This is a genomic window from Flavobacterium sp. ALJ2 (genome assembly GCF_015594725.1).
GTDB lineage: Bacteria > Bacteroidota > Bacteroidia > Flavobacteriales > Flavobacteriaceae > Flavobacterium.
In genome coordinates, this window is the sequence record NZ_JADNRC010000009.1 from 1 (window position 1) to 115,343 (window position 115,343).

Annotated in this window: 87 protein-coding genes, 1 tRNA gene, 1 pseudogene and 2 riboswitches (1 of these 91 running past the window's edge); of the genes and pseudogenes, 32 read left to right on the forward strand and 57 right to left on the reverse strand. The window is 32.5% G+C overall.

All coding sequences use genetic code 11. The features are described 5' to 3' along the window. Positions 1–358 (forward strand): annotated as a pseudogene (locus IUY40_RS11575) (hypothetical protein); the annotation flags it as partial. Between the two features lie 81 nt (positions 359–439). Then, positions 440–517: transfer RNA gene (locus IUY40_RS11580), tRNA-Val, on the forward strand. A 115-nt stretch (positions 518–632) separates the two neighbouring features. On the opposite strand, the gene IUY40_RS11585 is transcribed toward IUY40_RS11580, so the two are convergent. From IUY40_RS11585 to IUY40_RS11605, 5 genes are all read right to left on the reverse strand, one after another. Further along, a complete protein-coding gene (locus tag IUY40_RS11585) occupies positions 633–5,483 on the reverse strand; it encodes a DNA repair ATPase (RefSeq protein ID WP_195737033.1) in 4,851 nt (1,616 codons plus the stop codon). Positions 5,484–5,592: 109 nt separating this feature from the next. After that, positions 5,593–7,653, reverse strand: a complete 2,061-nt coding sequence (locus IUY40_RS11590; protein ID WP_195737034.1) for a flotillin family protein — start codon at positions 7,651–7,653, stop codon at positions 5,593–5,595. Between the two features lie 78 nt (positions 7,654–7,731). Further along, on the reverse strand, positions 7,732–8,394 hold the full coding sequence (locus tag IUY40_RS11595; protein WP_195737035.1) for an OB-fold-containig protein: 663 nt from the start codon (positions 8,392–8,394) through the stop codon (positions 7,732–7,734). 11 nt (positions 8,395–8,405) lie between these two features. Continuing rightward, positions 8,406–9,119 (reverse strand): PspA/IM30 family protein, encoded by a 714-nt coding sequence (locus IUY40_RS11600; protein WP_195737036.1) that lies wholly within the window; start codon positions 9,117–9,119, stop codon positions 8,406–8,408. 2 nt (positions 9,120–9,121) lie between these two features. After that, positions 9,122–9,520: a molecular chaperone Tir gene (locus IUY40_RS11605; protein ID WP_195737037.1), complete on the reverse strand. Its 399-nt coding sequence runs from the start codon at positions 9,518–9,520 to the stop codon at positions 9,122–9,124. A 211-nt stretch (positions 9,521–9,731) separates the two neighbouring features. Here IUY40_RS11605 and IUY40_RS11610 point away from each other — a divergent pair, with 211 nt between their 5' ends. After that, on the forward strand, positions 9,732–10,472 hold the full coding sequence (locus IUY40_RS11610; protein ID WP_255520468.1) for a helix-turn-helix domain-containing protein: 741 nt from the start codon (positions 9,732–9,734) through the stop codon (positions 10,470–10,472). Positions 10,473–10,772: 300 nt separating this feature from the next. Here the strand turns inward: IUY40_RS11610 and IUY40_RS11615 are convergent, their stop codons facing one another. Further along, entirely contained in the window at positions 10,773–11,207 is a 435-nt protein-coding gene (locus tag IUY40_RS11615; RefSeq protein ID WP_195737039.1) for a GNAT family N-acetyltransferase, read from the reverse strand. Positions 11,208–11,352: 145 nt separating this feature from the next. Next, a complete protein-coding gene (locus IUY40_RS11620; protein WP_195737040.1) occupies positions 11,353–12,429 on the reverse strand; it encodes an ionic transporter y4hA in 1,077 nt (358 codons plus the stop codon). A 399-nt stretch (positions 12,430–12,828) separates the two neighbouring features. On the opposite strand from IUY40_RS11620, the gene IUY40_RS11625 reads away from it, so the two are divergent. Further along, positions 12,829–13,377, forward strand: coding sequence for an AAA family ATPase (locus IUY40_RS11625; protein WP_195737041.1), 549 nt, complete (start codon positions 12,829–12,831; stop codon positions 13,375–13,377). 140 nt (positions 13,378–13,517) lie between these two features. On the opposite strand, the gene rpmA is transcribed toward IUY40_RS11625, so the two are convergent. Continuing rightward, positions 13,518–13,778, reverse strand: a complete 261-nt coding sequence (gene rpmA / locus IUY40_RS11630; protein WP_007805051.1) for a 50S ribosomal protein L27 — start codon at positions 13,776–13,778, stop codon at positions 13,518–13,520. Positions 13,779–13,802: 24 nt separating this feature from the next. Further along, positions 13,803–14,240, reverse strand: coding sequence for a 50S ribosomal protein L21 (gene rplU / locus IUY40_RS11635; RefSeq protein ID WP_195737042.1), 438 nt, complete (start codon positions 14,238–14,240; stop codon positions 13,803–13,805). Between the two features lie 273 nt (positions 14,241–14,513). Here rplU and IUY40_RS11640 point away from each other — a divergent pair, with 273 nt between their 5' ends. Together IUY40_RS11640 and IUY40_RS11645 are read left to right on the forward strand one after the other, a co-directional pair. Next, the gene (locus IUY40_RS11640) at positions 14,514–15,836 is read left to right on the forward strand and encodes a pitrilysin family protein (protein WP_195737043.1); all 1,323 of its coding nucleotides are present in this window, start codon (positions 14,514–14,516) and stop codon (positions 15,834–15,836) included. 61 nt (positions 15,837–15,897) lie between these two features. Next, complete coding sequence (locus tag IUY40_RS11645; RefSeq protein ID WP_195737200.1) at positions 15,898–17,898, forward strand: insulinase family protein; 2,001 nt, start codon at positions 15,898–15,900, stop codon at positions 17,896–17,898. A 164-nt stretch (positions 17,899–18,062) separates the two neighbouring features. Here the strand turns inward: IUY40_RS11645 and IUY40_RS11650 are convergent, their stop codons facing one another. After that, entirely contained in the window at positions 18,063–18,929 is an 867-nt protein-coding gene (locus IUY40_RS11650) for a DMT family transporter (RefSeq protein WP_195737044.1), read from the reverse strand. A 104-nt stretch (positions 18,930–19,033) separates the two neighbouring features. Between IUY40_RS11650 and IUY40_RS11655 the strand changes: the two genes are divergently transcribed. Next, entirely contained in the window at positions 19,034–19,411 is a 378-nt protein-coding gene (locus IUY40_RS11655; protein WP_195737045.1) for a heavy metal-associated domain-containing protein, read from the forward strand. A 70-nt stretch (positions 19,412–19,481) separates the two neighbouring features. On the opposite strand, the gene gldD is transcribed toward IUY40_RS11655, so the two are convergent. From gldD to mutY, 6 genes are all read right to left on the reverse strand, one after another. Then, complete coding sequence (gene gldD / locus IUY40_RS11660) at positions 19,482–20,045, reverse strand: gliding motility lipoprotein GldD (RefSeq protein WP_195737046.1); 564 nt, start codon at positions 20,043–20,045, stop codon at positions 19,482–19,484. 5 nt (positions 20,046–20,050) lie between these two features. After that, positions 20,051–21,346: a gliding motility-associated protein GldE gene (locus IUY40_RS11665; RefSeq protein WP_195737047.1), complete on the reverse strand. Its 1,296-nt coding sequence runs from the start codon at positions 21,344–21,346 to the stop codon at positions 20,051–20,053. A 23-nt stretch (positions 21,347–21,369) separates the two neighbouring features. Next, positions 21,370–21,810: a single-stranded DNA-binding protein gene (gene ssb / locus IUY40_RS11670; RefSeq protein WP_129539872.1), complete on the reverse strand. Its 441-nt coding sequence runs from the start codon at positions 21,808–21,810 to the stop codon at positions 21,370–21,372. Positions 21,811–22,084: 274 nt separating this feature from the next. Continuing rightward, positions 22,085–23,617 carry an AMP-binding protein gene (locus tag IUY40_RS11675; protein WP_195737048.1) on the reverse strand — a complete coding sequence of 511 codons (1,533 nt, stop codon included), beginning with the start codon at positions 23,615–23,617 and terminating at the stop codon, positions 22,085–22,087. Further along, positions 23,614–24,450 carry an SDR family NAD(P)-dependent oxidoreductase gene (locus tag IUY40_RS11680; protein ID WP_195737049.1) on the reverse strand — a complete coding sequence of 279 codons (837 nt, stop codon included), beginning with the start codon at positions 24,448–24,450 and terminating at the stop codon, positions 23,614–23,616. The genes IUY40_RS11675 and IUY40_RS11680 overlap by 4 nt, the downstream gene beginning before the upstream one ends. 512 nt (positions 24,451–24,962) lie before the next feature. Next, positions 24,963–26,003 (reverse strand): A/G-specific adenine glycosylase, encoded by a 1,041-nt coding sequence (gene mutY / locus IUY40_RS11685; protein ID WP_195737201.1) that lies wholly within the window; start codon positions 26,001–26,003, stop codon positions 24,963–24,965. Positions 26,004–26,134: 131 nt separating this feature from the next. Here mutY and IUY40_RS11690 point away from each other — a divergent pair, with 131 nt between their 5' ends. The 3 genes from IUY40_RS11690 to IUY40_RS19465 all read left to right on the forward strand — a co-directional run bounded on the left by IUY40_RS11690 (position 26,135) and on the right by IUY40_RS19465 (position 29,112). Next, the gene (locus IUY40_RS11690) at positions 26,135–26,425 is read left to right on the forward strand and encodes an HU family DNA-binding protein (protein WP_195737050.1); all 291 of its coding nucleotides are present in this window, start codon (positions 26,135–26,137) and stop codon (positions 26,423–26,425) included. Positions 26,426–26,812: 387 nt separating this feature from the next. Next, positions 26,813–28,357: a ribonuclease E/G gene (locus IUY40_RS11695; RefSeq protein ID WP_195737051.1), complete on the forward strand. Its 1,545-nt coding sequence runs from the start codon at positions 26,813–26,815 to the stop codon at positions 28,355–28,357. A gap of 419 nt (positions 28,358–28,776) precedes the next feature. Beyond that, on the forward strand, positions 28,777–29,112 hold the full coding sequence (locus tag IUY40_RS19465; protein WP_229335520.1) for a hypothetical protein: 336 nt from the start codon (positions 28,777–28,779) through the stop codon (positions 29,110–29,112). A 164-nt stretch (positions 29,113–29,276) separates the two neighbouring features. Here IUY40_RS19465 and pbpC read toward each other — a convergent pair whose 3' ends face one another. The 3 genes from pbpC to IUY40_RS11715 form a co-directional block, all read right to left on the reverse strand. Continuing rightward, entirely contained in the window at positions 29,277–31,652 is a 2,376-nt protein-coding gene (pbpC, locus tag IUY40_RS11705) for a penicillin-binding protein 1C (RefSeq protein ID WP_195737052.1), read from the reverse strand. A gap of 177 nt (positions 31,653–31,829) precedes the next feature. Further along, complete coding sequence (locus IUY40_RS11710; RefSeq protein WP_195737053.1) at positions 31,830–37,499, reverse strand: MG2 domain-containing protein; 5,670 nt, start codon at positions 37,497–37,499, stop codon at positions 31,830–31,832. Positions 37,500–37,650: 151 nt separating this feature from the next. After that, the gene (locus IUY40_RS11715; RefSeq protein WP_195737054.1) at positions 37,651–38,094 is read right to left on the reverse strand and encodes a nucleoside deaminase; all 444 of its coding nucleotides are present in this window, start codon (positions 38,092–38,094) and stop codon (positions 37,651–37,653) included. Positions 38,095–38,132: 38 nt separating this feature from the next. Between IUY40_RS11715 and IUY40_RS11720 the strand changes: the two genes are divergently transcribed. Together IUY40_RS11720 and IUY40_RS11725 are read left to right on the forward strand one after the other, a co-directional pair. After that, positions 38,133–39,914 (forward strand): 1-deoxy-D-xylulose-5-phosphate synthase, encoded by a 1,782-nt coding sequence (locus IUY40_RS11720; RefSeq protein ID WP_195737055.1) that lies wholly within the window; start codon positions 38,133–38,135, stop codon positions 39,912–39,914. A gap of 39 nt (positions 39,915–39,953) precedes the next feature. Then, complete coding sequence (locus IUY40_RS11725; protein WP_195737056.1) at positions 39,954–40,949, forward strand: DUF3078 domain-containing protein; 996 nt, start codon at positions 39,954–39,956, stop codon at positions 40,947–40,949. Between the two features lie 3 nt (positions 40,950–40,952). Here the strand turns inward: IUY40_RS11725 and IUY40_RS11730 are convergent, their stop codons facing one another. Continuing rightward, a complete protein-coding gene (locus tag IUY40_RS11730) occupies positions 40,953–42,299 on the reverse strand; it encodes a deoxyguanosinetriphosphate triphosphohydrolase (RefSeq protein ID WP_195737202.1) in 1,347 nt (448 codons plus the stop codon). A 78-nt stretch (positions 42,300–42,377) separates the two neighbouring features. Further along, positions 42,378–42,839 (reverse strand): Lrp/AsnC family transcriptional regulator, encoded by a 462-nt coding sequence (locus IUY40_RS11735; RefSeq protein ID WP_195737057.1) that lies wholly within the window; start codon positions 42,837–42,839, stop codon positions 42,378–42,380. A 156-nt stretch (positions 42,840–42,995) separates the two neighbouring features. On the opposite strand from IUY40_RS11735, the gene metE reads away from it, so the two are divergent. From metE to IUY40_RS11750, 3 genes are all read left to right on the forward strand, one after another. Beyond that, the gene (gene metE / locus IUY40_RS11740) at positions 42,996–45,317 is read left to right on the forward strand and encodes a 5-methyltetrahydropteroyltriglutamate--homocysteine S-methyltransferase (protein WP_195737058.1); all 2,322 of its coding nucleotides are present in this window, start codon (positions 42,996–42,998) and stop codon (positions 45,315–45,317) included. Between the two features lie 252 nt (positions 45,318–45,569). Continuing rightward, complete coding sequence (gldA, locus tag IUY40_RS11745) at positions 45,570–46,466, forward strand: gliding motility-associated ABC transporter ATP-binding subunit GldA (protein ID WP_195737059.1); 897 nt, start codon at positions 45,570–45,572, stop codon at positions 46,464–46,466. Positions 46,467–47,019: 553 nt separating this feature from the next. Next, positions 47,020–49,128: an outer membrane beta-barrel family protein gene (locus IUY40_RS11750; protein WP_195737060.1), complete on the forward strand. Its 2,109-nt coding sequence runs from the start codon at positions 47,020–47,022 to the stop codon at positions 49,126–49,128. A 341-nt stretch (positions 49,129–49,469) separates the two neighbouring features. Here the strand turns inward: IUY40_RS11750 and IUY40_RS11755 are convergent, their stop codons facing one another. The 17 genes from IUY40_RS11755 to IUY40_RS11835 all read right to left on the reverse strand — a co-directional run bounded on the left by IUY40_RS11755 (position 49,470) and on the right by IUY40_RS11835 (position 70,152). Then, entirely contained in the window at positions 49,470–50,642 is a 1,173-nt protein-coding gene (locus IUY40_RS11755; protein ID WP_195737061.1) for a PepSY-associated TM helix domain-containing protein, read from the reverse strand. 334 nt (positions 50,643–50,976) lie between these two features. Then, positions 50,977–52,386 carry a pyridoxal-dependent decarboxylase gene (locus IUY40_RS11760; protein ID WP_195737062.1) on the reverse strand — a complete coding sequence of 470 codons (1,410 nt, stop codon included), beginning with the start codon at positions 52,384–52,386 and terminating at the stop codon, positions 50,977–50,979. Between the two features lie 78 nt (positions 52,387–52,464). Further along, on the reverse strand, positions 52,465–53,688 hold the full coding sequence (locus IUY40_RS11765) for a dicarboxylate/amino acid:cation symporter (protein ID WP_195737063.1): 1,224 nt from the start codon (positions 53,686–53,688) through the stop codon (positions 52,465–52,467). A gap of 75 nt (positions 53,689–53,763) precedes the next feature. Further along, positions 53,764–54,417 (reverse strand): class I SAM-dependent methyltransferase, encoded by a 654-nt coding sequence (locus IUY40_RS11770; protein ID WP_195737064.1) that lies wholly within the window; start codon positions 54,415–54,417, stop codon positions 53,764–53,766. 223 nt (positions 54,418–54,640) lie between these two features. Continuing rightward, the gene (metF, locus tag IUY40_RS11775) at positions 54,641–55,597 is read right to left on the reverse strand and encodes a methylenetetrahydrofolate reductase [NAD(P)H] (protein WP_195737065.1); all 957 of its coding nucleotides are present in this window, start codon (positions 55,595–55,597) and stop codon (positions 54,641–54,643) included. Between the two features lie 173 nt (positions 55,598–55,770). Continuing rightward, positions 55,771–56,040, reverse strand: coding sequence for a four helix bundle protein (locus IUY40_RS11780; protein ID WP_229335522.1), 270 nt, complete (start codon positions 56,038–56,040; stop codon positions 55,771–55,773). Positions 56,041–56,117: 77 nt separating this feature from the next. Continuing rightward, positions 56,118–58,793, reverse strand: coding sequence for a methionine synthase (gene metH / locus IUY40_RS11785; RefSeq protein ID WP_195737066.1), 2,676 nt, complete (start codon positions 58,791–58,793; stop codon positions 56,118–56,120). A 193-nt stretch (positions 58,794–58,986) separates the two neighbouring features. After that, entirely contained in the window at positions 58,987–59,556 is a 570-nt protein-coding gene (locus tag IUY40_RS11790; protein ID WP_195737067.1) for a hypothetical protein, read from the reverse strand. 34 nt (positions 59,557–59,590) lie between these two features. After that, positions 59,591–60,592, reverse strand: coding sequence for a homocysteine S-methyltransferase family protein (locus IUY40_RS11795; protein ID WP_195737068.1), 1,002 nt, complete (start codon positions 60,590–60,592; stop codon positions 59,591–59,593). Positions 60,593–60,892: 300 nt separating this feature from the next. Next, positions 60,893–61,005: riboswitch (SAM riboswitch) on the reverse strand. Positions 61,006–61,408: 403 nt separating this feature from the next. Then, on the reverse strand, positions 61,409–62,461 hold the full coding sequence (locus IUY40_RS11800; RefSeq protein ID WP_195737069.1) for an NAD(P)/FAD-dependent oxidoreductase: 1,053 nt from the start codon (positions 62,459–62,461) through the stop codon (positions 61,409–61,411). A gap of 103 nt (positions 62,462–62,564) precedes the next feature. Beyond that, positions 62,565–63,146 carry a bifunctional precorrin-2 dehydrogenase/sirohydrochlorin ferrochelatase gene (locus IUY40_RS11805; protein WP_195737070.1) on the reverse strand — a complete coding sequence of 194 codons (582 nt, stop codon included), beginning with the start codon at positions 63,144–63,146 and terminating at the stop codon, positions 62,565–62,567. Next, the gene (gene cobA / locus IUY40_RS11810; protein ID WP_195737071.1) at positions 63,146–63,922 is read right to left on the reverse strand and encodes a uroporphyrinogen-III C-methyltransferase; all 777 of its coding nucleotides are present in this window, start codon (positions 63,920–63,922) and stop codon (positions 63,146–63,148) included. Before cobA ends, IUY40_RS11805 begins: the two co-directional genes overlap by 1 nt. Beyond that, positions 63,915–66,005 (reverse strand): nitrite/sulfite reductase, encoded by a 2,091-nt coding sequence (locus IUY40_RS11815; RefSeq protein ID WP_195737072.1) that lies wholly within the window; start codon positions 66,003–66,005, stop codon positions 63,915–63,917. The genes cobA and IUY40_RS11815 overlap by 8 nt, the downstream gene beginning before the upstream one ends. 121 nt (positions 66,006–66,126) lie before the next feature. Beyond that, complete coding sequence (locus tag IUY40_RS11820; RefSeq protein ID WP_195737073.1) at positions 66,127–67,371, reverse strand: GTP-binding protein; 1,245 nt, start codon at positions 67,369–67,371, stop codon at positions 66,127–66,129. Positions 67,372–67,510: 139 nt separating this feature from the next. Continuing rightward, on the reverse strand, positions 67,511–68,410 hold the full coding sequence (gene cysD / locus IUY40_RS11825; RefSeq protein ID WP_195737074.1) for a sulfate adenylyltransferase subunit CysD: 900 nt from the start codon (positions 68,408–68,410) through the stop codon (positions 67,511–67,513). A 103-nt stretch (positions 68,411–68,513) separates the two neighbouring features. Then, positions 68,514–69,224 carry a phosphoadenylyl-sulfate reductase gene (locus IUY40_RS11830; protein ID WP_195737075.1) on the reverse strand — a complete coding sequence of 237 codons (711 nt, stop codon included), beginning with the start codon at positions 69,222–69,224 and terminating at the stop codon, positions 68,514–68,516. A gap of 25 nt (positions 69,225–69,249) precedes the next feature. After that, positions 69,250–70,152, reverse strand: coding sequence for a sulfite exporter TauE/SafE family protein (locus tag IUY40_RS11835; RefSeq protein ID WP_195737076.1), 903 nt, complete (start codon positions 70,150–70,152; stop codon positions 69,250–69,252). A 269-nt stretch (positions 70,153–70,421) separates the two neighbouring features. Between IUY40_RS11835 and IUY40_RS11840 the strand changes: the two genes are divergently transcribed. After that, positions 70,422–71,204 carry a sulfite exporter TauE/SafE family protein gene (locus IUY40_RS11840; RefSeq protein ID WP_195737077.1) on the forward strand — a complete coding sequence of 261 codons (783 nt, stop codon included), beginning with the start codon at positions 70,422–70,424 and terminating at the stop codon, positions 71,202–71,204. A gap of 35 nt (positions 71,205–71,239) precedes the next feature. Here the strand turns inward: IUY40_RS11840 and IUY40_RS11845 are convergent, their stop codons facing one another. The 12 genes from IUY40_RS11845 to IUY40_RS11900 all read right to left on the reverse strand — a co-directional run bounded on the left by IUY40_RS11845 (position 71,240) and on the right by IUY40_RS11900 (position 86,365). Continuing rightward, positions 71,240–71,650, reverse strand: coding sequence for an Rrf2 family transcriptional regulator (locus tag IUY40_RS11845; RefSeq protein ID WP_195737078.1), 411 nt, complete (start codon positions 71,648–71,650; stop codon positions 71,240–71,242). A gap of 151 nt (positions 71,651–71,801) precedes the next feature. Further along, positions 71,802–72,974, reverse strand: coding sequence for an aminotransferase class I/II-fold pyridoxal phosphate-dependent enzyme (locus IUY40_RS11850; RefSeq protein WP_195737079.1), 1,173 nt, complete (start codon positions 72,972–72,974; stop codon positions 71,802–71,804). Positions 72,975–73,137: 163 nt separating this feature from the next. Further along, complete coding sequence (locus IUY40_RS11855) at positions 73,138–73,563, reverse strand: OsmC family protein (protein ID WP_195737080.1); 426 nt, start codon at positions 73,561–73,563, stop codon at positions 73,138–73,140. Positions 73,564–73,601: 38 nt separating this feature from the next. Then, positions 73,602–74,945, reverse strand: a complete 1,344-nt coding sequence (locus tag IUY40_RS11860) for an ankyrin repeat domain-containing protein (protein ID WP_195737081.1) — start codon at positions 74,943–74,945, stop codon at positions 73,602–73,604. A gap of 7 nt (positions 74,946–74,952) precedes the next feature. Continuing rightward, entirely contained in the window at positions 74,953–75,510 is a 558-nt protein-coding gene (locus IUY40_RS11865; protein ID WP_195737082.1) for a hypothetical protein, read from the reverse strand. 34 nt (positions 75,511–75,544) lie between these two features. Beyond that, entirely contained in the window at positions 75,545–77,959 is a 2,415-nt protein-coding gene (thrA, locus tag IUY40_RS11870) for a bifunctional aspartate kinase/homoserine dehydrogenase I (protein WP_195737083.1), read from the reverse strand. Positions 77,960–77,976: 17 nt separating this feature from the next. Continuing rightward, the gene (locus IUY40_RS11875) at positions 77,977–78,948 is read right to left on the reverse strand and encodes an alpha/beta fold hydrolase (RefSeq protein WP_229335524.1); all 972 of its coding nucleotides are present in this window, start codon (positions 78,946–78,948) and stop codon (positions 77,977–77,979) included. An 80-nt stretch (positions 78,949–79,028) separates the two neighbouring features. Then, a riboswitch (SAM riboswitch) is annotated at positions 79,029–79,137 on the reverse strand. Positions 79,138–79,325: 188 nt separating this feature from the next. Next, a complete protein-coding gene (locus IUY40_RS11880) occupies positions 79,326–79,529 on the reverse strand; it encodes a hypothetical protein (protein ID WP_195737084.1) in 204 nt (67 codons plus the stop codon). 642 nt (positions 79,530–80,171) lie between these two features. Beyond that, positions 80,172–81,272: an aspartate kinase gene (locus tag IUY40_RS11885; protein ID WP_195737085.1), complete on the reverse strand. Its 1,101-nt coding sequence runs from the start codon at positions 81,270–81,272 to the stop codon at positions 80,172–80,174. Between the two features lie 328 nt (positions 81,273–81,600). Then, positions 81,601–82,893 carry an O-acetylhomoserine aminocarboxypropyltransferase/cysteine synthase family protein gene (locus IUY40_RS11890; protein ID WP_195737086.1) on the reverse strand — a complete coding sequence of 431 codons (1,293 nt, stop codon included), beginning with the start codon at positions 82,891–82,893 and terminating at the stop codon, positions 81,601–81,603. Positions 82,894–82,954: 61 nt separating this feature from the next. Beyond that, a complete protein-coding gene (locus tag IUY40_RS11895) occupies positions 82,955–83,143 on the reverse strand; it encodes a hypothetical protein (RefSeq protein ID WP_195737087.1) in 189 nt (62 codons plus the stop codon). Between the two features lie 375 nt (positions 83,144–83,518). After that, positions 83,519–86,365, reverse strand: a complete 2,847-nt coding sequence (locus tag IUY40_RS11900; RefSeq protein ID WP_195737088.1) for a TonB-dependent receptor — start codon at positions 86,363–86,365, stop codon at positions 83,519–83,521. A gap of 537 nt (positions 86,366–86,902) precedes the next feature. Here IUY40_RS11900 and metK point away from each other — a divergent pair. Beyond that, positions 86,903–88,153 carry a methionine adenosyltransferase gene (gene metK, locus IUY40_RS11905; protein WP_195737089.1) on the forward strand — a complete coding sequence of 417 codons (1,251 nt, stop codon included), beginning with the start codon at positions 86,903–86,905 and terminating at the stop codon, positions 88,151–88,153. A 114-nt stretch (positions 88,154–88,267) separates the two neighbouring features. On the opposite strand, the gene IUY40_RS11910 is transcribed toward metK, so the two are convergent. Further along, complete coding sequence (locus tag IUY40_RS11910; protein WP_195737090.1) at positions 88,268–89,734, reverse strand: M28 family peptidase; 1,467 nt, start codon at positions 89,732–89,734, stop codon at positions 88,268–88,270. Between the two features lie 236 nt (positions 89,735–89,970). Here IUY40_RS11910 and IUY40_RS11915 point away from each other — a divergent pair, with 236 nt between their 5' ends. Beyond that, positions 89,971–90,774 (forward strand): hypothetical protein, encoded by an 804-nt coding sequence (locus IUY40_RS11915; protein ID WP_195737091.1) that lies wholly within the window; start codon positions 89,971–89,973, stop codon positions 90,772–90,774. Beyond that, positions 90,774–91,388, forward strand: coding sequence for a deoxynucleoside kinase (locus IUY40_RS11920; RefSeq protein WP_195737092.1), 615 nt, complete (start codon positions 90,774–90,776; stop codon positions 91,386–91,388). The genes IUY40_RS11915 and IUY40_RS11920 overlap by 1 nt, the downstream gene beginning before the upstream one ends. 72 nt (positions 91,389–91,460) lie before the next feature. Here the strand turns inward: IUY40_RS11920 and IUY40_RS11925 are convergent, their stop codons facing one another. The 5 genes from IUY40_RS11925 to IUY40_RS11945 all read right to left on the reverse strand — a co-directional run bounded on the left by IUY40_RS11925 (position 91,461) and on the right by IUY40_RS11945 (position 99,224). Beyond that, on the reverse strand, positions 91,461–94,016 hold the full coding sequence (locus IUY40_RS11925; RefSeq protein WP_195737093.1) for a sodium-translocating pyrophosphatase: 2,556 nt from the start codon (positions 94,014–94,016) through the stop codon (positions 91,461–91,463). Between the two features lie 111 nt (positions 94,017–94,127). Then, the gene (locus tag IUY40_RS11930) at positions 94,128–94,658 is read right to left on the reverse strand and encodes an inorganic diphosphatase (protein WP_195737094.1); all 531 of its coding nucleotides are present in this window, start codon (positions 94,656–94,658) and stop codon (positions 94,128–94,130) included. A 110-nt stretch (positions 94,659–94,768) separates the two neighbouring features. Then, positions 94,769–95,368, reverse strand: a complete 600-nt coding sequence (locus IUY40_RS11935; protein WP_195737095.1) for a DNA-3-methyladenine glycosylase 2 family protein — start codon at positions 95,366–95,368, stop codon at positions 94,769–94,771. A 306-nt stretch (positions 95,369–95,674) separates the two neighbouring features. Further along, positions 95,675–98,176, reverse strand: a complete 2,502-nt coding sequence (locus tag IUY40_RS11940) for a DUF5686 and carboxypeptidase-like regulatory domain-containing protein (protein WP_195737096.1) — start codon at positions 98,174–98,176, stop codon at positions 95,675–95,677. Positions 98,177–98,243: 67 nt separating this feature from the next. Beyond that, positions 98,244–99,224, reverse strand: coding sequence for a pyruvate dehydrogenase complex E1 component subunit beta (locus IUY40_RS11945; protein WP_195737097.1), 981 nt, complete (start codon positions 99,222–99,224; stop codon positions 98,244–98,246). Between the two features lie 725 nt (positions 99,225–99,949). Between IUY40_RS11945 and IUY40_RS11950 the strand changes: the two genes are divergently transcribed. The 10 genes from IUY40_RS11950 to IUY40_RS11995 all read left to right on the forward strand — a co-directional run bounded on the left by IUY40_RS11950 (position 99,950) and on the right by IUY40_RS11995 (position 109,926). Beyond that, positions 99,950–100,627, forward strand: coding sequence for a GLPGLI family protein (locus IUY40_RS11950; RefSeq protein ID WP_195737098.1), 678 nt, complete (start codon positions 99,950–99,952; stop codon positions 100,625–100,627). A gap of 3 nt (positions 100,628–100,630) precedes the next feature. Then, positions 100,631–103,285, forward strand: a complete 2,655-nt coding sequence (locus IUY40_RS11955) for a carboxypeptidase-like regulatory domain-containing protein (RefSeq protein ID WP_195737099.1) — start codon at positions 100,631–100,633, stop codon at positions 103,283–103,285. 110 nt (positions 103,286–103,395) lie between these two features. Beyond that, positions 103,396–104,142: an electron transfer flavoprotein subunit beta/FixA family protein gene (locus tag IUY40_RS11960; protein ID WP_195737100.1), complete on the forward strand. Its 747-nt coding sequence runs from the start codon at positions 103,396–103,398 to the stop codon at positions 104,140–104,142. 74 nt (positions 104,143–104,216) lie between these two features. After that, positions 104,217–105,185 (forward strand): electron transfer flavoprotein subunit alpha/FixB family protein, encoded by a 969-nt coding sequence (locus IUY40_RS11965; RefSeq protein WP_195737101.1) that lies wholly within the window; start codon positions 104,217–104,219, stop codon positions 105,183–105,185. Positions 105,186–105,350: 165 nt separating this feature from the next. Beyond that, positions 105,351–105,980, forward strand: coding sequence for a bifunctional nuclease family protein (locus IUY40_RS11970; RefSeq protein ID WP_195737102.1), 630 nt, complete (start codon positions 105,351–105,353; stop codon positions 105,978–105,980). A 69-nt stretch (positions 105,981–106,049) separates the two neighbouring features. Next, positions 106,050–106,901 carry a thymidylate synthase gene (locus IUY40_RS11975; protein WP_195737103.1) on the forward strand — a complete coding sequence of 284 codons (852 nt, stop codon included), beginning with the start codon at positions 106,050–106,052 and terminating at the stop codon, positions 106,899–106,901. 168 nt (positions 106,902–107,069) lie between these two features. Next, complete coding sequence (locus IUY40_RS11980) at positions 107,070–107,408, forward strand: 2TM domain-containing protein (protein ID WP_195737104.1); 339 nt, start codon at positions 107,070–107,072, stop codon at positions 107,406–107,408. A gap of 11 nt (positions 107,409–107,419) precedes the next feature. Next, positions 107,420–107,902 (forward strand): dihydrofolate reductase, encoded by a 483-nt coding sequence (locus IUY40_RS11985; protein ID WP_195737105.1) that lies wholly within the window; start codon positions 107,420–107,422, stop codon positions 107,900–107,902. 580 nt (positions 107,903–108,482) lie between these two features. After that, positions 108,483–109,214 carry a bifunctional demethylmenaquinone methyltransferase/2-methoxy-6-polyprenyl-1,4-benzoquinol methylase UbiE gene (gene ubiE / locus IUY40_RS11990; protein WP_195737106.1) on the forward strand — a complete coding sequence of 244 codons (732 nt, stop codon included), beginning with the start codon at positions 108,483–108,485 and terminating at the stop codon, positions 109,212–109,214. Position 109,215: 1 nt separating this feature from the next. Beyond that, the gene (locus IUY40_RS11995) at positions 109,216–109,926 is read left to right on the forward strand and encodes a porin family protein (protein WP_195737107.1); all 711 of its coding nucleotides are present in this window, start codon (positions 109,216–109,218) and stop codon (positions 109,924–109,926) included. Between the two features lie 11 nt (positions 109,927–109,937). Here IUY40_RS11995 and IUY40_RS12000 read toward each other — a convergent pair whose 3' ends face one another. After that, positions 109,938–110,666: an RNA methyltransferase gene (locus tag IUY40_RS12000; protein ID WP_195737108.1), complete on the reverse strand. Its 729-nt coding sequence runs from the start codon at positions 110,664–110,666 to the stop codon at positions 109,938–109,940. A 37-nt stretch (positions 110,667–110,703) separates the two neighbouring features. Between IUY40_RS12000 and IUY40_RS12005 the strand changes: the two genes are divergently transcribed. From IUY40_RS12005 to accD, 3 genes are all read left to right on the forward strand, one after another. After that, positions 110,704–113,259, forward strand: a complete 2,556-nt coding sequence (locus IUY40_RS12005; RefSeq protein WP_195737109.1) for a BamA/TamA family outer membrane protein — start codon at positions 110,704–110,706, stop codon at positions 113,257–113,259. Between the two features lie 60 nt (positions 113,260–113,319). Then, positions 113,320–114,387, forward strand: a complete 1,068-nt coding sequence (fbaA, locus tag IUY40_RS12010) for a class II fructose-bisphosphate aldolase (protein WP_195737110.1) — start codon at positions 113,320–113,322, stop codon at positions 114,385–114,387. A gap of 117 nt (positions 114,388–114,504) precedes the next feature. Then, positions 114,505–115,343: the 5' portion of an acetyl-CoA carboxylase, carboxyltransferase subunit beta gene (accD, locus tag IUY40_RS12015; RefSeq protein ID WP_195737111.1), read on the forward strand. Its footprint extends 16 nt past the window's final position; only the first 839 of its 855 coding nucleotides appear in the window; its start codon is at positions 114,505–114,507; its stop codon lies off the right edge, out of view.

Sequence of the window (115,343 nt, forward strand, 5' to 3'; positions counted from 1 at the left end):
GAAACAGAATTTAAAGTTTATTAAGATGATAAGAATAGTTTGTTTCTTAATGTTTATCTATTCTGGAATAAGTTTTATGGCTTGTTCACAAGAAAAAGCAAACATCATGCAAAATCCAAGTATTTCCGCCGATAATTTAGTAGAAGAGATAGCCAAACAAATAGCTCATTATCCAAAAGAACCCATGTATGCTTTAAGGCAACATGCGTTTAAATGCTATTTTGAGATTTATATTGATAACATACTAGTAGCCAAAAACTTTGATGATTTATTAGCTGGTGCATTTGATATTAATAGGCTAACATTTAAATCAGGACATCACAAAATAAAATACAAATTAAAAACTATTCTTATCTAAATTTAAAAAAAACTAGGATATCCAGAAAACAATCTTATATTTGCACTCGCAATCAGAAAATGATAGCAACCTAATAAAATAGGGCGATTAGCTCAGCTGGTTCAGAGCACCTCGTTTACACCGAGGGGGTCGGGGGTTCGAACCCCTCATCGCCCACCAAGAAACTCCTTAAGAAATTAAGGAGTTTTTTTATAAAAATTATTCTTACTTCTAATAGATCATGGATCAAGCGCAAAAGGGATCATTAAAATTGTTCAAGAGAATGTTATAATCCCTACTTAGTCAATCCCTCTTGTAAAATCTCTTTAATACCTTCAATATGACTCGTGAACTCAGTTATTTGCAATAGTACTTGTGCCATGTTATTACTATCACCAAAAGCTTTTAATTTATTGTTTTTTACAAAAGTAGCTTTTATATTTTCCCATCTAATGGTTTCTTCTGGATTGAGCATTTTTGTCATTTCTTTAAATTTCAAAAGATTCGCTTCTGCTGCACTTGTCAATGTTTGTGTTTCGTTTTGATAATGTGAAAGTAAAACGGTCTCAATTTCGGCATCATTCATCATTGGGACAATTTTAGAAACCAGTTTATTCATATCACGATATGAACCTTGAAGTTTAAATGGAGGCTCAACACGGTAAGCATCTTCCATAGCAGCCGAAGCAATATAGGCTGAATTTGATTTTAACACCACAGTACGCACTTTAATAACCTTATCTAAAATAGCTAAATAGGTTTCAATATCTTGTTTAGAATGATTGCCTTTTAACTCAAAACCTTCTTTTTTACCAGAAGTTACCATTTCGATTAATGGGTATAAATCTTCCGGAGCTTTTGATACCAATTGAGTTAAGAGTGGGTGTGAAGTCAACGAGTTTTCAATCAAACTTAATTCAAAAAGATCAGATGTATTTCCTATAACATCCCCCAAATTGTAAATATCGGCTCTATTGGCCAACATATCTGGTATTCTAAATTTTTCACCTGTTTCGGTGTATGGGTTTCCTGCCATGACCACACAAAATTTCTTAGATTTCATATCGTACGTTTTTGACTTACCGTTGTAAACGCCTTCAATTTTTCTGGTTCCATCAGCAAGAGAAATGAATTTCTGCAAAAATTCCGGGTTGCAATGTTGAATATCATCTAGGTAAAGCATGACGTTATTCCCCATCTCAAGTGCTAAATTAAGCTTTTTCAATTCTTCTTTAGCAGCAGAATTTGTTGCAGATTCTGGATCGACCGAGGTAATTTCATGTCCTAAAGCTGGGCCATTAATTTTAACAAAAACTAAGCCGAGTCTATTAGCGAGATATTCCATTAAAGTTGTTTTCCCATAACCTGGTGGCGAAACTAATAACAGCATTCCTGATCGGTCTGTACGTCTATTTTCTCCAGCACTGCCAAGCTGCTTGGCTAAATTATCTCCAAAAAACGGGAGGTAAACCTGATCAATCAATTTATTTCTTACAAAAGAAGTAAGTACTTTTGGCTCAAATTCATGAAGTCTCAAATCCTCTTTTAGCTGAAGCGTTAGTTGATGTCTTTGATTTCTAAAATTTTCAAATTCAGGAACATCTTTTTCAAAGTAATTTTGCAACTCGTTTAAGAAATGATGATAATTAAAATGAAATTTTCCCTCTTTTATTGTAGGATGAGCTCCTGATAAATCGGTTATTACAGCATCAGCATCAATTGAAATAATCAATTCATTACTCTCATGTGGAAATAACAGTAATACAATTACTTCATAGACATATTCTAAATCTGCGTGTGCTTTTGAATCGTTGATATAGGAAGAAACCCATTGTAACGCTAATTGAATTTTATCAATCACGGCACTAGCTTTCTCAATACCTTGTTTAAATTTGAGATCGGTATTTTTTGCAACAAGCAATTTTTGAAAATCTTCTAAAAGCTGTTTTGCTTTTAGGCTTGTAACAAAAGCGTCATCCTTCATTAACTCTTGAAAAAGATAAGAAGAAATAACTTTGGCGTCAATCTGTAATTTCCTGACAAACTCAAATTTTTCTAAAAATAAATTTACTTCTTCTTCCAATTCCGATAACAAATATTCGAACTGACTACTATTTGGAAAAACAGCCAAAATTTCGCCAGCTGATTTAACCTTTTGATTTAAAACATCACGCTTTTCCGTTGCTAACGTTTTCCAAAATAATTGAGCAAATGCACGTGTTTTTGATTCAAAACGAAGCATTCCCAGTGCATGGTATTTTTCTAAAAATGTTTTTAATATCTTAACTGCATCTACATCATGCACTCCCTTTATGTACCCTTCTAAATAATTTTTGGATGTCTCTTCAGCAACAATTTGTTGTAAATTATCAAAAGTCATCTGAGCCATGTCATCTATAGGATACTTTTTGAAAATTTTATAAGCTAAGTAAGAAGCTCTATAAATCTGATTATTTTCAGAAACTAAATCTTGAGTCCAGTATTTTTTATCAGCATCTAAAACATCATTTTTCAAGGGTTGATAAAAGTCAGTTCCTGTTAAGTGATAGTTTAATTTCCCATCCTTAAAAAGGATAGTTAAATCTAAATTTTGCTTGTTTACTGCAAATTTATGTTTACCTAGTTTGATAATGTTTTCGCCATCTTCATACAATTCATTTTTGTCTTTAAGTTTTCGCAAAGCATCTTCTTTAGCCGATTTTAACTCAGTTTCAATAGATTCTGCCTTACCAACATCTTCCAAATCATGCAATTGCTGCACTAAATCGCGAAGCTTAGATATCATTAAATCAGCAGCAAAATACCCATTAATTTCCTCAGCCGTATTTAGTGTCATTGCTTTGGCAGCAACACTTTTCAGAATTCTTTTAGAAGCATTTTCAAGTGCAATTGTTTTTTTATTTCTAGCCTCAAGTAAACTATTTTTCTTGGTTTCAAAAGCGGTATAAACCTCTTCTCGTTTTTCAATAATTAATTCGATAAACTCTTCAAAATCTGCAAATCGAGCTTCTAAATCTTCAATTTGAATTGACATCTTATTGAGCGATTCAGCAATTTTTTCGGGTGTATTAGCACGATCAATAGCGTTTACAATACTTTGGTCAATCAATTTCATTTGTGCGGCAAAATCCGCTTTTGCCTCCTGACCTCCCAAAGCATTAATTTTATTTTTAATTTCTACTTTTACTTTGTTTAAAGTCGCAAAAATTAAGGAAATCGTATTGATGATTTGCGTTGCATGCGAAGTATCGTCAATTTTTAAATTGGAAACAATATCGATCAGCATTTCAAGATCAGATGTAATCTGATTTACCTCGTTTTCTAACTTTTTACCTTCCGTTACTTTTGAAATTGATACTATTTCTTCCTGACGCTCTTTTACTCGAATGTGATACGGTGCTAAGGCTCTTTCATCCAATAAAAAGCTTACGCAATGTTGCGAAATTCGTTCGGTTTGCTCAACAATATTTTTCTCTAACTCATCAATAAAGGAAATATCCATATATCGGACTTCCTTTAAACTTATAACTCCTCCTCTAAGCGAACGTAAACTCGCAAGATTATTTACAAAAGAATCGATATTATCTAATGGAGAGGACTTTATGTTACTAAATAATTTGGTTGCTTTTGCTCCTGTTTCCACTTTAATTTCTTGCGCATGTAAACGCAATTGAACGACTTTTTCAAATTCGTCAATTGCCGTGTTTGCGGTGTTTTTTATTTCAAGAAGCGGAATTTTTAATTCAAATGTTTCTTTACCTCCAATCCAATAATAACTGTCTATTATATTTTCCGATAGTTTTGCCAGATCGCTATACAATCCTTCATAATCATCATTTTTATTAAGAAGGGTAATAATAGAATTTGAATCTGCCATTACTTTCACAATGTCCTTATTCCCAATTTTATAGATATAGCTATCTTTATGTACTGACAGACTATTGTCGTCTCTAACAAAAGGTGTCTGCCAAATTTGAATTACATGATTTTTGGTTTGTTCATCTTCAGATTTAAAATAACATAATTCACCATTTCGAAGGATGGTAAAACCATTACATATAATAGGCGTTTTTACCTCGTGAGATATTAAATTATAGGAAATCAATACGTATTGACCATATTTATTTTCATAAAAAACATACACAAAATCTTCACCATTTGGCGAAGCGATTCGCTCTTGAAACAATAAATTATCTAGTGTGTTTTCAAATATTTTATACTCGCCAGTTTGTAGATAATAACCATTCGAAAATATCAGACCATGATTATCAGGTAGCACAATTGCAGCATTTTTTATACTGTCAATCTTCTGTACTTCTTGTAATTTATGATTGTAAACAAAATAACGAGACTCTTCTTGGAAAGGCTTTATTTGCAAAGCAATTAAGTTTCCGAGATCTGCAAATTTATAGTTTCCATCATCCAAAGTCTGATCCGGAAATGCCACTTCTTCATCATAAATTCCTTTTCCAGAAGAGGTATTATCTTCGATTTTAATAGTCAATGTCCCTCCAATAGTCTCTACAAAGACTTTATCTAAAATAGAAATATGGGAGTGCTTTCCGTACTTATGCATTTCTCTTGCCGTATCTTGCCAAAAAAAATCATGTTGTTCTGGGAATTTGTATTCATGGTCGCTACGATTGTCAATATATTCTAATTTGTTTTCACGAATCAACCATTTAAAGGTTTTAATATCTGTTGTACGATCACTTATCTGAAAAACCATGTACAAGTAATTTCCAGAAATGAAAAATTTTCTGAATTCTGTATCCCGATAATACTTATAGAGATTCAAAAAATCAAAAAGGAAATTTTCGTTATTAATTAAATCAAGATTTTGAAGTTGAAATTCCTCGTTTTCATATTTGTAAATACTAAAAACATCTTCAATTTTAATTTCTGTTCGAAGTCCAAAATAAACATTATAACCAAATAAGCATAAATCGCCCACACTAACAATATCACTGGAAATACAATTGTTTTCGGTAAGGATACGATTGTTCGCTATTAATTTAGTCTCAATACTCCCAAAAATCTCTTTTCTTGCAGTATTAAGTAAATTTAAGCGTTCAATTAAATCTTTTTTTTGAGCTTCTAAACGACTTTGTATAATTTCGTAAGTTCCGCCTTCTAGTGTATTCATACTATAAAAGTGTAGGTGGTAAGTAATGTAAAAAGCCTGATATTTTTAAATCAGACTTAAAATATTCTGCAAGAACATGTATCGTTCTTGCAGAAATTATGAGTTGATGTTACTCTATTTTTTTGTTGGCTAAACCAAGGTTTTTAGCCATTGACATCAGGCTTGAGAATAACCCTTGTTCGCTATCATCGTTACTTTTTCGTTGTAATTCAATAAGTAAACTAGAAACAGTAAAGTTTTTTATGTCTTCCGAAGAAATACCATATTTATCTGCAAATCCTTTTATTTTTTCCAAAAGGTTACCCTGATCTAAGTTGCCCTCTCCAAGTATAGCTTCTTTAATCTCCGTAATGTTTTGTGAACTATTAACTAATCGATCAAAGCCTTTTGCTCTGGTAATCTGACCCACAATTTGATCAAAGAACATAGTTTCTCCACCCACGATATCAATTTTAGCTGCTTTAAGCGCTTCACCAATAACATTAGCTTGCGCATCTGCAATATCTTTTTGAATATTTATATGTGCTAAATCTACTTGTAGTTCTTTGTTAAGGCGTAGCTTAAACTCTTCGTGCTCTTTTCCAACACCGTCCAGTTTTTTCATTGCATTTGCTTTTTCTTCAATTCCTGTAGCCTCAGCAACGGCTTTTTCGCGTATAACTTCTGCCTCAGCAAATCCAAAGTCTTTAGACGCTATTGCTTTTGCTTTCATTCCTGCAGCTTCAGCAAGTGCTATTTTTTCAACAATAACAGCATCTACAATACCTTGACGTTCGTTAGCATCTGCTTTTGCATGCATAACCTGCGCTTCAGAAAGGCCAAGAGTGGCATCCTCTTTTGCTTTTGCCTCTGCCAAAATTTTTCTAGCTTGTGCTTCTTTTTCGCTGGCAATCATTTTAGCTTCTGCATCAATACTAGTTTCTTCTGCTCTTTGTTTTGCAGCTTCTTTTTCACCTTCTGCTGCTCTAATTCTTTTAATGAAAATTTCTTCACTATCTTTTTCGGCTAGAGTAATAGCCACTTTTTTCTGTCTATCTGCCGTTTTGAAAGCTTCGATGTCTTTCATGTTTTCTTGTTCCTGAACTACTCCTTTTTCGAGTACTACGCGATCTCTAATAACATCCTGAATATTTTTTCGCTCAATCTCAACAGCTTTTTCTTTTTCAATTTGCGCTAAGGTCACAATTCGTTGGCGTTCCGTGTGTTCCAACTCTCTATCTTTTTCTACTCTTTCGGTCTCAACAGCTTCAGTACGTTGTTTGTTCTTTAAAGCTACAATTACCAATCGATCTTTATTTTCTTCGGCAATAGCTACTTTTTCAGAAGTGTTAATTCTTGCTGTTTCAGATTTCAATCGTTCTTCTTCTGATACTTTTAAAATTTCTGCTTCTTCGCGTGCTCTAATATTAGCTATTTCTCGCTTTTGCTGCTCTTCTTTTTCTGCTAGCTGACGATCAAGTGCCAGAATGGCTTCTCTAGCCTCAACATCTTGTTTACGAATCGTCTTTTCTTCGTCTCTGCGAATTAAATTCGATTTGATGTTTTGAGCTGCAGTCAACTCGATAATTTTTTTAATACCTTCGGAATCAAGAATATTATCTGATTTCAAATGAGACAGAGATGTTTGTTCTAAGTCATCAATCGCACAATCATCTAATACATATCCGTTTAAATCAGTTCCGATTATCGAAATAATTTCTTGTCTAAATTCACTTCTAGCTTCGTATAATTCAATAAAATCGAATTTTTTACCAACCGTTTTTAATGCTTCTGAGAATTTAGCATCAAATAACGTTCGTAATACTTCAACCTCCGAAGCTCTTTCACAACCAATTGTTTGCGCTACATTGATAATATCAGTTGTTGATTTATTGATTTTTATAAAAAAAGTGACCTTTATATCAGCTCTAATATTGTCTTTACAAATTAAACCATTGACACCTGTACGTTCTACATCTAATTTTTTAACAGAAATATCCATTATTTCCATTTTGTGTAAAACAGGTACAACCAGTCCAGCGTTGTAAAAAACTATTGTGCCTCCAGCTCCAGTTCGAATAATGACTTTTCCTTGGATAATTTTTTTGTACATCGAAATGATCCACACGAGTAAGCCAATTATGACTACAATTATTGCAATCATTGTAATAAGTAAAGAGTTTCCTAACATTTTCTTGGTATATTAATTAAAGGGTAAAAGTTTATGAATAAATAAAATTATTGGGTGTTATGTTATAACATTAGTTATTTAATAATCAAATTTTTCGACGTAATAATATTTTTTGTCTTTATTTTCACGGATGATAACTGCTTCTTGTCCAGCAACTAATTTCTCATAGGTATTACTTCGTGCCGATAACCGAATAGGATCTCCATTGACACTTAACTGAACTTGTCCTGTTTTCAAATTATCAAAAGCAGAAAAGACAATGCATCTTCTGCCTAGAAAATCAATTTCAGGTTCTCCTTTATGATTTACTTGTTTGTAAAAATAAGAAAGAGGCTTACTGAAAATTTTAACAACAAAAAGACTTACCAAAAAATTTGGAATCAAAAGTAAAAAACCAAGAAGCGTACTACTTATCCCTAAATAATAAGTTACATTAATGCTGATAAACCACATGCTAAAAAAGATAATGGTCATGACAAACATCAGCGGTATTTCATCAAAATTGAAATATTCTAAAACTTTCATGAAACCATTTCCGTCTGAATTTTCCGGACGACCAGGTACATCGTTTGTATAGTGATCAAAATCGGTTTCGAGATCACTTGAATCAAAATCAATACTGAATAGATCAGGATCTATACCTACAAGAATTACCAATATCCAGTACAACAATAGTATTATCGACATGATACTGAAAAAAGCGTTTACAGGTGAAAAGGAAATTTCTATGAGTTCTTTCATTGAGGTTTCGGTTATTCTTTTGAGTCAGTAATGCCTAGCTGTTCTTTTAATTTTTCAAGTTCACTTAATGCCTTTGTTTCTGAAACATTTATTGCTTTATCAATTTCTTCATCAATTGATTTTGCATTACCTGCAATTTCGCCGTAAGCTTCTGCCAGAGCCTCTTCCTGAGCTACTTTTTCTTTCATACGCTCCAATAAGATAACTGTTCCGTTACTGTCTATTTGAGCCATTTGTTTATTCAGGCTTTTAGTTGCATCGGCTACTTTTACTCTTGATCGCAAAATTTTTAGTTCATTTTCCCATTTGGAAATATTTTGCTTAATGGTTTTTACATTAGATTCCATTTGCAGCACATTCTGATCAAATTTTTCTTTGTCAGCAATAGCTCTTTTTTGCCCTGTAAAAGCTTGTTCTTTTTTAATCAAAGCTTCAGTAGCCAAGCGATCTGCCTCAGCAGAGATCAATCCTCCAGACTGTGCTTTTCTCAAAATAAGCATGGCTTTTTCGTTATAATCTTCTCCTTTATTGGCATATTCTTCCACTTCATTCTTGGCTCGGATACACATAGCTTTCACCTGTGCCAAAGCTTCCAAACTTTGATCCAAGTCCTCTTTCATGTCACGAATCCCTTGCTCTGTCATTTTGATAGGATCTTCTATGCTGTCAATTGCAGAATGTACTTCTGCTTGTCCTATTTTGAATAATCTTTTTAAAAATTGCATAATTATCTGTTTTTTGAAAAATTAATAATTTGATCTGAATATTCACTCAATAAAACACTCAATGAATTTATGGTTGCTTCAAATTCATTTTGGTCTAAATTTTCAATTTGCAACGAGTCTCTAAAAATTACTTTTCGACCTGTATCATCAAGCACAAAGGCACCGTGGATAATGTCTCTGTTTTTTTGTAAAAGTGATTTGTAAACATGATTCCCATCTTCTTTAATTTCAAAAATAAACTGTTCAAAAATTACAATTGGATAGGCTACACAAATAATTAAATGGAAAATACCTTCAGATTCATTATTAACAATGAAAATTCCTTCTTTAGGATTCTCATGTTTGATATCCAACTGCAGATTTTGAAGAAAACCTTTTACACAGGCATAATAGTCTTTCATAGAATGTGAAATAATTATTTGATAAAAACCGGTTATTTAATAAAAAGGAACAAGTTGATTTTTACTTCTTAGTAAGAAAAGAAATAAAATAACTACGCTACTAACCCAAATAACTAGCAAAAAGTCGTATTTTTACTAAATAAATTATACAAAAAAAACAAAAATACAAAAATATCTTACAAATGCAAATATAATTAGCAAAATGGTATTAATGTTTGGGAAAAATTTAAAAAAAATCAGAAGTGTCTATAGCATGAGTCAGCAAGATTTTGCGGCTATTTTTGATTTAAAGCGCGGAACATTAGGAGCTTATGAAGAAGGCAGGAGTAATCCTAAATTAGAAACAGTAATAAAAATTGCTAACCATTTTAGCATTGGCATAGAAGAGTTACTCATCAAAGAATTAACGGTAAATAGACTTCTAAAATTTAATGAACTTCTTACAGTAGAGAGTGACGCTTTTAATATTGTAGATTTTGATGGAATTCATTGTGTTTTACCAAACGACAAACATTACTTTATTAAGGGATTTTCGTTTGGAATTAATTTAGAAAAATTTCCAGTGATTAAGATTCCTAATGTTGACAATACCAATCGCATGGCATTTTCAGTGGATGATTTGTCTATGACTGGTGGATCGATGGAATTTTTTCCAAAAGATATTGTTATTGGTGCTGAATGTGACAAGTTTGCTATTGACGATAAAACCTTCGTTATAGCACTTACTCAAAATGAACTCTTATTTAGAAAATTTTTCAAGGTTGATGATCACTTTGTTTTAAAAGCAGACCATCATGGCGTAGTAGATTTAGCTCTTTCAGCTAAAGATGTTATTTGTATTTGGAAAATTGAACACGTTATTCAGTACGGCATGAATTCAAGAGAAATTTTTCTTGAAAATCGCTTAGCTACAATTGAGCAAACTATTGCTTCCTTGAAAAATAACAAATAGTTAGATTCATTTTTTTAATGAAATTTTATCGCTTTTGTATTTTGCCCTATTTTTCAAATTTAGAAAGTCAATTTTGAGTATCTAAAGACTTTGAAAATTCAAAAATAGCCAATCAATTAGTACTACTAACAACAAAGATTTCATGCTATTATTATTTTCGTTGTAGAAGTTTTAATAGCAAAATATTTTTCATTTAATATTTTAGAAAAAGTCATAATTGGGATTGAGTGTTCGTTTACAGTCCCTAATACCCCACTAAGAAACTCCTTAATTTCTTAAGGAGTTTCTTATGCCTTACCCTTACTTGATCCAAGCTTCATAAGTCATTTCAAACTTAATTTCACCCTTGCCATGTTTACCTATTTCTGTCCAACCCATTTTTCTATAAAATAACTCAGCTCTTGTATTTGGAGAGGTTCCTAGCCAAACACTAACCTTTGTTTGCTCAAAATACCAGTCAAGCATAACATTATGAAGTTGTTTTCCAATTCCCCTTTTTTCAAACTCTGGTTTTAAAAATAATGCCCAAATATTATTGTCATTCATATCTACAATCGAAAAACCAACAACCTCATTGTTAATTTCACAAACCCAACCTTTTCCTCTTATTATTATAAAATCCTCGCAATCTTTATCTGTTACCAATCTAGGATCAGACAAAGTATTTTCTGTTACCGAATTTCTTACTACTTGAATTTGCTTTATATCCTCGATTTTTGCTTCTCTGATAATCATATATCCTTTTATATTTTACCTATGATTTTGATTCCTTACTCTTAACTAAACTTCATAAATCAATATTCCGCTGGACAAACATAAGAAACATCTTTTTTTGCCTTAACTAACAATGACCATTAAAATTACATGTTTTTATTTACTATCAAGGATATATCATAAGGAATACGAAAGCAAACAAATTGACCAGAAGCACTACTCCATAAACAATATTAGACTTCCCTTTACTTAATGACAACATTACAGTAAACACTGACAAAGCCAACAGAACAATTGACTTTATATCAAGCCCTAAAATAATAGGCATATCCATCATAATACAAACTGCTGCAACACTAGGAATAGTTAATCCAATACTTGCCAAAGCAGAACCCAAGGCTAAATTCAAACTAGTTTGGAGTCTATTTTTTCTTGCTGCTATAATAGCCGCAATTGCTTCAGGCAATAAAATAATTGCCGCAATTACAACCCCTACCAAGGTTTTTGGCAGACTATAACTAACAATAATACTCTCAATTGTAGGTGAAAGAGTTTTTGCCAATAATACAACAATACCCAAACTCACAATAAGAAAAGTAAGGCTAGTAAAAAAAACCTTATTATTAATAATTATAGGCTGAGCTGCATCTTCATTTTCATCATCTCCAACTGTGAGGAAATATTGTCGGTATCTACTAGTTTGTGCAAATAGAAAAGAAGAATAAATAATAAGACAGGCTGCAGAAGCAAAAACCAATTGCGGCACTGAATAATAAGACCCCGAAACGCTTTCGGTAAAAGTAGGAAACACTAATGTAAATACTATAATCGAAACCAAAGATACCAATCCAATGGTTACTGAAGAAACAGAGAAATTCTGTTCATAATGTTTCAAACCACCAATTAAAAGACACAATCCAATAATACCATTAAGAATAAGCATTGTCGCCGCAAACACAGTATCTCTAGCAAGCGAAGCTGCGGCAGAACCCTCTGACATCATTAACGATATAATAATTGAAACCTCAATAACTGTTATTGATATAGCCAGAATAATGGTCCCATAGGGTTCCCCCACTCTTTCTGCTATTATCTCAGAATGATGTACTGCCGACATAACACTGAGGATTAGTAGTATACTTGCTACTACTTGAAAAATGCTGCTGTTATCGACAAGTCCGCTAAAAAAGAGAACCCAGGAAAGTATTGGAATAATAATTGTCCACTGAAGTAATTGTTTCATTTTTTTAATATATAAATACTTGTAAAGTAATTTTTACCAATAGATTTTATCATAAATTGGTTTTTTTATTTTTTTTCCAATATAAAACTTTTTTACTGAAATTAGGAAAAAACAATATTATATTTAACATTCTATTATTGCTATAATCGCAACTTTAAATTATTCTTTTAGAACTAACTCCTACAAAAAACTAACTAAACAACTCATAAACAAGCCTTTTAAAAGTCACAAAACATTTTAAAAATTATAAAACTTTTTTTGTCTTTATATTAACGCACATCAAAGCACATTAATACAATAGCCAATAATTCTACAAAACAACTCCCTTATCTTCTATGCTGAGCAATTAACTTTTATCTTAAACAATAAAATTATTATATAAAAATCAAATAGGTTCAAATGATTAAATCAATCCATCTGTTTATCATTACTGGAGGGCCAGGAGCTGGTAAAACAACTATTATCGAAGAACTAAAAAGAAGAAATTATAATTGCATAAATGAAGTTGCTCGTGACATAATCAAGGAGCAGGTAAAGTCAAATGGAGATGCCTTACCTTGGGCTGATAAAGAAAAATTTACTTTGTTAATGCTAAAACGCTCCGTTGAAACTTACATCAAAAACAAAGAGAATACATACATCACTTTTTTTGACCGAGGAATTCCAGACACTCTAGCCTATACAGAACTAATTAAATTACCACCTCCTTCACAACTAACAAAAGCTGTTAAAAAATACCGCTATAACCCTATTGTATTTATCCTACCACCTTGGAAAGAAATTTACCAAACAGATACCGAACGCAAGCAAACCTTCCAAGAAGCAATAGACACTTACGAAACAACAAAAAACACCTACAATGACTGTGGCTACCAATTAATCGAAGTCCCAAAATTAGACATAAAAAAAAGGGTTGATTATATACTGTCAATAATAGAAAGCAGGTAATCAACTCTCAAAAAATCTAAACTACTTATACCATTAATGCAAAAGGACTACAAAACAGTGTCAAGATACAATTAAGCAACTAAAACAAAAAACCCGTTCGCTAAACGAACGGGTTTTTTTAATAAATATAATCTTAGTTATTATGCTTCGAATGGAAGTATAGAAACGTATGATTTATTATCTCTTTTCTTTTGGAACTTTACAACTCCATCTACTCTTGCGTGTAGAGTGTGATCTTTACTAATGTAAACGTTTTCACCTGGATTATGTTTTGAACCTCTTTGTCTAACGATGATGTTCCCAGCAATAGCAGCTTGTCCTCCAAAAATCTTAACGCCTAAACGTTTTGATTCAGATTCTCTACCATTCTTCGAACTACCGACACCTTTCTTGTGAGCCATGACGTATGAGTTTAAATATTGTTATTATTCTTTAGTAGCTTCTTTTTTTGCTTTCGGAGCTGCTTTTTTTGCTTTTGGAGCTTCTACTTCTTCAGTAGCTACTTCTTCTGCTACAACTGCTTTTTTAGCCGCTGCTTTTTTAGTTCCTCCTGCTGCAGTAATACCTTCAATTACAATTTGAGTAAGATATTGCCTGTGACCATTTCTCTTTTTGTAACCTTTTCTTCTTTTCTTTTTGAAGATAATTACTTTGTCTCCTTTTAAGTGTTGTAACACTTTAGCTTCTACTGAAGCACCTTCTATAGCTGGGGCGCCTAAAGTAATATTCCCATTATCATCTAATAAAAGAACTTTGTCAAAAGAAACTTTTGAACCTTCTTCATTAGCTAATCTGTGAACATAAACCTTTAAGTCTTTGCTTACTTTGAATTGTTGCCCTGCTATCTCTACGATTGCATACATACCAAATTGATTTATTGATTTTTAAGGTTGCAAATATACAATTAATAATTTACTATGCAATTTCTTAATGCAAAAATCTTCCATACTTATTAATCCTTGCTTTTTTTAAGCGGTTTCGATTAATTCAAAAACACCTTTGAAGTAAAATACTGTTAAAAAACAAGCAAAAACACCCCTGTTTTGTTATTATTAATCAAAATAAGTTATTTTTGGTGTAACTATTTCTAATTAATCATTACTAATATAAGTGTAATAAAAAAATTATTAACCTTTATGAAAAATCCAATAATTATGCTAACTGCAGCACTTATGCTAGGTGGAGTAGCTTCAGCTCAAAAAGTAGCTTTTGAAGAATACGATTTAGATAACGGCATGCATGTTATCCTACACAATGATTCTTCGGCACCAGTTGTCGTAACCTCCGTAATGTACCATGTGGGATCAAAAGATGAAAACCCAGAAAGAACTGGTTTTGCTCATTTTTTCGAACATTTATTATTTGAAGGAACAGAAAATATTAAACGTGGTGAATGGATGAAAATCGTAACTGCCAATGGCGGTACTAATAATGCCAACACATCTGATGACAGAACTTATTATTACGAAGTTTTCCCCTCTAACAACTTAGAATTAGCATTATGGATGGAATCAGAAAGATTGATGCATCCCGTAATAAACAAAATTGGAGTCGACACTCAAAATGAAGTTGTTAAAGAAGAAAAAAGAACTCGTTATGACAACCAACCTTACGGAAACATACTTCCTGAGGTAAAGAAAAACATGTTTAAGAACCATCCGTATCGCTGGACAACAATAGGATCTATAAAAGATTTAGATGCAGCAACTCTTGACGAATTCAAAGCTTTTAATAAAAAATTCTATACTCCAAATAATGCTGTCTTGGTAATTGCAGGGGATTTTGACAAAGCAAAAACTAAAGAATGGATTCAAAAATACTTTGGACCAATCAAAAAAGGAGAAAAACTTCAAAAACAAACTTTTACTGAAGAGCCAATTACTCAAACTATAAAAGCTAAATACGAAGATCCAAACATCCAAATTCCGATGCTTATTGCTTCTTACCGTACTCCATCTATGAAAACCAGAGACGCAAGAGTTCTAGATTTAATCTCTTCTTATTTAAGCGATGGAAAAAGCTCTAAACTTTATAAAAAAATAGTTGACGATAAAAAAATGGCTTTACAAATTGGAGCTGTTGGTTTTAGCCAAGAAGATTACGGTATGTACATTTTATACGGCTTACCAATGAAACCTAATACTTCTGAAGACTTACTAAAAGAAATCGATGAAGAAATTGTAAAACTTCAAACTAATTTGATTTCAGAGAAAGATTACGAAAAACTACAAAACAAGTTCGATAATAATTACGTTAATTCTAACTCAACCGTAGAAGGGATTGCCGAGAATCTAGCTTCTTACTACCTGCTTTATGGTGATGTAAATCTAATAAATACCGAAATTGACCTCTATCATTCTATCACCAGAGAAGAAATTAGAGATGTTGCCAAAAAATATCTAAATCCTAATCAACGTTTAATTTTAGACTACGTTCCTACTACAAAGGCACAAAATTAAGACTCTTAGAATCATGAAAAAAAGAAAAATTATTTTAATCCTATTATTCGTAACAGGAATTATGCAAGCACAAGATCGTCCGCAACCTAAACCAGGTAGCTCGCCAGTAGTAAACATTAAAAAACCACAAACTTTTGTTCTTGCAAACGGCATGAAAGTTTTGGTTGTCGAAAATCATAAATTACCAAGAGTAAGCTTTAACCTAACCCTTGACAATGCTCCATTTGCAGAAGGAAACAAAAAAGGAGTAGATGAGCTAACAAGTAGCATGATTGGCGACGGAACTAAAAAAACAGCTAAAGAAGTTTTTAACGAAGAAATAGACTTTTACGGAGCAAATATCAACTTTAGTTCACATGGTGCTTTTGCAAGTTCACTTTCTAAATATTCAGGACGAATCCTAGAACTTTTAGCCGAAGGTGCATTACAACCTAACTTTACTCAAGCTGAGTTTGATAAAGAAAAAGCAAAACTCATTGAAGGTCTTAAAGCTGAAGAAAAAAGTGTACCTGCAATTGAAAGAAGAGTAGTTGATGCCTTAGCATTTGGCAAAAATCACCCTTCAGGAGAATTTATCACCGAAGAAACTCTAAAAAACATAACACTAACTGACATAGAAAACAATTACAAAAATCATTTTGTTCCAGAAAATGCATATTTGGTAGTTATTGGTGATATAAAATTCAAGGAAACCAAAGCAGCTGTAGAAAAACTTTTTGGAAAGTGGGAGAAAAAAACACAACCAAAAGATACCTATCCTGCTCCTGTAAACGTAGCTAATCTTCAAATTAACTTTGTTGATGTTCCAAATGCTGTACAATCAGAAATAGCACTGGTTAACACAGTAGACTTAAAAATGAATGACCCTGATTTTTTTCCTGCAGTTATTGCGAATCAAATCTTAGGAGGTGATTTTAACAGTTATTTGAACATGAACTTACGTGAAGCTCACGGATGGACTTATGGCGCTAGCTCTGGACTAGGAAGCGGGAAATACACAACCAAATTCAAAGCTGCTTCTGCAGTAAGAAATGCTGTAACTGATAGCGCCGTGACTGAATTTGTAAAAGAAATTAAAAGAATCCGAAGTGAAAAAGTTTCAGATGAAATTTTAAAAACAGTTAAAGCTGGATATATTGGTAGATTTGTTATGCAGGTAGAAAAACCTCAAACAGTAGCCCGATACGCATTGAATATAGAAACTGAAAATCTTCCAAAAGACTTTTATGAAAAATACATTCAAAACATCAACAACGTAACTCCTGACGAAGTACTTAGAGTAGCCAACAAATATTTCTTAATTGACAATATGAGAATTGTAATTACTGGAAAAGGATCCGAAGTAATTCCAGGCTTAGAGAAACTAAACATACCTATTAGTTATTTTGACAAGTATGCTAATCCTACTGAAAAACCATCATTAAAAAAAGAGGTTCCTAAAGGAGTAACTGCTAAAAACGTATTCGACAACTACATAAAAGCTATTGGTGGAGAAAAAGCTGTTGCTTCTGTAAAAACAATTGCAATGCTAGGATCAACAACCATTCCTCAAGCCCCATCACCATTGACATTCACTTCTAAAATGGATGCTAAAGGAAAAATGATGGTTTCATTAGCCATGGGACCTATGAACTTAATGAAACAGGTTGTCAATGAAAAAACAGCTTACATTGAACAACAAGGACAACGAAAAAATCTTGAAGGCAAAGATCTTGCTGAAATGAAAGCTAGCGCAGTTCCTTTTGAAGAACTACAACTTTCTAAAAAAGATGGATTAGTAATTGACCGTATCGAACCAATTAATAACAGCGATGCTTATGCTATTAAAAATGGCAAAACAACTTATTTTTTCGATACAAAATCTGGATTAAAAGTTGCAGAATCTAAAATAGCTGAACAAGCTGGAAAATCAATAACACAAATCACAAATTTTGGTGACTATAAAGAAGTAAAAGGAATCAAAGTTCCTTTTAACATTATCCAAAATGTAGGTTTTGAATTAAACATCAAAATGTCGGAAGTGAAAATTAACGAAGGAGTTTCTGAGGCTGATTTTTTATAAAGATACTGATGAACCTATGATTCCGAAATGCTAAGACTTAAAAAAGACTTACGAATTGATTCGGAATAATATTTATAAGCTTTGTCAAAGTGAAAACTTTGACAAAGCTTATTTTTTTTACAAAACATCTTACTTTATACGAATATCAGCTCACAAATAGAAACTTATTTTTTGGCCGACAGATAAACCCCTATCAAAATAATAAAAGCAAAAAAAAACTGGATTAGCGTAAGCATTTCATTATCCAAAAATCCCCAAAAGAAAGCTATTATCGGAATTAAATAGGTTACTGAAGTTGCAAATACGGGAGATGACATTTGTATCAATTTAAAAAACAAAACATTTGCAATACCTGTCCCCACCACTCCAAGGATAATTATAAATAAAACAGAATATTGGACTTTTTCATCATACATTACTTCATGAAATCCTGTAAAACTCAAAATTACAATTGCGGGTATCAATAATACTGCAAAATTTCCTGTAGTAATACTCAACGAACTTAAATCTGACAAATGCCTCTTAATCAAATTTACATTTATTGCATAACAAAGCGAGGCTATCACAACTAAAATAGCATAACAATAGTTTTGTTCCGGATGACTCATTGCTCCATTAAAAATCAAAAGCAAGCATCCTGTTAATCCAATTAAAACACCAAAAACTTGTCGCCTCTGAAATTGAATTCCAAAAACAACTGTTCCTATTATTAATGTATTTAATGGTGTAAGCGAATTTAAAATTGCTGTAATTGAGCTATCAATTTGAGTCTCGGCAATTGCAAAAAGGTAAGCAGGCGTAAATGTTCCAAAAATCGAGGTTAGCACAATGAACTTCCATTGCTTTTGCGAAATTTTAGCCAGACTTTTAAAACCAACCGATAACAAAAATAAGGAAGCAAAGATAATTCGCAAAGAACCCAATTGAATCGCAGTTAGGCCTATTAGTCCTTTTTTTATCAAAATAAAAGAACTTCCCCAAACCAAAGCTAATATTATTAAATAAACCCACTTTAATTGTTTTAAAACCATAACACCAATTTTACAGCAAAATTGTAATAAATTTATGAATTTCGCATTCGTTTTTTATTAATTTTGCAAACAAATCCTATCGTAAACTATTAAAACAAAACAATATGAAAATCGTAAAATCAATCACAGCTTTAGCAATTGCGAGCCTTTTATTTATAAGCTGTAAAAAGAACGAAACTGAGACTAAAGAAGTAGCTACAACTGAAACTGCTACTCCGAAAGCACATAAAGAAATTGCAGCTCAAAATGTACAAACTGCAAGTTTTGCTATCGAAGGGATGACATGCGCAATGGGATGTGCAAAAACCATTGAAAGCGAATTATCTGATCTAGAAGGTGTACAAGATGCAAAAGTAGATTTTGACACAAAAACCGCTACTGTAACTTTTGATAAAACAGTTCAAAACCCAGGAAACTTAACTAAAATAGTTCAAGCAACTGGTGACGGAAAAACATATAAAGTTTTAAATATGAAATCGTAATTCAATCGATTTTAATCCTAAAAAAGAGCGCCCTTAACGAGCGCTCTTTTTTTATAAGAATCTTTTCTAATTATTTCCATTTAATAGTTTCCATCAAATGCTGCATATCATTTTTAATGTAACTAGCAGCTGGCATAATTGAATCGTAATTTGGCTTAGCATAAAAATAAACCGAACCTGTCACAAAATGTTTAATACTGTCTGTAATGTAAAATTGAGAGTTTGTAGCCGCATTCCCTTCTACTTGATAAAACATGCCGTATGCTTTTTTATTAGGGTTTAAATATGGCTGTTCTAATATATCATCAGCTTTTATAACATGCTCGTAAGTCAATTTCTGAGCATCTTTCAACAATTTATTAATGTCGTTATTCACCGGTTTGTAAGTAAGATAAATAGTTGCTTTCATTTTTGGATAAGAAATCATGAATCCACAATCTTTTTCACCTTTTATAACCGCATCTGCATTAATCTCAAAAGCAAATGGGCATTGATTTTCAAAATTTACATATTTAGCTTCTACATAATCTAACCTTAAATAACTAGCAGGTTTAGGCACAACATCATCTTTACAACTTACTATAGTTAATGTTATAATAAAAAGTATGATTATGGTAATTGATTTTTTAAACATCTTTGCTATTCTATTGTTACTTTTATTTGTTTTATTCTCTTACTATCAACCGATTCTATTGTAAAAACACAATTTTGGAAAGTTATTTTTTGATTCTTCTTTGGGAAATTCCCTATGATTTCTAGAATAAAACCACCTAATGTTTCAGCTTCACCTTTTTGTATTTCAAATAAATCTTCATCAACATCAATTATTCTGTAAAAATCTTTAAGATTTATCTTTCCTTCAAACAGGTAATTCTTATCATCTATTTGCGAAAAATTAATATGCTCATCATCAAACTCATCACTAATATCTCCTACTATTTCCTCAATCACATCTTCTAAAGAAACCAATCCCGAAGTTCCACCATATTCATCAACAACAATTGCTAAATGACTTTTCATACTCTGAAAATCTTTCAACAAGTTATCTAGCTTTTTATTCTCTGGCACAAAAAACGGTTCTCGAATAAGTGTAGCCCAATCAAAATCTTTTTTATCTATATATGGAAGTAAATCTTTAACAAACAAAACCCCTTCAATCTGATCAATATTATCTCGATAAACTGGAATTCTAGAGTATCCTTTCTCGATAATCTTAGGATATATAGCCTCGAAAGACTCTGAGATTTCTAATGCAAAAATATCAATTCTCGGGCTCATTACCTGCTTAGTGTCTGTATTTCCAAAAGAAACGATCCCTTCTAATATTTTTTGTTCTTCAGTTGAAGTCTCTTCAGAATCAGTAAGCTCTAAAGCCTGCGACAATTGGCCTACTGAAAAACTAGTTTTTTGCTTCCCTAATTTATTATGTAAATATATCGTTGTTGATCGCATTGGCAAACTTATAGGAGAAAGCAATTTATCCAGAAAAGCCAATGGATACGCTATACGTTGTGCAAATTTAAGATTATTACGACTCGCATAAACCTTTGGTAAAATTTCACCAAACAACAAGATTAAAGATGTAACCAAAATCACTTCCAGAATAAATTTTAACACTGGAGAAATCACTGCTCCAAAAATATCCCGACCTACAAAAGAGAATAAAATAACAATTCCAATATTAATAAAATTATTAGCTACAAGAAGTGTTGCTAAAAGCTTTTTGGGTCTATCCAAAAGGTTAGAGATAATCCTTCCTTTGGACGTGTTTTGCTGTAATGCCTCATCAACATCTTTTTGAGACAGCGAAAAAAGTGCTACTTCGGCGCCAGAAACTATAGCCGAACAAAAAAGTAAAATAAAAATTCCAAGAAAACCAACAATCAGGTTGGTATCTAAGATGTTTGCAACGTGTAAACTGGGCTCTGGGTCCAAATTAAAAAGAATTAGTTAAACAATCAAAATGGCAAATCATTTATAGGTAAGCCATCATTCGAAGCGTCAAAGTTAGTGTTTTTTGAGGATTCTGAGGAAGGATTCTGCTTCTGCCCCTCAGTCTCTTTTTTTGTTGTCAAAAAAGTAAACTCAGTTACCTGAATCTCAGTCGTATGTTTAGTCGAACCATCTTCGGCTTGCCATTGGCGCGACTTTATCCGTCCTTCGATATATATCTTATCGCCTTTTGACAAATATTTTTCACAAATCTCTGCGGCTTTATTACGTACTACCAAATTATGCCACTCTGTTGAAGTGATTTTCTCATTGGTAGTCTTATTTATATATACCTCATTAGTTGCCAATTGAAATCGCCCAATGCAATTTCCACCATCAAAATAATGCATTTTTACATCGTCACCTAAATGACCTATCAACATCACTTTATTTAATGTTCCGTTCATGACTTACTATTGTATTTCTATCAAAGATACATTTTTTCACTAAAAATCAAACCTAATTTACTATCGAAAATATCTACATATAACTAAATTTCCAAAGTTTAGATTAAACAAAACTAAAAAAAAGCATTAATTGATTAGACAATATAAAATTAAAATGAATATGAAAACCCAACATTTACAAAACCTGACAAAGAACTATATTGAGTTTCTTCAAAATAAGAATCTCTATTTTCGACTCTTAATCTTGTGTTATTACCTTTTATATTCAGAACATTTACACCTCTAATTGTAAAGTTCCACTTTTTAATTTTTCCACAAACTTGTTTTTTTGAATTTTCCCAATAGCATTATAAGGAATTTCAGTTATAAATTCAATCTGTTTAGGTTTATGGTATTTAGGTATTTTTACAGCCAGCCAGTCGAATAGTTCTTCTTGTGTGATTTTACAATCAGGTATTAATTGTATGTAAGCTTTTAGTCTTTGTCCAAAGTCTTCATCTGGAATACCTATCACATAGGCTTGTTCGATATTATGATTTTGAATTAAGACCATTTCCAACTCAATAGGGAAAACATTAATTCCACCGGAAATGATCATGTCGTCTGTTCTTCCTGATAAAAAATAAAAACCTTCTATATTCTTGTATCCAAGATCTCCACTTTTTATCCAGTTATTTTTTTTAATTGACCAGTTATTTTTAGTGTATATTTCTCCTATGTGTTTTTGTGAATTATTTTTTATTTTGATTTGTAAACCGTTTATTGGTTTTCCTATTGTCCCAGGATATTTATGCAGATCAGCAGGTGTTGCGATTGTGCATATTCCATTTTCAGATGTTCCATATAAATTGTATAAAACAAACCCCAGTTTATCAAAAACCTGTTGTACTATATTATGTGATAAAACGGAACCACCTGAAATAATACATTTGAGTGAGAATAGAGAATCACTGTTTTGTTTTATAATACGATGCAGCATAACGGGAACTAAAGAAAGTACTTCAATGTGGTTTTTAGAAATAGTATCACTTATTTTCTTTTGATCAAAAGATGAATTTAGAAATATTTTGGAACCTAATAGATAAGAAATAAAAAAAGTGGCTAAGCCAAAGCCATGATAAATAGGAGTGGCTATAAAAATAGATTTATAATGTCCTAGTGTTAATTTAGTAAACAGATCACAAAAAGGATAAATATAATTTATTATAGAGGTTTTTCGATTTGCTAATTTAAAATTCCCAGTACTTCCACTGGTTAAAGTAGTTATTCTTGAGTGTTTTATTCTTTTTATTTTTATTTTAGTTTCAACTTTATTCTTAGATAAAGAATCGACAGAATAATTTCCATAAGCAAGAAGGGATTTTTCTTTATAATTAGAAAGAAGAAGAGATTTTTCTACATCATAAATTATAAAATCAAAAGAAACGGATTTTTCTAATTCATCAAATTGATCTTTTGTAATTTCTGTGCTTAGTAAATAGATGTCTGCTCCTAAACCGGATAAGGCAAATATGGTTTTAATACAGGAAATGTGGTTTTTACTTATAATTGCAACACGATTGCCTTGTTTTAATTTATGATTATTCTGTAGATAATATAAAAGTTGTTTTGTCTGAATAGAGAGTTCTTTATAACTTATTACTTCATTTTCATCTGTTAAAGCAATAGCGTCAGAATATTTTTTAGCAGAAAAGATTAATAAAGTAATCAGGCTGCTCCCTTGTTTTATGAGGCAGGACAGTAGTATATAGATGCTATACGGAGTTGTTAATTTAGCTTTTTTGAAAGAGGAGAAATATCGGATCATTTTTTTATTTTATTACTATATACAGAAAAAAATAATTCCAGTGGATATCGGAATATAACGGAACTAATTTGCCCCATAAATAACCACCACGGAACAAAACGTCTGTCTTTTCGAATTACAGACTGACAGATAATAGTACTTACCTGCTTAGGAGACATTTTCGGCATTTTATCATATCTCTTAGTCGGTTTAACCATTCGGGTATCTACAAGGGGAAGATAAATCGATGATGTTGTTATATTATTATTTCTTAATTCAGATGAAGCAGATCGAAACCAGTTATCAAAAGCTACTTTAGAAGCCTGATAGGCTGCCCAGTGAGGAGCAGGAAAAAGAAGTACATTAATTGCAGATATATTGATTATCTGGCCTTTATTTTTACTAAGAATAGGTATTAAGCCTAAAGTGAGTTGTACGGGACCTAAATAGTTTATATTGATCGTTCTGCTGAAATCGTGATAGCGGTCTAAAGATTTCATAATTGGTCTGCAAATAGATTTTCCTGCATTATTTACAAATAAATCAATTCCCTGTGGAATAGCTCTAAGATGGGATAAAAGAAGATTAACCTGATTGTTGTCTGATAAATCTGTTGGAAAAATGATTATTTTACAGGCTTTATTTTTTAGTTTTTCTTGTATTGAAACTAATTTTTCTTCTGTTCTAGCTACCAAAATTAGACAGGTATTAATATCTGATAATTGATATACTAAATTCTCTCCAATACCATAACTAGCTCCTGTAATCAAAATTGTTTTACCGGAAAAAGTAGTTATAAGTTTTTTATTATTAATATATTTAGGAGGGAATAAAAAAGTTTCTAATAATGACATTCTATTTACTGAGCTATAATTTTTTGGCAATAAAGGTAAGGATAAAGAATATATTTCAAAATGTATTTTGTAAATAGAGTAAAGAAAGAAATAACAAAGGAAGACCGAGTATAAAATTTTGGTTGTTAATAGCCTGCTAATCTCAAATCATAAGCTTTTAAATAAGAAGAGTTTTTACAGTTAAAACTTTTATTGATAACATGTTACATTTCACAAAAACTATCGACTAGGTTTAAAGGATATAATTATATTTTATTATCAGCTAGAGATAGACGTTTTTTTTTAGAAATTTAGAAAGAAATTATTGGATTTTACTAGGCATTGTTCATTTACCAATTTTTCATCAAATCTTATTGCTTGAATTATTGCTTATAATTTTCTACCTAAAAAACCTTCGTTGAAATACGAAACAGTTAAAACAAGCCAATTAGCTGTCTTTTATCAATCGAATTCAGGTTAGAAGACTTTCTTTCCCCATACAAACTAGGATGAAATTAAAAAGAATAAGCTCATTATTCTTCTTGCTTCTCAATAAAATTATGAATCACAATTGGAAAAGGATATGTTTTTAAATCCTGAGCATTAATTCCATTTAAAATGGTCTCATTTATTTTTATTTTCCAAAATTTAATATGCAAATGCTGGTGTGACAATTTATGAACAATACTTTTTGGATTCCATTCTTCTACACCAATAATAGAATAAGCTACGAAGAAATCTTCCTTAATATAGGTTACCATAAAATCAAAGTCTTTTTCAGCATCTGTTTCTAACAACGGAAACTCATACAAATTGTGCCAAATTCCTTTTGCCGTTCGTTTTTGCAAAACAGTATTACCTAATTCATCCTCTACAACAAGATAATTAAAATATCGAGTGGTTACTTTTAGTTTTTTGGATTTTACTGGCAACACATCAACTTTTTTCTTCTGTAATGCCGCACAACTATCATTAAACACACAAATCAAACAATTTGGACTTTTAGGAACACATTGCAACGCGCCAAACTCCATTATAGCCTGATTAAAAATTGCGGGATTATCTTTTGGCATTAATTCATAAGCCAAAGCAGCAAATTCTTTTTTTGTAGAAGCCAAAGCAATATCTGTATCAACATCGAAGTAACGCGACAAAACACGAAATACATTTCCATCAACGACCGGAACGGCTTCATCATAGGAAAACGATGCAATCGCTGCCGCTGTATATTCTCCAACTCCTTTTAGTTTTAATAAGTCGGCATACGTTCCAGGAAATACACCATTTAATTCATTTGCTACAAATTGTGCAGTTTGATGCAAATTTCTAGCTCTTGAATAATACCCTAATCCTTGCCAAAGTTTCAAAACCTGCTCCTCATCGGCTTTTGCCAAATCAAAAACAGTCGGAAATGCTTCTATAAAAGACAAAAAATAAGGCATTCCTTGTGCTACTCGGGTCTGTTGCAACATTATTTCTGATAGCCAAATAGGGTAAGAATCAGTAGTATTACGCCATGGCAAATCACGTTTGTTCTGTAAATACCATTTTATCAATTGTTTAGAAAAAATCATCATTAAATATTAGACAACAAAAGTAAAAGTTTATGTTATTAAAATTTAACGAATTAGCTTGAATATTTGTTTTTTTAATTCCTATATTTGCAAACTCAAAAAATAGTATACCATTATAAATAGGAAAGAAAATGACGAAAGCAGATCTCGTAGCGAAAATTTCAGAAAAATTAGGTCTTGAAAAAGGTGATGTTCAAGCAACTGTAGAGACTTTTATGAATGAAGTAAAAACTTCATTAGAAACTGGAGACAATGTTTATTTAAGAGGTTTTGGTAGTTTTATTGTAAAAACCAGAGCTGAAAAAACTGGAAGAAACATTTCTAAAAACACCACTATTAAAATTCCGGCACATAACATTCCTGCGTTTAAACCTGCAAAAGTTTTTGTAGAAGGAGTAAAAACAAATAACGAAGCAAAATAATACTATTAATTAATCATAAAATCGATAAGATATGCCAAGTGGTAAAAAAAGAAAGAGACATAAGGTAGCAACGCACAAACGTAAAAAAAGAGCGAGAGCTAACCGTCACAAAAAGAAAAAGTAGTTTTAAACTACTTTTTTCTTTTTAAACGTTCATTGAAATTGAAAATTAGTATTAGGTCATCAATATACAGTACTCAGTTTACTGATTCCTTAAAATTGCTTACTGCATGCTGATTTTCCCCGGGTTCAATACCTGTAAAAATATTGTTTAATCCATCCTTACAATTCAGTTATGAGTTATATGTTATAAGTTTAAGAGTTGCAAAAAACTATAAACTGAAAACTGTTAATTGAAAACTAAAAAGTTCGGATAAAAATTTACAAATGAATAAAGAATTAATCATTAGATCAAGTTCTGATTTCGTAGATTTTGCCTTATTAAAAGATGGAAAACTAATTGAATTACACAAAGAAGAAGAAAAAAGCAATTTTCAAGTTGGGGATATTTTTATAGCCAAAATAAGAAAACCAGTTGCTGGACTTAATGCTGCTTTTGTAAATGTTGGCTTTGAAAAAGACGCCTTTTTACATTATCACGACTTAGGGCCTAACTTAGCTTCTCAGTTGAAATTCATAAAACTTGTAAGCGCAGGTAAATTAAAAGATTTCTCCCTAAAAACCTTTCAGTTTGAAAAAGAGATTGATAAAGATGGCACCATTACTGATATATTAAGTGCCAATCAATCTGTTTTAGTACAAGTCGTAAAAGAACCAATATCTACCAAAGGCCCAAGAATTAGTGCAGAACTATCTTTGGCTGGACGTTTTATTGTTTTAGTTCCATTTTCTGATCGTGTTTCTATTTCACAAAAAATAGAAGACAAAAAAGAAAAGGACCGTTTAAAAAAGCTTGTATTATCGATCAAACCTAAAGGATTTGGTGTTATTGTTCGCACAGTAGCCGAAGGCAAAAACGTAGCCGAATTAGAAAAAGATTTGCAGAACCTGCTTAGCAGATGGACTGCAATGTGTAAAAAATTACCAACTGCTCATCATCCATCAAAAATATTAGGAGAACTCAATAGAGCCTCTTCGATATTAAGAGATGTATTTAATGATACCTTTAGTGGTATCCAAATTGATGATGAAGAGTTGTACCATCAAACGAAGGATTATCTGCAAGAAATTGCACCTTCAAAACAAACGATTGTTAAGTTTTATCAATCAAATGATACTCCAATTTTTGAGAAATACAACATTGAGAGACAAATCAAAACTTCTTTTGGAAGAACTGTTTCTATGAGCAAAGGGGCTTATCTTATTATCGAACACACTGAAGCTTTACACGTTATAGACGTAAATAGCGGAAACCGTTCTAATAAGGCCACTAATCAAGAAGACACAGCCATGGAAGTTAATATGATTGCTGCTGCCGAAATCGCTAGACAATTGCGTTTGCGCGATATGGGTGGAATAATCGTAGTTGATTTTATTGATATGTCTAATCCTGAAAACAGGAAGATTTTGTTCGACTTCTTGCGAGAAGAAATGAGCGACGATAAAGCAAAACATAAAATCTTACCGCCTAGCAAATTTGGATTAGTTCAAATTACAAGGCAAAGAGTAAGACCCGAAGTAAACATTAAAACTAGAGAAGAAAATCCTAACAATGAAAATGGCGAAATTGAAGCGCCAATTTTAATCATTGACAGAATCACTTCTGATTTAGAAAGACATTTAAAAACCCACAAAAAAGTTGTGCTTAACACACATCCATTTGTGGCTGCATACCTCAGTAAAGGTTTTCCATCAATACGTTCAAAATGGTTTTTTGAATATAAAAAATGGGTAAAAATCATACCTCGTGACGCTTACACGTACTTAGAATATCATTTCTACGATAAAGAAGGAAATGTTATTAAAGAATAAAACAAGAAACCGCCTTTCTAAAGATTGGCGGTTTTTTTGTGCCTATAAATTAAAGTTAAAAACATTATAAGCACTTCAAACAAACACAATAACAAAAGCGTTTTTCTTACATTTGAATTGGATCTAACTTATCAAAGACGCACCTAACAAAATACTTATATTATTTCATAATAGCTTTTGTTATAATCTCTACAAAAGCATTAGCTCAAAATGACACCATTTTTTTTGACAAAAATTGGAAAAACACAAACAGAGAATCCGCTATTTATTATAGGATTAACCCAAAAAAAGTAAAAACCAAAAATGCTATTGGATATAAAATACCCAATATCGATTCTGTTTATGTAATTAATGACTATTATTTAAAAAGAAATAAAATACACTTTCAAGGTTATTCAGAAGACTTTGAAGGTAATTACTTGGTCGGCAATGCAAAGTGGTACAATGCGGCCGACAGCAAATCCTATACAAAAGAATTCAATTATAACCCAAATAACAACAAAACTACATTTAGAATTCCTGAGTGGCCAATCATTTATATAGGGTATTCGATTGCAACCAAAAGTCAATTTACGGGTGGCTTAGAATTTTGCTTGGATTGTAAAGACAAAAACAAACTCTTTTTCGGCTTAGGGTATGGAATTACCAGTTATGATGACAAATACTATGGTTTACCTGACTTACATTTATCTTACAATATTCAGGAGTACTTACTTATAAAAGCAGGTAGTTCTGATAAAAACACCTATGTTTAGCTGGCTTAACATTCTTAAACATGATCGATTTAGGTTTTGGCTATTCAACATCATTTAACAAAGAAAAATCTCCTGTAATTAAAAGTTTTACTTTTGGCATTGCTTTTAGATTTACAAATAACAAAAATGTCTATGGTCGTCTAAAAATGTTTTAATCTTCTTTTTTATTCCCTTACAACCTCAACTTTTCGTCTGATTTCGTTTCCAAATTCATCTACAACTGTAATGTAATGAAAGCCAGCTGTCATTACGATCGGTTTTTCATGAAAAACTTTGGTAACCCCTTTATAAACATTATCAACATACCAAAACAACTGTTTTTCTCTTTGTGAATAAGCTACTCTAAAAATTACTGGCTGTACTTCACTATTAAAATTTTTGGTCAAATATATTTTACTATTACTCTTAGGGTAAATAAAATCCATTGAAGCCGTTTGTGTACCTATACAATTATCCCTAAATGGCGGTAACGGCATATATTCAATATGCTTACTTTTATAATACCATGCCATTACGGGTGGTAAAACAAACCAGTTTTTAACAACTATGTTTTCAATACTTTCGCAACTACTATTTACCTGAAACTTTTCCGTTTGGTCTAAATGCACAATTTTGTGATACGGACAAATAGAAGTTGTTTTTCCTTTTAGCGTAACCCATTGTTTAATTTTCGGACAACCATCTTTTGCCAAATGTCCGCTTAAACGACAAACCTCAACTTCATCTAAATCTCCATAAGGTGTTGTAAACCATTTTTGTCTTGGTAATAAATTAAATACATCAAATAAAATTGGTGCTGCACTTGTAACTCCTGTTAAAGTTGGCCTTCCCTCTCCTGTTGCATTTCCTACCCAAATTCCGACTACATATCTGGAATTTGTTCCTATCGCCCACGCATCACGATTACCAAAACTTGTTCCCGTTTTCCAGGCTATCTTAAGCGAGCTATCATAAAATTTCCAAGCTTCATCTCCTTCTGGCCTGTTTACCTCTTCCATGGCGTTATACGTTAACCAAATTGAACCCGCTCCTAATATATTCTTCTGAGTGCTTTCGTTACCAAAATCAGGCTCAAAATCGTTTTCATAATTTAGTTCGGTAAATTCATGTGTTCGATACTTTCCATTACTTTTATTAAAATAGTTTAACGTTGATGACATCCCTGCATAACTACGGCACAAATCCCATAAATTACTCTCTGCTCCACCAAGAATAAGCGACAATCCGTAATGATCTGGTGGTTTGGAAATATTTCTTAATTTAAATTTTTGCAGTTCTTCATAAAATTTATTTACTCCAAAATCCTGTAACATCAAAACTGAAGGAATATTAAGAGAACGCGATAAAGCCCGATGTGCTGGGACTGCGCCATCAAATGTTAAATTATAATTTTGAGGTGTATAACCCGCAATTTGAGTCGGTACATCGGCAACTAACGTATTAGGTAATAATTCGCCATCATCAAGCATTGCTGCATACAATAAAGGCTTTAAAATACTTCCTGTGCTTCTTGGTGCATCTATAATATCAACATCTTTTTGATGATCGCTATCTGTTGGGGAATTACCAACATAACTTACAACATTTCTATTAGAAACATCAATTACCAAAATAGCCAAATTACTAACTTCATTTTGTTTATACTGATTGTAATAATATTTTGCAATTTGATTTACTCTATTCTGTAGAGCATATTCTACTGTAGTTTTTACTCTAGCCCCTTCTTGATTTTTAGCAACTCGCTGTAGCAAATGAGGTGCTATTTGTGGCAAGTCATATGGTCTTGCAGGCAAAGGTTCTTCTATAGAAAGCTCATACGTTTGCTTGTCGATAATTCCTTCCTGATTAAGCTTACGCAAAAGGCGATTCCGTTTCTCTAATAATTTTATTTGATTCTTTCCTGGATAAATCAGACTCGGTGCATTTGGCAAAACGGCCAAAGTTGCATTTTCTGCCCATGACAACTGATTGGATTTTACTCCAAAATATCTCCATGAAGCCATTTCTAATCCAACAACATTTCCGCCAAAAGGCGCATGAGCAGCATATAATTCTAATATTTCATCTTTGGAATATCCTAACTCTAATCTTGTTGCAAGAATAACTTCTACAAGTTTTTCAAAATAAGTTCTGCCTTTTCTTTTTCTTGATAATCGGATTACTTGTTGCGTAAGCGTACTTCCTCCTCGAACAACCTTTCCCGCTTTCCTGTTTTGTTTGATTGCATTGACCATTGCAACGGGGTTAAAACCAGGATGCTTATAGAAATATTCGTCTTCGAAATAAACAATACATTTTTTGAATTTATCCGGAACACTATCCTGCGCTGGAAAGCGCCATTGTCCGTCACGAGCAATTTTCGCTCCCAACAATTCTCCTTCCTTACTCTCAATAACTGTAGAATAGGGTTCCTGAAATAAAGTTCGTGGTAATGAAAAATAATAAATCACCACTAACAAAAATGCTAGTAGTGATTTTATTTTATTCTTTTTAATCCAATTTATAATGCGTTGAAGGAACGCTTTTAATTTATTTTTCAACGTAGTAATTTATTTAACCGTAAAGTTCGAAAAGTTTTTTTTTGCACGCAGATTTAGCTGATTCTGCAGATTTTTTCTATCTGCCAGATCTGTTAAATCTGCGAGAAACTTTACCTCACCACCTCAACCCAAAATTCGTGCGAATCAGTTTAATCCGTACAATCCGTGGTCCATTTTTTATTTCACAACCTCAACCCAAAAACCTTTGGTTCTCGCTAAGAATGTATTATCATACATTGCTTCACATTGCAATCCTGGCAAATAATAATTGCCTAGGTAAGATGCATTCAACAAAATTTTAAACACTTTGGTTTCACCAGCTTTTAGTCCAAAATAGAAATTAGTTCTATCATCACGAATATCAATATAATCAGCGACATTATTAGTTGCATCTCCATAGTCGGTAAAACGGGTATTTACAATTTCAAATCCTGAAGGTAAAATTTGTGTCAATGCTACATTTTCGACACGTTCATTTCTTTGGCTTCTTACTGTAACCTCAGCAATAAATTCTGTTCCTTGCGTAATTCTTGAAACATTGATGACTTCACCTTTTCTGTTTTTGAAAACTATACCAGCCGAAACATTACTCTGAATTGCATTTTCCTGACCTATTGGTAAGATTCCAGTATTTAATACGCGAACATAAATTGTATTCTTCTTATTATTTTTTAAAGTGATGCTGTTTGTACCTGCTCTAACTACTAAACTTCTGTCGGCGACTGTTTTTGAAGTTTTTACAACATGGCTTTTTCCGTCTTTGCTAAACTGTACATCTATTCCCTTAGCACCATTGTTTAATGAAAATTGAGACATTGCATACAAAGAATAAGCCGTTGTTTGCGTACTCATCCATTGGTCACTCGCCATACTTTTAGCTAGTTTTGTAGCCATAGTAAATGCTTTTTGTTTCTGTCCTAACAACAACATTGTTTCCAGAGCCATTGCACGATTTCTGTCGCTTGAACCATAATAGTAATAATTATAATTTGACGATTCATCATCAATTTTACTACTTAATAACAAACTCGAAGCGGCACTTTTTTGCCCAGCTAAAACATAAGCTGCAGCCAATCGTAACTTACTTTCGTTAGAAATACCCTTGGTTTCTCGTAATCTATTCATCGAAGATAGATCTGATGAACCTGCCAAAGCCAATGTATACAAACGATATGCTTGTGCCATATCATTTCCGTAACGTGGCTCAAATCGCCATTGTTTGGCTTCTTTTTGTTGATATGATAACCATTTTGATTTAAAATTAATTGGTAATACATATCCTTTCTTCTCTGCCTCAATCATGAAATGTCCTGCGTATGAAGTTCCCCAATCATCGGCAATTGAATTTCCTTGCCAATACGGAAGTCCTCCATTTGACAATTGAAAACCTCCCAATCTTGTAATTCCTGCTGTAACATTCTTCTGAATAAGCTGTTGGCGTGTAGCATCAATATCTACCACATCATTTAAGAATAACTGTGGAAATACAGACGAAGTTGTTTGCTCTACACATCCATGTGGATACTGAATAAGAAATTGCAATCTTCCGTTTAAATTAATCGTTGGCATTGACGACACTTCTAGCTTGGCTTTATTACTTCCTGATACACCAAATGTTTTCCAAACAATCGTTTTTGAGCTATTTGGTTCTAAAATCACATCTGTAAATGTATTCGTGACAGGATTTGGATTCGTCATATCAATTTCGACATCATAAACTGATTTTTCTTTCCCTGATGTAGCAATAACTTGTACTTTGGCAATTCCAGTTAAGCTACCCACCTCTAGATTAAAATATGCCATTTTTTCGTCAGGCTGTGTAAATGTCAATCTTTGAGCTGGACTTCCTACAACTCTTAACCCATTACTTGTTTTAATTTGTACTGTAACGTTTTTGATGTTTTTTTCCATTGCAAAAATCGTAACTGGAATTGTCACCTTTTCTGATGGCGAAATTTTTCGAGGCAATGAAGCTAATACCATTAACGGACTACGAACTGGTGTTGCTTTCTCTACACTTCCGTACGCACTTGTATTTGCATCTCCAGCCACAACCATAGTTCTTACTGAACCTATGTATTTAGGCAATTTTATCTGATGTGTTTTAGTTTCTCCTTTTCCTAATTTAAATGGTCCGAGGTAAACAACTACTGGTTTAAAACGATTGGCTTTCTTCGCTTTTCCTCCACCTAAGTCCTGATCTCCACCAATACTAAAAATCTGATTTACTTTACCGCCATATGCGCCAATTACATCATCATATACATCCCATGTTTTTACTCCCAAAGCTTCACGCACATAAAAACTATTCCAAGCATTTGGAGTTTTAAATCGGGTTAAATCAAGTAAACCTTCATCGACAACTGCGATTGTATAGGTCATTTCTTTTCCTGATTTCTCGCTTACTTTTATAGGAAACGTTTGTTCTGGTTTCAATACATCTGGCATCGAAATGCTTGGAGCAAGAATCGTAGTTTTATCAATTACTTCGATTGGAACGATTCCGTACATACGAATTGGCGAATCATTTTTGGTCGATGCGTGCGGTTGTAAAAGTGTAATATTAAAATACACATTTGGCGCCATCGCTCCTGTAATCGGAACTTCGACTTTGGTTTCTCCTTTTTGGGTTTTCACCCAAAGTGTCTGTACTACTTTCGAACCATTTTCTATAGATACTAAAGCACGACCACCTTCACTTGATGGGAAAGATATTTGCGCTTTTTCGCCTACAGCATAATTCTTTTTATCTGTAGAAAAAACAAGCATATTAGCTGTAGATGCATCAGTGTTCCTTGTTTTTCCAGACCATATTGGCCAATCTATGTTTACGGTTAATGCCGATGCGTGTCCGCTTGTTTCATCCGAAACACGAATTAAGTAACGCCCCCATTCTTCATCGGTCAAAGCAAATTGAAAACTTCCTTTTCCGCTTGAATCTGTATTTACATTAAATGTTTTGTATGATGTTGTAGCATTTGATGAATTATAATTAGATAAATTATCACTCGAAGCATCCCACCACCAGCGCCATTCAGTTTTATATACTTTTACCTCAAGGTTTCGTACAGCTTTTGGTCTTCCATTTTCATCAACCGTTACAACATCAAATCGATTTTGCTTACGAGTTTCCAGCATTCCATATTTGGTAGGTTCTGGCGATTTTACTCCTACATACGTATTGTAAGGTGAATATGTTGTAGAGATAACATCTGTACTAAAATCACCACCTTCTTCAAACACTTTGGTAATAAAAGCTGCCCTCAGCATTCCTGGTGCCTGCCCCTGTAACTTAGGCTCAATATTTACAGCTGCTCTTCCGTTTGCATCTAACTTACCTGAAAAGATATTAATTTCTTCAGTGCTAAACTGACGTACCAAATCATCGAAAACATATTTTTCATATCCTTTAAAAGTAGTGCTCTGCTGAGAGAATTTCGCTTGCATTTCTACATTCAAGTTTTTAGCAATCGCTCCATGAAGCCATGTAACTTCAAGATTACTTGTATTTGGATATGATGAAGATAATATTGCTCTTCTGAAAGTATTTTTTATTTTTAAACGATTTGGTTTAATCGTTTCTATTTTTATGCTTTTGTAATATTTGGCTCCACCTACGCTTACCATCGCTTCCCAATTTCCAGTAGGTGCTTCTGCATCTGTAGGAACTGTAAACGCATAATGATTTAGATCATTCGATTTCTGAACGGTTTGGTACGTCACTTTTCCGTTAGGATCTGTTAATCTAAATTTTATCGGATGCGCTTTTGGTAATTTATTTGCTGCATCATTAAATATAAATGATAAATACAGATTATCTCCTGGACGCCAAACTCCACGCTCCCCATAGATATAACCTTTTAATCCTTTTTGCAGGGTTTCACCAGCAACATCAAAATTACTTACCGATAATGAATTTCCATCGTCTAATTTTACATAAGTTGATTGCGTTCCTAAAGTAACAATAGCAAAATAAGCAAACTTATCTAACTGAAACGAAGCAATTCCTTCGCTGCTAGTTTCTCCAGTTGCCAATTTTTGTTGCTGAAAACTATATAAATCTACTCTTGCATTCGAAACTGGCTCGGTCGTGATTATGTTATTTACCACAAATAAATACGATTTATTCTCCCCTCGTTTAGCAATTACTCCCAAATCTGAAGCTAAAATATTTGTTCCAATTTTTGCATTGTAGTAATAAGAACCTGTACAAGGATCTTGACTTTCTCTCCATTCGTAATCGTCATAATAATAGTCGTCATATGAATTACCGCTGTAGTTTACATCATTCTCATCTACCTCTTCTTCTTCTGTTTGATCTGTATCTGGTTCGCTAGTTTCACATTTATATAATGAATATGCCTTTTTATACGAGAATTCTACTCTATAAATTGCTCCAGGTTCTGGCGTGATTATCTTAGACAAATCCAAAGCATATGTATTCCACTTAGTAAGATTAACAAGCGTATTTTCTTTAAGATTAATTGTACTTTTTGCAACGGGCTGTGCTACTCTTTTTAGATTCTGAGCGCCATTCAATTCATTGTTCTGAAGAAATTGTAATATATTATTTTTATAAATCTTATATACTTTTACATCTACTGCACTAAGATTTACTGCTTCAAAATTCAATTTCAAATTATTTGAACTTGGCAATATTGTTCCGTTTTTTATAAACTTTATATTTGGATTTATCTGATCGAAAGAAATCTTCTCAGAATAGTTTTCTTCCATTTTTCGACCATACTGACTTTCTATTCCTTGAAAGACTTCCAACAATAGTTCACCAGTAATCGTTTGATTAAACATTAATTGTGGTTCTGGTTCTTCTACAACTTCTTGCACAGCTACCGCAACACTATCTACAGATATACTTGTTGAATCTACTGCTACACTTGCCGTATCTACAACAGCAACGTCATGCACTACTTCCTCAACTGGCTTTTCGTTATTGAAATAAACTTTTAGCGTATTTCCTTGTGTTGAGAATTTTAGATTATTCGTGTTTTGTATTGCTACCAATCCTTTAAAATCTTGTCCTTTTTCTAATGGTTCTGAGAAATTAATTAATACTGATTGACTATTTTCATCTGGAATCTCAACTTTTATAATTTTAAACTCATTTATTGATGTTATTGGAAAATCCATTTTTCCTTTTTGATCAATATCAAAATCGCTTCCATCATAAGAAATCTCTAGATTACTTGCGTCAGGTAAACGTTGGATACTATCTATGATAAACTTAAATTCTTTTCCAGAACTTGCCGCCTTATCAAATTTAATAGTAAGGTTTTTTCCGTTATGGCTCGCTAAAACCAGTTTTTTTGCTGTTTCTACATCTATAATGTCAGCCGTTTTTAATACACAATTTAGGTATTGATATTCTTTACTATACGATTGAACGTCCAGCGTATTTACAATAAAATCCTGTTTAACTGTTTTAACAGTAAAATTGAATTTAGACAAATCTTTATCATCATCTCCTTTTTTAGGAAGTGTAATTAGTTTATCTAAATTTAGGGTTACTTGATATTCTGTTCCTGCTTTTAGCTTTTTTTCGGGGATAAAAGCAATCGTATTGCTAGAAAGCGCCACAACTTTACCATCGACACTTGGAGAAATATCAAACAAATCGCTTTCTAATTCTTGGTTGATTTTCCAATCTTTTTTCTCAAATGCTAAAACAACGCGTATATCTGATTGAGAAGAAACGATCCCTCCAGTAAAACTCGTTATATAATCCTTGAATAATAGAAAATCAGAATTAAAATCAACAGCAGATTTCCTGCCACAACTCTGAAAAATAAAAAACACAAACAACACGTAAACTAATCCTCTTGTTTTCAATTGAGTATATAATTAATAGTTATAAAATAGTAACACATATAAAGCTTATAACATTTTACAATCAAAATTACGATTGATTAAATGCTCTTTATATGTAGTAAAAGTACTGTAAATTTAAATTACTTTTTAGAAGAAAATTCAGTAATGCTAATTATTTTCGCCTTTTAGCAAAAAAACGTTTCATTAAATCTGAAGCTTCATTTGCCATAACGCCACGAACAACAGCTGTTTTAGGATGTAGTTGTGTTCCCATTTTTTCGTAACCACGATGTTCATCGCTTGCTCCGAAAACAATTTTAGAAATCTGACTCCAATATAAAGCACCTGCACACATTTGGCAAGGTTCTAGCGTTACGTAAAGTGTACAGTCTTTTAAATATTTACCACCTAAAAAATTTGCAGCAGCAGTTATTGCCTGCATTTCGGCATGAGCCGTAACATCATTTAGTAATTCAGTTAAATTATGGCTTCTTGCAATGACTTTATTATCAATTACAATGATGGCTCCAACAGGAATTTCATCTTTATCAAATGCCATTTCGGCTTCTTGCAAAGCCTTTTTCATAAAATACTCGTCGGTAAAAATATCTATCATAAAACAAAAATAAGAATTCAATTCGTACATTTGCTTTTATGTCAGTCAATTTACTTTCGAACATATACAATCCCGCCGATTTACGCTTACTCCCTGAAGCGCAACTTCCTCAAGTTGCTCAGGAATTACGTAATTTTATTATTGATATTGTTTCTGTAAAAGAAGGCCATTTGGGCGCAAGCCTTGGTGTTACTGAACTTACTATTGCACTCCATTATGTATTTAACACACCTGCCGATTTATTGGTTTGGGATGTTGGTCATCAAGCTTACGGACATAAAATATTGACTGAAAGAAGAGAAATTTTCCATACCAATCGTCAGCTTAACGGAATTTCTGGTTTCCCAAAAAGAGCCGAAAGCAAGTATGATACTTTTGGTGTAGGCCACTCCTCTACTTCTATTTCGGCAGCATTAGGAATGGCAATTGCTTCTAACTTAAAAGGCGATTTCGATAAACATCATATTGCCGTAATTGGCGATGCTTCGATTGCATCGGGAATGGCTTTTGAAGGCTTAAATCATGCTGGAGTAACCGATGCAAATTTATTGGTTATCTTAAATGACAATGCTATCGGGATTGATCCAAGTGTAGGTGCGCTTAAAAAATATCTCACTGCTGTAAAAGAAGGAAAAAACCCGAAGAAGAATAACATGATCAAATCATTGAATTTTGATTATTCGGGTCCTATTGATGGTCATGATATTTTTGCTTTAATCAAAGAATTAAAACGTTTAAAAAACATAAAAGGTCCTAAATTCCTGCATATTGTTACGACCAAAGGAAAAGGATTACAACAAGCTGAAGAAAATCAGGTTCAATATCACGCTCCAGGAAAATTTGATGCTTCGACTGGAGAAATCATTCCTAAAATTGAAGATAATCTTCCGCCAAAATACCAAGATGTATTTGGTTTAACTATTTTAGATTTAGCCCAAAAGAATGAAAAAATCGTTGGTATCACTCCTGCAATGCCGTCTGGAAGTTCGCTTAAATTTATGATGGATGCTTTTCCTAAACGTGCTTTTGATGTGGGAATTGCCGAGCAACATGCTGTAACTCTCGCTGCTGGAATGACTACTCAGGGAATGATTGTATATTGCAATATCTATTCTACTTTTTTACAGCGTGCTTATGACCAAATTATACACGATGTAGCTTTACAAAATTTACCTGTTATATTTTGTCTTGACAGAGCTGGTTTGGTTGGAGAAGATGGAGCAACTCATCATGGTGTTTTCGATATTGCTTATTTGCGCTGTATTCCTAATATGATAATTTATGCTCCTTTAAATGAGATAGCCTTACAGAACATTTTATATACTGCTCAACTCGGATTAAATCACCCTATTGCTATCCGATATCCCAGAGGCCGAGGTGTAATTACCGATTGGCAAAAAAAATATTTTAAGAATTATGCTACAATCGAAATCGGAAAAGCAACTTGTCTTAAAGAGGGTAATCAAACCGCCGTTTTATCTACTGGAACAATTGGAAATAATGTAATAAATGCACTAAAAAAAAATGGTAATCCAAACACTATTGCTCATTACGATTTTCCATTCATCAAACCACTAGACAACAACTCATTACATTATATTTTTGAGAAATTTGCAACTATAATTACTATAGAAGATGGTGCAATAAATGGTGGTTTTGGAACTGCTATTTTAGAATTTTCTGCGCTTCATAATTACAATACTAAGATAAGAACATTGGGAATTCCTGACACTTTTATTGAACACGGAACTGTTGCTGAATTGCAACAATTATGCAATATTGACGTTAAAAGTTTAGAAAACCTTTTTTCTCTTGGTTAAAAAGAATTATTTTGCACACCCAAAACAAAAAATGCCATAATGAAATTATTCCATTTACCACTATTAATACTTTTTTTATTTTGTTCATCTAAAAATTTCGCTCAGAAATCTTTAATCCAAACTCAATTAACACCAGTAATTCAAACTCAATTACCAGATGTAAATTCTAACTGGACTAAACAGAACAAATTAGGATTTGATATTACACAAATTGCTTTTGTTAACTGGAGCGCTGGGGGAACGAGCTCTATTTCAGGACTATTTAAAGGGGAATTTACAAGAGTATACATAAAAGACAATCATAAATGGGCAAATGAACTTCTATTAAAATATGGTTTAAATAAACAAGATGGTATTGAATTACGTAAAACTGATGATGCTTTTCAGTTTAACTCTACTTACGGTTTTAGAAGAGATACGCTGTCAAACTGGTATTATTCAGCAAAATTTAATTTAAACTCTCAGTTTACCAATGGATATTCTTATCCAAACACTGAGATTCCTATTTCCAAACTTTTTGCTCCAGCTTATGTATTCTTAGGAGCAGGAGCTGAAAACGCTAATAAACAAAAAAATCGTAATTTTTATTTCTCACCAATCACTTTAAAGACTACGTTAGTTTTAGACCAAACTTTGGCAAACCAAGGATCTTTTGGTGTTCGAAAAGCTCTTTATATCGATGACCCTCTAGATCCTGCCAATAAAATATTAGTTGAAAAAGGTCAAAAAATAAAAGCCGAATTTGGTATTTTATTAACTGCTTATACAAAAAATGAGATTTTCAAAAATATATATTTTGAAAACCGTCTAAGCCTTTATACAGATTACCTTAACAGATTCGGAAATATCGATATCGATTATGATACTCGTTTAGATCTTGTTGTAAACCAATATGTAAAAGCCAATGTAGGCGTACACTTTGTTTATGACGATGACATCAAATCTAAAAAAGAAATTGGCGGAGTACAAGTTACACAAGGGCCAAAAGCACAATTAAAACAAGTTTTAGGTGTTGGTGTGGTATACGCCTTTTAAAAGCTAAGTTGTTTTTCTACCATTTATAGTTTCATACAATTCTAAGGCATTTCCATCGGTTAATAATGAAACATAATGGCAAATATGTAGTAATCTTTCATACAATCCTTCTTTTTCTAAATGATGTTTTTCTGGCAACATCTTTAAAATTAAAGTATCATAGTTTGATGTTTCTCCATTGTATTTATTATTAAAAGCTGTTATAAATTTATCCAGAAGTGTCTGGATAATCTGATAACCAACTATTTCTTTTTCAATCACTTCACGACTTTGATATATATTTTGAACACTCAAATTTATGATATCATTCATTTGTGCTTTATATTGACTTTTATCCATTAATGCATAAGGAAATTTACCTGCAAGGATGGCTTCTTCATTATCAATAAAAACTTTAACTGCATCATTTATCAAGCTTCCAATTGCCAAAGCACGTAAATAACTAATTCTATCTTCTTTAGTCGTTAGCGTTTTATATTTGGCAACACCGATATTATCTTTTACAAGCTTAATCAGGTATTCTAAAGCATAATCTTCAGAAACTAATCCAAGATTTATCCCATCTTCAAAATCAATAATGGTATAACAAATATCATCAGCGGCTTCTACTAAATAAGCTAGAGGATGTCTTTCGAAACCAATATTATTTCCTGATTTATTAGATAACATACCCATATCGACAGCTACTTTATTAAAAAAGTCTTTATCAGTCTGGAAGAAACCGTATTTTTTATCGGCTATATTTTTGGTTGGTTTTTTAGGCAAACTTTCTTTTGGATATTTCATAAATGCTCCTAACGTAGCATATGAAATTCTAAGTCCTCCCTCTATCCCTGGGCGGCTTGCTGTTAAGACCGAAAACCCGTTGGCATTACCTTCAAAATCGATTAAGTCTTGCCATTCTTTATCAGATAAGTGTTCTTTGTATTGTTGTCCCTTTCCTATTGAGAAATATTCTCCAATAGCTTTTTCTCCCGAATGTCCAAAAGGTGGATTCCCGATATCATGTGCCAAAGATGCTGCTGCAACGATAGCACCAAAATCGTTCATGTGGTATCCATGTACTTCTTTTAGATATGGATATTTTTCTATTATTTTTTTTCCCACCAAACGACCTATTGAACGCCCTACAACCGAAACCTCTAAGCTATGTGTTAATCGGGTATGCACAAAATCTGTTTTAGAAAGCGGAATTACCTGTGTTTTATCTTGTAAACTTCTAAACGCAGATGAAAATATTATTCGGTCATAATCTACTTCAAATCCCAATCGCGTATCATCTTGTTCTACACGTAATCTTTTGCTAGTATCGCCTTGGCGCTTGAGTGATAAAAGTTGTTCCCAGTTCATTGTAATTTTTGATTGAAGATTAACGCTTTTAGGTTTAGAAAGACAAAAATACATTTTTATTTCAGGACTTTGTAATGATTAAAACTCTAATGCAGTACTGTGTTTAATTTCTCCCATTACAAAAATACTGTTTGTATTCCCTATGTTTTCAATAGTAGACAATTTATTCATTACAAAATCCTGATAGCAGGCCATATCCTGAACGAGTATTTTTAGCATAAAATCATAGTCTCCAGCAATATTATAGCACTCTATAATTTCGGGAAGTGCAACAATGTCTTTTACAAAATTACTCCCAACATTTCGTGCATGTTCTTTTAATCGAACATTACAAAAAACAGTCATACCGCAATTCATTTTTTTCTTGTCTAACAAAGCAACATATTTGGTTATATATCCATCACGTTCTAATTTTTTTATGCGTTCATAAACTGGCGTAACAGTCAAGAATAATTTGCTTGCGAGGTCTTTTGTATTGATATTGGAGTTCTCCTGAAGGTGTCTTAGTATCTCTAAATCAGTTTTATCTAAATTTTCCATAGTAATTTTTACGGCTAGAGTTCGTCTCAGGAATATTAATCCGTATTATAATCTCCAAAAACGAACTAATTAAAGTTTATTCACTTAAAAAAAAGTCAAATATAAGTTATAAATTCTAATACAATAAATTTGTTCAGTAAAAAACACTAAACCAATATGAAAACAAATAATTTAGGTTATCCGAGAATTGGCAGCAACAGAGAATTAAAAAAAGCTAGTGAATTATACTGGGCAGGACAACTTTCGGCTGAAGAACTTTTGGCAATTGGAAAAAATATTCGTCAAGAAAACTGGCAATTACAAGCTGAATCTGGAATTGATTTAATTCCTTCAAATGATTTTTCCTTTTATGACCAGGTTTTAGATTTAACGCTAACTTTAGGAGCAATTCCTGAACGTTATAGTGATTTTGCAAAAACTAATTCTTCTATAGATTTATATTTTGCAATGGCAAGAGGTTCGCAAAAAAATGGACAAGATGTTGTTGCTATGGAAATGACAAAATGGTTTGATACCAATTACCATTACATCGTTCCAGAATTTACAAAAAATCAAAAATTTACTTTATTTTCTGAAAAAATAATCAATGAGTTCAAAGAAGCAAATAATTTAGGTATTACTACAAAACCAGTTCTTATAGGACCTATTTCTTACTTACTTTTAGGAAAAGAAAAGGAAGAAGGTTTTCACCGAATTGATCTTATCGAAGCATTGCTTCCTGTATATTTTGAAATTTTCGCAAAATTAGAAGCCGAAAATGCAACTTACATCCAACTAGACGAACCTTTCCTGGCGCTGAACTTAACTGATAAAGAACGCGCAACTTATACAAAAGTATATAATGAAATAAACATACGTTTCCCTAATATTAAAATTATCCTTGCGAACTATTTTGACTGCTTTGGCGAAAATCTAGCTACAGTATTGGCTCTTCCTGTTGACACCTTACATTTAGATCTAGTTCGTTGTCCTTTACAATTAGATGATATTTTAGAATCGAATCAGTTATCTCCAAACATAAATCTTTCACTTGGTTTAATAGATGGAAGAAACATCTGGAAAAATGATTTTAAAAATTCATTGGCAATTATAGAAAAAGCGGTTAATGCACTTGGCGAAAATAGAATATTAATTGCTCCATCTTGTTCATTAATTCATAGTCCTTGCGATTTAGAATTAGAAACAAACAATCAAACTCTTACTCCCGAAATTAAACAATGGTTGGCTTTTGCTAAACAAAAGATACACGAAGTCGTTTTATTAAAACAGTTTGCCACCAAAGAAATAGACGCTACAAACTCTATACGATTTGCTGAAAATACTTTGGCAAACGAAAACAGAAAAACTTCAAAATTAATCCATAACGAATCGGTTAAAAATCGTGTAGCAAACATTGCTGCTGGTGATGATAAACGTAAAAACACTTTTGTTATTCGTCGTGAGAAACAAATCGATGCTTTAAATCTTCCTTTATTCCCAACTACTACCATTGGATCGTTCCCACAAACTCCTGAAGTTCGTAACTGGAGAGCCAAATTTAAAAAAGGCGAATTAAAGCAACAACAGTATGACGATTTAATTAAGAAAGAAACCGAAGACACGATTCGTTTTCAGGAAGAAACCGGAATTGATGTTCTTGTTCATGGCGAATTTGAGCGTAATGATATGGTGGAATATTTTGGTGAACAATTAGCCGGTTTTACCTTTACAAAAAATGGCTGGGTACAAAGTTATGGTAGCCGTTGTGTAAAACCTCCTGTAATTTATGGAGATGTTTCCAGACCAAAACCTATGACTTTAAAATGGTCAGAATATGCACAATCATTAACTCCTAAATGGGTAAAAGGAATGCTTACTGGCCCAGTAACAATTCTGCAATGGTCATTTGTTCGTAATGACCAACCGCGTTCTCAGACCTGTACACAAATTGCATTGGCAATAAGAGATGAAGTTGTAGATCTTGAAAATGCAGGAATTAAAATTATCCAAATTGACGAACCTGCTATTCGTGAAGGTTTGCCTTTGCGTAAAGAAGAATGGGCAACTTACCTAGATTGGGCTGTAAAAGCATTCCGTATTTCGGCAAGTGGCGTAAAAGATGACACTCAAATTCATACGCATATGTGTTATAGCGAGTTTAACGACATTATCCAGAATATTGCCGACATGGATGCCGACGTTATTACAATTGAATGTTCACGTTCGCAAATGGAATTACTAGATGCTTTTGCCGATTTTAAATATCCAAACGAGATTGGTCCTGGAGTTTATGATATCCACTCCCCTCGCGTTCCTTCTAGTCTAGAAATGGTTAAACTATTAGAAAAAGCTTCGGCTGTAATTCCTGTAGATCAATTATGGGTAAATCCTGATTGTGGTTTAAAAACACGTCATTGGGATGAAACCAAAAAAGCATTGATTGAGATGGTTGCTGCAGCTCAGGAAATGAGAGCAGCTGTTAAAAACCCAGTATGCTAATAAGTTTTATTTAAATCTATTTTTTGTTATTTGTGTCAACTAGTGGAGTCGAAATTCTTGTAATTATGATTATTTTCGATTTCACTTTAGTTGCTTTATTTTTTGAAGTAGAAAGCCTAGGCTTTCAAACACTTTAAACAATAACGATGCCGCGGCTGTTGAGCTTTAAGTTTTTTTTTATGATTTCTTTAAAAGACAAAAATTTAGTAATCAAGCAGATTTCTGTTTACTTTTGCAACAAATAAAAAAGTCATGTCGATAGAAGTAAACAGCATATCAAAAAGTTACGGCACTCAAAAAGCATTAGACGAAATCTCATTTTCGATTAAAAAGGGTGAAATCGTTGGGTTTCTTGGTCCTAATGGGGCTGGAAAATCAACTTTGATGAAAATCTTAACCACTTACTTACTAGCCGATTCGGGTACAGCACTTGTAAACGGTCATGATGTCATGACTGATACCAAGGCAGTACAACTATCAATTGGTTATTTACCAGAACATAATCCATTGTATTTGGATTTGTATGTTCGTGAGTATTTGGCTTTTAATGCTGATGTTTATAAAGTGGCGAAATTCCGTATCGAAGAAGTTATCCAACTCACAGGACTGTCAGCCGAAAGTCATAAAAAAATAGGACAATTATCAAAAGGATATCGTCAACGTGTAGGATTGGCAAATGCATTATTGCACAATCCTGATGTTTTAATTCTTGATGAACCTACAACTGGTCTGGATCCTAATCAGTTAATAGAAATTAGAAATGTAATTAAGAATGTAGGCAAAAACAAAACTGTTTTTTTATCAACACACATAATGCAAGAAGTTGAAGCTATTTGTGACAGAGTAATTATTATTAACAATGGGAAAATTGTCACTGATAAGAAACTAGATAAATTAATTTCTGAGGATAAAGAACAAATTATTGAAGTAGAGTTTGATTATCAGGTAGAAGAGCAATTACTTGCCAAACTTGAAAACATTAGCTCCTATAAAAATACGCATGATATGATTTGGGAACTGACATTTGTAACTGAAAAAGATATGCGTCCTGCTATTTTTGACTTTGCAACTGCCAACGGATTAAAAATGCTACAACTTAACCAAAAAAATAAAAACCTAGAGGCTGTGTTTAGAGAAATCACTAAATAAGTCTACAGTCTCAATATTCAGCCTGCATTTCAACAGTATTAAATCTGTTCACTTATAAAAAAATCCAATTCGTTCTATTATATAGAACGAATTGGATTTTTTCATTAAACGACATTACCTCTAAGCAAGCTTTTTTGGGCATTCCCATATTTATATAATCTGTAAAAAAAAACACAGGAGCTTTACTACGATTAAGACTCCGTTTAAAATCGAACAACAACTAATTACCAATAGATTAGCTATCATATTGAAATTTGTGATTATTTTTATTTAGACTTGTTATGAATAGTGTTATATTTGGAGTTAAAAATTTTAAATAATGTACAATCATGTTTTTATTTTATTCTCAAAAATCACCCCCTCTGCACTTTCAAGTAACCAATTTAATTTTCAAAAAAATGCTCAAATGAATTCACTAAAATGACTTTCATTTCAATTAAAAGTTAGTTTGCTTATTCCAGATTTTTTTTAGTAAAAAATATTATAGATCAACTATAGCATAGACCTAAATAAAAAAGCTCAATTATTACTCCCATAAATTAATACAAATAATATGAAAAATATTATAACATCCCTCATGCTTGCATTTTCTGTTTATACCTATTCGCAAACAGAAAAAGATAGTATTATCGAAACATCTATAAATGTATTAGATGAAATTGTAATTGTAAAAAAGAAGGTTCTTTATACTCAAAAATCAGATCGTATGGTCTTTAATGTTGAAAACAGTATTGTTGCTGAAGGAGGAACTGCTCTAGACGTATTAATGCGTGCTCCAGGTGTTGTAGTGTCTCAGGACGGAGAATTGTCTATTAGGGGCCAACAAGGTGTCGGCGTTATGATTAATGGCAAACTAACGCAGATTTCACAAAAAGAACTTGCTAATTATTTAAAATCAACAACCTCATCTAATATTAAACAAATAGAAGTAATTACTAATCCTTCGTCTAAATATGACGCAACTGGTAAAGCGGGAATGATTAATATTATATTAAAAAAACCAAGTACTTCTGGAATAAAAGGAACCGTATTCTCTAGTTACGGAAGAGGTCGAAAAAACAGAACTAACTCTGGTATGAATTTAAGCTACAACAAAGACAAATTTGGTGTTTTTGGTAATTACAGTTATACTTTTAGAGGCGAAGAAGAACGTAAAAGATTTGAACAAATTCAGTACAAAGACATTAGCAAACAGGAAGTTGCTACAACAAATCATCAACATTCGACAACAAGCGAACCTCTTACTTCTAACAATTTCAAAATTGGAACTTCCTATGAAGTTTCTTCTAAAACAAATTTAGAAGTTTCGCTTGATGCAAAAATTGGTCGTTATCAAAATATTGCCAATGGAGGTAATGCTCTATTTAATAATTTAAATCAATTAGATTTTAATGCTTTAACCTATAATAATAGTAAAGAAAAGTGGTTTGATTATACCTATGCTTTTTCGGGGGTTCATAAATTTAATACTGAAGGTAAAAATATGACTTTTGATTTTGAATATGAAACATCAAAATTTAGATCTAATCAATTTCAAAGTGCACTAAATTTAATCGCTGGTGCTCCAATTAATGACCGAAGAGGATACATTCCTTCACATTTAAAAGTTTTTACTGGTAAAGTAGATTTTACAAACCCTATAAAAGAAAAGCAAACTCTGGAATGGGGATTTAAAGCAAGTATAAAGAATAATGACAATCCCTCAGTTTATGAGTACTATAATAATCAATGGATAATTGATGGTAATTCGACAAATCATTTTGTATACGATGAACAGATTTATGCCGCTTACGCTAACTATAAATACAAATTAGAAAACCTTAGCATTCAAGGTGGAGTAAGAACAGAATATACTGCGATTGACATTAACCAAAAAACGCTAAATGAAAAACATAAAGATGATTACTTAAAATGGTTTCCTAGTCTTGCATTAAAATACGAAATGAACAGTAACCATTCAGTACACGCTTCTTATAGTAAGAGAATCAACAGACCAAGTCAATTTGATTTAAATCCATTCCGTTTTTATGATGACTCGTTTAATTATTCACAAGGAAATCCTGATCTGGTTCCAGAAATTACTCACTCAACAGAAATAGGCTACTCTTGGAAAAGTGCATTTATGGCTTCTGTGTATTTTAACCAAACCAAAGACGTTTTTACAGAAATTTATGTTTATAATCCTGCAGATAATACAACGGTAACTTCTCAAATCAATGCCAAAAAATCTTTTAATTATGGTGTAAATATTACCAATACAACCGATATTTATAAATGGTGGTCTGTAAATACGCTGATGAATGTTTTTGAGAATAGATTTGAAGGAAACATGATTAATACAAATACAATTGACCCAATAGTAACATTAAATTTAAATGTTCAAAACTCATTTAGAATTACTGACACTTGGAAAGCTGAGGCCAATGCGCAGTATCAATCAAAATCGAATGTTGGAATTTATGAGAGAGATAGTTTCTTTGATTTTAGCATCGGATTATCAAAACAGGTTCTTGCTAACAAAGGCAGTATAAAGTTTAATGTTACCGATGTTTTTAATACTAATAAATACAATATCAATTCGGTTATCGGACAAACCAGTATTGACAAAAGATATAATCTTGATAGCCGTGTAGCAACAATTTCCTTTACTTACAGAATTTAATGCTTTAAATCTTTAGTTCCACCTCTTATTTTTGTTTATTTGATGTACTATAGCCTGCTTGTTTAAGCAGGCTATATCTGTTTTTATTCGATAATAATGAATATTTAAATTGTTCCTTGCAATTAATTCCAACATACAAATGTCAGACGGAGTCGAAGTCCCGCAAAGTGATTCAGCAAATGAGACTTCGACTCCGCTCAGTCTGATAATTGAACTTTACTCATCAAAACAATCATATTGGTTTTGGATTGATTCTTTATTTATTAAACATAAAAAGTCTTTTGAAGAATGAGAACTCTTTCAAAAGACTTTAACTAACTAAAATATATAAATGGGTAATATTAAATCTTAACTGTAGGTTTTTGCTTTTTTTTCCTTCCCCACCAAATATAAAAACCTGTAACTGGTAAACTGGCACATATTAAACTACCAGCGAAATATAAAATCTTAGTTGACATTCCTCCTATAGTACCTATATGTAAACTATAATTAGATCGCATAAGCCATTTTGAGAAATGTTCGTCATCAATATATTTTTGCGAATTTGGTTTTAATTCCAATGTTTGTTGATCAAAGTACAAATCCCTCCAAACTCCCTTATTCATATCTGTACAAGCATAAAAATCATCTTCTGGTCCATCTGGAAAATGAATGATTACTGCTTCTTTATTTTCTTTGGCAATTTCCTTGCGTACTTTGTTCCAGATAAAATCGGCTGCTGCGAGTTTGTCTAATTGTTTTTGGGATAAAGTATCTTTTTTAACAGCAACAACTTGTTCCTTTTTGTCTTTTTTATCAGCCCAACCTCCACTTATCCAGTAAGTGCTCGATCTGACCCATTGAAAACTCATAATTAATCCTGTAAAAGAAATAAGTAATGCCAATATAATAGTATAAAACCCCATTACATTATGCAAATCATAATTTATCCGTTTAAACTTCGCACTCCATTTTATCTTAAAACTAGCATCTCTAGTTGTTTTGTTCCATTTTTTTGGAAACCAAAGAATAAGTCCACTTATGAGCAAAAAGAAGAAAATTAGTGTTCCCCAAGCCGTAACTTGCGAACCAACATCTCTACCTAACCATAAATAACGATGTCCTTCATCCATGATATGAAAAAAGTCTTCGTGATCTACCATTCCTGTAATAGCTCCGTTATATGGATTTACATATATCAAAGAATCCGATTCGACATCAACTTTAATCGTTTTATCTAAACCATTGTACCATAAACCATGAATTTCTTTATTAGGCAATGCTTTACTAACTGCTTCATATATCTTAGAAGGTGGTAGTACTTTTTCTGATTCTTGCGCTTCGACATTTAACCAAGGAGATGTTGCATGTTTGATTTCTTGCTCAAAAACCAAAATACAACCTGTAATTCCCATTATAAACACCACGAGTCCAGAAGCGAGTCCCAACCATAAATGCAACCAAGCATTAATTTTACTAAAACGTGATTTCCCTTTATTTGGTGGCTTATTCGAACGGTTATTAATAGTACTCATTGATATTAAAAGTTTAATAGGTAATAATTTTATGGATAAAAGAGGGCTATTGGTAAAACGGATTAATTTTTTACAATTAAATAACTCCTCAAGATATTTTAAACAAAAATAGCACAACACTTACAGAAAATCAAGTTTATTTTTAATTATTCTAAATAAAAACAATATTTAACTTTTAGCGTACTTATAGCTCAAGAGAGTAACCAATTCTACCCATTTGTCTAAGTAATATATAAACAAAACCAATATTAGCATGACATTAATTATCCATAAAAAAAGTAGCCCGTTTAAAAATTTAAACGGGCTACTTCAAAACAATCTATATTATTTATTTTTATATTTTTAACATAACAATTATATTTTTCATCTCTTCTACAACTATTTCGATATCATTTTTACTTGTTCTCCAATTCACAAATGATGCACGGATTCCTTTACGGTTTTGATATACAGTTGGTGTCATAAACACTTTCCCTTCATCATTTAAAAGGGTTAAAAACTGACCTACATTTTCTTGATTATGGTCTCCTGACAATGTAAAGCATACATTATTTAAGCGCGTTGGTGCTAGTAACTCAAAGTTTTCATTCTCTGCAATAAAAGCATCAAATTGCAATGCAAGATTTACACTATTCTCGACTATATCCTGATATCCTCCTTTTCCATAAGCTAATAAAGAAAACCAAACTGGTAATGCTTTCAATCTTCTTGAATTTTCGGGTAAGAAATTTAGGAAACTAAAATTCTCTAATGGATCTCCCAAATAGGGTGCATTAGAATTCTGAAACGTTTCTATCTGTAATAATTTATGTTCTTCTTTTATCAAATAAAAAGCACTTTCGTAGGGTACATTAAGCCATTTATGACAATCAATAGTAATACTATCGGCATTTTCCCAGCCTTTGACCAAATGCATGTATTTAGGTGAACAAGCAGCAAATCCGCCAAACGCAGCATCAATATGCCACCAGAATTTATATTTCTTTTTTAATGCATTTATAGCTAAAAAATCATCAAAATCGGCTGTATTTACCGTTGCAGCACTTGTAATTAAAATAAAAGGCTTTCCATTTAGAACTTCAATATTTTTCTTTAAATCGACTATATCAATTGCTTCACGATTTCCTTCAATAGTTTTTATCTTAGTGAAATTCTGACTTCCGATTCCTAACATTGCCAAACATTTTATAGAAGATGAATGTGGAGTAGCTGAGAAAACTGCAACTGGTTCTGATATTCCATTTTTAGCAAAATCTTTTCCTAATTGTTTTCCGTACCATTGTCTTGCAACGGCTAGAGAAGTAAAATTAGACATTGTGGCTCCGGTTACAAATCCGCCTAGGAATGATTTTGGTAAATCCAGCAATTGTAATAATAAATTAATTGTTTCGATTTCTATTAAAGCCGAAACTCCTCCTTGCGCTTTTACTGCTTGGGTATTCTGATCATAAATAGTCGTTAACCAATCACCAACTATTGAAGCTGGTGTGCTTCCTCCTGTTACAAAACCCCAATATCTTGGTCCAGGCGAAGCAATCATTAAAGGTGCTAATCGCTGATTGAATTCTTCTAAAGCCGATAATGCCCCTAATCCCGTTTGATTTAAATTTCGGTCGGTTGTTATTGTGTTTAAATTAGAAGTTGATACTGTATCCATAGAATTTAAAAAATCTACTCCTTGTTGTTTTACCTTTTCAAGTATATTTTCAATATCTTTTAAATCTTGTTGAAGTATTGTATTCATTTTAGATATAATAGTTTAAAATAAAATTATATTTTCATAAATGGTTTATATGGTTTAAATAAATTGTGAATTACATTCCTACCATTTCGTTTTTTCGGAGAAACGCGAAACCATCATCGACGAAATCACATCACCATTGGCATTTAGTAAAGTAGCAATTGGATCAACTAGTGTTCCCAAAATCATGGCTACGGGTAAGGCTTCTGCCATTGGCAAACCGTAAACTGTTATCGCCAATACTTCACCAATATATCCTCCGTTTGGGATTCCTCCTTCTACAATCGAAACTATTACAGTAATACCCAATGCTAAAAGTATTGTACTTGGCTCTGTAAAGTCCTTCCCAAACATGGTAAACAATACTGTAATTTTCAAAATAGATGACATGCTCGAGCCGTCTTTATGCAACGGTGCTCCTAGCGGAATAACAACATTACGGACATGAGCTGGGATTTTCATTTTTTCGGCAGCCAAAAGATTAGCCGGTATTGTTGCAATACTACTGCAAGTACCTATTGCTGTAAGAGCTGGCGTTACATTATTACTCCAGAATACTATAAATGCACTTTTCCCTCCTGCTATAAAAGCATAGAGACTAAAGAATACGAAGAAGTAAAATATACAAGCACCATAATAAATCCCAAGTGGTTTGGCATAAACACCAAATAATTGTGGACCATAGAAACTAACCTGATATGCAAAATATGCTCCCAATCCTATTGGAGCCATTTTCATAATCATATTCAAAAGTTGCTTCATCACTTCGTTTCCTGAATCTAAAAAACTCCTAAAGCTATTCCCTTTTTCTCCTGATTGCAAAGTTGCAAATCCTATTAAAAATGAAAAAATAATAAGTGCCAGCATACTTTTTCGTGACAATAATTCGTAAAAATCATTTGTTGTAAGTAACTGTGTAATTTGGTTTCCAACATTTCCAGTTGTAATATTCTCTAGCGGAATTTTAGAGACTATAATATTCTGATGAATAGGGAAAAGATAAACTGCTATAATCATTACTAAAGCCGAAATAAGAAGTGTTCCTAAAAAAACTACTACCATTATAACAAATAGCCTTCCTAGTTTTTCTGTTTTCTCTAAATTGGCAATAGAAGAAGTGATCGTAAAAAAGATTAATGGTATGATTGCAGTAAAAAGTAAATTCAAGAAAACATCTCCTAATGGCTTTATAATCTCAACATCTTTACCAAAAACCAACCCTAAAATACTTCCTGCAATAATACCTCCTAGAAGCAAAAGAATACTACTGTAATTTTTTATAAAATTGATTTTTTTTGTATCCATAATAAAAGCATTAGTGTTTTATAAAATCAATTAAATTACGCTAAAAAGAATTCAAAACTAATATCGTTACATTTTTTATTTCTCCAGAACAATTGTAGTAAACACTCTATCAACTAACTCCCCCGTTTTACTTTTTATTTTTTCAGTCTGAGTTTCTAAATTATTAATATTAAATGGAGTCTTAAGAATCATTTTTTCGACTTTTTCAGTATTATAGAGTTCGAATTCAAATTTGGTAAACGGAAGTTTTTTCATAAAACTTTCCTGTGCAAATGTTAAACTAAAGATTCCTTTATGATCCAACACACGATATATTTCCATAAGTAACTTTACTGGTTCTTGCCAAAAATATAAGGTATTAACAGTAAATATTTTATTGAACTTTGCGTCAGGAAACGGAATTACATTTCCATCATAAAGCAAAAAGAAAGCTTGTTTTTGAGAAACATAATTTCTATTGATCTGACGTGCTTCCTGAAACATCAATTCTGACATTTCAAGTCCGTAGTACTTTAAATGGCTGCTTTGTTTCATTAACCACTCTAAATGAGCTGCATTTCCATGTCCTAATTCTAGAATGTTATCCCCTTTTGAAATATGTAGATTTCGGATTGAACTTAGCGTCATATTGACGTTTGTTTCATGCATCATATTTGCCATTTCGATTCCTTTTTCTCCTTCAGGTTTTTTTAATTGAGATGCGATAAATTGTAATTCTTCTTTTTCCATAAGTTTAAATTATTACAAATTGAAATTAAAACACCTAATACCCTAGCCCAGATGGAAGCGGCATCCTTTTTATTTTTTCTTTAAAAATAAAAAGATATAGCGCACAGCTGGAAATAGCTCCTGCCTCTGACTCTTCTTAAATTAAAACATTAAAAAAAATTATTCTTTACCATTAAGAGATTAAGATAAATTAAGCCTTACTCAATCTCTTAATGGTGAGAATTTAGAAAACTTTACTTGCTATTTGACGAATGTTTTCAGATTTTCCCATAGAGTAATAATGCAAAACTGGAACTCCAGCAGCTTTTAACTCTAATGATTGCTGAATTGCCCATTCGATTCCTACTTGTCGTATCTCTGCATTGTTTTTACATTTATCTACTTCATGAATTAAATCTTCGGGTAAATCGATACGGAAAATCTGAGGTAAAATCTGTAAATGTCTTTGAACTGCTATTGGCTTAATTCCTGGAATGATAGGAATTGTAATTCCCATTTCTCTAGCTTTCTCTACAAAATTAAAATACTTTGAATTATCAAAAAACATCTGTGTCACTACATAATCAGCTCCGGCATCTACTTTCTCTTTCAGTCTTTTTAAATCTGATTGCAACGACGGTGATTCTAAATGTTTCTCTGGATATCCTGCAACACCAATACAAAAATCAGCCTTGTTATCAGCATCCATTACTTCATGAAGGTATTTTCCCTGATTCAATAAATTGATTTGTTTTACCAAATCAACTGCATAATCGTTCCCCCCTGCTTTTGGAATAAAATACTGCTCGTCTTTCATGGCATCCCCACGTAAAGCCATAACATTGTCGATTCCTAAATAGTTACAATCTACCAAAAGATATTCTGTTTCTTCTTTGGTAAATCCTCCGCAAAGTACATGAGGAACTGTATCTACATTATATTTATGTTTTATAGAAGCACAAATCCCTAATGTTCCAGGACGCATGCGAGTTAATTTTTTATCTAAAAGTCCGTTACCTTTATCAATATAAATATACTCTTCGCGAGAAGTTGTTACATCAATAAATGGTGGTTTAAACTCCATTAACGGATCGATATTATCGTATAATTCCTGAATACTTTTTCCTTTTTGAGGTGGGATAATCTCAAATGAGAATAATGTATTCCCATTTGCCTTTTCTATATGTTTGGTTACTTTCATTTCTTAATTAGTTGATGGTTTTTAGTTTTTGATTGATAGTTTTTAGAACTGTTGCTAATCTAAAAATGAACAATCATAAATCAAAAACTAAATTATTTTTTTATAATAGTTAATAAACCCATTCAATAGCTTTTGCAGGTTTGAATCTGTTCAAAAGCAATATTGAAATTATTTTAATCTATGTATTTTTGATCAAATGCTAAATAATATTGTGTCTCTAATTCATACAATGACCCTCTTGAAATATGAAGAAAATGTATTGTATCTTTTGAGGTCTGTCGCCCACAACCTTCAGTAATATTTGATGGTATTGAAACAGCGGCTCTTCTCATTTGATTGGTCAAACCAAATAGTTCCTCTTTTGGAAACAATTTAGATGAATCATATAATAAATTCACCAATTTCCTAGCTTCCAACCAAACATCTAATTTATTATATTCCATTTTTTATTGATGGTTGTTTGTTGTCAGTCGATCGTTTTTGAGTGCTATAATCTAACAACCAAAAACCATCAACCAAATTAATCTGCTATATTAGGATTCAGCCATTTCATGGCTTTGTCTGTTGAAATACTTCGGCGTTTGGCGTAATCTACAACTTGATCTTCTTTTATTTTTCCTAGTCCAAAATATTTACTTTTCGGGTTTCCAAAATAATATCCTGACACTGATGATGCTGGCCACATTGCCATACTTTCAGTTAGAGTTACTCCTATTTCCTCTTCTACATTTAGTAATTTCCAAATTGTTGGTTTCTCTAAGTGGTCTGGACAAGCAGGGTATCCTGGTGCAGGACGAATCCCTTTGTAATTTTCTTCGATTAAATCTTCCGTTGATAATGACTCTTCTGCATCGTAGCCCCAAAAATCTTTACGAACTTCTTCATGCAAATATTCGGCAAAAGCTTCAGCAAAACGATCAGCTAATGCTTTTACCATAATCGAATTATAATCATCCAAATCTCTTTCAAACTCAGCAGCCCATTCGTCAACACCAAAACCTGTTGTTACACAAAATGCTCCTATGTAATCGGTAACTCCTGAGTCTTTCGGCAAAATAAAATCCGATAATGCTATATTTGGTGCTCCTTTTGTTTTTTGTGATTGCTGTCTTAAAGTCAAAAACTTCTCCAGCACTTTTCCGTTTTCATCACGCAATTCGATATCGTCATCATCTACCTGATTCGCAGGAAAGATTCCGTAAATACCTTTAGCGGTTAGTTTTTTCTCCGCCAAAATCACTTTCAACATTTCATGAGCATCTGCAAAAACCGAAGTGGCTTGTTCTCCAACTACCTCATCAGTTAAGATTGCTGGATATTTCCCGAACAATTCCCATGTTCTAAAAAACGGTGTCCAGTCAATATACGGTACTAAAACATCCAACTCTACTTCGATAACTTTTGCGCCTATAAATTTGGGTTTGGTTGGCGTATATTCTGCCCAATCCATTTGAAATTTATTTTTACGTGCTTGCTCTATTGTCAGGAAGTTTTTATCTCGCGAACGATTTAAAAACGTTTCTCTAAACGCATCGTAATCTGCACGAATATCGCTTGCATATATTTTACGGTTATGATCTAATAGGTTTCCTGCAACGGTAACGGCTCTAGAAGCATCATTTACGTGAATTACAGTTTCTCTATATTGTGGCGCAATTTTCACTGCAGTATGTGCGCGTGAAGTTGTTGCTCCTCCAATCATAATCGGAATTTTAATTCCTTGTTTGTCTAATTCTTTTGCCAAATATACCATTTCGTCAAGCGAAGGAGTAATTAGTCCGCTTAAACCAATAATATCCACATTATGTTCTATGGCTGCTGCAATAATTTTTTCAGGAGGTACCATTACGCCTAAATCTACAATTTCATAATTGTTACATGCCAATACCACCGAAACTATGTTTTTTCCAATATCATGAACGTCACCTTTTACGGTTGCCATCAATATTTTTCCATTTCCTTGTTTGTCTCCAGCTTGTTTGCTTGCTTCAATATAAGGCAATAAATAAGCCACTGCTTTTTTCATTACACGTGCCGATTTTACAACTTGTGGTAAGAACATTTTTCCGCTTCCGAATAAATCTCCAACAACGTTCATTCCTGTCATCAGGTTGATTTCGATAACTTCAATAGGCTTTACTGCTGCTTGGCGAGCTTCTTCAACATCTTCTTCAATAAAGGCATCAATTCCTTTTACCAATGAATGTGTGATACGCTCCTGAACCGTTCCAAAACGCCATTCCTGAATTGTCTTTTCATCTGATTTCACTTCGCCTTTTACATTCTCTGCAAAATCTAAAAGTCTTTCCGTTGCATCATCACGTCTATTTAGAATTACATCTTCTACATGTTCTAATAAATCTTTTGGAATATCATCATAAATCGAAAGCATCTCTGGATTAACAATACCCATTGTCATTCCGTTTTGAATAGCATGGTAAAGAAATACCGAGTGCATCGCTTCACGAACATGGTCATTCCCTCTAAAAGAAAACGAAACATTACTTACTCCACCACTAATATGCGCATGTGGCAAGTTTTCGCGAACCCATTTTGTACCTCTAAAAAAGTCCAACGCATTCAAGCGATGTTCTTCCATTCCGGTTGCAACGGGGAAAATATTCAAATCGAAAATAATATCCTGCGGCGGAAAACCAACTTTATCAACTAAAATGTCATACGAACGCTGACAAATCTCGACTCTTCGTTCGAAATTATCTGCTTGTCCTACTTCGTCAAAAGCCATGATAATGACGGCTGCTCCGTAACGTTTAATTAGTTTGGCGTGGTGAATAAAGGCTTCTTCACCTTCTTTCAAAGAGATTGAGTTTACAACGCTTTTTCCTTGTACTACTTTTAGACCTGCTTCGATGATTTCCCATTTTGAACTGTCAATCATAATTGGCACTCTCGAAATATCGGGTTCGGATGCTATTAAATTCAGAAATTTTGTCATTGCATAAACTCCATCAAGCATTCCTTCATCCATATTAATATCGATGATTTGCGCTCCTCCTTCTACTTGTTGTCTTGCAATATCAAGCGCTTCGTTATATTTCTCTTCCTTGATTAAACGAAGGAATTTTCTTGAACCCGTAACATTCGTACGTTCTCCAATGTTTACAAAAACACTACTTGGCGTAATAATTAACGGTTCTAATCCTGCTAACACAAGGTCTCTTCTATTTTCTGCCATTTCTTTTTTTAATTTTCAACAGAATAAATTCCGTTGCTATAAATATGTCGTCCCTCTCAAATTTTTTACTTCAATATCTTGCTTGTCTTTGCGAGAAACAAAACAATCTCATTCTAATATTTCACATCCTACTAGGTTATAAAGTCTTGTAGGTATTTATTTTTTAAAATTTTATTTTCGTTTATCTTAAAAATCAATAACTATTTAACTTTGTTCCTACCGAATTCAAATCCACGTTATCTAGAGCCATTTCATTTAAAGATTCAAACAAAGATTTAATATTGTTTTTTGCTGAAAATTCATTCGCAATCCTAACTCTTTTTACTCCTACTTGAGCATCAGAGAAAGTAGCTCTTCCCGTTTGGTTAATGTTTTTTGAAAAAACTAATTTGTTCTTATAATATAATTTATAATTGATTACAGATTTTACTGTAAAAACAAATCCGAATTTAGGTTTGTCTACAGAAACAATACTCATTTCAATTATCCAATCATCATCTGTGGTACTTGAGATCTTTGAAAAGAAATTAGAATCAAGAATAGATTTTTTAAAAGCCTCTTCAAAATTTTTATTAGAAATTTTCGATATCCCAAAAGGACTTGTTTCTTCTCCTCCAATCACTGGCTTAATAAATATTTTATCACCAATCCGTTTTTCGCTTTTATAATCTTTAACCGTCATACCTTCAATAGTTGCTCCAGAAGCACATCTACTCAAAAAAACTGAAACAAAAACTATTAAAACCAGATGTTTTAATTTCATACTTTGCATTATTAAATTAATAGTTTATAAATTACTACTCTAATACCGGCGCTACCCTCGGTTTATAATCCTTAGCTACTTCAGCAATTAATCGGATGTGATCCGGAGTTGTTCCGCAACAACCACCGATGATATTGATTAAATTATCTTCTAAATATTCTTTGATAAATGCCTGAGTTTGCTCAGGTGTTTCATCATATTGTCCGAATGCATTTGGTAATCCTGCATTTGGGTGAGCCGAAACATTAAAACTTGTATGTTGTGCTAATGTTTTTAGATATGGTTTCAACAAATCGGCTCCTAGAGCGCAATTGAATCCTACGCTTAATAGTGGAATATGCGATACCGAAATCAAGAATGCTTCAACCGTTTGTCCTGAAAGTGTTCTTCCTGAGGCATCGGTAATGGTTCCTGATACCATGATTGGAATTTCGATATTACGATCTTCTTTTACTTCCTCAATTGCAAAAAGTGCTGCTTTTGCATTTAATGTGTCAAAGATGGTTTCTACCAATAGTAAATCACAACCTCCATCCATTAAGGCTTCTACTTGTTGTTTGTAAGCAATTCGTAAATCATCAAATGTTACGGCTCTGTATCCTGGGTCGTTTACATCTGGTGACATGCTTGCTGTTCTGTTTGTTGGCCCTATCGAACCTGCCACAAAACGTGGTTTATCTGGTTTTTTGGCTGTAAATTCATCGGCTACTGCTCTCGCAAGTTTAGCCGATTCGAAGTTTAATTCGTAAACGTACTCTTCCAAAAAATAATCGGCCATACCGATTGTAGTTCCCGAGAATGTGTTGGTTTCTACGATGTCGGCACCCGCTTCAAAGTAAGCGGCATGGACATCGCGGATGGCGCCGGGTTGTGTTATCGATAGTAAATCGTTGTTTCCTTTTAGGGGATGTGGAAAATCTTTGAAACGCTCTCCTCGAAAATCTTCTTCAGAAAAATTATAGCGTTGCAACATCGTTCCCATTGCTCCATCAAGGATTAAGATATTTTTTTTTATTGCTTCTTGAATTGTTGACATTTTTTTTTATTTTCTTGCTATAACACTAAGGTACAAAGCTTTTATTAAATATTACCGAAAATTCACTATCATAGCTTTTTAGCTCCGATTACTTCACTTAATTTCTATTTTCATAGGAGTTCAGTGAACACGTTTAAAGCGTCATCCTTTTTTCTGGTGTTCAGAAAATAAGATATAGCGGAAAGCGAGAATGTTATGGGCAAAAATGCGCCAATAATTCGCTTCTGATACTGAAATTTCATTCAGTTAATATCGATAAGTTTTTCAAGAAAAGTTTTGAGAAATACATTGCTGTATTATGTGTTATCTATCTTTAATACTGTAAATGTATAAAGTAGAATGTAGCACCTTCTTTATGATAAAGGGTTGCTAAGGTTTCAATGGGTCTATCCCTCCGCCTTTCGTGATAACTTTCAATAAATATATGAACAGTGCAAAGTAAAGACATAGAGTCTACAATTGCAAGTGTTTTTAAAATATTATAATATTCTAGGTTCCTAAGCGTTTTAGGCTTAAAGTTTAACATCAAAAAAATTAAAAATAAATACTAGTAAACTTAAAGACAAATAACATTCTTATACGGCTGAAGTTCAATTGTTTTTAATTTATAGCCCGCGATTTCAAACGTGGGATACGGATCGTAATGATATATTGCATTACAATGGTTGAAACCACTGGTCATATTTTTAAATATTCTTAAAGATATTAATGTGCAATAAAACGCAAATTATCCTATGTTATTTTAAAAAAGCCCAAACTAAAATAGTTTGAGCTTTATATAAAAATCTTATAAACTTAGTAGCTTAGAACCTCAGACTAAACAATCGCCTTAACAACAGCTTTTGGAGCTTCTTTACGAGTTCCGTCAAATCCGTCTACACCTGAAACGGTGGTATATTTAAGCACATATTTTTTACCTGGATTGATAATTTGATATGCAGCCTGACACATTAAAGTTGCCTCGTGGAATCCACAAAGAATCAATTTTAATTTTCCTGGGTATGTATTAACGTCTCCAATTGCGAAGATTCCCGGAATATTGGTTTGATAATCTAATGCATTATTTACTTTTATTGCATTTTTCTCGATTTCTAACCCCCAGTCTCCTATTGGTCCTAATTTGGGTGTCAATCCGAAAAGTGGAATAAAATAATCCGTTTCGATAGTTCGGTTTGCTCCATTTTCTTCGATAACAAGCGACTCAATATGCTCTGCACCATTGATTCCGATAACCTCAGCCGGAGTAATTAATTTAATTTTCCCAGCTGTTTTTAATTCTTGTACTTTTTCTACTGAATCAAGCGCTCCTCTAAATTCATTTCTACGGTGAATTAAAGTTACTTCTGAAGCTACATTTGAAAGGAATATACTCCAGTCTAAAGCTGAATCTCCTCCTCCTGCAATTACAACTCTTTTATCTCTAAATTTTTCTGGGTTCTTAATGAAATATTTTACTCCTTTATTTTCATAAAACTCAATATCTTCAATAAGTGGCTTACGTGGTTCAAAACTTCCTAAACCTCCTGCAATAGCAATAACTGGCGCATGAAATCTAGTTCCTTTATTTGAGGTTACAATAAAACTTCCGTCTTCTTGTTTCTCGATTGTTTCTGCACGTTCTCCTAATGTATAACCTGGTTCAAATTGCTTAATTTGCTCTTGTAGGTTATCGATTAAATCTCCTGCTAAAACTTCTGGAAATCCAGGAATGTCATAAATAGGTTTCTTTGGGTATAATTCTGAAAGCTGCCCACCTGCTTGTGGTAAAGCATCTAATATATGGCATTTTAATTTTAATAATCCTGCCTCAAAAACTGCAAATAAACCAGTTGGACCAGCTCCTATTATAAGTATGTCTGTTTTAATCATTCTATTGTTGTTTATAATCATTCTTAATAAATACAAAGAAACAAATAATTTAAACTATTTTCAATGATTTTTATCATTGATTTCTTTCTTTGCTCAAAAAAATCTATTGTGTGTTTTTTAGTGAAGCTGTAATCTCATTCATTCTTTTAACCTTGTCTTCAAAATCGCCTTTTAAGGTTTTCCTATAGTCATTTAGGTTTTCAACCATTTTATTAATATCTTCAGGAATAACTTCTTCGAAAAATTCCCGAAGTCTTTTAGCTGTTGTTGGTGATTTTCCATTAGTAGAAATAGCAATCTTTACATTTCCTTTAGTTACGATTCCACCTAAATAGTAGTCACATAAATCAGGCGTATCAGCAATATTGCAAATGAGATATCTCTTTTGTGACAAATCATATATCCTTTTATTTACTAACAAGTCGTCAGTACATGCAATAACCATATGCCGTTTCTTTAGCATCTTTTTCTTAAACTTTGATTCAGTTAATATAATCGAAGAATGTTTTTCTGCTAAAGCTTTAATATCAAGATGGAAGTGTGGAGCGACAACCTCAACATTGGCATTGGGACTTGATTTTAATAAAAAAAATAGTTTTTCTAATCCCACATTTCCACCTCCTACAATAAGCACATTCAACTTGTGTAGTTTTAAAAAAATAGGATATAATTCGTTTCTTTCCATTACAATTGGATATTGTTTGATACAAATTCCTCGTAAAACCCTTTTAACTTACTGCTTTCTCTAACTACTTCTCCAATGATAATGATCGCTGGTGAACCTAGTTTGTTTTTGGTCGCTATTTGCTGAATTGTATTTATAGTTCCAAATCCTACTTTTTCTTCTGGAGTAGTTCCGTTTTGAATAATCGCAATCGGAGTTTCTCCTTTTAATTCTTTTTGGAACAAAGCAACAATTTGTGATAGTTTACTCATCCCCATCAAGATAACTACTGTGGCTGATGATTGTGCTGCAAGAGCCACATCTGATGATAATTTCCTATCTGATGTTGTTCCTGTAATTGCCCAAAAACTCTCCGAAACTCCTCTTTTGGTTATCGAAATTCCCTGATATGCTGGAACTGCTATTACCGATGAGATTCCAGGCACAACAAATGTAGGGATCCCAAAGCTCTCTACATATTCTATTTCTTCGCTTCCACGACCAAATACAAATGGATCTCCACCTTTTAGTCGTACAACATTTCCATAAGTTAATGCATTATCAACTATCAATTGATTAATCTGGTCTTGTGTATAAGCATGATTTCCTATGCGCTTGCCTACAAAAATTCGGATTGCTTTTTTAGGCGCATACCCCAAAATTTCTTCATTTGCCAAAGCATCATACAATACCACATTTGCTTCAGCAAGTGCTTTTACACCTTTTAAAGTTATTAAATCGGGGTCGCCTGGACCTGCTCCGACTAAAGTTACTTTTGGTTTTACTGTATTAAGCATTAGCTAAATCTTTTGCTCTATATTTTTCAATCGTATCAAAAAATAAAATTCCTTCTTGAATGTATTGCTTTGCAAATGCTTCTGAAGGTTCTACTTTATTAATTTGATATACTAATTCTCTAAATGTTGTTGGCAATTCAATTTTAGAAGTTGCTACAAAAATAGTATCAAACAAGTCAACAATTCCTGCATGATTGTTTGTTTTTTCATCTTCTGAAAGCAACAATGCTTTGGCACCATTTACAAATCCTGCGTAAGTATGGTAAATAGCATCTGACCATTTATTTTCGTCGAATGATTCTTGTGCGAATGTTAATTTATCTTTTGCTTCTAATAATAAAGTAGCTACTAAATCTATGACAACTCCAGCACATTCACCTACTCCAACTGCTTTTACGTAGTTATCGGCATTACCCCAATCTACAAAATCAGCTTCGGTTAAATTGGTTACATCTGCAAAAGGTTTTAAAATCTCATAGAAATATTTTTCGCCTTTTGCATCATAATAATTCAGAAATTTTTCTCCGTTTGCATTGGCATCAAAATCATTTAAGATGGTACGCAATGCATCTGGTCCTCTACGGCTTGGGATTTTGATTACTTTATCAGCAAAACGACCTGCTCCATTTCCTAATTTTCCTCCTCCCAATAAAACTTGTAACGCTGGCGCTACTAATTTTCCTGAGTTGATTGACATTCCCTGAAACCCGATTGCTGACATATTGTGTTGTCCACAAGCATTCATACAACCACTAATTTTTATTTCGATTTCATGGTTATTACTATATTGCGGATATTCGGCATTTAAAACTTTTTCTAATTCTTCGGCAATTCCTGTACTACTAGCAATTCCTAAGTTACAAGTATCTGTACCTGGACAAGCTGTAATATCGGCAGTTGAATTATATCCTAAATTTACAAAACCAAGCTTTTCTAATTCCTGATAAAAGAAGGGCAGATTCTCTTCTTTTACGTGACGTATTACAATATTTTGACGCAATGAAAAACGCAATTCGTTGGCTGCATAATTTTTAATTAAATCAGCTAATAATCTTGCTTTATCAGTATAAAAATCTCCTAATAATACTTTAATCCCGATAGCATAATAACCATCTTGTTTTTGAGCAATTACGTTTGAATTCTTCCACGCTTCATAAGCTGCTGTATCTTCAATAGTAACCGATGGAACGGTTAATAATGGTTCTGGAATTGGTGCATCAAAAGCAGTTGTATCAATTTCATACGTTTCAAAAGCGATTGCTTTTTTCTCTTGTTCAACCAAATCCATAAATGTATCTCTACCTATTTCTTTGATTAAAAACTTTAAACGTGCTTTCATTCTTTTGGCACGTTCTCCGTATCTGTCAAAAATACGAATCACACCTTCTGCCGTTGGAATAATTTGGTTAGCAGGAACAAATTCCGAAAGTAATTCGGCATGTGCTGGTTGCGAACCTAATCCTCCACCTAACATAATTTTAAATCCTCTTTCTCCATTTACAATTTTCGGGATAAATCCTAAATCATGTAAATAACTCAAAGCAGTATCTTCATCTGATGATGAGAACGAAATTTTAAATTTACGTCCCATTTCCTGACAAATAGGATTTCTTAACAAGTACTGAAACAAAGCATGTGCATAAGGCGAAACATCAAATGGTTCGTTTACATCTACACCAGCCAATTCACTTGCAGTAATATTACGAACGGTGTTTCCACAAGCTTCACGCAAGGTAACATCATCCTTAGCTAAATTTGCCCAAAGCTCTGGAGTTCTGTCTAAACTTACATAGTGTATCTGAATGTCCTGACGTGTTGTAATATGCAAACGTCCAGTAGAATATTCATCAGAAACTTTAGTAATACGTACTAATTGCTCACTGGTAACTTTACCGAAAGGCAATTTAATACGAATCATTTGAACGCCTTCCTGACGTTGCCCGTAGATTCCACGCGCTAAACGTAGGCTACGGAAACGTTCATCATCAATTTTTCCTCCACGGAATAAGTGAATCTTTTTTTCTAAATCGATAATCTCCTTTTGAACTATCGGATTTTCTATTTCTGTTCTAAAACTTTCCATTTTTGTTTCTTGCTTTTCCCTCCCCAACCCTCCCCGAAGGGGAAGGAGTAAAAAACTGGAGAATTAATATATATTTTTAACTAGACTCATAATCATTCCCCTCTTCGGGGGTTAGGAGGATTTACCTAATAAATCCTACTCCTGCAGTTGTATTGGTTGCGGTATCAATCAGGATAAAAGCTCCGTTTGATTTATTATCGTTATAGGCATCAAAATATAAAGGCTTGCTTAATTTAATACTTACTTCTCCTATTTCGTTTATTGCTAACTGAGTTGCTGGTGTTGTACCTGAATAATCGGTTGCGATTGTATTCTTGATACTTTCTACTTTTGCCAAAACTCTGTTTGTATTATGCTGAACGATGTATTTTGTTCCTGGAACTAACTTTTTAGAATCCATCCAACAAACTGTTGTCGTGATGTCTTTCTCAATTTTTGGAAGCTCCGTAGATTTTACAATCATATCTCCTCTAGTAACATTGATATCATTTTCTAGTTCAATTGTGATTGATGAACCTGCAATTGCTTCGTCAAATTGTTTGTCAAAAAAGTGAATATTCTTTACTTTAGATTCTGTTAATGAAGGCAAAACTGTTACTGCATCTCCTACTTTAATAGAGTTTCCGTATAATTTACCTGCATATCCTCTAAAGTCATGGTACTCTTCTGTCTTCGGGCGAATAACCGTTTGAACCGGAAAACGTGCCTGTCCTTTTTCAAAAACATCTGTTGGCTCTAAAGCTTCTAAATGTTCCAAAACAGTTTGTCCGTCATACCATTTCATATTTTCTGATTTATCAACTACGTTTCCTCCGTTGATTGCACTTAACGGAATGTAACTTACGTTTTGTTCCTTGAAAGTACTTTTGGCATTTAATGCCTGAAAATCGGCTTTGATTTTATTATAAACCTCTTCTGAATAATCAACTAAGTCCATTTTATTAATCGCCACAATTACCTCTTTTACTCTCAATAAATTATTGATAAAAAAATGACGGTATGTTTGCTCAATTACTCCTTTTCGAGCATCAATCAAAATAATTGAAACTTGCGAAGTCGAAGCTCCTGTAACCATGTTACGTGTGTACTCTACGTGACCTGGGGTATCGGCAATGATATAACTTTTTTTAGCCGTCGAAAAATAAATATGCGCTACATCAATAGTGATTCCTTGTTCTCTTTCTGCTACTAATCCGTCAGTTGCCAATGAGAAATCTAGGTAATCGTATCCTTTTAATTTGCTGCTTTTTTCTATTGCTTCTATTTTATCTGTAGTCAATGACTTTGTATCATACAATAACCTCCCGATTAAAGTACTCTTTCCGTCATCTACACTTCCTGCTGTTGCTATTTTTAAAACTTCCATTCTATATTTTTTGTTTCAGGTTTAAATTTTTTATTTAAAGTTTAAAGTTGATTCCCTTTGAACTAAAGTTTAAATCTGAATGTTTTGTTTTCTTGACTCTAACTTTTAATTAATTCTGAATTGCATTTATAATTTATAATTAAAAATACCCTTGTTGTTTTCTTTTCTCCATTGCTGCTTCAGAACGTTTGTCATCAATTCTGGCTCCTCTTTCAGAGATTGTCGATGTTCTAATCTCACCCACAACTTCATTAATTGTTGCTGCATAAGATTCAACAGCAGCTGTACAACTCATATCTCCAACGGTTCTAAAACGAACGATTCTTTCTTCAATTTGCTCATCTTCTTCTTGATACACATAAGGAGAATGCGACCAAATTAATCCGTCTCTCAAGAAAACTTTACGTTTGTGTGAAAAATAAATAGATGGGATTTCAATTTTTTCTTGTTCGATATAACTCCATACATCTAGTTCTGTCCAGTTTGAAATTGGAAAAACACGTACGTTTTGTCCATTTTCAATTTTTCCGTTTAGAATATCAAATAACTCTGGACGTTGATTTTTCTCATCCCATTGTCCAAAATCATCTCGAACTGAAAAAATACGTTCTTTAGCTCTTGCTTTTTCTTCATCTCTACGTGCACCACCAATACAAGCATCAAACTTAAATTCTTCGATAGCATCCAAAAGTGTGATTGTTTGCAAGCTATTTCTACTAGAATACTTCCCTGTTTCTTCTACAACTTTTCCTTCATCGATAGCATCCTGAACATTTCTTACGATTAATTCTAATCCTAACTCTGCTACCAATTTATCTCTAAATTCTATTGTTTCAGGAAAATTATGTCCTGTATCAATATGCAATAGTGGAAAAGGTATTTTTGCAGGGAAAAATGCTTTTTGTGCTAAACGTACTAAAGTAATTGAATCTTTTCCTCCAGAAAAAAGTAAAACTGGTTTATCAAACTGGGAAATTACTTCTCTAAAAATGTATATTGCTTCGCTTTCTAAAGCATTTGTTTTTAATACTGAACTCATTGTTTTTTGTTTCAAAGTTTAAAGTTTAAAGTTTCAGGTTTCAGGTTTTAACAACCTCATCTAAAAAAATTTTAACTATTAATATATTCAATCCTCTTACTCTCTATTCTTTCTTAGCGCTGTGTAAACCACATTCCTTATGGCTAGATTCCCACCACCATCTTCCAGCTCTAATATCTTCGTCTGCTAAAATTGCTCTCGTACATGGTGCACAACCTATGCTTACAAACCCTTTTTTATGTAATGCATTTTGCGGCACGTTGTGCTCTTGTAAATAATCCTCAACTTCTTGCAATGACCATTTTAATAATGGGTTGAACTTTATTATTTCGAAATTTGCATCGTATTCAAACAATTGCAAGTCATTTCTATTCTCTGATTGTTCAGCTCTTAAACCTGTAATCCAAACTACGTTTCCTGCCAAGGCTTTTCTAAGAGGAACGACTTTACGGATAAAGCAACATTCTTTTCTGTTCTCGACTGAGTCATAAAAGCTATTTGGTCCTTTTTCTTTTAATAAACTCTCTACTGCTGTTGCTTCTGGAAAATAAACTTCAATCTGTTTCTTATATTTCTTCAATGTCTTATGAAAAACATCATACGTTTCCTGAAATAATCTTCCTGTATCTAATGTAAAAATGGTAATATCAATATTGTTTTTAGCAATAAAATCGGTAATTACCTGATCTTCCTGACCAAATGAAGTCGAGAAAACTACTTTGTCTTTATATTCATTAGCTAAAAACGTCAATGTTTCTTCCAAAGAAAAGTCTTTCGTTTTAGCTAATAAAGATGTAATATTTGTTGCACTCATATTCTTTTTTTTTCCTAAAAAATTATTACAATAATTTAGATAATGTTTTTAAACTCAAAAGGATAATTAATATTCCTACTGCTACCATCATTGGTTTTCTTTTTATTTTATTTACTAAAAAAGCAGCTAGAGGAGCAGCAATTACGCCACCCAAAATCAAACCTATAATAACTTGCCACCCGTGGATTCCTCCGAAAAGCATAAATGTTACACCACTTGCAAATGAAACTGCAAATTCTGCTGCATTTACTGATCCAATTGTATAACGTGGATTTCTTCCTCTTCCTAACAACGTTGAAGTTACAATTGGTCCCCAACCACCACCTCCAACAGCATCCATAAAACCTCCAAAGGTTGCTAAGATTCCAAGACGTTTCGTTTTCTTTTTAATTATAGTTTTATTTAATGCTTTTATAATAATAATTACTGCCAACACTATCATATAAACTGCGATAAATGGTTTTATAACATCTCCATCAATTACATCTGATAGTAAATAAGCTCCTATAATCGAACCTAAAACCCCTGGAATCAATAAATTCTTAACCAGTTTTTTATTTATATTCCCAAACTTATGATGTGATATCGCCGATGCTCCTGTTGTAAACATTTCTGCTACGTGAACACCTCCACTACTAATTACTGGAGAAACTCCATAAGCTAATAAAAAAGAGGTTGATGTTGCTCCATAACCCATTCCTAACGTTCCATCTACTAATTGTGCAAAAACACCAATTAAGAAAAATATTAAAAATTCCTGATCAAATCCATCTAGGAAACCTTGCCAGGAAAAATCTGCATGATGATTATAAATCAGTACCAAAATTAAACCCAACAATAAACTAGCAGGAATTATAACCCATAATTTTTTTGAAAACGATTCACCAGATTTTATTGCTACGGCATCTAACTTCAGCTCTTTCTCCATACACCTAATTTATTCTTTTAATTTTAAAATCTATTACCCTATCGGGTTAGTAGATTACAATGCAAAATTACTACTTATTTCTAAATATCAAAATAATATTTGATTTTTTTACATCTCTAATTATCTATAAGTTACATAAAAAACAATCTAGTATTCCTCTTAGTCTATTATAAATCAATTTTTACTGGCTTTTTGTGATATTTTTTTTAAAGTCTACCACATCTATAGGATTATGAAATTATATTGTTATTTTTACGCAAATTTTATTTATGGATTTTCAAATAGGTCTTGTAGTTGCTGGTTTAATCGTTGGTTTTATAGTAGGATTAACGGGTGTAGGAGGTGGGTCATTAATGACCCCTATTTTATTATGGTTTGGAATTCCACCAACAAAAGCAGTTGGTACCGACTTACTATATGCTGCTTTTACCAAAATGGGAGGCGTATTTGTACATCATAAAAAAGGGAATATCAACTGGAAAATTACAGGTTGGCTTACCTTGGGTAGTGTTCCTGCTTCTTTACTTACTTTATGGATTTTAAATAGTATTAAAACAGATACCACAACTATAAATGCAGTAATAAAATATAGCTTAGGTTGGGCATTACTTTTTACATCCGTCGCTATTTTATTTAAAAAGAAACTATTAGTACTTTCTCAAAAACATGCTGGAGATAAATTTCATAATGAAAGTAATACTCAAAATGTGTTAACGATTGCTATTGGGGTTTTATTAGGCGCAACAGTAACACTTACTTCGATTGGAGCAGGTGCATTAGGCACTGTTACTTTATTCTTTTTATATCCGCTCTTACCAACACCTCGTTTAGTAGGAACTGAGATTGCGCATGCTGTACCTTTAACTCTTGTTGCTGGAATGGGACATGCCTCAATGGGAAATTTAGATTTGATGCTTTTAGGTCAACTATTATTAGGTTCCCTTCCAGGAATTTACGTAGGTAGTATGTTGAGTGGAAAAGTCCCTGATCTGCTTCTTAGAAATGCTATTGCTATAATGTTGTTTATTGTAGGATATAAATTGATTTTCTAAAACAAAACTTTTTCATAAAAAAAGCACGATATTGACTAAAACGCAATATCTGCCAATGAGTTATTCTCTAAAACTTTCAAAGTATTATCTCTAACTTGTGTCATTAAACGTCTTGCCGCACAAGTAGTTTCATCATCGCAATCATCACATTTTTCATAAAAATTATGACTTGCACATGGTAATAATGCAATTGGTCCTTCGAGAATACGATATACTTTGGCCATACTGATATCTTTTGGATCTTTTATCAAGTAATACCCTCCGCCTTTTCCTTTTTTGGCTCCGAGAAAACCAGAGTTCCTTAGTAACAACAAAATACTTTCCAAAAATTTTATCGAAATCTGTTCGCTTTTAGCAATTTCAGCAATTTGTACAGGCTCGTTATTTTCTCGCCTAGCCAAAAATGTTAAAGCCTTGATTCCGTATTTAGTTTTCTTTGAAAGCATTTTTTTATTTTAGATTTTAGAATGTTTTTCTGCAACAAAAATATACTTTTTGAATGAAGAATTACAAAAGAATAAAAAATGATGATTAACGATTTAATTTCTGACCAAATATCTGAAATTAAAAAATCGTTAATCATCAATCAAGAAATCCTTATGAAAGTGCTTGCTCCAAATCAGCAATTACATCTTTTACTGTTTCTAAACCAACAGAAACACGCACTAATCCTTGTGTAATACCAACTGCCAGCTGATCTTCTACAGACAATTTACTATGAGTAGTTGATGCAGGATGCGTAACAATTGTTCTTGTATCTCCAATATTAGCAGATAGTGAACATAATTTTATTTTATCTAAAAATTTTCTACCAGCTTCTATTCCGCCTTTTATTTCAAATGCAATAATATTACCTCCTAAAAGCATTTGCTTTTTGGCGATTTCATATTGCGGATGCGATTTCAAAAACGGGTATCTTATGCTGTTTACATTTGGATGTGCTTCTAGAAACTCAGCAACTTTAAGTGCATTCTCGCAATGTTTCTCCACACGCACAACTAATGTTTCTAAGCTTTTTGATAAAATCCAAGCATTAAATGGTGATAAAGCTGGTCCTGTATTTCTCGAAAACAAATAAATTTGTCTGATTAAATCTTCTCTCCCTACTGTTACTCCTCCTAAAACACGTCCTTGACCATCGATTAATTTAGTAGCAGAATGTACTACCAAATGTGCTCCATGTTTTATAGGCTGTTGAATATATGGCGTTGCAAAACAATTATCGATAATTAAAATCAAATTGTGTTTTTTTGCAATTGTTCCAAGTAACTCCAAATCGATTACATCGACACCAGGATTTGTAGGCGACTCAGCATATAATATTTTTGTATTTGGTTTAATAAAACTCTCAATAGTTTCTGGTTTATTAATATCAAAATATGAAGTCTCAATATTCCATTTTGGAAAATAAGTTACAAACAACGCATGAGTTGAACCAAAAACACTACTCGCAGACACAATATGATCTCCCGCATTTAATAAAGCTGCAAAAGTAGAATATACTGCTGCCATTCCTGTTGCAAAAGCATAGCCAGCTTCAGCACCTTCCATTTTACAAATCTTATCTACAAATTCAGTTGTATTTGGATTACTAAAACGACTATAAATATTTCTGTCTTTCTCTTCTGTAAAAGAAGCTCGCATATCTTCGGCATCTTCAAATACAAAACTTGATGATAGGTATAATGGCACCGAATGCTCTAAATACTGTGTTCTTTCTAATTGTGTTCTTATGGCTTGGGTTTCAAAACCAAATTCTTGTTCGTTCATTTTTTTTGTTTTTTGTAAAGAGCTATTACACAAAGAGTCTCAAAGGGAGCGCAAAGATTCGCTAAGTCTCTTGATACAAACTTAAACTCAACAGTTCTTTTACTATTTTATAATAGCTAGCCAAAGAATTATCTCATTCTCTAATTGACTAATTTTCTAATTCTTATAATTCCTCATTGTTTAAAACCACTTTGTATTTTATTGTGGCTGTTGGCTCGACTGTTTTACCAACTGAACAGTATTTATCAAAAGAAAGTTGTGCAGCTCGTTGTGCTTTTTCTGGATTGATATCTCCTTCTAAATAAAAAACCACAAAGATTTCTTTAAAAGGTTTGGCTTCTCCAATTTGAACACGAGTTCCTTCGACCTCAGCATTAAATGAAGTGATTTCCTGACGTTGTTTCTTCAAAATCGAAATCATATCAATAGCGCTGCATCCTGCAACTCCCATCAATACTAATTCCATCGGGCTTGCTCCTAAATCGCTTCCGCCAAATTCGGCTCTGCTGTCTACGTCAACTACATGGCCACGCTCATTTTTGAGTTTAAAATGAAATGCGTCGTTTACTCTGTTTAAGGTTACTTTCATAGTATTCTATTCTAGGTTATTTTCTTTTTTTTCACAATCTATTCAAAAAGACTTAAAATCTTTTTATCACCAGTTCTATCTGCTGATTCCTCGGCATACATTTTTGCTGTTTTCCCATAAACATCTACACCATCTTTACTTGCACCATTTTCTATTAAAAGGCTGGCAATATCTACTGTGTTAAATTGAGCCGCTTTCATCAAAGCTGTTCTTTTATCATTGTTTATAAAGTTGACATTTGCACCTTTATCAATCAATAATTTTACAATTTTATAGCTTCCATTAAAACTGGTTAATGAATAATAAAGAACACTTTCTCCATTCGGATTTTCGATATTAACATCAGCACCATTATCTATTAAATAAGCCGCAATTTCATCCTTAGTATTAAATCCTGCTTCAAACAATGGCGGAATTCCATTCATGGCTTTTCTTTTATTAACATCTGCTCCATTTTCAACCAAAAACTTTACTTTTTCAATACTTCCGCTATATACAGCATCTACTAAAGGGACATTTTTATTATTTACTATAGCCCCTTTACTTACCAAATAACGAATTAATGCTACATCTTGAAAAGTATTCCCAGCAGCAAACTCTAAAGCTGTATAACCACTATCTGATTCAAGATTTACATTGCCTCCTTTTTTAATAATCTTTTTAACGGATGTTGTATCATTTTTTCTACATGCCCACATTAATGGTGTTTGTTGATGTTTTGGGTCTACAAAACGAACATCACCCCCTAAATCAATGATTCTATGCGCAATAGTAGATTTAATACTGTCAGAATAAAAAGCTTCCATCAAAACTGATCTCCCCGTTTCTGTAGAGAACGTATTTAAATCAGCTCCTTTATTAATTAATTTTAATGACAAATCATTCAAGTCATAAGCCAATGCCCATTGTAATGCACTCATCCCGCTATTATCCTTTCCAATATTCACATCTGCACCATTTTCTAACAACAGCAAAGCAATTTCTTCGTAGTTATTAGCACAAGCCAAAAATAAGGCACTGTGCCCAACCGCATTTACTGCGTTTACATCTGCCTTTTTTGATAAAAGAAATTTCGCAACTTCAGCTTTATTATGAAAAACAGCATACATCAAAAGCGTCCAGTCTTTATCTGATCTGTTTTCTTTTCCTTCCTCTCTACTGCCTCTGGTATAGCCTTTGCATCTTGCATTAGGATCTCCTCCTTTATCAATATATTGCTTTACTTTTTGTAAATCACCTTCTTTAATTGCTTCAACAGCTTCCTTAGATCCATACACAAATGCTATTTTAGGAACAACCGTTGCTGGTTTTTCTTTTTTACATGATATTATAAAACCAATACATAATACTATCAATACTATACTTTTGTTTAGATAATTCATATAAATCTTATTTGTCCTTTTTATCTAATTTACCCCAATATTCTAAAACTTGCTTTTTAGATTCTGCATCTAAAGAATTAAAATTAGGAGAGAATTTATCTATTTTAAAATCATCTGAAACACTGGATTCAATCGTGTAAAATTGATCTTTTTGCGAAAAAATTAAATGAACGGAATGTTGTTTAAAATCAGCGTCATAAAGTCCGTAAATAAAAAGCGCATCAACACTCTTGTCTTTATTATAATCTCCAAAAGCTTTTCTGCTTCCCCAAGCCGAAATGATTCCGTTATGGTTTACTTCAAGAATAGATTTTACTTCCCATTTATGATTAACTTTTGTAAATCTTTGAAAATACATTTTATCAGGATTTGCATTTTTTTCAATCTTAGAAAAAATAAATACATTATCCTCGTTTTCTGGAGAGTTAACCTCATCTATTTGAATTGCCCTAACTCCTTTGTATGGGAAAATTTCTTGGGTATAACTGTCTTTGTTTCTAATAATATTCGAAACTTGGGCAGTAATAACATTTGTAAATAATAAAAATAAAAGAAGTTTTTTCATCTTTTTGATATATGTTTTTTATGGGTTTCGTAAACTATTCTTTATCTGATAATCTCAAGATATCTCCAAAGACACCTCTTGCTGTTACCGCAGATCCGGCTCCGGCTCCTTGTATTACGATAGGTCTGTCTCCATACGATTCTGTATAAATTTCAAAGAAAGAATCAGATCCTTTTAATCCTCCCAATGCTGTATCCGAAGGTACCGAAACTAATTTTACTTCCAAAACTCCTTTATCATTTTGTAAATCACCCGACAACTCCCCTATGTATCTTAATACATGATTTGGCTTTTGATCCTTTTTTATCTTGTCATAAACTGGATCAAACTCTTTTAATTTAGTCAAGAAATCAGTAACGTTTCCTTCACGTAAATGTTCTGGAATTAAATTCTGAATTGAGATTTCTTCAAATTCATTTTGCAAATCTAGTTCTCTAGCTAAAATTAGTAATTTTCTGCCAACATCATTACCACATAAATCCTCACGTGGATCTGGTTCTGTATATCCGTTGTCAATTGCTTCTTTCAGTATATCGCTAAACGGAGCGTCTTTGGCAGAAAAATTATTGAATAAATAACTCAACGTTCCAGAGAAAACTCCTTTTATTTTGGTAATATTTTCACCTGAAAGGTGTAATAATTTTATAGTATCAATTAATGGTAATCCTGCTCCAACATTGGTTTCATACAAATAATTCTTTTGATTGTCTGCCAATGCTTTTCTTAGCTCTTTATAAAAACCATAACTAAGTGTATTCGCTACTTTATTTGATGAAATCAAGTCGAAACTACTCTCTATCAATGAAATATAATTTTCAACAAAAGTAGCACTTGCCGTATTATCAATAGCAATTAAATTTTCTAAGTGATGCTCATTTGCGTAAGCGATAACATCATTGATTGTGTAAGCAACTCCATTGTTCTCAATATCTTTTTTCCAATCTGCAGTAACTCCTTTTTTATTTAAAAGCACTTTTTTAGAATTGGCGATAGCAAAAACATTCAGCTTGATGTCTTTACGTTTTTCGATACTTGCTGCTGAAGCCAAGATTTGGTTTATCAAAGTTCCACCAACTAATCCGTGACCAAAAACGGCAATATTAATTTTCTTTGAAACTCCAAAAATCTCTCCGTGAATTACATTAAGTGCTTTATTTAGTTCTGATTTTTTAACTACCAAACTCACGTTTTTACCCGTAACAGTATTATTAAACAAAATCGGAACAATTTTATTTTTGATTAAAGCCGTGTATGGCTTATGGAACGTACTTAAATCCTGTCCTATTATCGAAATTACCGAAACATTATCGGTTACTGTAATCTGGTTAACATCTTTAGAATAAAAATCGTTTTCAAACTCTTTTTCTAATTCTATCATTGCTGTTGTTGCTTTATCTGTTGCAACAACAAGCCCAATCCCTCTTTCTGATGAACCTTGTGAAATGATACTAACACTAATATCATTATCTCCCATTACTTTAAAAATACGAGCATCAACACCTGCTTTACCAAGTAATCCACGACCTTCAAGATTAACTAATGATAGGTTTTCTAACACCGATAGTGTTTTAATTCCTTCTTTAGCTGAATCTGACGTAATTAATGTTCCTTGATTTTCATGATTGAAAGTATTTAAAATACGAAGCGGAATACTTTTTTCGATTAACGGGATTATCGTTTTTGCATGCAAAATAGTAGCTCCAAAATTGGCCAACTCATTTGCTTCATTAAATGATAAATATTCTATTTTTTTGGCATCACTTACTAAATCTGGATTTGCAGTATATATTCCATCAACGTGTGTAAAATTCTGAAGCTCTTCGGCATCTAAATAATTTGCCAATAACGAAGCAGTATAATTACTTCCGTTTCTACCTAGAGTGGTTGTATCGTTATTATTGTTTGAACCTATGAAACCTGTAACAACATTTACAGTAGAACCATTATGTTGTTTAAAATAGTTGATTACATTTTTCTTTGATAATTGCTCCAAAAGTTGTGCATCACCAAATTTAGAATCTGTTTTAAGTAACTCTCTTGAATCGGCAAAATTTGCAGGAACTCCTTTTTCGATTAAAATTGCTGTCAATAATTTAGCCGAAAGTAATTCTCCTTTTGAAAGGATTTGATCTTTTATCTTCTTGCTATAATCTCCAATTAAACTAACGCCTTCAAAAAGTTTATCCAAAACATTAAACTCTTCCGAGAAATCTACGTTTGAATACTCTGAAATCTGGTATGTTTTAAAACTTTCTAATAATGGTTTGTAATTTCCATTTTTAGAAGCAATTGTCAATATATCTTCTAGCTCATCTGTTGCGTTCCCACGAGCAGAAACAACTACGGCAATTTTCTCGCCTTGATTTATTTTATCAATAATTATCGAAACTACTTTATTTAGTCCTTCTCCGTTTGATAATGATTTACCTCCAAATTTTAATATTTTCATAGTATGTGTGTTGTATTTTATGTTGCTCTAAAAATAGATGCAAGCAAATTATCTAATTGTTTGTACTCGATTAAAAAAGCATCATGTCCGTGAACAGAATTTATTTCGCTATAAGAAACATTTTCTTTGAACTTTTTTAATTCCTGATAAGTTTCCTGATTTTCCTTTGCAGTAAAAAACAAATCCGAATTAATTCCTATGATATGAATATCGGCAGTTGTTTTTGATAGTAAAGTTTTAAAATCAGCAGTATTTCTTGTAATATCAATTGTTTTAAGCAACTGATTCATTAATTTATATGATGAGATTTGATACCTTTTTTGCAATTTTTTCCCATGATGACCTAACCAACTTTCTACATTAAAAATTGCCAATTCTTCATTTTTGGTTCTCTGAAATTTTTCTTTGAAAGAATCTGGCGAACGATAGCATAACATCGCATGTATTCGCGCATCTTCTATTGGTCTTGAAGAATTGTTTAGGATTTGCTCTTGCAAATAGCAATTTGCAATCAACCAATCGGTTGCTTTCCAGTCGGTTGCAATAGGTATTAAATGTTTAGTAATTTGGGGTTCTAATGCCAGTATTTCCCATGCGATTCCGCCACCTACAGAACCGCCTATAATTGCATATAGCTGATTGATTTTTAAAAACTCAATACCTTCTATAAAAATTCGAGCTATATCTCTGGCTGTAAAATCAGTATGATTTTCAATAGAGGTGTCATTAAATCCATTTCCTGGAACATTAAAGGCTAGAATTGTATATTTAGCAGTATCAATGGTTTTAGTATCGCCAATCAAGTCATTCCACCAGCCATTTTCGCCCGTAACCTGAGCATTTCCTGTTAATGCATGATTTACCAAAACTATAGGCGCCGTGTGTAACGGTAAACCAAAAAGTTCATAACTTAGGTTAATCGTTGCATACGAAGCACCACTCTCAGTGATAAAATTGCTTAATGTAATCGGGTTGATTTTATTTTCCAATTTCAAATCTTTTGTAATTTTTGATTTGTACATGGAAATATTAAAAAGAAAAAACTAGAGCCAGGCTAGAGAAATTCTTTGTGTTATCTTTCCACGTTGGGCGTGGTAGAATGCAGCACCTTCTTCGATTTTACCGAAGGGTTGCTAAGGATTCATAGGGTCTAATCCCTCGTCCTTTCTTTATAACATTTCAATACGTTTTTGAACTTAATGGCACAAATTAACTACTATTTTCTTAAACGACCAAATTTTTTATTCATTTGATTTTAGTTCGTTTACAAAATAGTTCAAACAAAACAATCACGTACAAGCATCCGCTGGACATATATATCCAGAAAAAATTTATTGTTGGGTTGTATTTTATTTAAAGTTTTAATTTAAATAAATAATGTTTCATTCTCAGTAGAGTACATCAAGAAAAGTAAAGAATTAGGTGCTTTTTTTCCTGCCGTCTCATCTGTAGTTTCCATCCCAAATCTTGGATGTGCCAACTCATTTGTTGTTTGAATGATTATACTTTTTTTAGTTCTAAAGAATTTAAAGAATCCGAACCTTTTTGCTAAGTGATTTTTTGTGCTCATAACGTGAGTTTTTATAATTGTTTATTTGTGTTTGTTATTATTAAATGAATCTCAAAGTCCAAAAAAAAACCCTTTTGATAATTATACCAAAAGGGTTTAAGTCGTTTAAACTTATTATACTTTTGGAAATCAATGGACGCGTACGCAAATAAGCGCGACATTCTGCATCATCTTAAACTTCGAGTTATTATTCATTTTAATAGTATTGTTATTTATCATTTTAAAAATTTCAATATTTGTAATCTAAAAAAAAACCTCCCAAATTTATCGGGAGGCTTTGCTATATAATTTTATAGATATAATTTTAAGCAATAGACTTCCCTACGGATTTCTCCGACATGACCTTATTAATTTTACAAATATTAAAATTCATTTTTTGGTATCTTTTTGGTTTAACAAATATGCGACGTTTTTTCGAATTAACCAAGTCGGAATCCATATTTTAATGATAAAATCACGTTAAATTTGCATTTAAAAACAAAAAAACGACGAAATGTTACTTTTTTTCGACGAAACACTCCGAATGAGTTATAAAATTAACACTCAACTGTTTAAAAACTTTCTTCACTAAACATAAATTTCAAAGAACATCTAACTTTAAATCAAAAAAAAATTGAATATAAAATTCAATTTCAAAAATTTCTAAGCCCAAACAGCTTCTTTATTTTTTATTTTTTCAGCAACTTTTAGAATGTCTGTTATAACTCCTCTTGCTATAGCTTCTTTTCCTGCAGCTGCACTTTGAATAACTATCGGAATGTTTCCGTAAGATTGTGTGTAGATTTCAAAAATAGTGTCTGAACCTTTTAGCTGCCCAATTGCTGTTTTGGTAGATTCTGAAACTAATCTGACTTCTAACTTATTTTCCAAAACATTATACTCCCCAACATATCGTAAAACATGATTATCGGATTGTGTAATTTTTGCGATTTTAAAAGACTTATCCAGTAGTTCTTTATTCAATACTCGTTTTGATTTTTCATTTAGCCCATATTGATTATGATCTAAAAGTGGTGTTGTTTTTATATCTGAGAATTCAAAATCCTTCCCAATCTCTCTGGTTAGGATAAGTAATTTTTCGGCTGCATCATTACCAGATAGGTCTCCTTCATAATCTGATGTTATTAGCTGAAGCTTTTCGGCATCTTTTAGAATAGTAGAAAAACAAGTGTCTTCTGATGAAAATCGATTAAAGACATAACTTAATGAATCTGAAAAAACGCCTCTTATTTTGGTTATTTTTTCTCCCGAATTGTATAAATCCCTAATCGTTTGTAATACTGGAAAACCTGTATCTACAGAGGTTTCGTATAAAAACTCTTTATCATATTTCTTAAGGTTTTCTCTTAATTCTCTATAAAAGTATATTGGCAATGTATTGGCCTTTTTATTTACTGCCACGATATTAAATCCGTTTTGAACTAAAGGAATATAATGATCTATTAATTCATCACTTGCTGTTGCATCTACAGCAATTAGATTTTCGAAAGCGTTTTCTTTTGCAAAAGCAATAATATCATCCACTTTAAATGGAATTGCGAGATGTACAAAATTAGCTTCCCAGGCATTCTCTGCGCCTTCCTTTTCAAAAAAGGCCAATGTAGAATTGGTTATAATAGGAAACCTCAAATCAATGCTTTTATTTTCGCTAAAAAATGTTTGGCTTTCAATTATCTGGTTTATTAAAGTACTGCCAATATTTCCTATTCCAAAAAGGATGATGTTTATTTTAAGCTTTGACATAATTTTTATTTTTATTTTAAATAGATTCAAGAAATTACCGTCTAAGCATAAATATTATAAAATCAATTTAAACACGAATTTCACAAATTGACACAAATCTTAGTGGGTAAGTTAGTTTGTGAAAATTAATTTCACGAACGAATTAGTGCCAATTCGTGAAATTTGTGTTTATTTTTTATACTTATGTCGGGAAGGCAACTCAAGAAATATGGTTTTGAACTTTTTATAGTGTTCATTCTTTTAATGCTTGGTATTTTTTGAAAACTACCTTTAACCCTGCTCACGTGGTTAAAGGCAATTTTTCTAACAAAAAACAAAAAAACCAATCTTAAGCCAATTGAGTACTTTTAATACTCTTAAATACTGATTGTAAATCGGCTATTAAATCGTCTATATCTTCGATCCCTACAGAAAGTCGAATCAAGTCTTTTGAAACTCCTGTCGAGAATTGTTCTTCTTCTGATAATTGTTGGTGTGTAGTACTTGCTGGATGAATAATCAATGATTTCGTATCACCAATATTGGCAAGAAGTGAGAATAATTTCGTTTCATCAGCTACTTTTTTAGCAGCTTCAAAACCTCCTTTTAACCCAAAGGTTATGATTCCGCTTTGTCCTTTTGGCAAATATTCTTGCCCTAAATCATAGTATTTATTCGATTTTAAGCCTGGATAATTTACCCAAACTACCTCATCTTGTAACTCTAGCCATGATGCTAGTGCCAATGCATTTTCGCTATGTTTCTTAATACGAATTGGTAATGTTTCTAATCCCTGAATGATTTGAAAAGCATTAAACGGACTTAATGCCGAACCAAAATCACGTAATCCTTCTATACGTGCTTTGGCAATAAATGCAGCATTTCCTAATGCTTCATTATAAACTAATCCGTGGTAACCTGCAGATGGCTCAGTAAACTCAGGAAATTTTCCGTTTGCCCAATCAAAAGTTCCTGCATCGATAATGGCTCCACCTAAAGAAGTTCCGTTTCCTGAGATATATTTGGTCAGGGAATGAATTACAATATTAGCTCCATACGCTATTGGATTAAGTAAATATGGTGTTGGAACGGTGTTGTCAACAATAAATGGAACTTTGAATGCTTTGGCTTCTGCCGAAATTGCTTTCAAATCCAATACATCTAATTTTGGATTTCCTAATGACTCTACAAAAAACACTCTTGTATTTTCCTTTGAAGCTTTAGTAAAATTTTCAGCATCTGATGGGTCTACAAATGTGGTTGTAATTCCCAATCTTGGCAGAGTAACTTTTAATAAATTATAGGTTCCTCCATATAAACTATTTGATGCTACGATATGATCTCCTGCTTTAAGCAATGTTAATAAGGTTGTTGCAATTGCCGATGCGCCCGATGCTGTTACCACAGCTCCTATACCGCCTTCTAATGCAGCAAGTCGTTGTTCCAGAACATCATTTGTAGGGTTATTTAATCGTGTATAAATAAATCCTGCTTCGGCTAGACCAAATAAATTGGCTGCATGATCAGAATTATTAAAAACATAAGAAGATGTTTGATAAATAGGAACTGCTCTAGTGCTTCCGTTTTTAGTTACATCATGTCCTGCGTGTAGTGCGTTTGTTGCAAATTTTTGTGTGCTCATGGGTTGTGTTTTTTAATTAGTTAAAAGATTGTGTGTTTATATTTCTTAATTATTTTTCTGTTTATATAAAAAGATCTTCATCTTCGTGGGCATACATTTGAAACAATAATGAATTTGACTCACTCGAGTATAATTCTCCTTTTATTTCGATTGTATTATTTCTGTTGGCTTGTATTATACCAAAGATTCTTTTGATATCTGTTTTCAATAAAGATTGAATTGCTTTTGAAATTTTATAGAATGTTTTCATGATTTAAAATTTTAATTATGGAATAAAAAAAAGCCCTTTCGGATGGCTACCAAAAGGGCTTATAGTTTTAACTATAACAAAGATTTTATCTTTCACTTTTGGCAATAGCAAATTGGGATGCACATTTGCATCATCTTACAACACATTATCATATTATTTGCTATTGTATTCATTTTATAAATTTGTTTTATCTGTTTTTATTAATTCTACTAATTTGATAGAGTAAATATAATAACTATAATTTTAACCACCAAACTTAATTTCGATTTTTTACATAAAAAAGATTTTCTAGCGAAGAATCTCTTATAATTAGGGTTATTATTTTCTTTGAAACCTATTAAATAGGCACTAATAGGTTTCAAAGAAGTTTATTATTTATATTTTAAAACTTAAACGGGCAAAACCAAATCTTCCGTTTAATCCAAATTGCGATACTGCTCTTGAGTAAGCAAACTGATTTGCATTACTTAAATCTGTACTTGGTATAGGAGACAATGTTGGTGTCGTGTTTGTAAAAGCTGGAGTTGATGGATTATTTCTATCAGGATAAACATCTCCTATATTATTAACTCCAAGTGTAACTCTTAAATGTTCGTTTATCTGATATCCTAAAGATAAATCGGTAACCAATTTTGCGCTATATTCTGGGTGCTCATAAACGGAAGAAAAACCGTCTAAGTTTACATCTGTTGCTCCTGGATCTGTAACTTTCCCGAAATAGCTATTTCTTAAATAAATATCTAGTTTCTTAATACTGAAAGTAGTCATTAAATTAGCTTTCAATTTTGGGATTGCTTCTTCTAGATAAATCCTGCTTGACTCAGGGAAAAATGAATACACATATGGGTCCCCACCAGCGTTAACAATCGATTGTGGAACATTTAATGCGCCAACCCTTTTGGTTGTATTATAGCTTAAAGCAAAATCATTTCTGATTGTAAAATCTTCAATAACATTATATTTCTGAGAAATCACTAAGTCAATCCCTTTCGTTTCAGAATTGATTCCATTTGTCCAGAATGAAGCTCTTTCTACCCCTTTTAAATCAAACGCTTGTTGAAACAATGTCAATGCATCTTTTTGTTCTGGAGATGTTGCTCCATTTATTTGTTCATCAGTTGGTCTTGAATATTGCCCAGTTAAAACTACTCTGTCATCAATTCTTGTAAAATAAGCATCTGTAGCAATTGTTATATTAGCTTCAGGAATTTTAAATGTAAATCCTGTACTGATACTTTTAGATGTTTCTGCTTTTAGATTCTCAACACCAATACTTTTTGCTGCTTGTGAATCATTTGTAAAATAACCTACCTGATACGGAGAACCATTAATAAATTGTGTCGAACTGCTTTCAAAATATTTTTGTTGCAATGATGGCGCTCTAAATCCTGTTTGTCCAGAAATTCTCCAGTTGATGTTATTGGTCAGTTTTAAAAGAGAAGCTAATTTAAAAGTAACTGTACTTCCAAAATCTGAATAGTTTTCATAACGAGCCGCTCCATTTAAAAGCCAATCTTTGGTTGCATTTAATTCCAAATCGATATAAGCCGCTCCACTTTTTCTATCTTTTTCTTTAGCGTCCGAAGGCTGGAATCCTGAAAATCCTTGTGCTCCTGCTCCACGCTTAGCACCAAAAAAATCAGTTACAATTAATGGTGAGTTGCCAGGTAAAATTCCCGAAACAAGATTTCCATTTACATCATACAAACCATAAGACGCTTCTTCTCCCTGTTTTATTTGATAATTTTCATATCTAAATTCCCCACCAAAAGCTACGTTCAATCCATCAAGAACATCGTACTTTTTACTTAAATCTAAATTGGTTGTACTTTGTAAAAACGAAACTTTACCGGCATAAAAACTATCTGCAGAGTTTGTTCCTAAAGTAGCATTAATAGTATTGTTCACATCATATTTAAAAGAGTTTGTTCCAAGGTTTGTACTAATATCTGTATCAAAACCAAATAATTGAGTTGTAAGTCCTACAGCAGAAGAAAGATCTAAAATATTAGATTGTATTTCTGGTAAAAATCCATTTGCATATACTTGAGTAAATGTTCCTGCTCCATTAGGAAGCCTGTTAAAAGCGTATGATTTTCCGTTTCTGTATGAAACTCCTCCAAATGAGTATAATGAAGTTATCTCTGTTAATGGGTATTTTGCATTATAATACAATTGTCCCGACGCTAGTTCTGATTGACCAACGCTCATATTATAATCACTTCTTTCTTGTCCTCTAAAATTGATCTCATTATTAGTTACATCAAAACCTAATGCGGTTTGCATTTGAGTGATGCTATTTGCAGAAGAAATTGCAGTTTGTTGCGCTGGTGTAAAATAACCAACTTGTGGAGCATATTGTTGTAATGTACTTATAATTTGAGCTGAGTTTGGAGTCGTATTAATGTTACTAAACAATGAATTTACATTTACACCATTCTGAGCCGCTCTATATTCGACAGCATTATATGCATTGAATATATTATTACTTCTAATACCAGCTCTACTTGTTGCCTGTCTTGTAACAGCACTACCTGTAACACTCAAGAAACTTCCTTCTTTACCCAAAGATGTTCCGTAGTTTAAATCTACTTGCAAAGATTGTCCGTCTGTACCTCCTTTGAAGTTATTTGATCCAGAAGAAATGTTTGCTCCATATTGCACCTCTCCTGAGAGGAAATTAGCATTTTTCTTCAATACAATATTAATTACCCCTGCAATAGCATCTGAACCATATTGTGCAGCTGCACCATCTCTTAGCACTTCTATTCTCTCTATTGCAAATGATGGTATTGCATTTAAATCTGTTCCTACCGAACCTCTTCCTGGAGCTCCATTAATATTAACCAATGCACTAGTGTGTCTTCTTTTACCATTTACAAGTATTAAAACTTGATCTGGCCCTAGTCCTCTTAATTGTGCCGGATCTATATGATCGGTTCCATCTGCTGTTGAAGTCGGGTTACTTGTAAATGACGGCGCAACATAATTTAAAATTTGTGTTACACTGGTTTGTGGTGCACCTTTTGTTATTTCAGAAATATTAAAAATATCGATTGGCACTGGCACATCAGTTTTTACTCTATTTTTACTCCTAGAACCAATTATCGTAACTTCTGATAATTCATTATTCTGCAAAGTATCTTTCTCCTTTTTGTTTTCCTGAGCATAAATACCCGAAAATGTCAAAAGCCCTAAAACTAATACTACATTCTTTTTCATTACTTTTTTCTGATTTATTATTATTTGGTTTTAAATGATATGCCGTTTTGTTTTCTTCCTTAAACAAAAAAAACCCCTGCAATTTGCAGAGGTTCTTTGTATATTTTTGAAAAAAAACTACAATAGTATCTCTGCGGAATACTCCGGCATCTTACAAGACATCATATTGTTAACAGTAAATTTCATTTTCTTTTGTTTTGTTGGGGCAAATTTGCGAACTTTTTTTAAGTCTACCAAACAAATATCTATTTATTTTCTAAACTCTATAGAACAAGTCGAATATGTTAAATTTTCGCATATTAAATTAAAAAAACAAAATATTAAATTTGCAATTCAAAATGGTTTTATACCTTTGCACCCGAATACAGAGGAAAAATTTGAACTGATTGCAACCTCTTCATAATGAAATCATTCATTATGGATGCTGAAAGATTTTCATTTCAGTATTAAAAAATGCTAAAGCAGGAATCCTCCTTTAGCATTTCCAGCAATTATTTTTTACCTCGCTTAATTTTATAATTTAATTTAATAAATATTATGGCTTATTTATTTACGTCAGAATCTGTTAGCGAAGGACATCCCGACAAAGTTGCGGATCAAATCTCGGATGCATTAATTGATAATTTTCTAGCATTTGATGCAGATTCTAAAGTGGCATGCGAAACTTTAGTAACAACTGGACAAGTAATATTGGCTGGTGAAGTAAAATCAAATACCTATTTGGATGTACAGCAAATCGCTCGCGATGTAATCAGAAAAATTGGTTATACGAAAAGTGAATATATGTTTGAGGCAAACTCTTGCGGAATTCTATCTGCTATTCACGAACAATCTGCAGACATCAATCAGGGTGTTGACAGAGCAAATCCTGAAGAGCAAGGAGCTGGTGATCAAGGTATGATGTTTGGTTATGCAACTAACGAAACTGAAAATTATATGCCTTTGGCACTTGATTTATCTCATAAATTATTACAAGAATTAGCAATTTTAAGACGTGAGAACAAAGAAATCACTTATTTACGTCCTGATGCTAAATCTCAAGTTACATTAGAATACAGTGATGACAATAAGCCAACACGTATCGATGCAATTGTAATATCTACTCAACACGATGATTTTGATGAAGAAGCTACAATGCTTGCTAAAATCAAAAAAGATATTATCGAAATTCTTATTCCAAGAATTATCGCTAAAAATCCTACTCACGCGCATTTATTCAACGATAAAATTCAATATCATATTAACCCAACAGGAAAATTCGTAATTGGAGGTCCTCATGGAGATACTGGATTAACAGGAAGAAAAATCATTGTAGATACTTACGGTGGTAAAGGAGCTCACGGTGGTGGTGCATTCTCTGGTAAAGACCCAAGTAAAGTAGATAGAAGTGCTGCTTATGCAACACGTCATATCGCTAAAAACTTAGTTGCTGCTGGTATTGCTGATGAAATCTTAGTACAAGTTTCTTATGCAATTGGAGTTGCAAAACCAATGGGTATTTTCATTGATACTTACGGAACTTCTAAAGTGAACTTAACTAATGGTGAAATTGCTAAAAAAGTAGAAGCTTTATTTGATATGCGTCCTTACTTTATTGAGCAACGTTTAAAATTAAGAAACCCTATTTATAGCGAAACTGCTGCTTACGGACACATGGGTCGTAAACCAGAAGTTGTAACTAAAACATTTTTCGCTCCAGGTGGAAACGAAAAAACGGTTACTGTTGAGTTATTTACATGGGAAAAACTTGATTTTGTTGATCAGGTAAAAGCTGCATTTGGATTGTAATTTTAGCCTATTAGACTAACTTAGATTGTTAATTTTTTTGACAACTACTTAACTTTAAACATAAAAAGCCCAATTTCTAATTTTAGAGATTGGGCTTTATTTTAATAAACTTTTTTATCTTTCTAATTGCACATTAGGCAATGTTTTAGGACGATATGCATCATTTGATAAAATCCAGCCTGTGCGATACATCCATTCGGTCATTTTTCGCAATTTTACATAATCAATCTTTTCAGATTCATCCATCGGAGTATGATATTCACTGTGCAAAACACTTGTGAAAAAAACTGCCGGTATTCCTTTGCGCGCATAAGGTAAATGATCTGAACGGAAGTAAAAATACTCTGGATGCTCTGGTCTATCCCATAATTTATCCAATTCAAATTTTGGTCCTTCATCATTTGCTCTTTTAGCTATGTTAACCAAATCTGAAGAGTTTTCATGTGGTGGAGTAGAACCTAAAAGGGCAGCTTGATTTACATTATTCCTTCCAATCATATCTCCATTTAATACTGCAACGATATCCTTTTCTGGAACTGTTGGATGGGATGCATACCATCTTGAGCCTAATAATCCTCGTTCTTCTGATCCATGAAATACAAATAAAGCTGTTCTTTTTCCAGGTTGTTTTTTATAGGCTCTTGCAATCGCTAACATTGCAACACATGTACTGGCATTATCATCTGCTCCATTATAAATAGAATCCTGACCATATTTTTGTCTTACTCCATCATGATCCTGATGTCCGCTAAAAAGGACATACTCATTTTTTAATTTAGGATCTGTTCCTTCTACTATTCCAATCACGTTCACTGATGGGTATTTATAGGTCTCTGAAACTACTTCTGTAGACAATTTGTCCTTAGTACTTTTTAAATAGGCTAATTGATCATTATGCACCCAAAAAACGGGTATTGTTCCTCCTATTTTATCCCGAAAACCTTCTATTCCATATATACCTCTTGTCATTTGCGGTTCTACTTGTGACCAGCTTTCTTCTGCTAACTGATCTGCAACCATAATAAGAGCGACTGCTCCTTTTTTGACTACAAGATCATAATATTTATTTCTCACTAAACCAGGGTAGCGCCTATCAAAAAGAGAAATATCATCTGCAATTCCTTCTTTTGAAGCCAATAAAACAACTGCTTTTCCTTTTATATCTGCTTTCTCAATTTCTTCTTTTGTTGCTGCTCCCAAATATAATAATGGTGCATCAACTTTCGCATTTGTGGTTTCTGCTACTAGAACGTCTTTCCACAATTTATATTCTTTTTGACCAATTATAAATTTTGTATTTGGTGTAACCTGATGTCTGTACAAATCAAAAAACTGAAAATAAGTTCCATCATCTCCTAATGGTGCCATTCCTGCCTCTTTAGCTTTGTTCGCTAGCCACATTGACACTTTTAACTCATCTAGAGTTCCTGCTTCACGACCATTAAAATGATCTCCTGCCATCAGAAACATATCTGTTCTAAGATCTTTATCTGTAATTGCCGAAACTAAAGGTTTCTTAATTGCTTGCGAGAAAACTACTCCGGAATAAGTAAGCAAAACGAGGATAATTATTTTTTTCATACATTTTAATTTTATAATTCAAACTTAGTGATTTAATAAGAAAAAAGACTTATCTATGTTTAAATGTCTAAAAAACACTAACAACATATTTTATTCCTATTTAAGATTAAAGATTATTAACTTAAAAAGCCGTTCTATACCTATTAACAATACAAATAATTATGTTAAAGCAAATAACAAATGCGTTTTTTTGTAATTTTACTCACTAAAATTAGAACTATTAAAAACAAACGATAATGTATAAAAATTTGATATTTCTGATTCTTATTAGCTCATTTTCAACAACTTTTTCTCAGGATAAAAAAATCCAAATTTCTACAATAAATAGCATAACCTTTGATGCGGATCAATTTTTAGGAATTGATTCTTTTGGTTTTTCTTATTTAATAAAAAATAATCGTTTTATTAAATCCAACGGCAAAGATGCTTACGAATATAAAAACATCTCTTTAGGAAAAATCACTAAGATCGATATAGAAAATCCCCTTAAAGTGGTTCTATTTTATGAAGATTTCAATACAGTAATTTTACTTGACAATCAATTCAACGAAACAAATAGAATTAATTTTTCAAAAAACACAACCCCTATCCTTGCTTCTAGAATTGGAATTGCTTCACAAAACCAACTTTGGGTTTTCAATACATTAAACCAACAAATAGGTCTTTATAATTATTTAAAAGATGAGTATAAAACCGTTTCAACACCTCTTTTAGAAAATATAAAATACTATCAATCGAATTTCAACGTTTTTTACTGGATAGATGAAGAGAACAATTGGTTTTCATGTGACATTTTTGGGAAAGTTGTTGCTTTAGGAAAAATACCTGATTTTGATGATTTAACTATTTTGAACAATCATCAATACATCTTTAAAAAGACTAATTTGTTGTTTTTTAAAGATATCAGTAGCCCCGAATTGGGAAATCTACTGCAAATTGAAATTTCAGAAAAAACGTTTGGAAATTTCCACTACAAAGACCAAATTTTATCTATTTTTACATTTGGAGAAATTACAAATTATAAAATCATAATACCGTAATGCACATAGCAATAGCAGGAAACATAGGCGCAGGGAAAACAACTCTAACCAAATTACTGGCCAAACATTTCAAGTGGGAGCCCCATTTTGAGGATGTGGTTGACAATCCATATTTGGATGATTTTTACCATCAAATGGAGCGTTGGTCGTTTAATTTGCAAATTTATTTCTTAAACAGTCGATTTCGTCAAGTGCAACAGATTCGTGAAAGTGGTAAAAAAGTTATTCAAGATAGAACCATTTATGAAGATGCCTATATTTTTGCCCCCAATTTGTATTCTATGGGATTAATGACAAGTCGTGATTTCCAGAATTACACTTCCTTGTTTGAACTAATGGAAACATTGGTAAAACCACCCGATTTATTAATTTATCTAAGAAGTTCTATTCCTAACTTAGTGGGACAAATTCATAAACGCGGTCGCGAATACGAGAACTCTATCTCTATTGATTATTTGAGCCGTTTGAACGAAAGATATGAAGCTTGGGTTCAAACATACACCAAAGGAAAACTTTTAATAATTGATGTTGACAATATAAACTTTGTAGACAATCCTGAAGATTTAGGAGATATCATTAATAGAATTGATGCCGAACTAAACGGATTATTTTAGAAACAATTACAATAAAAAATGCCTCTAAATTTAGAGGCATTTTTGTTTCTATAACTCTAATAAATCCTTTATTTATTTTAAGGCATCAATTTGAGCATTCACTTCTGCTTCAGTGCCTTTAAATGTTTTTGTGTCAACCTTTCCATTCGTTGTGGTTATAACTGTCCCTACAACCTGTCCATTCACATTTACAATTTCAACACGAACCGCATCTGTTTTTGTGTATTTTGTTGTATCAAAACAATCGGTTCTTTTATAAAGGTATTTTCCGTTTGCATCGTAATTTGCTAAACATTTTGCAGTTTCTTCTGGGCTACATCCTTTTTCTTTACACATTTGTGCACATTCTTCTCTAGTCATTGTTGCCATTTTAGACCTATCACATTTTGAATGTCCGCCATGCATTTCAGTTTTTGCACAACAAGAACCTCCTGCTGCCATTCCTGAAGCCGAATGTCCTTCGCCCAATATCGGAGCAATTACTAATCCGATCAAACAAGTTAGTTTTATCAAAATGTTCATCGATGGCCCTGATGTATCTTTAAATGGATCTCCAACTGTATCTCCAGTCACGGCTGCTTTATGCGCATCTGAGCCTTTATAGGTCATTTCTCCATTAATAAGCACTCCTGCCTCAAAAGATTTTTTTGCATTATCCCAGGCTCCTCCTGCGTTATTCTGAAAAACTGCCCAAAGAACCCCTGAAACAGTTACTCCAGCCATATAACCTCCGAGCATTTCGGCGATTAACTGGTTATTGCTTCCATAAACTAATTTTCCTAACAATACAATTGCAATAGGAAATCCAATTGTAAGGATTCCAGGAAGCATCATTTCGCGTAAAGCAGCTTTAGTCGAAATATCTACACATTTTGCATATTCTGGTTTTCCTGTTCCTTCCATAATTCCCGGAATTTCTCTAAACTGACGGCGCACTTCATATACCATGTCCATCGCAGCTTTACCAACAGAATTCATGGCCAAAGCTGAGAAAACCACAGGAATCATTCCACCCACAAAAAGCATTGCCAAAACTGGTGCTTTAAAAATATTAATTCCGTCAATTCCTGTGAAGGTTACATATGCAGCAAACAATGCTAATGAAGTTAATGCTGCTGAAGCAATTGCAAATCCTTTTCCTGTTGCCGCTGTAGTATTTCCTACTGAATCTAGAATATCTGTTCTTGTACGTACCTCTTTTGGTAATTCACTCATTTCGGCAATTCCACCAGCATTATCCGATATTGGTCCAAAAGCATCAATAGCTAATTGCATTGCTGTTGTTGCCATCATTGCTGATGCTGCTAATGCTACTCCGTAAAACCCAGCTAACGCATAAGAAATCCAAATTGCAGCAGCAAATAATAATACTGTTGGAAAAGTAGAAATCATTCCAGTTGCTAAACCTGCAATTACGTTTGTTCCAGCTCCTGTAGATGATTTTTGCACAATTGCCAATACTGGTTTTGTACCTAATCCCGTATAATATTCGGTTACTGAAGAAATTGCTCCTCCTACAATTAATCCAACAATAGTGGCATAAAAAACACGCATTGAAGAAATATCTTTAGAACCTTCTCCAAAGAAACTCATCGTCATCGTTTCTGGCAACATATATTGTACTAAAAAGAAACATGCAATCGCTGTTAAAACAATCGAAACCCAGTTTCCTATATTCAATGCTTTTTGCACTTGTGCTTCCTTTGCATTATCGTCAGAAATTTTTACCAATGTCGTTCCTATAATAGAGAATAAAATTCCGAAACCTGCAATTGCCATTGGTAATAAAATTGGTCCTATACCTCCAAAAGCATCTTGAATGTTTCCACCCATATCTTTTATTACATAATTCCCAAGAACCATTGCTGCTAAAACCGTTGCTACATACGATCCAAATAAATCGGCTCCCATTCCTGCTACATCTCCAACATTATCACCAACATTATCGGCAATTGTAGCTGGATTACGAGGGTCATCTTCTGGAATTCCTGCTTCAATTTTACCTACTAAATCTGCTCCTACATCGGCAGCTTTGGTGTAAATACCTCCACCAACTCTTGCAAATAATGCAATTGATTCTGCTCCTAATGAAAACCCTGCTAATGTTTCAAGAACCTTAGTCATATCTTCAGATGAAGTCCAAACTCCATTCATAAATACCTGAAAAAATACTATAAAAAAACCGGTTAACCCTAAAACAGCTAATCCGGCAACTCCTAATCCCATAACGGTTCCACCGCCGAAAGATACTTTTAATGCTTGTGGCAAACTGGTTCTTGCCGCTTGCGTTGTTCTAACATTAGTTTTTGTTGCTATTTTCATCCCCATATTTCCTGCTAATGCAGAGAAAAATGCTCCAAAAATAAAAGCTACAACTATTAATATATGTGTGGTGGGAACTATAAATGAAATTCCCGCTAAAACAATACTTGCTCCAATTACAAAAAAGGTAAGCAATCGATACTCGGCTTTCAGAAAAGCTAATGCTCCTTCATAAATGTGGTCTGAAATAGCTTTCATCTTACCATCCCCAGCGTCTTGTTTTAACACCCAAGTCCTTTTTATTGCCATGAAAAGTAATCCTATAATTGCCATAACAATTGGCAAATAAATCATAAATGCATTCATAATATTTTAATGGTTTTGGTTAATAGTCAATAAACTAACAAAACGAATTTAAACAAAAAAGCAATACTCTTAACAGAGTATTGCTTTTTTTATAAAATATAGAGGGTAAAATTATTTAATGCTAAATAATCCTTCTGGTTTATTTTCGATATCATCGAAACGTTTTGTACATTCTGCAATAATAGCGTATGCTTCGTTTACATCTCCCCAACCACCTACATCGACTTTTTTGTTTTCCAAATCTTTATAAACTTGAAAGAAATGCTCAATTTCTTTTACTAAGTGAGGATTCATATCTGATAAGTCATTTAATGAATTCCAGATTGGATCAGAAACTGGTACACAAATAATTTTCTCATCTGGTCCTTTATCATCTGCCATATGGAAAACACCAATTGGTTTTACTTCCATAACACATCCTGGAAAAGTTGGCTCATTTACCAAAACCAATACATCTAATGGATCACCATCAAGAGCTAAAGTTTCAGGAATGAAACCATAATCTGCTGGATACATCATTGAAGAGAACAACATTCTGTCGAAACGCATTCTTTTAATTTCAAAATCGTACTCGTATTTATTTCTGCTTCCTCTTGGTATTTCGATTAAAACATCGAAAGTTGTTAGTTTGTCTGCGGTCATTTTTATTGTTTATTATTTTTCTTAATTTCGATTGCAAAAGTAGTCAAAGTATCCCTTTTTACAATGAAAAAATACGGTTATATCATCATTAAGTTTTAATAAACAAGCAATTAATAGGTAATTGTTCTTTTTCTTTTCTTTAAATAATAATGCCAAAGCAAATATGTAGCATAGGAACGATATGGACTCCATTGTGTAGTATAATTTTCCATCTCTTCTTTGTCATGAATATCAAGTAATTCTTTAATTGTATTTACAACTGCGATATCGCCAAGCGGAATTAAATCGGGTTCTTGAAGACAGAACATTAGATAAATATCAATAGTCCAGTTTCCAATTCCTTTTAATTTTATCAGCTCCTCACGAACTTCTTTGGCAGATTTAGAGGCTAAACTTTCGATATTAATCTCATTATTTAATATTGCCGAAGCTAATATCTTAATGTAAGTTGTTTTTTGACGGCTTACTCCTAAAGCACGAAACTCTTCGTCTGACAAAGACACCACTGTTTCTGGCGTACAAACTATATACGCTTTAATTTTCAAAAATGTAGCCTTGGCTGAATCTATAGATACTTGCTGCTCCAAAATGAGCAAAACCAATGTTTCGAAACCTTGTGGTCGTTTCGGAATTGGAGGTAATCCATATTCTTGGATAATTCTCTGAAAAATTGGATTCTTCTCTGAAAGATAATTGATTGCTTCTTGCATAATGTGATTTTAGCCCCGATAGAAACGGTATCCTTTTTCTGGCTTCTTTAGCCAGGAAAAGATACAAGCGGATAGCGGGAATAGCTTCTAAAATTAATTAAAAAAATCTCGGCAAAGTCGCAGAGTCGTAAAGTTTTATTTTCACGCAGATTCTACAAATCTAAACTGATGAGCACAGATTTTATAATTTCCATATTTAAAATAAATAGGCAGACTTTGCATGAAAAAAATATTTAAGCATAAAAAAAGCCGCAAAGAATTAAACCTTTGCGACTTTGTAACTTTGATGCTTTGCACCTTTATACTTTAGAAATAGAATCCAAAAGAACCTTTTACTGCAAATTTATTCGCATCGGGTGTATTTAGATAACTTCCTCTCCAGGAGAAATCGATACGGAAAACCTTGAAGATATTCCCAATTCCTGCACTGTATTCCCAATATACTTTTTCGGGTGCATTGTATTCTAAGCCCGAAGCATTAATAGCTCTATTAGCATCTGTGATAGTTCCATAAACAGCTTTGGCTCCAATAATCTCCCTCCAATTAAGTTTACGCATAAATGGGATTCTTGCAAAAAGTCGTCCTCCAAAATTATGATCCCATTGCAGAGTTGTGTATTGATCGGTTACAAACTCATAGAAGTTTAAGTTACTAAATGTATTCTCTATTGTAAAATAAGTCTGGTTTCCTGGAATCACACTCATTAATCCTAATGGTATTGTTCCGAATGTTTTTCCTGTTTCCAAGATAAGATTTGTGCGTCCTAGAGGCCCTATAATTATAGGTTGTTTATAATACAACTGAACCTTTTCATATTTAAAATCACTATCTAATACACCTTTAAATCCGTGGCTATAATTAATAAAGAATTGACTAAACGGACTATCCACATTCTTTCTTTCGACACCAAAACCAATTGTTTTGCGATTTGGCGTGTATTCTATCTGAATATTTGCTTCTGATTGTTTTACTCCATTTGCTATAGCCCCCCCAGGATTTGTTGCTGATGGCAAAGTTGTATAATAATCTAAACTAAATGTATTCGAAGCAGATTCTAATGTACGATATGATAACCCTAGCTGAAATGTCAAGTTTTTGATTGGTTCTATTTCGGCAGCAACATTCGTTAAATTAATATTGGTTAACTTCCCATTACTTCCCGTTGTAAATAAAGCCGACGAGGCAAAGCTTCGCCCTAAGACATCATTGGTGGTGGTTAAACTAGCTCCAATTTGTTCTACATCGCGTCTGTTTCCTCCAGAGATAATAATGCGATTTTTTTTATCGATCATCCATTTTCCTGAAAGTCCGTATTTAAATTTATTATCATCAAAACCATATGCTGTATAAGCTTGTAATCGCCATGGATCATTTGGTCCAAAATAAGTTCTTCCTCCTACTCGTACACGAACTCCTTCTACCTCATTATATCCAAATGTTGAGAATATAGGTCCATAGTCAAATTTCGGGAATTCTATATAACCACTTCCTAATATCGAAACCAGACTATACAGTTGCTTAAACCTCTTGACTGTTTGCAATGTATCAAGCATTTTATAAACTCCTTGTTCGTCTTTGGTCAATTTTTCGAAACGGTTCTCTTCCCAATATTCATCAGGCCTATTATATACTTCGTTATCTATATAGTTAACTTCTTCTTTATAAAAAGGAGCTGGCTTTGGTATGTTAAACTTATGATCTCTATAGGATGACGTTCTTTTTCCATAGACACCTTTAGAGTTTTCTTTTTTGTTTAAAGCAAAATCCGACATCATATAATCTCTCGTAAGAAGAAAAATAGAGTCACTTACAACATCAAATTCTTGTTCAATATAAATATCTTTTACCCAGTTAATATTGGCACTCTTCGTAACTGCCATATTAATTTTCTTGATAGCGAATGTGGTATCATTTACCCAAAAATCTCCTTTAAAAGTCAATTCGTTTTTACGTCTTGGGTAAAATACAATATTATAACACCATTTATTATCTATAAATGTACTGTCTTTTAAAACATAGTTATAGACATCAATTCCCGTTCTAGACAATGGACTTGTAAAACTTTTATCAAAGAAGGTAAGGTGATTGTCATAGATATTATAATCAGAATACAGGTCTTTTACAAAAGCTAGAATCTGCTGATTATTATTAAATCCAGAGGTCTTACTTCCTTTTATTATCTCTTTTACTTTCTTTAAATTATTATCCCCATACACATCATACAAAGACTCATTTATAAAAATAGGTAAATATGTTTTTCCTGTAATTTTAGAAGTGTCTACTTGTTTAAAGATAAACTCCATTCCTTTAAAAACCTTGTTCTTCATGAAGGCACTATCGATGGTATTCATATCGAATTCCACTTTTTCGTACTTCTCCATTTGGTATTGTTTAAACTGGTACAATCCATTTTTACGTTTTCTTTCCCAAATTTTTCTAAGAATATCTAACGCTGGATTATTTTTCTTAGAAGTTTTACCAGTATAAATTACTACTTCATTTAAACTTTCGGCTTCGTTCAGAACAACTTTAAAATTGTAATTAACTGCTTTTTCTAATGTAATTTCTTTTTCCGAAAAGCCTGCCGAAGCAATAATAATAGTAGTATAAGTATTTGACGATTCTAAATAAAAACGCCCATCCTCATTAGAAACGATTCCAATGTTAGTTCCTTTAAAAACTACATTTGCAAAAGGAATCGGTTGATTGGATTTATCTAAAACGATTCCACTCACTTTTGTTTGTGCAAAAATGCCATTTACAAATGCAAATAAGAAAAACAGACTGAGTACAATAATTCTTTTCATAATCCCCCTAAAAAAAAACTTCATCAATTAAGAAAATGATGAAGTTTTATTAGTATTGATAATTTTCTTATTTTTTATACATTACCTTCTTTACTGCTTTTACTACATCACCAGCATTTGGCAACCAGTCCTTAAGCAATACAGGAGAGTAAGGCGCAGGTGTATCTGCAGTTGTAATACGTTGTATTGGCGCATCAAGAAAGTCAAAAGCTTGTTCTTGTACGATATAAGTAATCTCAGAAGATATACTTGCAAATGGCCAAGCTTCTTCAAGAATTACCAAACGATTTGTTTTCTTAACAGAAGTTAAGATAGCATCTTTATCCATTGGACGAACTGTTCTTAAATCGATGATTTCACAAGAAATTCCTTCTTTAGCCAATTCATCAGCTGCTATAAATGCTTCTTTAATAATTTTTCCAAAAGATACGATTGTAACATCTGTTCCTTCGCGCTTCACATCAGCAACTCCTAGAGGAATTGTATATTCTCCGTCTGGAACTTCACCTTTATCACCATACATTTGCTCTGACTCCATAAAAATTACAGGATCATTATCACGAATAGCTGATTTTAAAAGTCCTTTTGCATCATAAGGTGTAGATGGCACTACAACTTTAAGTCCTGGTGTATTTGCAAACCAGTTTTCTAAAGCTTGAGAGTGTGTAGCTCCTAATTGTCCTGCCGAAGCAGTTGGTCCGCGAAAAACGATAGGCACATTAAATTGTCCTCCTGTCATCTGACGCATTTTGGCAGCATTATTTATAATTTGATCAATACCAACTAAACAGAAGTTGAAAGTCATATACTCTACAATTGGACGACAACCATTCATTGCTGATCCAACTGCAATTCCTGTGAAACCAAGTTCTGCAATTGGAGTATCAATTACTCTTTTTTCACCAAACTCAGCAAGCATACCTTTTGATGCTTTGTATGCACCATTATATTCTGCAACTTCTTCGCCCATTAAATATATGGATTCATCGTGACGCATTTCTTCGCTCATCGCTTCACAAATGGCCTCTCTAAATTGTATTGTTCTCATATTTTTTATTGTTGTTGTAATTTTCTGAAAAGCAAAAATAATTATTTTAAATTACTTAAGAGCATAAATTTAGTTTAAAAAACAAGAAGTCGCGTATCAATTCCTATTTTACTAGTCTATTAACTTTTATCCTTTGAAAATGACAGATTACGAAATCGATGTAAATTAAAATCATTTCAACAAATGAGATAATTACTCCTAACTCCTTGGCATAAAAAAAGAAAATTACTATTCCTTCATCGCTTTTACGAAAAATAAACACAATTTTCCTTGCTTATTTAGTTTTATCATCTACTTTAGCAATAAATTAACCATAAACTTAAATTATCATTAAAAAAGATTTTTAACTTCAGTAGCAATACTAGCTTTTACAGGACTTGTAGTAGCAAACAATCAAGATTCAAAACTAATTGTATTAAACAAAACAGAATCAACATCTACTGATAAAACAATATCAAATAAAGAAGATGATATTTGGTTTTGTTATTTAGCATCAACTGATACAAAAGAGGACATGGCAGGCAATACGACCGTTACATAAAATTACAATTGCACATGGTATTAGCTCTAGAGGCAGTACCATTAAGAACAAGAAAAATGTAAATTAAATCAATTAAAAGCACTAATCTGTATAGTCTTTTAAGACTATACAGATTTTATTTAATAAGCATCTGAACTCAATATTTTGTACTACAAAGAAACATTCAAATACTCAAAAAACATTTATGAAGGCCATTTTAATTCCATTATTTTATATTTTATTTTCTAGTACAATTTACGCTCAAAGTCTTAAGGGAATATACACCAAACAGACATTAAAAGCGAATGGAGGTACTTTGTCTGAAAAAGCAAAAAAACCAACAGTTTTTAGTTATACTTATTCTAAAAAGAAATCAATACAAAAGCTTATTAATATTCAAAAAACATCTGTTGACACCACTTACATAGAGAAAAATGGAGATAAAATACCAACTGTATCAACTGTACATTTATCTTCCTCCATAATTAATTACAAAGATTTTGATGCACAAATCTACAAGCACCTACAGACAAGTGATGGAATGGATTCAAACGTAAAAATAAAACTTCCCATTCATAACTGGAAATTATCTCCAGAAACTAAGGTTATAAATGGCTTTACTTGCAAAAAGGCAACAACCAAAAACACAGAGTTTAATGCCAACCAGAACATTACTGCTTGGTATACCGAAGAAATCCCTATAAATGATGGGCCAATGTTTTATAGTGGCTTACCCGGATTTATTATTCAATTAGAATTAGATGATAAATCTATTTTGATATTTCAAAAATTAGCTTTTAGCGAAGAAAATACGGAAATTGAACTACCAAATAACTCTGCCAAAGAAATGAGTTTTGAAGAATACCTAGCCCAACGAAAATAAACCATGATTTATATTATTCCACAAAATAAATTTTACTTAAAAAAAGCAGTTTGTCTGCTTTTTTTTCTGTTTACTATACATCTACATTCTCAAAATACCATTACTGGAAAAATCATTAATTCCAAAAACTTACCTATTGATCAAGCAACGGTACAAATAAAAAATAGTAAAACTGACAATACTATAGTTTACACTCAAACGGACAAAAACGGTTTTTATAAACTAGAAATAAAAGAAAAAACTAGTTATACCCTTAAAATAACAGCGTTTGGCTACGCTACACTTATCAAAAAAATAGAGACAAATAGAGAAATATTAAATCTTGAAGACATCATTCTTGAAGAAAATCACATCGAACTAAAAGATGTCATTATAAAAAACGAAAACAGAGGCATCACAGAAATCGGTGATACTTTACGATATAAAATAGAAAAATTCATGAACGGAACTGAAGAAACATTGAAAGATGTAATCAAAAAACTTCCGGGGCTAGATATAGATCAACACGGAAAAATCAAAGCAAATGGCAAAACTGTTGACAAGCTATTGATTGATGGTGAAGAATTTTTCATAAATCAACAAAAAATTGCTACTGAAAATATTAGTTCAGAAATGATTAAAAACATCGAACTAATTAAAAATTATACCGAATTCAAAAACCTTAAAACAAATGAGAAATCCGAGATCACTGCAATAAACATAAATATAAAAGAAAAATTCAAAAACAAAATAACCGGAAATATTGAAACGGGCATTGGAAATGACTCTAAATACAGATTACATTCTACTTTATTTAGCTTTAGAAAAAAACTATTAGCGAGTTTAATAAGCGATTCAAACAATACGGGCCAACTTTCTATTTCTATTGACGACTATCTGAACTTCGTAAATCAAAAAGAAGAAAATACCACTAAAGAAACTACATTCACAAGAAATGATGAGCTCCCTCGCTTTTTAACTATTGGGAATAATGTCCAAAAGAGATCTTCTTATTTTACTGGATTAAATCTAAAATACTCCCCTATAAAACAAGTTCAGGTAAATTTTTATTCTATTATCAATAATACGGATCAAATAGAACAACAATCAATTACACAACAGTACTTTACCGAACCGAATCCAATTGTGAATAATGAAATAAAGGATGTAAATGAAAAATCTAAAATAAATATTTCACATTTAGATATCGCTGCAAAATTCAACAACAAATCATTATTAAATTACAAAGCTTCGTTTTCTGGATTAGATAAAAACAACAAATCTGAAATTAAAAACAATTCAAATCTTATATCTAACCAAATAGAATTCTCAAACTTTGACTTAACTCACCAACTCAATTTTAATACTATTTTCAAAAAAAGCAACGGCTTAAGTGTAACATTAAAACAGAATATTCTAGAATCCACGAATGACTTGAATATAAACTCTGACAACGAATTATTGAACTTGTTATTTAATGATTCTAACTATGAAATAACTCAAAAAACTAAAATACACACCAACAAGCTCTCTTTAAAAATGGACTATTTTTTCAAAATAAAAGCCATTAATTTTAATTTGTTTTTGGAATCAGATACAAAAAAAGAACTTTTCCAAAATAATGAAATTCAATTTTCACAATTTAACAACGACATTGATTTAAATAAGAAGAGTAATACTGTAGGTTTTGACACTAAATTAAAATTGTTCAAAAAAACCACTTTCACATCATCATTATCTTACTCTAAAATCAACTATAGATTTAATGGTGATTTTAGCTCTCAAACTTTTTTCGCACCTAAATTCACCCTAAAAGAACAATTCAGTACTAATCATTATCTTAAATTAAGCTACAGCAAAAACAATAATCTAGCCAAAGCAGATAATCTAATACAAAATGAGGTTATAAGTAACTATCGTACAATTTTTACAAACCAAGATATTAAATTTGACATGCTATTTCCTAATCAATACATAGGCGCAGATTATTTTTATTTCAATTCAAAAAATAGATTTTCATTAATTGCAAATGCTTCCTACTTAAAATCTAAAAATATCATTTCAAGTAATTCAATATCCACTTCAACTCTTACTACTTTTTCATATAAATTAGCTCCATTTGAGAACAGATTCAATTCTTTACTGTTTGTTGAAAAAACTTTTTCAAAAATCCCTTTTTCTGTTAGAGGTAGCACATCATATTCTGATAGTACTAAAGATTTCTTTTATAACAATCAAAGCCAAAGCTTGAATTCTAAATCAATCTCTGGATATTTTTCTATCCTTTCAAGATTTAAAGAAACAAGTTTTCAAATAGAAGCCGGTTATTTGTACGCAAAAGACAAGTACAAAGATGAAATATCATCCAATTATTTATCTGTGATAAATCCATACACCGAACTTAGTTATAAGATTTCTAAAGAGATTTCTTTTACAACCAAATTTTCATACAAAAAATTCATGTCGAATATTTCTTCTAATGACATCTATGAACTAAACCCAAAACTCAGGTATGTTTTCCCTAAATCAAAAACAGAAATTAGTCTAATTGGATATGACATCCTGAATATTAAAAACAATCAACAAATTTCCCTATCCCGATTCGATAACTACACAGAAGAGAACATTTACAAGACTTTATCTGGCTATTTCTTATTAAATATTAAATTAAAATTGTAAATCCGCGAAATCGTAATAGTTTTCAAAATTATTATGCACGCATAGTAAATTATTCGGATTATATTTCTAAATTTGTGGAAACGTATTTACAAATATTAAAATATATACTTATGAAAATATTAGTTTGCATCAGCCATGTACCTGATACTACTTCAAAAATCAACTTTACTAATGGTGATTCTGAATTTGATACTAATGGCGTACAATATGTAATTAATCCTAACGACGAATTTGGCCTAACACGTGCAATTTGGTTTCAGGAACAACAAGGCGCTACAGTTACTGTTGTAAATGTTGGAGGCCCTGATACTGAACCAACTTTACGTAAAGCTTTAGCAATCGGTGCAAACGAAGCAATACGTGTAAATGCTAATCCAACGGATGGTTTTTTTGTTGCAAAACAATTAGCAGAAGTTATTAAAAACGGTGGTTATGATTTAGTTATCGCAGGAAAAGAATCATTAGATTACAATGGTGGAATGGTTCCTGGTATGATTTCAGGAATTTTAGGATATAACTTTTTAAACTCATGCACAAACATAACTGTTGAAGGCACTAATGTAAAAGCTGTTCGCGAAATTGACGGTGGGAAAGAAACAGTAAGTACTACTTTGCCATTAATTATTGGCGGTCAAAAAGGATTAGTTGAAGAAAAAGATTTACGTATTCCAAACATGAGAGGAATCATGACTGCAAGAACAAAAGTTTTAACAATTGTAGAACCAGTAGATGCTCCCGTAAATACTAAAGCTGTGAAATTTGAAAAACCAGCTCCAAAATCTGCAGTGAAATTAGTTTCTCCAGACAATTTAGATGAGTTAATCAATTTATTACACAACGAAGCGAAAGTAATCTAGTAATCAGTTTTAAGAGATAGTATTCAATCTAAGAACTTGAATCCTCAAACTTTAAACTTTTAAACAAAAAAATTATGTCAATATTAATATACGCAGAATCTGCAGAAGGAAAATTTAAAAAAGTGGCTTTTGAATTGGCTTCATACGCTAAAAAAATTGCCGAATCATTAGGAACAACTGTTACAGCATTAACAATAAATACAAGCGACGTAAGCGAATTATCGAAATACGGAGTTGATAAAGTTCTTAAAGTAACCAACGATAAGTTAGCAGGTTTTACCGCTAAAGCTTATGCTGATGTTATCAAACAAGCAGCTCAAAAAGAAGGGACAAAAGTAGTTTTGTTATCTTCTAGCACAGACAGTATTTATCTTTCGTCATTGGTTGCAGTGGCTTTAGAAGCTGGACTTGCATCAAATGTTGTGGGACTGCCTATAAGTACTTCACCTTTTCAGGTAAAAAGAAACGCCTTTTCTAACAAAGCTTTCAATATAACTGAAATTGCTACTGATGTAAAGGTACTAGCTCTTGCTAAAAACTCTTACGGTATTTACGAAAGTGCAGGATCTGCAACTGCAGAAGATTTTAACCCAACAATTGGAGACAATGACTTTGGAATAAAAGTAGAATCGGTAGAAAAAGTAACAGGAAAAGTATCTATCGCAGATGCTGATATCGTAGTTTCTGGAGGTCGTGGACTAAAAGGACCAGAAAACTGGGGATTAGTAGAAGATTTAGCAGCGGTACTAGGTGCTGCAACAGCATGTTCTAAACCAGTTTCAGATTTAGGATGGAGACCTCACAGTGAACACGTAGGACAAACAGGAAAACCAGTTGCAACAAATTTATACATTGCAATAGGGATTTCTGGTGCGATACAACATATTGCAGGTATTAACTCTTCAAAAGTAAAATTAGTAATCAATAATGACCCTGAAGCTCCTTTCTTTAAAGTAGCTGACTATGGCGTTGTTGGTGATGCATTTGAAATTATCCCTAAATTAACTGAAAAATTAAAAGCTTTTAAAGCACAACATTCATAGATTTAAAAATTCTATACTAAAATAATGCTACCTAAAAATAAGATAATCGTATCTTTGCTTTAGGTAGCTTTTTTGTTCCATATTTTTTGATTAAAATTGCACTTTTATTTCTTACACAAAATTCTAATTAAAACGAGGTAGCAATACCTTATACGTCTGCATCTTATGAGCCTAGTTAAATTATCAATAAAAGGAATTTCATACAGTCAAACTCAAAATGGCGCTTATGCCTTGATTTTGAATGAAGTTGATGGCGAACGAAAGTTACCAATTGTTATTGGGGCTTTTGAAGCACAATCGATTGCTATTGCTTTGGAAAAAGAGATAAAACCACCTCGCCCATTAACACATGATTTATTTAAAAACTTTGCAGAACGATTTGATATTGTTGTAAAGCAGGTTATTATTCACAAATTGGTTGATGGAGTATTCTACTCAAGCTTAATTTGCGAAAGAGATAAAATTGAAGAAATAATAGACGCAAGAACATCTGATGCCATAGCATTAGCATTGCGCTTTAATGCTCCAATATTTACTTATAAAAACATTTTGGACAAGGCAGGTATTTATTTAAAATCAAATTCTATGGAAACGGATAAAGATTCTCAAGAAATAGATGACGTTCTTTCTAATCCAGAAACATTTGGCCGCGAAGAAGAATCCAATAAATCTGGCGAAACCTATTCTAAACATACGACTCAAGAACTTAACGAATTACTAGAACAAGCTGTGCTTCACGAAGATTATGAAAAAGCAGCTAAAATTCGTGATGAAATTTCGAAAAGAGAATTATAGAGCTTTGAGCAACAAACTTTAGGTAACAAGCCTAAAACTTATAGCATAAGCCATAAAGCCAAATCAAAAATGAAACAATACTTAGACTTAGTACAACATGTTCTTGAGAATGGTTGTCAAAAAGGAGATAGAACCGGAACTGGAACGAAAAGTGTTTTTGGATACCAAATGCGTTTTGATTTAAGCGAAGGTTTCCCAATGGTTACTACCAAAAAATTACATTTAAAATCTATCATATACGAATTACTTTGGTTTTTAAAGGGAGATACAAATATTAAATACCTTCAAGAAAACGGGGTTAAAATTTGGGATGCCTGGGCAGACAGCAACGGCGATTTAGGCCCTGTCTACGGACACCAATGGCGCAATTGGAACAGTGAAGAAATAGACCAAATTTCAGAACTTATTACAGAGCTTAAAACAAACCCGAACAGTCGACGAATGTTGGTTTCTGCTTGGAATCCATCAGTATTGCCTGATACAAAAAAATCATTTGAAGAAAATGTAGCCAATAATAAAGCTGCACTACCTCCTTGTCATGCTTTTTTCCAATTTTATGTATCTGCTCCTGATCTTGAAAAAGGCGAAACTAAAGGGAAATTATCTTGCCAATTATACCAACGAAGTGCTGATATATTCTTGGGGGTTCCATTTAATATTGCATCGTATGCCTTATTAACTATGATGATTGCACAAGTATGTAACCTCGAAGCAGGAGAATTCATTCATACTTTTGGAGATGCACATATTTACAACAATCATTTTGAACAACTAGAATTACAATTAAAACGTGAACCAAAACCTTTACCTAAAATGGTTTTAAATCCCGATATAAAAAACATTTTCGATTTTGACTATAATGACTTTACCCTTTTAGATTACGAACCTCATGCAGGAATTAAAGGAAGTGTTGCTGTATAAAACAATCAAAACATAAAGATCCGCTTGTAAAATAGCGGATTTTTTGCTTTTAAAACAGGAGACAATTACACTTTTAAACAATGAAACTCTTTTCAGAACAAATATTCAACACACAAAGACAGTCCTATTTCAAAATAAATTTTATCTTTATAATCTAATATTTATCTCATGGAAAAGGAATTACACGAGCAGTATGAATACGCAAGAAGAAGGATAAGACAAAAAAAAACACTATATTTTCATTTTGTTTTATTTCTTTTAGGAAGTTTGTTTTTATTTGTTGCTGATAGATTTTTAAACATATCATACGGACAGAATTGGTATATCTGGATAATTACAGTCTGGTTTTTTATTTTTATTTTACATTTTATAAAAGTATATATCACCGATCGTTTTATGAATAAAAATTGGGAAAGAGAACAAATAGATCGACTTGTTGCTTTACAGCAAAAAAGAATTTCTCAATTGGATTCAAGCATAAGTGACAATCTCGAAAACAAACTTTAGTTCGAAACAAAATGATTATAATGATTGCGGCTGTCGCCGAAAACAATGCGCTTGGAAGAAATAATGAAATGATTTGGCACCTATCAAATGATTTTAAAAGATTTAAAGCCCTCACCACTGGACATCATATTATAATGGGCAGGAAAACTTTTGAAAGTTTCCCTAAACCATTACCAAACAGGACTCATATTGTAATAACACGTCAGGAAAACTACCACCCAGAAGGGTGCATTGTTGCAAAAAGTATAGAAGAAGCAATTGCAAAATGTCCTAAAGATGATGATTCTTTTATTATTGGTGGTGGAGAAATATATAATTTAGGAATGCCTTTTGCAGATATTCTAGAAATCACCAGGGTACATCATAGCTTTGAAGCTGATGCTTTTTTTCCGGAAATCAACAAAGAAGAATGGCAATTAGCAGAAGCAGAACTTAACAAAAAAGACGAAAAGCATCTTTACGATTACACATACGAAACATACATTCGATTATAACACAAAAAAAACCCTCATTAATGAGGGTTTTTGTTTTGGCAAACTAATGATTAGAGAAAAATGACCTACTCTAGAAAGAGTATTTGATAACATAAAATAAAAATTACAAATATTAAAAATACACCAGAAAAGAATATTATAATATTTGATATTTTTTGAGAGTACATCTCAAAAAAGCCTTTAATACCAAATACCACGAAGGTACTAAAGACAAAGAAAATTAAAATTTCCAAAAACAAATTTAATCCTAAGAACGTATTTTGCGCTTTAAAAAATATGCTGCTCTCAAAAACAGCACTTTCAAAACAACTTACTAGAACAAACGAGATGATAAGCGCAAGTAGCACCCATTTGATTTGGGTCATTAATTCTCTATTAATCATTGAAAAAATATAATCATTTTTACAAAGTAAATTTCAACAATAAATAACTCTCCCACAATACCCACTTTTAGTGATTTTTAAAAAATCATTAAAAGTGGGTATAACAGCTAATAAAACCAAAAATAATTTCATCTCGTAATTAAAGAAACGGAATAACAGTTAATACATATTGTATTATATTTGTACAAATTAAAAAAATGTCAGAGAAAATAACACCTTATAAAAATTCAGCCTTAGGGAAAAAAGAGCAAGTTGAACAAATGTTCGATACAATATCTGGAAATTACGATAACTTGAATCGTGTAATTTCGTTTGGTATCGATATTAAATGGCGTAAAAAAGTTTTAAAAATAGTTTCAGACAAGAAACCAAAGATAATTCTAGATATTGCAACAGGAACTGGCGACTTAGCTATTTTGATGGCTCAAACAAATGCCGATAAAATTATTGGTTTAGACATTTCTTCAGGAATGCTTGAAGTAGGAAAAAAGAAAATTGCAGCAAAAAATCTTAGCCAAACCATCGAAATGGTTTTAGGAGATTCTGAAAACATGCCTTTTGAAGACAATCATTTTGATGCAATCACTGTAGCTTTTGGCGTTAGAAACTTCGAAAATCTGGACAAAGGCTTATCTGAAATTTTAAGAGTTTTAAAACCAAATGGCATTTTTGTAATTCTTGAAACTTCAGTTCCAGACAAAACACCTTATAAACAAGGTTATGGCTTCTACACTAAAAATATACTTCCTTTAATAGGCAAAATATTTTCAAAAGATGATGCCGCTTACGGATATCTATCTGAATCTGCTGCAAATTTCCCTTATGGTGAAAAACTAAACAATATTTTACGAAAAATCGGGTTTATAGATGTGAAAGCCATGCCACAAACATTTGGTGTAGCAACTATTTATTCAGCATCTAAAAAATAGTATGAAAAAAACTGTAATCTTAATTTTATTTATCTTCACGACAAAAGGATATACTCAATTTTCTAAAAGTATGTTCAGTAAAGACCCTATCATCAATTTGGAAACCTGGCAAAAACAACGCCTTTATTTCGGATACTACCTAGGCTTTAATAGTTATAACTTTAAGATAGACTACAAGACTGTTGGACCTGACATTCAGATAAAAAAAACAACCGGATTTAACGTTGGCGTCGTAGCCGATTTAAGATTACAGGAATATTTTAACCTCCGCTTCGAACCTGGGTTATATTATACAAAAAGAGACCTATATTACCCAAACCCCGAACTTACATCGAAGACCGATTATTTAAGAGAGGTAAATAGTACTTACATCAATTTCCCTCTACTCTTAAAATTCTCTGCGTTAAGAACAGGAAACGTTCGTCCATATCTCGTTGGAGGAATGTCTACCACATTAAACCTATCCAGTAATGCAAAATCTATAGATGATAATTTAGAACAACGTTTTAGGGTAAAGGCCTGGACAATGAATTATGAATTAGGCTTTGGAATCGATTTTTTCTCAGAATATTTTATTTTCTCCCCTTCTATTAGAGGGTCATTTGGAATCAACGACGAATTAATTCGTGACAAGGACCCAAACAGCCCTTGGACAAGTAATATAGAATCTATGAAATCAAGAGCTATTTTAATTAACTTTACTTTTCATTAATATATTAAGAATTAACTATTACGCTTAAATTCGCTAAGTATTATTGCGGTTGCAGTAGCCACATTTAAGCTTTCGGTTTTTTGAAGATCTCCAAATCTAGGAATAGTAAGTCTGTTTTGAATGTTTTTTTCGATTTCGTCAGAAATACCATTGGCTTCATTGCCCATTATAATAATCCCTTCTTGTGGTAAAACAGTTTGGTAAACATTGGAACCATCCATAAAAGTACCAAAAATAGGAAGTGATGTTTGTGCAAGAAAAGCCTTTAGATCAATATAATTTACATTAACCCTAGCAATTGACCCCATAGTAGCCTGAACCACTTTTGGATTATAAATATCTACTGATTCTTTAGAACAAAGCAATTGCTTAATTCCAAACCAATCACAAAGTCGTAAAATAGTTCCTAAATTTCCAGGGTCACGAATATCGTCAAGAGCAAGGATTAAACCAGATTCTATTATTTTTTTATCAGCAGGTATTTTAAAAACTGCTAAACAGGAATTCGGAGTTGATAACGCACTTATTTTTTTTAATTCTTGTGCATTAATTAACGTTTTCTTAGAGACTAAAACGGTCTCAAAATCGTTTTGAGTAGTATATAGGTGCTCTAATTCAAAATTGGATTGTAACAATTCTTGAATTACTTTTACTCCTTCAGCAAAAAACAAACCATTAGCAAAACGTTGTTTTTTTTGAAGTAAACCTGATATAAGCTTTATTTGGTTTTTACTAACCATAAAATAATGTACTTTTGAATTAAATATTTTAGAACACTTGAGAAAGATTTCCACAAAAATAGTAGCATTTATTCTAATAGCAATATTTATTTCAGCTTGTAATTCTGTAAAAAGAGTTCCTAACGGAAAAAAACTCCTTACTAAGAACGAAATCATAGTAAATGACAAGCCTATTAAGGATGAAAATATATTCAACCAATTATATCAAAAGCCCAATAGCACGCTTATTGGCGGATACAAGCTACGCTTAAATTTATACAACCTAGCTAATCCAAATCCAGATTCTACTTTTCAGGCGAAATATAAAAGCGATCCAAAAAAATATGAAAGATTATCTAAACTATTATCTGCAAAACAGGTAGATCGTCTTGGACAATCCTTTTTATACAAAGGGATAAATGATTTTTTTAAAACTACTGGAGAACCTCCAGTAATTATTGATACTAGTAAAATAAAAAAATCTTCTATGCGTTTAAAATACCATTACTTTCATAATGGCTATTTTAACACCAAAACAGCTTTTACAATTGATAGTGTAGGTACTAAAAAAGCCAAGATACGCTATACCATAACAACAGGTCAGCCATTTCTTTTAGACACTATAACCACCACTATATCATCTCCCGATATAGATTCGTTATACAATAAAAGTATTGAAAACACAGTCCTAAAATCTAGAAATCAATACAAAACAAGCGATTTGGAGGCTGAAAAAAACCGTATAACAACTTACTTTAGAAATCATGGTGTATATTATTTCCAATCCAATAATGTAACTTATAACATTGACACCATAAACAAAAAAAATAAGGCCAACATAGATCTGATCATAAAGGATTATAGCTACCAGGATAAAGATTCTAGTAGAACCATGCCCTTTAAAATTTACAAAATTAGCGATGTTAACATATACACCGATTATTCTGCTGCAAATGCCAAGTCAAAAATCAGTGACAGTACGACTTATAAAAATTTCAATTTATACAGTTATAAAAAATTAAAATACAAGCCTTATGCTATCACTGATGCTATTTTTATTACTAAAGGAACTGTATTTGCAGATTTTAAAACAACTCTTACAACTCGATATTTAAACAACTTAAAGGTTTTTAATTATCCATCTATTCATTATGAAGTAGACAAAAGAGATTCAACTGCACAATCTTTGATTGCTAACATATACTTAACTCCAAGAAAAAAATACAGTTTCGGAACCACATTAGATGTTACCCATTCAAATATTCAGGATTTCGGAATTGGTTTTAGTCTTTCACAAACAATTAGAAATGTTTTTAATAGAGCTGAGACTTTAGAAATAGCTGGTCGTGTTAACATTGGTTCTTCACAAGATTTAGCAAACCCAAACGGAACTTTCTTTAATGCTTCTGAATATGGAGTCGACATTAAATTAAACGTTCCTAGAATTTTGATGCCTTTTGGAACTGAAAAAATCATTCCCAAAAGCATGATTCCGTCAACAATAATGACTGCAGGTTTTGCTAAACAACGAAATATTGGTCTAGACAAAGAAAATTTTACGGGTGCTTTTACCTACAATTGGACTCCTAAAAGAAATAATACAGCTCGTATTGACCTTTTGAATGTACAGTTTGTACGAAATTTAAATCCGCAAAATTATTTCACAGTATATCGTTCCTCGTATAACGCTTTAAATGACATTGCCGCAACGTACAATACAAATCCAGATTACATTGATACAGAAACTGGCAAATTAAAAATAGAAGAGGGAACAAAAGGATTTACTCAAGACGTATTAAATAAAGCAATAACAATTCCAAACAATGACTACCAATCGGTAGAAAGTATTGAAGAAAGACGAATTAGGCTTACGGAAAATGATTTCATTTTGGCCTCAAATTACACCTTTACCAAAACAACTAAAAAAGATTTATTAGACAATACTTTCTATCTTTTTAAAGCAAAAATAGAAACTGCTGGGTCATTACTGTCATTAATCTCCAAGGCAGCTAATTTACAAAAAAACACAAATGGAAATTATCAAATTTTTAATTTAGAATATTCTGAATACTTAAAAACTGAGTTTGAATACATTAAACATTGGGATTTAACAAAAGAAAAAGTAGTTGCTTTACGAACATTTTTTGGTATTGCAGTTCCATTTGGCAATTCTGATTACATTCCTTTTTCTAGAAGTTACTATTCTGGAGGATCGAATGACAACAGAGCTTGGCAACCCTATTCATTAGGGCCTGGAAGTACTGGAGCTGTAAATGATTTTAACGAAGCTAATATGAAAATTGCAATTAGTGCTGAATTTCGATATAAAATCTTAGGCAAACTAAAAGGAGCTATTTTTGCTGATGCTGGAAACATCTGGAATGTACTAGATAACGTAACAGATGAAAAAGCAACATTTAAGAATTTTAGCGATCTTAAAGACATCGCACTAGGAACAGGAATAGGGTTTCGCTATGATTTAAGTTTTTTCGTAATTCGTTTTGACTTAGGATTTAAGACCTATAATCCTGCTTACGAAATGAACAAACGCTGGTTCAGAGATTATAACTTCGGACACACGGTTTTAAATTTTGGGATAAATTATCCTTTCTAATGCTAATTAATTCTTATTTTTGCAAACTAAAAACTAAAAAACAACTAAAAAAGAATTACAATGGCACACAATATTAAACCAGGAGTAGCTACAGGAGATCAAGTACAAGAAATTTTTAATTATGCAAAAGAAAAAGGATTTGCACTTCCTGCAGTAAACGTTACTGGATCAAGTACAATCAATGGAGTTCTTGAAACTGCAGCAAAACTGAATGCGCCAGTTATTATTCAATTTTCTAACGGTGGGGCTCAATTTAATGCTGGAAAAGGCTTATCTAATGCCAATGAAAAATCAGCAATCGCAGGTGGAATTGCTGGAGCAAAACATATTCATACTTTAGCAGAAGCTTACGGCGCTACAGTAATTTTACATACTGACCACTGTGCTAAAAAATTATTACCTTGGATTGATGGCTTATTAGATGCTTCCGAGAAACATTTTGCTGAAACAGGAAAACCATTATACAGTTCTCATATGATCGATTTGTCTGAGGAGCCAATCGAAGAAAACATCGAAATCTGTAAAAGTTATTTAGCTAGAATGAGCAAAATAGGAATGACTCTTGAAATCGAACTTGGAATTACAGGTGGTGAAGAAGATGGTGTTGACAACTCTGATGTAGATAGCTCAAAATTATACACACAACCAGAGGAAGTAGCTTATGCTTACGAAGAATTATCTAAAATAAGCCCTAAATTTACAATTGCTGCTGCATTTGGTAATGTTCACGGTGTTTACAAACCAGGTAATGTAAAATTAACTCCAAAAATCTTAAAGAACTCTCAAGATTTTGTTCAAAACAAATTTAAAACTGGTCATAACCCAGTAGATTTCGTTTTCCACGGAGGTTCAGGTTCTACACTTGAAGAAATTAGAGAAGCAATCGGATACGGAGTTATCAAAATGAATATCGATACCGATTTACAATTTGCATATACTGAAGGAATTCGTGATTATATGGTTAAAAACATTGACTATTTAAAAACTCAAATTGGTAACCCTGAAGGTGCTGATGTTCCTAATAAAAAATATTACGACCCAAGAAGATGGGTACGCGAAAGTGAAGTAACATTCAACGCAAGACTTGAACAAGCTTTTGCTGATTTGAATAACGTAAATACTTTGTAAAAAGTGCTCAGTTTATAGTTTCAAGTATTCGGTTGAAAGACCTACTGAACACTTGAAACTAAACTATAAAAAAACTGAATGCTTAAATTTGATTACTGAACACTGAATACTAAACAAATGGCTTGGTTTAAAAGACACGAAAAAGGGATTACAACTGCTACCGAAGACAAAATGGATGTCCCTAAAGGACTTTGGTACAAATCTCCAACAGGAAAAATTATTGATGCTGATGAGTTGGCTCGTAACTTATTTGTAAGCCCAGAAGATGATTTCCATGTTAGAATTGGAAGCGCAATCTATTTTGAAATTTTATTTGACAATAATGAATTTGTTGAATTAGATAAAAACCTTACTTCTAAAGATCCTCTGCATTTTGTTGATACAAAAAAATATGCAGACCGATTAAAAGATGTTATGGAAAAAACCCAACTTAAAGACGCTGTGCGTACTGGAGTTGGAAAATCAAAAGGGAAAGATGTTGTTATCTGCTGTATGGACTTTGCCTTTATTGGTGGCTCTATGGGAGCTGTTGTGGGGGAAAAAATTGCAAGAGGAATTAACCACGCAATCAAAAACAGAATGCCTTTTGTTATGATTTCAAAATCAGGTGGAGCACGTATGATGGAAGCTGCTTACTCTTTAATGCAGTTAGCTAAAACATCTGTAAAACTAGCTCAGCTTGCCGAAGCTGGATTACCTTACATCTCTTTATGTACTGACCCAACAACAGGAGGAACAACCGCATCTTATGCTATGCTAGGAGATATCAATATTTCTGAACCAGGCGCTTTAATAGGATTTGCTGGACCAAGAGTTGTAAGAGATACTACAGGAAAAGATCTACCTGAAGGTTTTCAAACTGCTGAATTCCTTTTAGAACATGGCTTTTTAGACTTTATAACACCTAGAAAAGAATTAAAAGACAAGATTAACTTGTATATTGATTTGATTCAAAA

What these genes read in the sequence shown, in the direction of transcription:
- IUY40_RS11585 (WP_195737033.1), bottom strand. Translation starts at nt 5,483, where the DNA reads ATGAATACACTAGAAGGCGGAACTTACGAAATTATACAAAGTCGTTTA.
- IUY40_RS11590 (WP_195737034.1), bottom strand. Translation starts at nt 7,653, where the DNA reads ATGTTAGGAAACTCTTTACTTATTACAATGATTGCAATAATTGTAGTC.
- IUY40_RS11595 (WP_195737035.1), bottom strand. Translation starts at nt 8,394, where the DNA reads ATGAAAGAACTCATAGAAATTTCCTTTTCACCTGTAAACGCTTTTTTC.
- IUY40_RS11600 (WP_195737036.1), bottom strand. Translation starts at nt 9,119, where the DNA reads ATGCAATTTTTAAAAAGATTATTCAAAATAGGACAAGCAGAAGTACAT.
- IUY40_RS11605 (WP_195737037.1), bottom strand. Translation starts at nt 9,520, where the DNA reads ATGAAAGACTATTATGCCTGTGTAAAAGGTTTTCTTCAAAATCTGCAG.
- IUY40_RS11610 (WP_255520468.1), top strand. Translation starts at nt 9,732, where the DNA reads ATGTTTGGGAAAAATTTAAAAAAAATCAGAAGTGTCTATAGCATGAGT.
- IUY40_RS11615 (WP_195737039.1), bottom strand. Translation starts at nt 11,207, where the DNA reads ATGATTATCAGAGAAGCAAAAATCGAGGATATAAAGCAAATTCAAGTA.
- IUY40_RS11620 (WP_195737040.1), bottom strand. Translation starts at nt 12,429, where the DNA reads ATGAAACAATTACTTCAGTGGACAATTATTATTCCAATACTTTCCTGG.
- IUY40_RS11625 (WP_195737041.1), top strand. Translation starts at nt 12,829, where the DNA reads ATGATTAAATCAATCCATCTGTTTATCATTACTGGAGGGCCAGGAGCT.
- rpmA (WP_007805051.1), bottom strand. Translation starts at nt 13,778, where the DNA reads ATGGCTCACAAGAAAGGTGTCGGTAGTTCGAAGAATGGTAGAGAATCT.
- rplU (WP_195737042.1), bottom strand. Translation starts at nt 14,240, where the DNA reads ATGTATGCAATCGTAGAGATAGCAGGGCAACAATTCAAAGTAAGCAAA.
- IUY40_RS11640 (WP_195737043.1), top strand. Translation starts at nt 14,514, where the DNA reads ATGAAAAATCCAATAATTATGCTAACTGCAGCACTTATGCTAGGTGGA.
- IUY40_RS11645 (WP_195737200.1), top strand. Translation starts at nt 15,898, where the DNA reads ATGCAAGCACAAGATCGTCCGCAACCTAAACCAGGTAGCTCGCCAGTA.
- IUY40_RS11650 (WP_195737044.1), bottom strand. Translation starts at nt 18,929, where the DNA reads ATGGTTTTAAAACAATTAAAGTGGGTTTATTTAATAATATTAGCTTTG.
- IUY40_RS11655 (WP_195737045.1), top strand. Translation starts at nt 19,034, where the DNA reads ATGAAAATCGTAAAATCAATCACAGCTTTAGCAATTGCGAGCCTTTTA.
- gldD (WP_195737046.1), bottom strand. Translation starts at nt 20,045, where the DNA reads ATGTTTAAAAAATCAATTACCATAATCATACTTTTTATTATAACATTA.
- ssb (WP_129539872.1), bottom strand. Translation starts at nt 21,810, where the DNA reads ATGAACGGAACATTAAATAAAGTGATGTTGATAGGTCATTTAGGTGAC.
- IUY40_RS11675 (WP_195737048.1), bottom strand. Translation starts at nt 23,617, where the DNA reads ATGATCCGATATTTCTCCTCTTTCAAAAAAGCTAAATTAACAACTCCG.
- IUY40_RS11680 (WP_195737049.1), bottom strand. Translation starts at nt 24,450, where the DNA reads ATGTCATTATTAGAAACTTTTTTATTCCCTCCTAAATATATTAATAAT.
- mutY (WP_195737201.1), bottom strand. Translation starts at nt 26,003, where the DNA reads ATGATTTTTTCTAAACAATTGATAAAATGGTATTTACAGAACAAACGT.
- IUY40_RS11690 (WP_195737050.1), top strand. Translation starts at nt 26,135, where the DNA reads ATGACGAAAGCAGATCTCGTAGCGAAAATTTCAGAAAAATTAGGTCTT.
- IUY40_RS11695 (WP_195737051.1), top strand. Translation starts at nt 26,813, where the DNA reads ATGAATAAAGAATTAATCATTAGATCAAGTTCTGATTTCGTAGATTTT.
- IUY40_RS11715 (WP_195737054.1), bottom strand. Translation starts at nt 38,094, where the DNA reads ATGATAGATATTTTTACCGACGAGTATTTTATGAAAAAGGCTTTGCAA.
- IUY40_RS11720 (WP_195737055.1), top strand. Translation starts at nt 38,133, where the DNA reads ATGTCAGTCAATTTACTTTCGAACATATACAATCCCGCCGATTTACGC.
- IUY40_RS11725 (WP_195737056.1), top strand. Translation starts at nt 39,954, where the DNA reads ATGAAATTATTCCATTTACCACTATTAATACTTTTTTTATTTTGTTCA.
- IUY40_RS11730 (WP_195737202.1), bottom strand. Translation starts at nt 42,299, where the DNA reads ATGAACTGGGAACAACTTTTATCACTCAAGCGCCAAGGCGATACTAGC.
- IUY40_RS11735 (WP_195737057.1), bottom strand. Translation starts at nt 42,839, where the DNA reads ATGGAAAATTTAGATAAAACTGATTTAGAGATACTAAGACACCTTCAG.
- metE (WP_195737058.1), top strand. Translation starts at nt 42,996, where the DNA reads ATGAAAACAAATAATTTAGGTTATCCGAGAATTGGCAGCAACAGAGAA.
- gldA (WP_195737059.1), top strand. Translation starts at nt 45,570, where the DNA reads ATGTCGATAGAAGTAAACAGCATATCAAAAAGTTACGGCACTCAAAAA.
- IUY40_RS11750 (WP_195737060.1), top strand. Translation starts at nt 47,020, where the DNA reads ATGAAAAATATTATAACATCCCTCATGCTTGCATTTTCTGTTTATACC.
- IUY40_RS11755 (WP_195737061.1), bottom strand. Translation starts at nt 50,642, where the DNA reads ATGAGTACTATTAATAACCGTTCGAATAAGCCACCAAATAAAGGGAAA.
- IUY40_RS11760 (WP_195737062.1), bottom strand. Translation starts at nt 52,386, where the DNA reads ATGAATACAATACTTCAACAAGATTTAAAAGATATTGAAAATATACTT.
- IUY40_RS11765 (WP_195737063.1), bottom strand. Translation starts at nt 53,688, where the DNA reads ATGGATACAAAAAAAATCAATTTTATAAAAAATTACAGTAGTATTCTT.
- IUY40_RS11770 (WP_195737064.1), bottom strand. Translation starts at nt 54,417, where the DNA reads ATGGAAAAAGAAGAATTACAATTTATCGCATCTCAATTAAAAAAACCT.
- metF (WP_195737065.1), bottom strand. Translation starts at nt 55,597, where the DNA reads ATGAAAGTAACCAAACATATAGAAAAGGCAAATGGGAATACATTATTC.
- IUY40_RS11780 (WP_229335522.1), bottom strand. Translation starts at nt 56,040, where the DNA reads ATGGAATATAATAAATTAGATGTTTGGTTGGAAGCTAGGAAATTGGTG.
- metH (WP_195737066.1), bottom strand. Translation starts at nt 58,793, where the DNA reads ATGGCAGAAAATAGAAGAGACCTTGTGTTAGCAGGATTAGAACCGTTA.
- IUY40_RS11790 (WP_195737067.1), bottom strand. Translation starts at nt 59,556, where the DNA reads ATGAAATTAAAACATCTGGTTTTAATAGTTTTTGTTTCAGTTTTTTTG.
- IUY40_RS11795 (WP_195737068.1), bottom strand. Translation starts at nt 60,592, where the DNA reads ATGTCAACAATTCAAGAAGCAATAAAAAAAAATATCTTAATCCTTGAT.
- IUY40_RS11800 (WP_195737069.1), bottom strand. Translation starts at nt 62,461, where the DNA reads ATGATTAAAACAGACATACTTATAATAGGAGCTGGTCCAACTGGTTTA.
- IUY40_RS11805 (WP_195737070.1), bottom strand. Translation starts at nt 63,146, where the DNA reads ATGGAAAGAAACGAATTATATCCTATTTTTTTAAAACTACACAAGTTG.
- cobA (WP_195737071.1), bottom strand. Translation starts at nt 63,922, where the DNA reads ATGCTTAATACAGTAAAACCAAAAGTAACTTTAGTCGGAGCAGGTCCA.
- IUY40_RS11815 (WP_195737072.1), bottom strand. Translation starts at nt 66,005, where the DNA reads ATGGAAAGTTTTAGAACAGAAATAGAAAATCCGATAGTTCAAAAGGAG.
- IUY40_RS11820 (WP_195737073.1), bottom strand. Translation starts at nt 67,371, where the DNA reads ATGGAAGTTTTAAAAATAGCAACAGCAGGAAGTGTAGATGACGGAAAG.
- cysD (WP_195737074.1), bottom strand. Translation starts at nt 68,410, where the DNA reads ATGAGTTCAGTATTAAAAACAAATGCTTTAGAAAGCGAAGCAATATAC.
- IUY40_RS11830 (WP_195737075.1), bottom strand. Translation starts at nt 69,224, where the DNA reads ATGAGTGCAACAAATATTACATCTTTATTAGCTAAAACGAAAGACTTT.
- IUY40_RS11835 (WP_195737076.1), bottom strand. Translation starts at nt 70,152, where the DNA reads ATGGAGAAAGAGCTGAAGTTAGATGCCGTAGCAATAAAATCTGGTGAA.
- IUY40_RS11840 (WP_195737077.1), top strand. Translation starts at nt 70,422, where the DNA reads ATGGATTTTCAAATAGGTCTTGTAGTTGCTGGTTTAATCGTTGGTTTT.
- IUY40_RS11845 (WP_195737078.1), bottom strand. Translation starts at nt 71,650, where the DNA reads ATGCTTTCAAAGAAAACTAAATACGGAATCAAGGCTTTAACATTTTTG.
- IUY40_RS11850 (WP_195737079.1), bottom strand. Translation starts at nt 72,974, where the DNA reads ATGAACGAACAAGAATTTGGTTTTGAAACCCAAGCCATAAGAACACAA.
- IUY40_RS11855 (WP_195737080.1), bottom strand. Translation starts at nt 73,563, where the DNA reads ATGAAAGTAACCTTAAACAGAGTAAACGACGCATTTCATTTTAAACTC.
- IUY40_RS11860 (WP_195737081.1), bottom strand. Translation starts at nt 74,945, where the DNA reads ATGAATTATCTAAACAAAAGTATAGTATTGATAGTATTATGTATTGGT.
- IUY40_RS11865 (WP_195737082.1), bottom strand. Translation starts at nt 75,510, where the DNA reads ATGAAAAAACTTCTTTTATTTTTATTATTTACAAATGTTATTACTGCC.
- thrA (WP_195737083.1), bottom strand. Translation starts at nt 77,959, where the DNA reads ATGAAAATATTAAAATTTGGAGGTAAATCATTATCAAACGGAGAAGGA.
- IUY40_RS11880 (WP_195737084.1), bottom strand. Translation starts at nt 79,529, where the DNA reads ATGAGCACAAAAAATCACTTAGCAAAAAGGTTCGGATTCTTTAAATTC.
- IUY40_RS11885 (WP_195737085.1), bottom strand. Translation starts at nt 81,272, where the DNA reads ATGTCAAAGCTTAAAATAAACATCATCCTTTTTGGAATAGGAAATATT.
- IUY40_RS11890 (WP_195737086.1), bottom strand. Translation starts at nt 82,893, where the DNA reads ATGAGCACACAAAAATTTGCAACAAACGCACTACACGCAGGACATGAT.
- IUY40_RS11895 (WP_195737087.1), bottom strand. Translation starts at nt 83,143, where the DNA reads ATGAAAACATTCTATAAAATTTCAAAAGCAATTCAATCTTTATTGAAA.
- IUY40_RS11900 (WP_195737088.1), bottom strand. Translation starts at nt 86,365, where the DNA reads ATGAAAAAGAATGTAGTATTAGTTTTAGGGCTTTTGACATTTTCGGGT.
- metK (WP_195737089.1), top strand. Translation starts at nt 86,903, where the DNA reads ATGGCTTATTTATTTACGTCAGAATCTGTTAGCGAAGGACATCCCGAC.
- IUY40_RS11910 (WP_195737090.1), bottom strand. Translation starts at nt 89,734, where the DNA reads ATGAAAAAAATAATTATCCTCGTTTTGCTTACTTATTCCGGAGTAGTT.
- IUY40_RS11915 (WP_195737091.1), top strand. Translation starts at nt 89,971, where the DNA reads ATGTATAAAAATTTGATATTTCTGATTCTTATTAGCTCATTTTCAACA.
- IUY40_RS11920 (WP_195737092.1), top strand. Translation starts at nt 90,774, where the DNA reads ATGCACATAGCAATAGCAGGAAACATAGGCGCAGGGAAAACAACTCTA.
- IUY40_RS11925 (WP_195737093.1), bottom strand. Translation starts at nt 94,016, where the DNA reads ATGAATGCATTTATGATTTATTTGCCAATTGTTATGGCAATTATAGGA.
- IUY40_RS11930 (WP_195737094.1), bottom strand. Translation starts at nt 94,658, where the DNA reads ATGACCGCAGACAAACTAACAACTTTCGATGTTTTAATCGAAATACCA.
- IUY40_RS11935 (WP_195737095.1), bottom strand. Translation starts at nt 95,368, where the DNA reads ATGCAAGAAGCAATCAATTATCTTTCAGAGAAGAATCCAATTTTTCAG.
- IUY40_RS11940 (WP_195737096.1), bottom strand. Translation starts at nt 98,176, where the DNA reads ATGAAAAGAATTATTGTACTCAGTCTGTTTTTCTTATTTGCATTTGTA.
- IUY40_RS11945 (WP_195737097.1), bottom strand. Translation starts at nt 99,224, where the DNA reads ATGAGAACAATACAATTTAGAGAGGCCATTTGTGAAGCGATGAGCGAA.
- IUY40_RS11950 (WP_195737098.1), top strand. Translation starts at nt 99,950, where the DNA reads ATGAAGGCCATTTTAATTCCATTATTTTATATTTTATTTTCTAGTACA.
- IUY40_RS11955 (WP_195737099.1), top strand. Translation starts at nt 100,631, where the DNA reads ATGATTTATATTATTCCACAAAATAAATTTTACTTAAAAAAAGCAGTT.
- IUY40_RS11960 (WP_195737100.1), top strand. Translation starts at nt 103,396, where the DNA reads ATGAAAATATTAGTTTGCATCAGCCATGTACCTGATACTACTTCAAAA.
- IUY40_RS11965 (WP_195737101.1), top strand. Translation starts at nt 104,217, where the DNA reads ATGTCAATATTAATATACGCAGAATCTGCAGAAGGAAAATTTAAAAAA.
- IUY40_RS11970 (WP_195737102.1), top strand. Translation starts at nt 105,351, where the DNA reads ATGAGCCTAGTTAAATTATCAATAAAAGGAATTTCATACAGTCAAACT.
- IUY40_RS11975 (WP_195737103.1), top strand. Translation starts at nt 106,050, where the DNA reads ATGAAACAATACTTAGACTTAGTACAACATGTTCTTGAGAATGGTTGT.
- IUY40_RS11980 (WP_195737104.1), top strand. Translation starts at nt 107,070, where the DNA reads ATGGAAAAGGAATTACACGAGCAGTATGAATACGCAAGAAGAAGGATA.
- IUY40_RS11985 (WP_195737105.1), top strand. Translation starts at nt 107,420, where the DNA reads ATGATTATAATGATTGCGGCTGTCGCCGAAAACAATGCGCTTGGAAGA.
- ubiE (WP_195737106.1), top strand. Translation starts at nt 108,483, where the DNA reads ATGTCAGAGAAAATAACACCTTATAAAAATTCAGCCTTAGGGAAAAAA.
- IUY40_RS11995 (WP_195737107.1), top strand. Translation starts at nt 109,216, where the DNA reads ATGAAAAAAACTGTAATCTTAATTTTATTTATCTTCACGACAAAAGGA.
- IUY40_RS12000 (WP_195737108.1), bottom strand. Translation starts at nt 110,666, where the DNA reads ATGGTTAGTAAAAACCAAATAAAGCTTATATCAGGTTTACTTCAAAAA.
- fbaA (WP_195737110.1), top strand. Translation starts at nt 113,320, where the DNA reads ATGGCACACAATATTAAACCAGGAGTAGCTACAGGAGATCAAGTACAA.